Annotated in this window: 116 protein-coding genes and 5 tRNA genes (1 of these 121 running past the window's edge); 86 read left to right on the top strand and 35 right to left on the bottom strand. The window is 64.2% G+C overall.

The genetic code is table 11. The annotated features are described in order from the left end of the window. From FFS18_RS04165 to FFS18_RS04140, 6 genes are all read left to right on the top strand, one after another. On the top strand, window positions 1–523 hold the end of the coding sequence (locus tag FFS18_RS04165) for an NAD(P) transhydrogenase subunit alpha (protein ID WP_137869878.1). The gene continues 599 nt to the left of window position 1, outside the view; the window shows 523 of its 1,122 coding nt (coding positions 600–1,122); its start codon lies off the left edge, out of view; its stop codon occupies window positions 521–523. A gap of 106 nt (window positions 524–629) precedes the next feature. Beyond that, window positions 630–1,298: a fasciclin domain-containing protein gene (locus tag FFS18_RS04160; protein WP_120216062.1), complete on the top strand. Its 669-nt coding sequence runs from the start codon at window positions 630–632 to the stop codon at window positions 1,296–1,298. A gap of 23 nt (window positions 1,299–1,321) precedes the next feature. Beyond that, window positions 1,322–1,942 carry a fasciclin domain-containing protein gene (locus FFS18_RS04155; protein WP_120216063.1) on the top strand — a complete coding sequence of 207 codons (621 nt, stop codon included), beginning with the start codon at window positions 1,322–1,324 and terminating at the stop codon, window positions 1,940–1,942. Window positions 1,943–2,282: 340 nt separating this feature from the next. Beyond that, window positions 2,283–2,564: a proton-translocating transhydrogenase family protein gene (locus tag FFS18_RS04150; protein WP_088441687.1), complete on the top strand. Its 282-nt coding sequence runs from the start codon at window positions 2,283–2,285 to the stop codon at window positions 2,562–2,564. Window position 2,565: 1 nt separating this feature from the next. Next, the gene (locus tag FFS18_RS04145; protein ID WP_137869877.1) at window positions 2,566–4,065 is read left to right on the top strand and encodes an NAD(P)(+) transhydrogenase (Re/Si-specific) subunit beta; all 1,500 of its coding nucleotides are present in this window, start codon (window positions 2,566–2,568) and stop codon (window positions 4,063–4,065) included. 109 nt (window positions 4,066–4,174) lie between these two features. Next, window positions 4,175–4,873, top strand: coding sequence for an aspartate/glutamate racemase family protein (locus FFS18_RS04140; RefSeq protein ID WP_120216065.1), 699 nt, complete (start codon window positions 4,175–4,177; stop codon window positions 4,871–4,873). Window positions 4,874–5,022: 149 nt separating this feature from the next. On the opposite strand, the gene FFS18_RS04135 is transcribed toward FFS18_RS04140, so the two are convergent. Next, window positions 5,023–5,436, bottom strand: coding sequence for a DUF2147 domain-containing protein (locus FFS18_RS04135; protein ID WP_137869876.1), 414 nt, complete (start codon window positions 5,434–5,436; stop codon window positions 5,023–5,025). Window positions 5,437–5,536: 100 nt separating this feature from the next. On the opposite strand from FFS18_RS04135, the gene FFS18_RS04130 reads away from it, so the two are divergent. The 8 genes from FFS18_RS04130 to FFS18_RS04095 all read left to right on the top strand — a co-directional run bounded on the left by FFS18_RS04130 (window position 5,537) and on the right by FFS18_RS04095 (window position 13,459). Next, window positions 5,537–6,748 carry a parallel beta-helix domain-containing protein gene (locus FFS18_RS04130; RefSeq protein ID WP_137869875.1) on the top strand — a complete coding sequence of 404 codons (1,212 nt, stop codon included), beginning with the start codon at window positions 5,537–5,539 and terminating at the stop codon, window positions 6,746–6,748. Continuing rightward, complete coding sequence (locus FFS18_RS04125; protein ID WP_137869874.1) at window positions 6,745–7,782, top strand: SO2930 family diheme c-type cytochrome; 1,038 nt, start codon at window positions 6,745–6,747, stop codon at window positions 7,780–7,782. The genes FFS18_RS04130 and FFS18_RS04125 overlap by 4 nt, the downstream gene beginning before the upstream one ends. Window positions 7,783–7,922: 140 nt before the next feature. Further along, entirely contained in the window at window positions 7,923–8,555 is a 633-nt protein-coding gene (gene maiA / locus FFS18_RS04120) for a maleylacetoacetate isomerase (protein WP_120216069.1), read from the top strand. Further along, on the top strand, window positions 8,552–10,618 hold the full coding sequence (locus tag FFS18_RS04115; protein WP_137869873.1) for a TonB-dependent receptor: 2,067 nt from the start codon (window positions 8,552–8,554) through the stop codon (window positions 10,616–10,618). The genes maiA and FFS18_RS04115 overlap by 4 nt, the downstream gene beginning before the upstream one ends. A 247-nt stretch (window positions 10,619–10,865) precedes the next feature. Continuing rightward, a complete protein-coding gene (locus FFS18_RS04110) occupies window positions 10,866–11,312 on the top strand; it encodes a MarR family winged helix-turn-helix transcriptional regulator (RefSeq protein ID WP_137869872.1) in 447 nt (148 codons plus the stop codon). Further along, window positions 11,305–11,586 carry an HPr-rel-A system PqqD family peptide chaperone gene (locus FFS18_RS04105; RefSeq protein WP_137869871.1) on the top strand — a complete coding sequence of 94 codons (282 nt, stop codon included), beginning with the start codon at window positions 11,305–11,307 and terminating at the stop codon, window positions 11,584–11,586. Before FFS18_RS04110 ends, FFS18_RS04105 begins: the two co-directional genes overlap by 8 nt. Continuing rightward, window positions 11,583–12,449 (top strand): HprK-related kinase A, encoded by an 867-nt coding sequence (locus tag FFS18_RS04100; RefSeq protein ID WP_137869870.1) that lies wholly within the window; start codon window positions 11,583–11,585, stop codon window positions 12,447–12,449. Before FFS18_RS04105 ends, FFS18_RS04100 begins: the two co-directional genes overlap by 4 nt. Next, entirely contained in the window at window positions 12,446–13,459 is a 1,014-nt protein-coding gene (locus FFS18_RS04095) for a nucleotidyltransferase domain-containing protein (protein WP_137869869.1), read from the top strand. Before FFS18_RS04100 ends, FFS18_RS04095 begins: the two co-directional genes overlap by 4 nt. On the opposite strand, the gene FFS18_RS04090 is transcribed toward FFS18_RS04095, so the two are convergent. Beyond that, window positions 13,456–14,124: an HAD-IA family hydrolase gene (locus FFS18_RS04090; protein ID WP_137869868.1), complete on the bottom strand. Its 669-nt coding sequence runs from the start codon at window positions 14,122–14,124 to the stop codon at window positions 13,456–13,458. The genes FFS18_RS04095 and FFS18_RS04090 overlap by 4 nt on opposite strands. Before the next feature lie 59 nt (window positions 14,125–14,183). Here FFS18_RS04090 and glmU point away from each other — a divergent pair, with 59 nt between their 5' ends. From glmU to FFS18_RS04055, 7 genes are read left to right on the top strand one after another with little or no spacing between them, the layout of a single operon-like run. Further along, entirely contained in the window at window positions 14,184–15,536 is a 1,353-nt protein-coding gene (gene glmU, locus FFS18_RS04085) for a bifunctional UDP-N-acetylglucosamine diphosphorylase/glucosamine-1-phosphate N-acetyltransferase GlmU (protein WP_249340289.1), read from the top strand. A 4-nt stretch (window positions 15,537–15,540) separates the two neighbouring features. Further along, window positions 15,541–16,083, top strand: a complete 543-nt coding sequence (locus FFS18_RS04080) for a GNAT family N-acetyltransferase (RefSeq protein ID WP_137869866.1) — start codon at window positions 15,541–15,543, stop codon at window positions 16,081–16,083. Further along, on the top strand, window positions 16,080–16,394 hold the full coding sequence (locus tag FFS18_RS04075; RefSeq protein ID WP_137869865.1) for a hypothetical protein: 315 nt from the start codon (window positions 16,080–16,082) through the stop codon (window positions 16,392–16,394). Before FFS18_RS04080 ends, FFS18_RS04075 begins: the two co-directional genes overlap by 4 nt. Before the next feature lie 31 nt (window positions 16,395–16,425). Further along, window positions 16,426–16,803: a ribbon-helix-helix protein, CopG family gene (locus FFS18_RS04070; protein WP_137869864.1), complete on the top strand. Its 378-nt coding sequence runs from the start codon at window positions 16,426–16,428 to the stop codon at window positions 16,801–16,803. After that, a complete protein-coding gene (locus FFS18_RS04065; protein WP_137869863.1) occupies window positions 16,800–17,180 on the top strand; it encodes a PIN domain-containing protein in 381 nt (126 codons plus the stop codon). The genes FFS18_RS04070 and FFS18_RS04065 overlap by 4 nt, the downstream gene beginning before the upstream one ends. Before the next feature lie 18 nt (window positions 17,181–17,198). Beyond that, window positions 17,199–19,022, top strand: coding sequence for a glutamine--fructose-6-phosphate transaminase (isomerizing) (glmS, locus tag FFS18_RS04060; protein WP_137869862.1), 1,824 nt, complete (start codon window positions 17,199–17,201; stop codon window positions 19,020–19,022). Further along, the gene (locus tag FFS18_RS04055) at window positions 19,019–19,432 is read left to right on the top strand and encodes a GFA family protein (protein ID WP_212743018.1); all 414 of its coding nucleotides are present in this window, start codon (window positions 19,019–19,021) and stop codon (window positions 19,430–19,432) included. The genes glmS and FFS18_RS04055 overlap by 4 nt, the downstream gene beginning before the upstream one ends. An 8-nt stretch (window positions 19,433–19,440) precedes the next feature. Here the strand turns inward: FFS18_RS04055 and FFS18_RS04050 are convergent, their stop codons facing one another. Continuing rightward, window positions 19,441–19,629: a hypothetical protein gene (locus tag FFS18_RS04050; protein ID WP_120216080.1), complete on the bottom strand. Its 189-nt coding sequence runs from the start codon at window positions 19,627–19,629 to the stop codon at window positions 19,441–19,443. A gap of 59 nt (window positions 19,630–19,688) precedes the next feature. Here FFS18_RS04050 and FFS18_RS04045 point away from each other — a divergent pair, with 59 nt between their 5' ends. Further along, on the top strand, window positions 19,689–20,354 hold the full coding sequence (locus tag FFS18_RS04045) for an HAD family hydrolase (RefSeq protein ID WP_137869861.1): 666 nt from the start codon (window positions 19,689–19,691) through the stop codon (window positions 20,352–20,354). A 145-nt stretch (window positions 20,355–20,499) separates the two neighbouring features. Continuing rightward, window positions 20,500–21,372 (top strand): dienelactone hydrolase family protein, encoded by an 873-nt coding sequence (locus FFS18_RS04040; protein ID WP_137869860.1) that lies wholly within the window; start codon window positions 20,500–20,502, stop codon window positions 21,370–21,372. Window positions 21,373–21,414: 42 nt separating this feature from the next. Here FFS18_RS04040 and FFS18_RS04035 read toward each other — a convergent pair whose 3' ends face one another. The 3 genes from FFS18_RS04035 to FFS18_RS04025 form a co-directional block, all read right to left on the bottom strand. Beyond that, entirely contained in the window at window positions 21,415–21,882 is a 468-nt protein-coding gene (locus FFS18_RS04035; RefSeq protein ID WP_137869859.1) for a DUF411 domain-containing protein, read from the bottom strand. 60 nt (window positions 21,883–21,942) lie between these two features. Beyond that, on the bottom strand, window positions 21,943–22,959 hold the full coding sequence (locus tag FFS18_RS04030) for an aldo/keto reductase (protein WP_137869858.1): 1,017 nt from the start codon (window positions 22,957–22,959) through the stop codon (window positions 21,943–21,945). A 67-nt stretch (window positions 22,960–23,026) separates the two neighbouring features. After that, entirely contained in the window at window positions 23,027–23,617 is a 591-nt protein-coding gene (locus tag FFS18_RS04025; RefSeq protein WP_137869857.1) for a LysE family translocator, read from the bottom strand. A 73-nt stretch (window positions 23,618–23,690) separates the two neighbouring features. On the opposite strand from FFS18_RS04025, the gene FFS18_RS04020 reads away from it, so the two are divergent. Both FFS18_RS04020 and FFS18_RS04015 read left to right on the top strand, forming a co-directional pair. After that, the gene (locus tag FFS18_RS04020) at window positions 23,691–24,143 is read left to right on the top strand and encodes an Lrp/AsnC family transcriptional regulator (protein ID WP_137869856.1); all 453 of its coding nucleotides are present in this window, start codon (window positions 23,691–23,693) and stop codon (window positions 24,141–24,143) included. Between the two features lie 162 nt (window positions 24,144–24,305). Next, complete coding sequence (locus FFS18_RS04015) at window positions 24,306–25,292, top strand: LLM class flavin-dependent oxidoreductase (RefSeq protein WP_171005224.1); 987 nt, start codon at window positions 24,306–24,308, stop codon at window positions 25,290–25,292. On the opposite strand, the gene FFS18_RS04010 is transcribed toward FFS18_RS04015, so the two are convergent. Together FFS18_RS04010 and FFS18_RS04005 are read right to left on the bottom strand one after the other, a co-directional pair. Next, window positions 25,289–26,212, bottom strand: a complete 924-nt coding sequence (locus FFS18_RS04010) for a cation diffusion facilitator family transporter (RefSeq protein ID WP_137869854.1) — start codon at window positions 26,210–26,212, stop codon at window positions 25,289–25,291. The two genes, FFS18_RS04015 and FFS18_RS04010, sit on opposite strands and share 4 nt — an antisense overlap. After that, the gene (locus FFS18_RS04005; protein ID WP_137869853.1) at window positions 26,209–26,646 is read right to left on the bottom strand and encodes a hypothetical protein; all 438 of its coding nucleotides are present in this window, start codon (window positions 26,644–26,646) and stop codon (window positions 26,209–26,211) included. The genes FFS18_RS04010 and FFS18_RS04005 overlap by 4 nt, the downstream gene beginning before the upstream one ends. Window positions 26,647–26,792: 146 nt before the next feature. Between FFS18_RS04005 and FFS18_RS04000 the strand changes: the two genes are divergently transcribed. From FFS18_RS04000 to queE, 6 genes are all read left to right on the top strand, one after another. Then, entirely contained in the window at window positions 26,793–27,980 is a 1,188-nt protein-coding gene (locus tag FFS18_RS04000; protein WP_120216089.1) for an aspartate aminotransferase family protein, read from the top strand. After that, a complete protein-coding gene (gene argF / locus FFS18_RS03995; protein ID WP_137869852.1) occupies window positions 27,980–28,903 on the top strand; it encodes an ornithine carbamoyltransferase in 924 nt (307 codons plus the stop codon). The genes FFS18_RS04000 and argF overlap by 1 nt, the downstream gene beginning before the upstream one ends. A gap of 10 nt (window positions 28,904–28,913) precedes the next feature. Continuing rightward, on the top strand, window positions 28,914–29,828 hold the full coding sequence (gene hslO / locus FFS18_RS03990) for an Hsp33 family molecular chaperone HslO (RefSeq protein ID WP_249340288.1): 915 nt from the start codon (window positions 28,914–28,916) through the stop codon (window positions 29,826–29,828). Window positions 29,829–29,944: 116 nt separating this feature from the next. Beyond that, on the top strand, window positions 29,945–30,349 hold the full coding sequence (locus tag FFS18_RS03985; protein WP_137869850.1) for a DUF3617 domain-containing protein: 405 nt from the start codon (window positions 29,945–29,947) through the stop codon (window positions 30,347–30,349). 196 nt (window positions 30,350–30,545) lie between these two features. Beyond that, window positions 30,546–31,229: a 7-cyano-7-deazaguanine synthase QueC gene (gene queC / locus FFS18_RS03980; RefSeq protein ID WP_137869849.1), complete on the top strand. Its 684-nt coding sequence runs from the start codon at window positions 30,546–30,548 to the stop codon at window positions 31,227–31,229. Between the two features lie 4 nt (window positions 31,230–31,233). Continuing rightward, window positions 31,234–31,866, top strand: a complete 633-nt coding sequence (gene queE / locus FFS18_RS03975) for a 7-carboxy-7-deazaguanine synthase (RefSeq protein WP_137869848.1) — start codon at window positions 31,234–31,236, stop codon at window positions 31,864–31,866. 3 nt (window positions 31,867–31,869) lie between these two features. Here queE and FFS18_RS03970 read toward each other — a convergent pair whose 3' ends face one another. Together FFS18_RS03970 and lipB are read right to left on the bottom strand one after the other, a co-directional pair. Continuing rightward, the gene (locus FFS18_RS03970) at window positions 31,870–32,211 is read right to left on the bottom strand and encodes a hypothetical protein (protein WP_137869847.1); all 342 of its coding nucleotides are present in this window, start codon (window positions 32,209–32,211) and stop codon (window positions 31,870–31,872) included. Between the two features lie 9 nt (window positions 32,212–32,220). Further along, a complete protein-coding gene (gene lipB, locus FFS18_RS03965; RefSeq protein WP_120216096.1) occupies window positions 32,221–32,874 on the bottom strand; it encodes a lipoyl(octanoyl) transferase LipB in 654 nt (217 codons plus the stop codon). A 132-nt stretch (window positions 32,875–33,006) separates the two neighbouring features. Here lipB and FFS18_RS03960 point away from each other — a divergent pair, with 132 nt between their 5' ends. Together FFS18_RS03960 and FFS18_RS03955 are read left to right on the top strand one after the other, a co-directional pair. Further along, window positions 33,007–33,753 (top strand): glycerophosphoryl diester phosphodiesterase membrane domain-containing protein, encoded by a 747-nt coding sequence (locus FFS18_RS03960; RefSeq protein WP_120216097.1) that lies wholly within the window; start codon window positions 33,007–33,009, stop codon window positions 33,751–33,753. A 71-nt stretch (window positions 33,754–33,824) separates the two neighbouring features. After that, window positions 33,825–34,697, top strand: coding sequence for a hypothetical protein (locus FFS18_RS03955; protein ID WP_120216098.1), 873 nt, complete (start codon window positions 33,825–33,827; stop codon window positions 34,695–34,697). Between the two features lie 58 nt (window positions 34,698–34,755). Here FFS18_RS03955 and hemF read toward each other — a convergent pair whose 3' ends face one another. Together hemF and FFS18_RS03945 are read right to left on the bottom strand one after the other, a co-directional pair. Continuing rightward, window positions 34,756–35,616, bottom strand: a complete 861-nt coding sequence (gene hemF, locus FFS18_RS03950; protein ID WP_137869846.1) for an oxygen-dependent coproporphyrinogen oxidase — start codon at window positions 35,614–35,616, stop codon at window positions 34,756–34,758. Beyond that, window positions 35,613–36,071 carry a tRNA (cytidine(34)-2'-O)-methyltransferase gene (locus tag FFS18_RS03945; protein ID WP_137869845.1) on the bottom strand — a complete coding sequence of 153 codons (459 nt, stop codon included), beginning with the start codon at window positions 36,069–36,071 and terminating at the stop codon, window positions 35,613–35,615. Before FFS18_RS03945 ends, hemF begins: the two co-directional genes overlap by 4 nt. Window positions 36,072–36,293: 222 nt before the next feature. Here FFS18_RS03945 and petA point away from each other — a divergent pair, with 222 nt between their 5' ends. From petA to FFS18_RS03925, 4 genes are read left to right on the top strand one after another with little or no spacing between them, the layout of a single operon-like run. Then, on the top strand, window positions 36,294–36,851 hold the full coding sequence (gene petA, locus FFS18_RS03940) for a ubiquinol-cytochrome c reductase iron-sulfur subunit (protein WP_120216101.1): 558 nt from the start codon (window positions 36,294–36,296) through the stop codon (window positions 36,849–36,851). 13 nt (window positions 36,852–36,864) lie between these two features. Continuing rightward, window positions 36,865–38,151, top strand: coding sequence for a cytochrome b (locus FFS18_RS03935; protein WP_120216102.1), 1,287 nt, complete (start codon window positions 36,865–36,867; stop codon window positions 38,149–38,151). Window positions 38,152–38,182: 31 nt separating this feature from the next. After that, window positions 38,183–38,992: a cytochrome c1 gene (locus FFS18_RS03930; protein ID WP_137869844.1), complete on the top strand. Its 810-nt coding sequence runs from the start codon at window positions 38,183–38,185 to the stop codon at window positions 38,990–38,992. A gap of 29 nt (window positions 38,993–39,021) precedes the next feature. Beyond that, window positions 39,022–39,576, top strand: coding sequence for an adenine phosphoribosyltransferase (locus FFS18_RS03925; RefSeq protein ID WP_137869843.1), 555 nt, complete (start codon window positions 39,022–39,024; stop codon window positions 39,574–39,576). 516 nt (window positions 39,577–40,092) lie between these two features. On the opposite strand, the gene FFS18_RS03920 is transcribed toward FFS18_RS03925, so the two are convergent. Next, entirely contained in the window at window positions 40,093–40,866 is a 774-nt protein-coding gene (locus FFS18_RS03920) for a DUF1134 domain-containing protein (RefSeq protein ID WP_137869842.1), read from the bottom strand. 244 nt (window positions 40,867–41,110) lie between these two features. Between FFS18_RS03920 and FFS18_RS03915 the strand changes: the two genes are divergently transcribed. The 5 genes from FFS18_RS03915 to FFS18_RS03895 all read left to right on the top strand — a co-directional run bounded on the left by FFS18_RS03915 (window position 41,111) and on the right by FFS18_RS03895 (window position 44,362). Continuing rightward, window positions 41,111–41,203: transfer RNA gene (locus FFS18_RS03915), tRNA-Ser, on the top strand. 162 nt (window positions 41,204–41,365) lie between these two features. Continuing rightward, the gene (locus FFS18_RS03910; RefSeq protein ID WP_137869841.1) at window positions 41,366–42,010 is read left to right on the top strand and encodes a PepSY-associated TM helix domain-containing protein; all 645 of its coding nucleotides are present in this window, start codon (window positions 41,366–41,368) and stop codon (window positions 42,008–42,010) included. Between the two features lie 11 nt (window positions 42,011–42,021). Continuing rightward, window positions 42,022–42,552 (top strand): DUF2271 domain-containing protein, encoded by a 531-nt coding sequence (locus tag FFS18_RS03905; protein ID WP_137869840.1) that lies wholly within the window; start codon window positions 42,022–42,024, stop codon window positions 42,550–42,552. A gap of 14 nt (window positions 42,553–42,566) precedes the next feature. Continuing rightward, window positions 42,567–43,406 (top strand): DUF4198 domain-containing protein, encoded by an 840-nt coding sequence (locus FFS18_RS03900; RefSeq protein WP_171005223.1) that lies wholly within the window; start codon window positions 42,567–42,569, stop codon window positions 43,404–43,406. Window positions 43,407–43,498: 92 nt separating this feature from the next. After that, the gene (locus FFS18_RS03895) at window positions 43,499–44,362 is read left to right on the top strand and encodes an FAD:protein FMN transferase (protein WP_212743017.1); all 864 of its coding nucleotides are present in this window, start codon (window positions 43,499–43,501) and stop codon (window positions 44,360–44,362) included. On the opposite strand, the gene FFS18_RS03890 is transcribed toward FFS18_RS03895, so the two are convergent. The 4 genes from FFS18_RS03890 to FFS18_RS03875 form a co-directional block, all read right to left on the bottom strand. After that, window positions 44,359–45,042, bottom strand: a complete 684-nt coding sequence (locus tag FFS18_RS03890; protein WP_137869838.1) for a Fe2+-dependent dioxygenase — start codon at window positions 45,040–45,042, stop codon at window positions 44,359–44,361. The two genes, FFS18_RS03895 and FFS18_RS03890, sit on opposite strands and share 4 nt — an antisense overlap. A 97-nt stretch (window positions 45,043–45,139) precedes the next feature. Continuing rightward, window positions 45,140–47,377: a TonB-dependent receptor gene (locus FFS18_RS03885; protein WP_249340287.1), complete on the bottom strand. Its 2,238-nt coding sequence runs from the start codon at window positions 47,375–47,377 to the stop codon at window positions 45,140–45,142. Between the two features lie 200 nt (window positions 47,378–47,577). Continuing rightward, complete coding sequence (locus tag FFS18_RS03880; RefSeq protein ID WP_249340286.1) at window positions 47,578–48,324, bottom strand: energy transducer TonB; 747 nt, start codon at window positions 48,322–48,324, stop codon at window positions 47,578–47,580. A gap of 20 nt (window positions 48,325–48,344) precedes the next feature. After that, window positions 48,345–49,214 carry an alpha/beta fold hydrolase gene (locus FFS18_RS03875; protein ID WP_137869837.1) on the bottom strand — a complete coding sequence of 290 codons (870 nt, stop codon included), beginning with the start codon at window positions 49,212–49,214 and terminating at the stop codon, window positions 48,345–48,347. Window positions 49,215–49,309: 95 nt separating this feature from the next. On the opposite strand from FFS18_RS03875, the gene FFS18_RS03870 reads away from it, so the two are divergent. After that, window positions 49,310–50,095: an SDR family oxidoreductase gene (locus FFS18_RS03870; protein ID WP_137869836.1), complete on the top strand. Its 786-nt coding sequence runs from the start codon at window positions 49,310–49,312 to the stop codon at window positions 50,093–50,095. Window positions 50,096–50,244: 149 nt separating this feature from the next. Here the strand turns inward: FFS18_RS03870 and FFS18_RS03865 are convergent. Both FFS18_RS03865 and cpdR read right to left on the bottom strand, forming a co-directional pair. Continuing rightward, window positions 50,245–50,319: transfer RNA gene (locus FFS18_RS03865), tRNA-Val, on the bottom strand. 70 nt (window positions 50,320–50,389) lie between these two features. Further along, window positions 50,390–50,767: a cell cycle two-component system response regulator CpdR gene (cpdR, locus tag FFS18_RS03860; RefSeq protein WP_137869835.1), complete on the bottom strand. Its 378-nt coding sequence runs from the start codon at window positions 50,765–50,767 to the stop codon at window positions 50,390–50,392. A 143-nt stretch (window positions 50,768–50,910) separates the two neighbouring features. Between cpdR and FFS18_RS03855 the strand changes: the two genes are divergently transcribed. Then, on the top strand, window positions 50,911–51,786 hold the full coding sequence (locus FFS18_RS03855; RefSeq protein ID WP_249340285.1) for an N-formylglutamate amidohydrolase: 876 nt from the start codon (window positions 50,911–50,913) through the stop codon (window positions 51,784–51,786). Between the two features lie 182 nt (window positions 51,787–51,968). Here FFS18_RS03855 and FFS18_RS03850 read toward each other — a convergent pair. Both FFS18_RS03850 and FFS18_RS03845 read right to left on the bottom strand, forming a co-directional pair. Further along, a tRNA-Pro gene (locus tag FFS18_RS03850) sits at window positions 51,969–52,045 on the bottom strand. A 107-nt stretch (window positions 52,046–52,152) separates the two neighbouring features. Further along, on the bottom strand, window positions 52,153–52,581 hold the full coding sequence (locus FFS18_RS03845) for a JAB domain-containing protein (RefSeq protein ID WP_171005222.1): 429 nt from the start codon (window positions 52,579–52,581) through the stop codon (window positions 52,153–52,155). A 141-nt stretch (window positions 52,582–52,722) separates the two neighbouring features. Here FFS18_RS03845 and thyA point away from each other — a divergent pair, with 141 nt between their 5' ends. The 4 genes from thyA (at window position 52,723) to FFS18_RS03825 (ending at window position 57,388) form a co-directional block, all read left to right on the top strand. After that, window positions 52,723–53,658 carry a thymidylate synthase gene (gene thyA / locus FFS18_RS03840; protein ID WP_283214395.1) on the top strand — a complete coding sequence of 312 codons (936 nt, stop codon included), beginning with the start codon at window positions 52,723–52,725 and terminating at the stop codon, window positions 53,656–53,658. Between the two features lie 93 nt (window positions 53,659–53,751). Beyond that, on the top strand, window positions 53,752–55,047 hold the full coding sequence (locus FFS18_RS03835; RefSeq protein WP_137869833.1) for a thiamine pyrophosphate-dependent enzyme: 1,296 nt from the start codon (window positions 53,752–53,754) through the stop codon (window positions 55,045–55,047). 32 nt (window positions 55,048–55,079) lie between these two features. Then, a complete protein-coding gene (locus FFS18_RS03830) occupies window positions 55,080–56,084 on the top strand; it encodes an alpha-ketoacid dehydrogenase subunit beta (protein ID WP_137870054.1) in 1,005 nt (334 codons plus the stop codon). A gap of 5 nt (window positions 56,085–56,089) precedes the next feature. Further along, window positions 56,090–57,388: a dihydrolipoamide acetyltransferase family protein gene (locus tag FFS18_RS03825; protein ID WP_120216112.1), complete on the top strand. Its 1,299-nt coding sequence runs from the start codon at window positions 56,090–56,092 to the stop codon at window positions 57,386–57,388. Between the two features lie 108 nt (window positions 57,389–57,496). Here the strand turns inward: FFS18_RS03825 and FFS18_RS03820 are convergent, their stop codons facing one another. From FFS18_RS03820 to FFS18_RS03805, 4 genes are all read right to left on the bottom strand, one after another. Continuing rightward, window positions 57,497–62,650 carry a DUF11 domain-containing protein gene (locus FFS18_RS03820; RefSeq protein WP_137869832.1) on the bottom strand — a complete coding sequence of 1,718 codons (5,154 nt, stop codon included), beginning with the start codon at window positions 62,648–62,650 and terminating at the stop codon, window positions 57,497–57,499. A 67-nt stretch (window positions 62,651–62,717) separates the two neighbouring features. Further along, window positions 62,718–63,794, bottom strand: coding sequence for a DUF11 domain-containing protein (locus FFS18_RS03815; RefSeq protein WP_137869831.1), 1,077 nt, complete (start codon window positions 63,792–63,794; stop codon window positions 62,718–62,720). Between the two features lie 73 nt (window positions 63,795–63,867). Further along, window positions 63,868–64,332, bottom strand: a complete 465-nt coding sequence (locus FFS18_RS03810; protein ID WP_249340284.1) for a hypothetical protein — start codon at window positions 64,330–64,332, stop codon at window positions 63,868–63,870. Between the two features lie 11 nt (window positions 64,333–64,343). Next, complete coding sequence (locus tag FFS18_RS03805) at window positions 64,344–65,345, bottom strand: DUF11 domain-containing protein (protein WP_137869829.1); 1,002 nt, start codon at window positions 65,343–65,345, stop codon at window positions 64,344–64,346. A 198-nt stretch (window positions 65,346–65,543) separates the two neighbouring features. On the opposite strand from FFS18_RS03805, the gene FFS18_RS03800 reads away from it, so the two are divergent. Both FFS18_RS03800 and FFS18_RS03795 read left to right on the top strand, forming a co-directional pair. Then, window positions 65,544–66,740, top strand: coding sequence for an AI-2E family transporter (locus FFS18_RS03800; RefSeq protein ID WP_120216117.1), 1,197 nt, complete (start codon window positions 65,544–65,546; stop codon window positions 66,738–66,740). Between the two features lie 43 nt (window positions 66,741–66,783). Further along, window positions 66,784–66,860 (top strand) — tRNA-Asp (locus FFS18_RS03795). 78 nt (window positions 66,861–66,938) lie between these two features. Here the strand turns inward: FFS18_RS03795 and FFS18_RS03790 are convergent. The 4 genes from FFS18_RS03790 to FFS18_RS03775 form a co-directional block, all read right to left on the bottom strand. Further along, window positions 66,939–67,169, bottom strand: a complete 231-nt coding sequence (locus FFS18_RS03790; RefSeq protein WP_120216118.1) for a DUF2842 domain-containing protein — start codon at window positions 67,167–67,169, stop codon at window positions 66,939–66,941. Further along, window positions 67,166–67,759, bottom strand: coding sequence for a 5-formyltetrahydrofolate cyclo-ligase (locus tag FFS18_RS03785; protein WP_137869828.1), 594 nt, complete (start codon window positions 67,757–67,759; stop codon window positions 67,166–67,168). The genes FFS18_RS03790 and FFS18_RS03785 overlap by 4 nt, the downstream gene beginning before the upstream one ends. 219 nt (window positions 67,760–67,978) lie before the next feature. Then, window positions 67,979–68,419 (bottom strand): cell division protein ZapA, encoded by a 441-nt coding sequence (locus tag FFS18_RS03780; protein ID WP_120216120.1) that lies wholly within the window; start codon window positions 68,417–68,419, stop codon window positions 67,979–67,981. Next, window positions 68,412–68,618, bottom strand: a complete 207-nt coding sequence (locus tag FFS18_RS03775; protein WP_120216121.1) for a hypothetical protein — start codon at window positions 68,616–68,618, stop codon at window positions 68,412–68,414. Before FFS18_RS03775 ends, FFS18_RS03780 begins: the two co-directional genes overlap by 8 nt. 168 nt (window positions 68,619–68,786) lie before the next feature. Here FFS18_RS03775 and tkt point away from each other — a divergent pair, with 168 nt between their 5' ends. From tkt to FFS18_RS03750, 5 genes are all read left to right on the top strand, one after another. Beyond that, window positions 68,787–70,754 carry a transketolase gene (gene tkt / locus FFS18_RS03770; RefSeq protein ID WP_137869827.1) on the top strand — a complete coding sequence of 656 codons (1,968 nt, stop codon included), beginning with the start codon at window positions 68,787–68,789 and terminating at the stop codon, window positions 70,752–70,754. A 37-nt stretch (window positions 70,755–70,791) separates the two neighbouring features. After that, on the top strand, window positions 70,792–71,799 hold the full coding sequence (gap, locus tag FFS18_RS03765) for a type I glyceraldehyde-3-phosphate dehydrogenase (protein WP_137869826.1): 1,008 nt from the start codon (window positions 70,792–70,794) through the stop codon (window positions 71,797–71,799). A 17-nt stretch (window positions 71,800–71,816) separates the two neighbouring features. Beyond that, entirely contained in the window at window positions 71,817–73,013 is a 1,197-nt protein-coding gene (locus FFS18_RS03760; protein WP_137869825.1) for a phosphoglycerate kinase, read from the top strand. A 78-nt stretch (window positions 73,014–73,091) separates the two neighbouring features. Beyond that, the gene (locus FFS18_RS03755) at window positions 73,092–73,982 is read left to right on the top strand and encodes a fructose bisphosphate aldolase (RefSeq protein ID WP_137869824.1); all 891 of its coding nucleotides are present in this window, start codon (window positions 73,092–73,094) and stop codon (window positions 73,980–73,982) included. A 4-nt stretch (window positions 73,983–73,986) separates the two neighbouring features. Beyond that, complete coding sequence (locus FFS18_RS03750; RefSeq protein WP_137869823.1) at window positions 73,987–74,643, top strand: O-methyltransferase; 657 nt, start codon at window positions 73,987–73,989, stop codon at window positions 74,641–74,643. On the opposite strand, the gene FFS18_RS03745 is transcribed toward FFS18_RS03750, so the two are convergent. Continuing rightward, complete coding sequence (locus FFS18_RS03745) at window positions 74,640–75,041, bottom strand: hypothetical protein (RefSeq protein ID WP_249340283.1); 402 nt, start codon at window positions 75,039–75,041, stop codon at window positions 74,640–74,642. The genes FFS18_RS03750 and FFS18_RS03745 overlap by 4 nt on opposite strands. 35 nt (window positions 75,042–75,076) lie before the next feature. Between FFS18_RS03745 and thiE the strand changes: the two genes are divergently transcribed. The 4 genes from thiE to FFS18_RS03725 all read left to right on the top strand — a co-directional run bounded on the left by thiE (window position 75,077) and on the right by FFS18_RS03725 (window position 79,569). After that, a complete protein-coding gene (thiE, locus tag FFS18_RS03740) occupies window positions 75,077–75,724 on the top strand; it encodes a thiamine phosphate synthase (protein WP_137869822.1) in 648 nt (215 codons plus the stop codon). Window positions 75,725–76,022: 298 nt separating this feature from the next. Continuing rightward, window positions 76,023–77,981, top strand: coding sequence for an OPT family oligopeptide transporter (locus FFS18_RS03735; protein WP_137869821.1), 1,959 nt, complete (start codon window positions 76,023–76,025; stop codon window positions 77,979–77,981). A 107-nt stretch (window positions 77,982–78,088) separates the two neighbouring features. Further along, window positions 78,089–78,652, top strand: a complete 564-nt coding sequence (efp, locus tag FFS18_RS03730) for an elongation factor P (RefSeq protein WP_120216129.1) — start codon at window positions 78,089–78,091, stop codon at window positions 78,650–78,652. 98 nt (window positions 78,653–78,750) lie between these two features. Continuing rightward, window positions 78,751–79,569 (top strand): inositol monophosphatase family protein, encoded by an 819-nt coding sequence (locus FFS18_RS03725; protein WP_137869820.1) that lies wholly within the window; start codon window positions 78,751–78,753, stop codon window positions 79,567–79,569. Window positions 79,570–79,593: 24 nt separating this feature from the next. On the opposite strand, the gene FFS18_RS03720 is transcribed toward FFS18_RS03725, so the two are convergent. Then, window positions 79,594–79,905 carry a hypothetical protein gene (locus FFS18_RS03720; protein ID WP_137869819.1) on the bottom strand — a complete coding sequence of 104 codons (312 nt, stop codon included), beginning with the start codon at window positions 79,903–79,905 and terminating at the stop codon, window positions 79,594–79,596. Further along, window positions 79,902–80,384 (bottom strand): YbjN domain-containing protein, encoded by a 483-nt coding sequence (locus FFS18_RS03715; RefSeq protein WP_137869818.1) that lies wholly within the window; start codon window positions 80,382–80,384, stop codon window positions 79,902–79,904. Before FFS18_RS03715 ends, FFS18_RS03720 begins: the two co-directional genes overlap by 4 nt. Window positions 80,385–80,612: 228 nt before the next feature. Between FFS18_RS03715 and FFS18_RS03710 the strand changes: the two genes are divergently transcribed. From FFS18_RS03710 to FFS18_RS03615, 21 genes are read left to right on the top strand one after another with little or no spacing between them, the layout of a single operon-like run. After that, window positions 80,613–80,987, top strand: a complete 375-nt coding sequence (locus FFS18_RS03710) for an NADH-quinone oxidoreductase subunit A (protein WP_120216133.1) — start codon at window positions 80,613–80,615, stop codon at window positions 80,985–80,987. Next, on the top strand, window positions 80,984–81,538 hold the full coding sequence (locus FFS18_RS03705) for a NuoB/complex I 20 kDa subunit family protein (RefSeq protein ID WP_120216134.1): 555 nt from the start codon (window positions 80,984–80,986) through the stop codon (window positions 81,536–81,538). The genes FFS18_RS03710 and FFS18_RS03705 overlap by 4 nt, the downstream gene beginning before the upstream one ends. After that, window positions 81,538–82,452 carry an NADH-quinone oxidoreductase subunit C gene (locus FFS18_RS03700; protein ID WP_137869817.1) on the top strand — a complete coding sequence of 305 codons (915 nt, stop codon included), beginning with the start codon at window positions 81,538–81,540 and terminating at the stop codon, window positions 82,450–82,452. Before FFS18_RS03705 ends, FFS18_RS03700 begins: the two co-directional genes overlap by 1 nt. A 35-nt stretch (window positions 82,453–82,487) precedes the next feature. Further along, window positions 82,488–83,705 carry an NADH-quinone oxidoreductase subunit D gene (locus tag FFS18_RS03695; protein ID WP_171005235.1) on the top strand — a complete coding sequence of 406 codons (1,218 nt, stop codon included), beginning with the start codon at window positions 82,488–82,490 and terminating at the stop codon, window positions 83,703–83,705. Further along, a complete protein-coding gene (locus tag FFS18_RS03690) occupies window positions 83,705–83,884 on the top strand; it encodes a hypothetical protein (protein ID WP_120216137.1) in 180 nt (59 codons plus the stop codon). The genes FFS18_RS03695 and FFS18_RS03690 overlap by 1 nt, the downstream gene beginning before the upstream one ends. After that, window positions 83,877–84,545, top strand: coding sequence for a complex I 24 kDa subunit family protein (locus FFS18_RS03685; protein WP_137869815.1), 669 nt, complete (start codon window positions 83,877–83,879; stop codon window positions 84,543–84,545). Before FFS18_RS03690 ends, FFS18_RS03685 begins: the two co-directional genes overlap by 8 nt. 3 nt (window positions 84,546–84,548) lie before the next feature. Beyond that, window positions 84,549–85,838, top strand: a complete 1,290-nt coding sequence (gene nuoF / locus FFS18_RS03680; RefSeq protein ID WP_137869814.1) for an NADH-quinone oxidoreductase subunit NuoF — start codon at window positions 84,549–84,551, stop codon at window positions 85,836–85,838. Continuing rightward, complete coding sequence (locus FFS18_RS03675; RefSeq protein ID WP_137869813.1) at window positions 85,748–86,566, top strand: hypothetical protein; 819 nt, start codon at window positions 85,748–85,750, stop codon at window positions 86,564–86,566. The genes nuoF and FFS18_RS03675 overlap by 91 nt, the downstream gene beginning before the upstream one ends. After that, a complete protein-coding gene (gene nuoG / locus FFS18_RS03670; protein WP_137869812.1) occupies window positions 86,559–88,571 on the top strand; it encodes an NADH-quinone oxidoreductase subunit NuoG in 2,013 nt (670 codons plus the stop codon). The genes FFS18_RS03675 and nuoG overlap by 8 nt, the downstream gene beginning before the upstream one ends. Then, entirely contained in the window at window positions 88,568–88,708 is a 141-nt protein-coding gene (locus FFS18_RS17385; protein ID WP_171005221.1) for a hypothetical protein, read from the top strand. The genes nuoG and FFS18_RS17385 overlap by 4 nt, the downstream gene beginning before the upstream one ends. Beyond that, window positions 88,705–89,748: an NADH-quinone oxidoreductase subunit NuoH gene (nuoH, locus tag FFS18_RS03665; RefSeq protein WP_137869811.1), complete on the top strand. Its 1,044-nt coding sequence runs from the start codon at window positions 88,705–88,707 to the stop codon at window positions 89,746–89,748. The genes FFS18_RS17385 and nuoH overlap by 4 nt, the downstream gene beginning before the upstream one ends. Beyond that, window positions 89,745–90,233 carry an NADH-quinone oxidoreductase subunit NuoI gene (gene nuoI, locus FFS18_RS03660; RefSeq protein WP_137869810.1) on the top strand — a complete coding sequence of 163 codons (489 nt, stop codon included), beginning with the start codon at window positions 89,745–89,747 and terminating at the stop codon, window positions 90,231–90,233. The genes nuoH and nuoI overlap by 4 nt, the downstream gene beginning before the upstream one ends. A 12-nt stretch (window positions 90,234–90,245) precedes the next feature. After that, complete coding sequence (locus FFS18_RS03655) at window positions 90,246–90,857, top strand: NADH-quinone oxidoreductase subunit J (protein WP_137869809.1); 612 nt, start codon at window positions 90,246–90,248, stop codon at window positions 90,855–90,857. Beyond that, window positions 90,854–91,159, top strand: coding sequence for an NADH-quinone oxidoreductase subunit NuoK (gene nuoK, locus FFS18_RS03650; RefSeq protein WP_058456728.1), 306 nt, complete (start codon window positions 90,854–90,856; stop codon window positions 91,157–91,159). The genes FFS18_RS03655 and nuoK overlap by 4 nt, the downstream gene beginning before the upstream one ends. A gap of 4 nt (window positions 91,160–91,163) precedes the next feature. Beyond that, window positions 91,164–93,227 carry an NADH-quinone oxidoreductase subunit L gene (nuoL, locus tag FFS18_RS03645; protein ID WP_120216144.1) on the top strand — a complete coding sequence of 688 codons (2,064 nt, stop codon included), beginning with the start codon at window positions 91,164–91,166 and terminating at the stop codon, window positions 93,225–93,227. Continuing rightward, a complete protein-coding gene (locus FFS18_RS03640) occupies window positions 93,224–94,777 on the top strand; it encodes an NADH-quinone oxidoreductase subunit M (RefSeq protein ID WP_137869808.1) in 1,554 nt (517 codons plus the stop codon). The genes nuoL and FFS18_RS03640 overlap by 4 nt, the downstream gene beginning before the upstream one ends. Further along, a complete protein-coding gene (gene nuoN, locus FFS18_RS03635; RefSeq protein ID WP_137869807.1) occupies window positions 94,774–96,207 on the top strand; it encodes an NADH-quinone oxidoreductase subunit NuoN in 1,434 nt (477 codons plus the stop codon). The genes FFS18_RS03640 and nuoN overlap by 4 nt, the downstream gene beginning before the upstream one ends. Next, a complete protein-coding gene (locus FFS18_RS03630) occupies window positions 96,129–96,932 on the top strand; it encodes a biotin--[acetyl-CoA-carboxylase] ligase (protein ID WP_137869806.1) in 804 nt (267 codons plus the stop codon). Before nuoN ends, FFS18_RS03630 begins: the two co-directional genes overlap by 79 nt. After that, the gene (locus FFS18_RS03625) at window positions 96,933–97,718 is read left to right on the top strand and encodes a type III pantothenate kinase (protein WP_137869805.1); all 786 of its coding nucleotides are present in this window, start codon (window positions 96,933–96,935) and stop codon (window positions 97,716–97,718) included. Further along, window positions 97,715–99,349, top strand: a complete 1,635-nt coding sequence (locus FFS18_RS03620) for a ribonuclease J (protein WP_137869804.1) — start codon at window positions 97,715–97,717, stop codon at window positions 99,347–99,349. The genes FFS18_RS03625 and FFS18_RS03620 overlap by 4 nt, the downstream gene beginning before the upstream one ends. 14 nt (window positions 99,350–99,363) lie before the next feature. Then, window positions 99,364–99,624: a DUF1467 family protein gene (locus tag FFS18_RS03615; RefSeq protein ID WP_120216150.1), complete on the top strand. Its 261-nt coding sequence runs from the start codon at window positions 99,364–99,366 to the stop codon at window positions 99,622–99,624. Window positions 99,625–100,020: 396 nt separating this feature from the next. Here the strand turns inward: FFS18_RS03615 and FFS18_RS03610 are convergent, their stop codons facing one another. Next, window positions 100,021–102,393, bottom strand: coding sequence for a hypothetical protein (locus FFS18_RS03610; protein WP_137869803.1), 2,373 nt, complete (start codon window positions 102,391–102,393; stop codon window positions 100,021–100,023). 68 nt (window positions 102,394–102,461) lie between these two features. On the opposite strand from FFS18_RS03610, the gene FFS18_RS03605 reads away from it, so the two are divergent. Both FFS18_RS03605 and FFS18_RS03600 read left to right on the top strand, forming a co-directional pair. Beyond that, entirely contained in the window at window positions 102,462–102,758 is a 297-nt protein-coding gene (locus FFS18_RS03605) for an Hpt domain-containing protein (protein ID WP_120216153.1), read from the top strand. Window positions 102,759–102,943: 185 nt separating this feature from the next. Next, complete coding sequence (locus FFS18_RS03600) at window positions 102,944–104,242, top strand: tetratricopeptide repeat protein (protein ID WP_120216154.1); 1,299 nt, start codon at window positions 102,944–102,946, stop codon at window positions 104,240–104,242. Window positions 104,243–104,326: 84 nt separating this feature from the next. Here the strand turns inward: FFS18_RS03600 and FFS18_RS03595 are convergent, their stop codons facing one another. Next, window positions 104,327–104,800: an Lrp/AsnC family transcriptional regulator gene (locus FFS18_RS03595; protein ID WP_120216155.1), complete on the bottom strand. Its 474-nt coding sequence runs from the start codon at window positions 104,798–104,800 to the stop codon at window positions 104,327–104,329. A 184-nt stretch (window positions 104,801–104,984) separates the two neighbouring features. Here FFS18_RS03595 and FFS18_RS03590 point away from each other — a divergent pair, with 184 nt between their 5' ends. The 3 genes from FFS18_RS03590 (at window position 104,985) to FFS18_RS03580 (ending at window position 107,827) form a co-directional block, all read left to right on the top strand. Then, window positions 104,985–106,628 (top strand): histidine kinase dimerization/phospho-acceptor domain-containing protein, encoded by a 1,644-nt coding sequence (locus FFS18_RS03590; protein WP_137869802.1) that lies wholly within the window; start codon window positions 104,985–104,987, stop codon window positions 106,626–106,628. Between the two features lie 79 nt (window positions 106,629–106,707). Continuing rightward, on the top strand, window positions 106,708–107,682 hold the full coding sequence (locus tag FFS18_RS03585) for a polysaccharide deacetylase family protein (RefSeq protein ID WP_249340282.1): 975 nt from the start codon (window positions 106,708–106,710) through the stop codon (window positions 107,680–107,682). A 69-nt stretch (window positions 107,683–107,751) separates the two neighbouring features. Then, window positions 107,752–107,827, top strand: a tRNA-Ile gene (locus FFS18_RS03580). A 17-nt stretch (window positions 107,828–107,844) separates the two neighbouring features. Here FFS18_RS03580 and FFS18_RS03575 read toward each other — a convergent pair. Next, a complete protein-coding gene (locus FFS18_RS03575; RefSeq protein ID WP_137869801.1) occupies window positions 107,845–108,213 on the bottom strand; it encodes a hypothetical protein in 369 nt (122 codons plus the stop codon). A gap of 135 nt (window positions 108,214–108,348) precedes the next feature. On the opposite strand from FFS18_RS03575, the gene FFS18_RS03570 reads away from it, so the two are divergent. Continuing rightward, entirely contained in the window at window positions 108,349–109,824 is a 1,476-nt protein-coding gene (locus FFS18_RS03570) for a M20 family peptidase (RefSeq protein ID WP_137869800.1), read from the top strand. The last annotated feature ends 41 nt before the right edge of the window (window positions 109,825–109,865 follow it).

Raw genomic sequence — 109,865 nt, 5'->3', positions numbered from 1 at the left:
GACCAAGGAACAGATCCTCAGCCTCGGCGCCAAGCCGATCTTCGTCGAAAGCGTCGCGGGGATCGAGGGCGAGGGCGCGGGCGGCTATGCCACCGAAATGTCCGACGAATATAAGGCGGCACAGGCGGAACTGGTGTCGTCGCATATCGCCAAGCAGGATATCGTCATCACCACCGCGCTGATCCCGGGGCGCCCCGCGCCGCGGCTGATTTCGGACGCGCAGCTCGCGACGATGCGCACCGGCAGCGTAATCGTCGACATGGCGGCCGAAAGCGGCGGCAATGTCGAAGGGTCGGTGCCCGGCGAAGCCAAGCGCATCCACGGCGTAACCGTGATCGGCGCGAGCAATATCGCCGCACTGATGCCCGCCGACACCAGCGCGCTATTCAGCCGCAACCTGTTCAACTTCCTGTCGGCCTTTTGGGACAAGGAAGCGGGCAAGCCCGTGCTCGACGAAGAGATCGGCAATGCGATCCGCCTGACGCAGGGTGGCAAGGTCGTGAACGAGCGGCTTTTGGCGTAGCACTAGCGCAAAAAAAGCCCGATTTCGGCCTTTTCCTGCAACTTTCGCCGGTTAGGATGCGTTCAGGGTGTGAAACCCTGTCCTTTCAACAACCGGAGATTGATCGATGTTGCGTGCGAAGTTTTTTGCCGTTCCCCTGTTTGCGCTGACTGCGGCGATGCTGGTCGCCCCGGCGCACGCCCGCGCCGCCGACGAGGCGGCAGAGGCGACGACCGCCGAGGCCGAAGCCGCGGCGGGCGCGATGGTCGATAGCTGGAACATCGTCCAGAACGCAACGAAGTCGCCCGAACATACGACGCTGGTCAAGGCGCTCACCGCCGCTGGATTGACCGACACGCTGTCGGGTACCGGCCCGTTCACCGTGTTTGCGCCGACCGATCAGGCCTTTGCCGCGGTGCCGCAGTCGATGACGGCTTATCTGATGGATCCGGGCAACAAGGCGGCGCTGGCCCAAGTGCTGACCTATCATGTCGTGCCGGGCGCGATCAGCTCGACCGATCTTTATGCCAAGATCAAGGCGGGCGGTGGCAAGGCGACGCTGACCACCGTCGAAGGGCAGCCGCTGACCTTCACCGAGGTTTCGGGCAACATCAAGGTCGACGGCACCCAGGGCAGCAGCGGCTATGTGACGCAGGCCGACGTGGCGCAGTCGAACGGGATGATCCACATCCTGAACGGCGTGCTGATCCCTGAAATCAAGCCCGCCGCCGCAGCCGAACCCGCTGCCGTGCCAGCCGATACGGCCCCTGCCGCGGAAGCCACGCCGGCAAGCTGATTGCTGAACCCAGAGGAGAGTTTATGAAACGCGCGACATTGTTGGCGGCGGTTGCCGCCGTCGGACTTGGCCTTGCCGGTTGCGGTGGCAAGAGCGAAACACCGACCGAAACGACCACCGTCGATGCCGGTGAAACGACCCCGGTCGAGACCGCAGGCGCCAACCCGACCGTCGGCGGCGCGGAGATGCTGCCGACCAAAAACATCGTTGAAAACGCATCGGCATCGCCGATTCACAAGACGCTGGTCGCCGCGGTAACGCAGGCTGGTTTGGTCGAGACGCTGTCAGGCGCAGGCCCGTTCACCGTCTTTGCGCCGACCGATGCCGCCTTCTCGCAAGTCGCCCCGGTGACGCGGGACGGCTGGATGCGTCCGGCGCAGAAGGAAGTGCTGGCGGGCGTGCTGAAATATCATGTCGTACCGGGCAAGCTGACTGCGGCCGATCTGGCGGCGCAAATTACCGCCGGTGGCGGAAAGGCGGTCCTCAAGACCGCTGACGGCCAGGATCTGACGGCGACCAAGTCGGGCGACGCCATCATCCTGACCAGCGCCAGCGGGAACAAGGCGGCGGTTACGCAGGCCGACGTCGGCCAGTCGAACGGCGTGATCCATGTTGTCGACGCGGTGCTCGTGCCGAAGATGTAATCAAAGCTGATCCTCCCCCTTCATGGGGGAGGCAGCGAGACTTGGCGGCTTGCCGCCTAGTCGCAGGGGAGGGGGTGCGCTCTCGACCTGAAACGATGGTGCAAGGACGCATCCTCACCCCCATCCAACTCCGCCTAATCGCTTCGCGATAAGGCGCCGTATCCTTCCCCCATCAAGGGGGAAGGTATTTTTTGCGCCCGCGACATTTAATTTCGCAATTGGCCCGCATTTCTCATCATTGAGAGATGCGGGCCTTTTTTTTTTGGCCGCTTTGGAGTCGACACGCTCCGCGGGGCGCGGCAAGAGGTGCGCGAAACGGAATCAGCAGGGGAGCGAGCCCGTGGATTTTATCGCGATTTTTTCGATTTTCATCCTGGCGTGCTTCGTCGGCTATTTCGTCGTGTGGTCGGTGACCCCGGCGCTGCACACGCCGCTGATGAGCGTGACCAACGCGATTTCGTCGGTGATCATCGTCGGGGCGCTGATCGCCAGCGCTGCCGCGGGTTCGGCCTCGTCGAAATGGCTCGGGCTGGCGGCGGTCGTCATGGCGAGCATCAACATTTTCGGCGGCTTTGCCGTCACCGCGCGTATGTTGGCGATGTACAAGAAGAAGGAGCGCTGAGATGGAAATCCAGTCGATCCTTGCGGCCGCGGCGGACGGCCATGGCGCGGTAAACCCCTGGGCCGCCATCGCCTATCTCGTTGCGGGCGTGCTTTTTATCCTCTCGCTGCGCGGGCTGTCGAGCCCGGCGACGGCGCAAAGCGGCAACCGCTTTGGCATGATCGGCATGACCATCGCGGTGGTCACGACGCTGCTGACGCATATGCCGATGAAATTTGGCGACGCGACCAACAGCTATACCGGGGTCGACCCGGTCGGGCTGATCGAGATTCTGGCGGCGATCGGCATCGGCGCCGTCATTGGTATCGTCATGGCACGCCGGATCGCGATGACCGCGATGCCGCAGCTGGTTGCGGCCTTCCACAGTCTCGTCGGCCTCGCCGCGGTCGCGGTGGCAGCGGCGGCCTATCTCAATCCGCAAGCTTTCGGGATCGCCGACGCGGCGGGTCAGATTTTCACCGTCAGCCGCATCGAAATGGGGCTGGGTATCGCGATCGGCGCGATCACCTTTTCGGGATCGGTCATCGCCTTCCTCAAGCTTAACGGCAATATGTCGGGTTCGCCGATCATGCTGCCGGGGCGGCACATCATCAACCTCGGCACGCTGGCCGCGATTATCGGGCTCGTTGCCTATTTCACCTTTGACCAGTCGCCTTGGGTATTCTGGACCGTCACCGGGCTCAGCTTTGCGATCGGCTTCCTCTTGATCATCCCGATTGGCGGCGCCGACATGCCCGTCGTCGTGTCGATGCTCAACAGCTACTCGGGCTGGGCCGCGGCGGCGATGGGCTTCACCCTCGGCAACACCGCGATGATCATCACCGGCGCGCTGGTCGGATCGTCGGGTGCCATCCTGTCGTACATCATGTGCCGCGCGATGAACCGCAGCTTCATCAGCGTGATCGCTGGCGGTTTCGGTGCCGAGGCCTCGGCGAGCGGCGGCGGATCGAAGGAACAGCGGCCTTGGAAACCGGGCAGCGCCGACGACGCGGCTTTCCTGATGAGCCAGGCCGACACCGTCATCATCGTCCCCGGTTACGGCATGGCGGTCGCGCAGGCGCAGCACGCGCTGCGCGAAATGGGCGACCTGCTGAAGAAAGAGGGCGTGACGGTCAAATATGCGATCCATCCGGTCGCGGGGCGCATGCCCGGCCATATGAACGTGCTGCTCGCCGAAGCGAACGTCCCCTATGACGAGGTGTTCGAGCTGGAGGACATCAACGGCGAATTCGCGCAGGCCGATGTCGCCTTCGTCATCGGCGCCAACGACGTCACCAACCCGTCGGCAAAGACCGACAAGACGTCGCCGATCTACGGGATGCCGGTGCTCGACGTCGAAAAGGCCAAGACCGTGCTGTTCGTGAAGCGATCGATGGGCGGGGTCGGTTATGCCGGGGTCGACAATGATGTCTTCTATATGGACCAGACCATGATGCTGCTCGGCGATGCCAAGAAGATGACGGATGACATCGTCAAGGCGCTGAACGGCGGCGGGCATTGAGTTATACGTCGCCCCCGCGAAGGCGGGGGCCGCTATCGGCCTTGCATAAGGTTGCCAGCGGCCCCTGCTTTCGCGGGGGCGACGATTTTAAAGAGGACTGAATATCCAAATGCGTAAAATCGGCCTGATCGGCGGCATGAGTTGGGCATCGACCGAGCTCTATTACCGCCATCTCAACAAGGGAGTGCAAAAGCGCCTCGGTACCGCCTGTTCCGCCCCGATTCTGCTCGAAAGCCTGAATTATTGCGACCTGTCGCGGCTGACGACGCCCGAGCAATGGGCGCATGCGAAAGAGGTGCTCATCGCGTCGGCGCAGCGGCTGGAAACCGCGGGCGCGACCGCGCTGATGATCGCGGCCAATTCGATGCACAAGGTGGCCGATGAGGTTGCCGCGGCAATTTCGATCCCGCTCATCCATATCGTCGACGAAACCGGCGAGAAGATGAAGGCCGACGGGATCAAGGCTGCGGCAGTGATCGGCACGCGCAATGTGATGACCGAAGCCTGGTTCCGCCAGCGCCTTGTCCGCCACGGCCTGACGCTGGCGCCCTATGACGCGAGCCGCGCCGACGAGATCGACCGGATCATTTACGAAGAGCTGATGCAGGGCAAGGCGAACGAAGCTTCGCGGCGCACGATGAAAACCTTCATCACCGACATCGCCAAGCAGGACATCCAGGCGATCGTGCTGGCGTGCACCGAGTTGGTGATGCTGGTCGACCCCGACGCCAATGTGCTGCCGATCTACGACACGACGCGCATTCACGTCGCGGCGGGGGTCGACTGGATACTGGGGGATGAAGGCTAGTTAAGTCCTCCCTGTGGCGAAGCCATGGGGAGGGGGACCGTCCCCGCGAAAGCGGGGAAGGTGGAGGGGCGGCGACGTTGCGCTAAAGCCCCTCCGTCAGCGCTTCGCGCTGCCACCTCCCCATCGCTGCGCGACAGGGAGGATTTGGGTCAGCTCATCTTCGTCCACGTCACCGTGCGGCAAAACAGGCTGACGCAGCCTTTCATCGTCAGCTTGCTGCCCTTCACGCGCAGATGCGCCTTGTAATATCGCCCGTCCTCGGGGCTGTAGCCTTCGCCTTTCCAGCCATCGCCGTGCGGGACCAGATCCCAATAGATTTGCAGCCCGGTGATCTGACGACCGCGCTTGGCCTTGTCGGGATTACGTTCGTCAAGCTGGCCGCCCGCGGGCTGTTTGACGAGGATGCGTTCGATGCGTCCGCACATCTTGTTGCCGCACGCCGCCAGCACGACGACGCCTTTGCCATCGTCGGTTTTCCAGCGTCCCGCGATCGGCGCGGGCGCGGCGGCTATCGAGGGCACGGCAATGAGCGCGACCAGCGCCAATGAAATTCTCTTAAGCAAAGCGACCTCTCCCCGGTTTTTTAGCTACACGCATGTCAGCAACCCGCTTGGCATCCGTCAAGTCTTGCCGCATGTTCTCCCAAAATCAGGGGAGAGAGCGATGCGATTCAACGGCTTTCACGCGGCGGCGCTGGGCGTATTGGCGGTGCTTGGCGCCAGTCCGGCGACCGCCAAGACGATCAGCGTCAGCGCGACAACGCCCGACGCCAATGAAAAGCTGCAAGAGGCGCTGATTCTGGCCGAGCCCGGCGACGTCGTCCAGCTGGGCGCGGGGGTGTGGACGCTGACCGATGGCCTGTCGCTCGACGTCGCGGGGGTCACCGTGCGCGGCGCCGGGGCAGGCGAGGGCGGATCGATCCTCGACTTTACCGGCCAACAGGGCGCGGGCGAGGGGCTGCTCGTCACCAGCGACGATGTGCTGCTGACCAATTTTGCGGTGCTCAACACCAAGGGCGACGGAATCAAATCGAAGGGCGCCGACCGTATCGTCTATCACCAGCTGCGCGTCGAATGGACCGCGGGGCCGAAGGAAACCAACGGCGCCTATGGCATTTACCCCGTCGAAAGCACCGACGTGCTGGTCGACAGCGTCTATGTGCGCGGGGCATCGGACGCGGGCATCTATGTCGGCCAATCGAAAAATATCATCGTCCGTGATTCGATCGCCACCGAGAATGTCGCGGGGATCGAGATCGAGAACAGCTATAACGCCGACGTCCACGACAATATCGCGACCAAGAACACCGGCGGTATCCTGGTGTTCGACCTGCCCAGCCTGCCGATGCAGGGCGGCCATAATGTCCGCGTGTTCGAAAATATCGTCAACGACAACAGCACGCCGAACTTCGCCCCGAAGGGCAATATCGTCGCCAGCGTGCCGACCGGCACCGGGGTGCTGGTGATGGCCAATCGCAATGTCGAAATTTTCGACAATGTGTTCGCCGACAACGGCACCGCCAATGTGATGATCGTCGGCTATCGCTACGAGCATAAGGATCCGAACTACCAGCCGCTGCCGCGCGACATCGTCGTGCGCGGCAATCAGCATGGCAAGGCGGGTTATGCGCCGAAGTTTCCTGGTGGTGACATGATCGCGGCGGCGATGGGCGGCGCGATCCCGCCCGTGCTGTGGGACGGGGCGGGCGATGCGGTCGTGCTAGACAAGGTCGGCGTGCTGTCGCTGAACTTGCCCGACGTGAAGACGCCGCAGAGCGAAGCCAAACCTGCGCCCGCCGACCTGTCGAAGGGGACGCCCCCCGCCGCGCTGCCAGCAATCACCCTGCCGGAAAGCATGGAGGCCAAGGTCAAGTGAAGCGCATATTGGCCGCGCTTGCTGCGACGCTGCTATGTGCAAGCGGCGGCGCGGCCTTTGCGCCACCCGGGGTCGACCAAGCGGTGGTCGAGAGCGATGCGATGCCGCCAAAGCTGTCGGCCTTCGGTTTGTTCCGCGGCAATGATCCAGGGCGGCCGTCGACGGGCATCGCCTACACACTCCGCGCGTCGCTGTTCAGCGATTATACCGAGAAGCACCGCTTCATCGCGATCCCGGCAGGCAAGAAGGCCAAGGTCGGGAGCGATGGAGTCATCGACTTTCCGGTCGGCACGGTGCTCGTCAAAAGCTTCGGCTGGAACGACGTGGGCGGCGGACGCCTAATAGAGACGCGCCTGTTGATCCACCGCGCATCGGGCTGGGTCGCGCTGCCCTATATCTGGGATGCCGACGGCAAGGATGCGACGCTCGCGCTGGGGGGGCGGCGGGTGCCGGTGACGTTCAAATCGCCCGATGGCGAGACGCACAGCATCCGCTATGCGGTGCCGAACAAGAACCAGTGCAAGGAATGCCACAGCCTGAATGGCGAGATCGTGCCGATTGGGCCAAAGGCGCGCAATTTTATCCTCGATCCCGCCGCCGCCGATGCCGTGCGCAGTCGCTATTTCGAAAACCCGGCGGCGCTCAAGCCGACCATGCCGATATGGGACGACCCCGCGACAGGCAGCGTCGCGGACCGTGCGCGCGCCTATCTCGACGTCAATTGCGCGCATTGCCACAACCCGGCGGGCAGCGCATCGAACAGCGGGCTGTTCCTGCGCTGGACCGACGATCCGACCGGCGTGAACTACGGCATCGGCAAGCGCCCGACCGCGGCGGGCCGCGGCAGCGGCGGGATGGACTTCGCGATCGCGCCGGGCGACCCCGCGCATAGTTTCATGATCTATCGCCTCGAAAGCACCGACCCCGGCATCGCGATGCCCGAGGTCGGGCGATCGACCGTGCATAAGGAGGGCGCCGCATTGCTGCGGCAGTGGATTGCGGAAATGCCGAAAGGTGGGCAGAAGGCGCTCTAAAGGTCGCGTCCCATTTCCGTTTGCCCCGAGCTTGTCGAAGGGCCGTTCTTTCTTTGCGGCGTCAAAAGGCAGAACGGTGCTTCGACAAGCTCAGCACGAACGGCGTTGGATCGGCTCAAAATCCAGATGGTGAATTTCGAATGCGCTCCCTCGTCCTCCACGACTATTTTCGCTCCTCGGCCAGCTTTCGCGTTCGCATTGCGCTGAACCTGAAAGGGCTCGACTATGAGCGGGTCGAGGTCAGCCTGATCGCGGGCGAGCAACGCAGCGACGCCTATCTTGAACAGAACGCGCAGGGCTTTGTCCCGATGCTCGTCGTCGATGGCGAGCCGATCATCCAGAGCATGGCGATCATCGACTGGCTCGACCGTGCTTATCCCGAACCACGGCTGATCCCCGACGAAGCGATGCCGCGCGCGGTCGCACTGGCACAGGCACAGGTAATCGCCAGCGACATCCACCCGCTGAACAATCTGCGCGTGCTCAAATATCTGACCAAGGATCTGGGTCTGAACGAGCAGACCAAGGACCGCTGGATCGCACGGTGGATCGCCGACGGGTTCGAGGCGCTCGAGGCGATGGCGGGCGACGCGCGCTATCTCGGCGGCGACACGCCGGGGATCGCCGACTGCTGCCTGGTGCCGCAGATGTACAATGCGCGGCGCTTCGAGGTGCCGCTCGACGCCTATCCGCGGCTCGTCGCGATCGACGCGGCGTGCATGGAATTGGACGCCTTCCAGAAGGCGCATCCCGACGCGGTCAAGCCCGCGTGATCCGGGCGCTGACGGGAGCCGCGCTGCTGGTCATGCCGGCGGCGGCGCTGGCGCAGCAAGTGCCGGCCGATCCGCCCACGGCCGAAGACGACGGCGGTTGTTGCAGCTTGACCTTCCCGCGCCTTTCGACCGAGGAGATCGTCGTGCGCGGCAGCGGCGTGCTCCGCCCCGCGGACAGCGACACGGTCCAGACCTCCAGCCTGATCGCCTATCCCGAACAGGGGCTCGGCGCGCGGATCGAGAACCGCCTCCGCGACGAAGCCGGCATCGTCCAGTTCCGCCGCTCCGACGGGCGCAGCGCGCATCCGACGAGCCAAGGCGTGACGCTCCGCGGACTCGGCGGCAATGCATCGAGCCGTGCGCTGGTGACGCTCGACGGCGTGCCGCAGGCCGATCCCTTCGGCGGGTGGGTCGCGTGGAGCGCCTATGACGCGATCAACCTCGGCGGCATTCTCGTCACGCGCGGCGGCGGCAGCGGGACCGACGGGCCCGGCGCGCTCGCAGGGACGATCGGGCTGCATTCGAGCATGACGCAGGGCGTCGAAGCGAGCGCTGCCCTTGGCAGCCGCGACGGCTGGGACGCGTCGCTTTCGGCAGGAACGAAGCTCGGCAATGGCCAGGTCGCGCTCGACGGCCGCTACAGCCGCGGCGACGGTTTTATTCCGGTGGCGGAGGGCCAGCGCGGTCTCGTCGACCGCGCCGCGCCTTATGAGCAAGGCGGCCTCGGCGTCCGGCTGCGCTTCGACGCGGGCGCCGACAGCCGCATCGAGGCGAGCCTGCGCGGCTTCGCCGACCGCCGCGACCGCGGCACCGATTTCACGACGAGCAAGACCGACGGCGTCGATGCCAGCCTGCGCTTCGTCCACGATCCCTTGGGCGCGACCCAATGGCTTGTGCTCGCCTATGTCCAGGTCCGCGATTTCGAGAGCGGCTTCGCCAGCGTCGCGGCGGGGCGGAACAGCGTCGCCCCCGCGCTCTTCCAGCGCGTCCCCGCCACCGGCCTCGGCGCGCGCTTCGAGCTGCGCCCCGCGATCGGCGATGCGAACCCGCTGCGTGTCGGCGCCGACTGGCGCCGCACGACCGGGCGCACCGAGGAGGATTTTTTCTTCAGCGGGACGACCCCCGGCCGCCACCGCATCGCGGGCGGCAGCAGCGACACCGTCGGCGCTTTCGCCGAATGGACATCGGGCGATGCCGAAGACGGCCTGCTCTGGACGCTGAGCGGGCGGATCGACCATTGGTGGCTGGGCGAAGGATACCGCCTCGAACGCAATATCGGCGGAACGACGATCGCCAACCTGAACTTCAACGCGCGCCAGGGCTGGGAAGGTAGCGGCCGCGCCGGCCTGCGCTGGACCTCGGACGCCTTGTCGCTGCGCGGCGCGGTCTATCGCGGCTGGCGCCTGCCGACGCTGAACGAACTCTATCGCCCATTCCGCGTCGGGGCCGAGGTCACGACCGCGAACGAGATGCTGAAGCCTGAACGGCTGTGGGGCGGCGAGGTTGGCGTCGACTGGAAGCGGGACGACACCCAGCTGTCGGCGACCCTGTTCGTCAATCATCTGACCAATGCCATCGCCAATGTGACCCTGGCGCCCAATCTGAACCAGCGGCAGAATCTCGATGCGATCGACACCAAGGGGATCGAAATTAGCGCCGAACAGCGGATCGACTTTCTGACGCTGCGCGCAAGCTATGCGTTGACCGATGCGACGGTCGATGCAGCGCGCGCCGCCTCAGCGCTCGACGGGCGCCGTCCGGCACAGATCGCCAAACATGGCGGCAGCGTCTCGCTGCGCAGCAACGCCACCGGCCCGCTCGGCGGTTTTGCGACGCTGCGCTATATTGGCAAGCAGAATGAGGATGATCTGGGGCTGCTGGTCCTTGGCGACGCATGGACGTTCGACGCGGGACTGTCGTGGCGGCTGGCGGATGCGATCAGCATCGAGGCGCGCGGCGAGAATCTGTTCGACGAACTCGTGCCCGCCGCGATCTCGTCGGCGGGGATCATCGAGCGCGCGACGCCACGAACCTTGTGGATCGGCGCGCGCGTGAACTTCTAGCGTGCCGCGCAAAAGCCTTCCCCCTTGATGGGGGAAGGATACGCAGCCTTATCGCGCGGCGATTAGGCGGAGTTGGATGGGGGTGAGGGTGCGTCCTTTCGCAACCATATCAGGCCGAGAGCGCACCCCCACCGCTGCGACTAGGCCAGCAAGCTGGCAAGTCTCGCCGCCTCCCCCATAAAGGGGGAGGGGCAATGCGGCGTCATTCTGCGCTTGATGGACGGCTGTGGGTCGATAAGAACGGGGCATGGCCGCCAAGAAACTGAACCTCGACAATTTCCTGCCCTATCGCCTGTCGATCGCGTCGAATGCGCTCTCCGAACGGATCGCCGCCGAATATCAGAACCGCTTCGGGCTGAAGATTCCCGAATGGCGGCTGATGGCGGTGCTCGGCGAGGGAAAGCCCAAGACGCAGCGCGAACTGGTCGAAGCGACGCGGATGGACAAGGTCACGGTCAACCGCGCCGCAAAAGCGCTCGCCGACCGGCAGCTGATCGCGCGGCAGGCGCATGAGGTTGACGGGCGGTCGCATCATCTGGAACTCACCGCGACCGGGTGGTCGCTGTACGACGCGATCGTCCCCGCGGCGCTGGCGAGCGAGGCGCAGCTCGAAGCGCGGATCAGCGCCGCCGAGCGCGAAACAATGATGGCGATCCTCGCCAAGCTGACCGCCGCCGCCGAAGATTATGCCTGATCCCGCCTATCGCGCGCCGCCGCCCGGCGCGCTGCGCGTCGAACCGCTGGGCGAGGTCACCGCAATCTTTGACCGGCGGTCGGTGCAGACGCATCTGGTCGTGTCGCCGATGCCCGAAATATTGGAAGCGATGGGTGCGGGCGATTGCGATGCGGCGACACTTGCGGCGCGCCTCGCCGCACGCTTTGACTTTGATGGCGCTGCGGACGTGGGGGCGATCCTGACCGAACGGCTGGACGAGCTTGCCGCCTTGGGGCTGGTGGAGCGCGCGTGAGGCACAGCACGCGCATTGCGGTCGGCCCCGTGCAGTTCCGGATCGGCAGCGACTGGGCGGCGCCCATTGCCGCGCTCGACCGGCTCTACGCGGGCTATCCGAAAGACGAAGCACGGCCTGCCGACGCCACCGTTCGGCTGTTCGCGGCGCGGCCGTGGCGGCGCTGGCTGCGGCCGTCGGTGCATATCGGCGGCGACTTTGTCGTCCCCGACGCGCTGCCTTTACCGCTGTCGATGGGGCTCCTCGCCGCCGAAATGGGGATGAATTTGCAGATCGCGCTCGGGTGGCGGCGGCACATGCTGCTTCACGCCAGCGCGGTGGCGCACGGTGGCCGCGCGCTGATCATGTCGGGCGAATCGGGATCGGGAAAATCGACGCTCGCGGCGCTGCTGGGTGAGGGCGACTGGCGGTTGATGGGCGACGAATTCACGCTGATCGACCCGGCAGGCGGCGATGCGCTGGCGTTCCCGCGCGCGGTCAGCCTCAAGAATGAAGCGATTGCGGAGGTTGCGGCGCGGGTTGATGCCGCGCGGCTCGGCCCGCTGCTGGCGGGGACGCCGAAGGGCGACATCCGCCACCTGATCCCGCGCGCGGACGCGATCGCGGCGATGCATGAGCCCGCGCGCCCGGCGTTGCTGCTGTTCCCGCGCTTTGGCGGCGAAGCGGCGATCGAGCCGATGGCTGAGGGCGAGGCGTTCGTGCGGCTGACCGAGGCGTCGACCAACTATGTCGCGCTGGGCGAAGCGGGCTTTGCCGCGCTGACGCGGTTGGTGCGCGAGACGCCAGCGTTCGGCATCTCCTATCCCGACAGCGCCGCGGGGATCGCGCTGGTCGAACAATTATGGGCGGATGCGGCCCGATGAGCGCGGTGCGGACCTTTGTCGACCTGCTCGCCGGTCGCCGCGATGCCGCCATGCTGGCGCCGCGCGACTGGGACGGGGTGATCGGCGTCGCGCGCAGCGAGGCGATGCTTGCGACCCTCGCGCACCGGCTGAAAGATTCCGCGCTGCCGCCGACCGTTGCGGCCCTGTTTGCTGATCAACGCGCCGCGGCGGCCGTCGCGCAGCAACAGGCGCTGTGGGAGGCGGAGATGGCGCGCCGGGCGCTGGTCCCGCTGGGGATCGAGTTCGTGCTGCTGAAGGGCGCCGCCTATGCCGCCGCCGATATGGCCTGCGCCGCCGGACGGCAGATCGGCGACCTCGACATTTTGGTGTCGGAGCCCGACATTCGCCGCGCCGAAAATGCGCTGCTCAAGGCTGGGTGGGAGTGGGTCAAGGCCGACCCCTATGACGATTTCTACTACCGCGAGCATATGCACGAGCTGCCGCCGCTGATCCACAAGGCGCGTGATCGGATGATCGATGTCCACCACACGATCCTGCCGCGCACGCACCGGATTACACCCGATGCGCTGGCGCTGATGAGCGACGCGGTGAAGCGCGCCGGTGGCTTTGCGGTGCTGAACCCCGCCGACATGGCGTGCCACTGCGCCGCGCATCTGCTCGCTGACGGCGATTTGCAGGGCGGGCTGCGCAATTTGTGGGATTTCCATCTCATGACGCGTGATTTCGCCGCCGCGGACGCGGGCTTCTGGAACAAGCTTGACGCGCGCGCGGAACTGCACGGGCTGCGCGCCGCGGTGCGGCGGGCGGCGCGGCTGGCGCGCGATTTGTACGGCAGTGTGTTGCCATCGGGCTGGGACGGGCAGGATGGGAGCGACGTCTGGTATCGCCGACGCCTGCTCGCGCGCGACGATTGGGGCCGGGTGACCCGACCGCTGCTGGAGCAAACTTTCTACATCCGCTCGCACTGGCTGCGCATGCCGCCCGCGATGCTCGCGAAGCATCTGTGGACGAAGTGGCGAAAGCGCTAGAGTCTTTCGAGCAGCGGGACCAGTTCGTCAAAATGGTCGATGACATGATCGGCGCCAAGCTCCTGTGCGGGGCGATCGAGAAAGCCGAAACTGACCGCCACACTGGTCACACCGGCGCCGTTGGCTGCCATAACGTCATAAATGCTGTCACCGACAAAGGCCGCGCGCCCGCCGCCGCAATTCTCGATCATCGCAAGGATCGGGGCGGGCGAGGGTTTGGCCTTGTCCGGCCCCAGCGTATCGCCGCCAATGATCGTCGCCATCCGCTCCGCCAGCCCAAGTGCGCCGAGCAGTTTGCGCGCCATATCCTCGCGCTTGTTCGTGACCACGGCGGTGCGGACCCCCAGCACATCGAGCCCGTCGAGCGCCGCAATCACTCCCGGGTAGGGGCGGCTGTGTACCGCGATATGTGCTTCGTAAAAGCGCAGCAGTTCGCGGTAGAGCCGCTCGAAATCGCCGCCCGGAACACCGCCGGTCGCGGCAAAGCCCTGTTCCAGCATATGCCGCGCGCCCAACCCGATCATCGGTCGCACCGCGGCCTCGGCCAAAGGCGCACGCGCGGCGAGGCTCAAGGCATGGTTGACCGCGGCGGTCAGGTCGCCCGCGGTATCGACCAGCGTTCCGTCGAGGTCGAAGCCCACGATCGCGAAAGGAAATCCGTTCATCGGCTGCGCATGGCGTGATGCTCTGGAAACCGCAATGATTTGCTGGCATGGCAGCGCGCATGAGCAATCCGATCGCCGCTATCGTCCTTGCCGCGGGCAAGGGAACCCGCATGAAATCCGACCTGCACAAGGTGCTGCACCCGATCGGGGGGCGGCCCATGCTGCTGCATCTGATGGCGAGCGTCGATGCGCTGAGCCCCGCGAAAAAAGTGGTGGTCGTCGGCGACAAGGCCGATCAGCTCGAAGCTGCGCTCGGCGGCACTGCTGATCTGGCGGTACAGGATCCGCAGCTCGGCACCGGCCATGCGGTGCAGCAGGCCGAAACCGCGCTCGCAGGCTTCGACGGCGATGTCCTGATTCTATATGGCGACGTGCCGTTCGTTCCCGCCGCGACGATGCAGGCGATGATCGACCGGCTCGGTGCCGCCGATGCGCCCGCGGTCGTCGTGCTTGCCTTCGAACCTGCCGATCCGCTCCAATATGGCCGGGTCATTACCGACGGCGATCGCGTCGTCAAAATGGTCGAGCACAAGGATGCGACCGACGCAGAACGCGCCGTCAGGCTCTGCAATTCGGGGTTGATGGCGGCGAAAGCGCGCGACCTGTTCGCGCTGCTCGCGCGCGTGACCGACGACAATGCGGCAAAGGAATTTTATCTTGTCGATATCGTCAATATCGCGAACGCCGACGGGCGCTCGTGCGCGGTGGTCAAAGCCGACGCCGACGATGTCGCGGGGATCAACAGCCGCGCCGAACTCGCCGCGGCAGAGGCGCAGTGGCAGGCGTTCAAGCGCGACGAGGCGATGGCGGGCGGTGCGTCGCTGCGGGCGCCCGACACGGTCTGGTTCTCGTGGGATACCGAGCTTGGCCGCGACGTGACGATCGAGCCCAACGTCTTTTTCGGCCCCGGCGTAAAGGTCGCCGACAATGTCACGATCCGCGCCAACAGCCATGTCGAGGGCGCGACGATCGGCGCCGGCTGCGAGGTTGGCCCCTTCGCGCGGCTGCGTCCAGGAACGGTGCTCGGCGAAAAGGCCAAGATCGGCAATTTCGTCGAAACCAAGAAGGCCGTGCTGGGCAAGGGCGCCAAGGCGAACCACCTGACCTATCTGGGCGATGTGACCGTCGGCGCGGGCGCCAATATCGGCGCCGGGACGATCACCTGCAATTATGACGGCTATTTCAAATATCAGACCGTCATCGGCGAAAATGCGTTTATCGGGTCGAACAGCGCGCTGATCGCCCCCGTCACCATCGGCCGCGACGCGATCGTCGCCGCGGGCAGCGCGGTATCGCGCGACGTCGCCCCTGGTGACCTGCGCATGGTCCGCGCCGAACAGCTGATCAAGCCAGGCTGGGCCGACCGCTTCCACGATACGATGCGCAAGAAAAAGGCGGCGGAGAAGAAATAGACCAATGCCCGCGCCGACGCTGACAACCGCGCGCCTGGTGCTGCGCCAACTGCGCGCGGACGATGCCGCCGCGCTGTTCCCGGTGTTGTCCGATCCCGAGGTGATGACCTGGTGGTCCAGCGGACCGCACCAGTCGCTCGCCGAGACCGCCGATTATGTCAAAGGCAATGCGGCCGAGGATGAGGGCTACCTCTGCTGGGCGATCACCGACGCGGGCGACGACACTGCGCTCGGCTGGGTAATCCTCATCGACGGCAAGCCCGACGTCAAGGAGATCGGCTATATCCTGCGCCGCGACCAATGGGGCAGCGGCCTAGCGCGCGAAGCCGTCGCGCGGGTGATCGATTACGGGTTCGGCGACCTCAGATTGCGGCGCATCTTTGCCGATACCGATCCGGAAAACGGCGGATCGATCGCGCTGCTCGAACGGCTGGGTTTTCAGTATGAAGGGCGGCTGCGCGGCGAATGGGAAACGCATATCGGGGTGCGCGATTCGCTGATCTATGGTCTGCTGCGCGACGAATGGACAATGGAGACGATGCCGTGAGCGACCGTTACACCGACAAGCCCTTCCTGCGCTTTGTCGACGCGTGGGTGCTAAAGGCGATCGGCCATCTCGACGCGGCCACCGAAACCTATTGCAAGGCGATGGTGCCGCAGCTCGAGCAAAGCTTCGGCATCACCGGCAGCTGGGAGCAGATTGTCGAGCAGCAGATGAAGTTCGGTCCCGAATTGCCCGGGCAGATCCGGAAGATCTGGACCGACGGTCAGGCGCGGTTCCAAGCAGGCAACGGATTGGCGCCCGATCCGGCGCAGTTCGCCATGATTTTTGTCGATCGCAACTTCAACCGCGCTTGACATGATATCATGATATGATATCAGTATATCAATGACTCGAATCCTCGCCGACCTGCCCGATGAAGACATTCAGTGGCTCGACCAGCTTGCTGCCGAGCAGGGAAAGTCGCGCGCGTCGGTGCTTCGCGATGCCGTTACGGATTATCGGGCGCAGTCACAGGCGTCGCAGCGCAAGGAGTGGCTCGATATCGGCTTTGGCGCGTGGAAGGACCGGGTTGATATCGGCGATTCGGTCGAGTGGCAGCGGCGCGAACGCGCCGCCTCGACGCGCCCGTGGGATGATGACTACGAAGACGTCAAAGCCGAGTTTCCGGACCTGTTCGATGCGGAGGACGATCGCCAGCGGCAGATCCATCTCGACATGCTGGCAGGAAAATACCCCAAGCCCAAAAAGCCCGCTTCTCGGTGAGCGGCTTCAGCTTCGATTCAAATATCATCATCGATGCGCTCGCCGGCTTTGGTCCGGCGCGCGCAGAGATCGATCGCGCCACCGACTTCGGTTCGCGCGCGTGGATTAGCCGCGTGGTGTGGATCGAAGTGATGTCGAAGGGTGAGGGCGACGGCCTGCGTCGCGCCGAAACGCTTCTGTCCGGGTTCAGCGTGGATGAAGTCGATGCCGAAATTGGTCGGCGCGCTGCTGCTTTGCGGCGCGAACGCGTTCGGCTGAAAGCGACGGATGCCATCATCCTCGCAACCGCGCTTACCCGCGGGCGTGTTCTCATCACCCGCAATACAAAGGATTTCCCGGCCAACATGCCGGGCATCCGTGTCCCCTATACGTTCTAAGACGAAAGCCAGACCCACATGTGCGGAATTATCGGAATCATCGGCAAGGATCAGGTCGCCGATCGGCTCGTCGACGGGCTTAAGCGGATGGAGTATCGCGGTTATGACTCGGCGGGCGTCTGCACCGTCGAGGGCGGCCAGCTGATCCGCCGCCGCGCCGAGGGCAAGCTTGGCAATCTGGTGAAGGAGTTGGCGGGCAATCCCGCACCCGGCACCGTCGGCATCGCGCACACGCGCTGGGCGACGCACGGCGCGCCGACCACCAGCAACGCGCACCCCCACGCGACGGGCGAGGTCGCGCTGGTCCACAACGGCATCATCGAGAATTTCAAGCCGCTGCGCGAGGCTTTGCAGGCGCGCGGGCGAAGCTTCGAGAGTGAAACCGACACCGAAGTCGTCGCCCACCTCGTCAGTGAACAGGTTGAAGCGGGCAAGTCGCCGCAGCAAGCCGTGCAGGCGGTGCTGCCGCAGCTGCGCGGCGCCTTCGCACTCGCCATCGCCTTTCGCCAGCATCCCGACCTGCTCATCGGCGCGCGGCTCGGCTCGCCACTCGTCGTCGGCTATGGCGAGGGCGAGACTTTCCTCGGCTCCGACGCGCTCGCGCTCGCCCCGCTGACGCAGAGGATCGCTTATCTCGACGAAGGCGACTGGGTCGTCATCACCCGCGATGGCGCGCAGATCTACGACGCCGAAAACAACCCGGTGACGCGCGAAATCACCACCAGCGGCGTCACCGCGGCCGCGGTCGAAAAGGGCAATTACCGCCACTTCATGCAGAAGGAGATTTTCGAGCAGCCGACGGTGGTCGCGCAGACGCTTTCCTCCTACATCCGCCCGCTCGAACAGACCGTCGCGCTGCCGCAGATGGATTTCGACCTCTCCGCGATCGACCGCATCACCATCGTTGCCTGCGGCACCAGCTTTTACGCTGGGATGGTCGCCAAATATTGGTTTGAAACCTTCGCGCGCGTCCCCGTCGACATCGACGTCGCGAGCGAGTTTCGCTACCGCGACCCGGTTCTGCAACCCGGCGGGCTGGCGCTGTTCATTTCGCAGTCGGGCGAGACCGCCGACACGCTCGCGGCGCTGCGCCATTGCAAGGCGAACGGCCAGACAATCGCGGTCGTCGTCAACGTCCCGACCAGCAGCATGGCGCGCGAGGCCGACTTGCTGCTCCCGACCCACGCGGGTCCCGAAATTGGCGTCGCCTCGACCAAGGCCTTCACCTGCCAGCTCGCGGTCCTCGCCGCGCTCGCCGCGCATCTCGCGCTCAAAAAGGGCAAGCTCAGCGCCGATGAAGAGCATGAGATCGTCAAACATCTGATCGAGGCGCCCGCCGCGCTCAATGCCGCACTCGCGCACGACGAAGAAATCTCGAAAATGGCGCATCTCGTCGCCCCCGCGCGCGACGTGCTCTACCTCGGCCGCGGCCCCGACTATCCGCTCGCGCTCGAAGGCGCGCTGAAGCTCAAGGAAATCTCCTACATCCACGCCGAAGGCTATGCGTCGGGCGAAATGAAGCACGGCCCGATCGCGCTGATCGACGAAGCGGTGCCGGTCATCGTCCTAGCGCCCAGCGGGCCGCTGTTCGAAAAGACCGTCAGCAACATGCAGGAAGTCATGGCGCGCGGCGGCAAGGTCGTGCTGATCAGCGACGCCGAAGGTCTCGCCGAAGCTGGCGACGGCTGCATGGCGACGATCGAAATGCCCAAGGTGCATCCGTTGATTGCGCCTTTGGTCTATGCGGTGCCGGTGCAGCTACTGGCGTACCATGTCGCGGTCGCCAAGGGCACCGACGTCGACCAGCCGCGCAATCTGGCGAAGTCGGTGACGGTGGAGTGAGCTGGAATACCACCTGCCACTGCGGCGCCGTCTCGGTGCGCCTCGCCAAGGCGCCCGAGGAAATCGCCGAGTGCAATTGCTCGCTGTGCTTTTCGCACGGCATCCTGTGGGCCTATTATTCGCCGCGCGATGTGGTGATTGAGGGCGCGACACGGACCTATAATCGCGCTGATCGCGCTAACCCCAATTCGGACCTGCATTTTTGCGCGACCTGCGGCTGCGTGACGCATTGGTCGGCGACCGCGGGGCTGATCGAACGCATGGGCGGCACGGTCGATATGATGGGCGTCAACATGCGGCTGTTCGATCCGGCGCAGCTCAGCGGGTTGAAGCTCAGCTTCCCCGACGGGCGCGGCTGGTCGGGCGAAGGGGCATGGGGCTTTGTTCGCGACGCGGGCGTCATGCCCTGATCGAGGGATCAGGTGGTCGCATTGGCCTGCGCGAGAATCGAGGCTGCGATTTCGTCGATGGTCCCCGCGACCAGCAGCGGCGCGCCGCCGACCATGCCGATCTGGGTCTGGCCATTTTCATAGTCGCGGAGCCAAGCGACATTTTCGGCGACGAGCAGATAATTGCCGCCGCGCGAGTTTAGGGTAATGAACTTCATCTCTGTGTCTCCTGACCCGACGGCGTCTAAGCCTCAAATGTGAAGATTGTCGCTTCCCCATGAATGTTGCCGCCATCATTTTCGATTTCGACGGTGTGATCGCCGACAGCGAGGTGCGCGCGAATATGTCGCTGTCCGAAAGCCTGACCGCGATCGGGATGCCCGCGACCTATGATGAGTGCCTCCGCGACTATTATGGCCATAACTGGCAGGAGACGCAGCGGCGGATCGAGGCGCGCTTTGGCCGTCCGCTTCCCGCCGATTTCCGCGAGACGCACCGGACCCGCGCCCGCGCGCGCTTCATGGAAGGTTTCGAAGCGGTTCCGGGCGCCGCCGAGTTTCTTGGCCGACTGGGGCCGCTGCCCCGCGCGATCGCCTCGTCGAGCCGCGCCGAATATATCGGCTGGGCGCTCGGTCTGTTCGGGCTCGATCATCATTTCGGCGGGCATGTCTACAGCGCCGACGGCTGGGATCGCGGCAAACCGCATCCCGACATCTATCTTGCCGCTGCCACAGGGCTGGGCGTCGATCCGGCGCGGTGTCTGGCGGTCGAGGATTCGCCGACCGGCGCACAGGCGGCGCTTGCGGCGGGAATGACCGTCGTCGGTTTCTGCGGCGCGGGGCATATCGTCGACCGCGCCGCGCATGGCGATATGCTGCGCGAGGTTGGCGTGCATCATGTGGCGCTGAGCTTCGACGAGATCGATTTCCTCCCTGTCGCATAGCGCCAGCAAAAAGCGCTGTCCTACAATTGCGCGCTGGATTAGCTTTGCCTTTGGCTCGATCCCGAAAGCGGGACGAAATATGCAATCGCGAGTAAAGTTGCGCAGTTTTCCGCGACTTCTCCGCAAGCCCCCAAGGAGAGACAGCATGTGTACCGACAAGACCGAAGCCGATCTCGATCGTGCCGGAATGCCCGTCGGGCGCCGCAGCTTTGCCGCGCTGGCGGGCGTCGGCGCGCTGATCGCGGCGCTGCCCGCGCGCGCGATCGCGGGGAAGCCGGTGAAAGGGCGCGATGTCACGATCAAGACCGCCGACGGCGTGTGCGACGCCTATTTCGTCGCGCCCGCGCAGGGCAGGCACCCGGCGGTGCTGGTGTGGCCCGACATCCGCGGGCTGCGTCCCGCCTTTCGCCAGATGGCCGACCGGCTGGCGGGCGAGGGCTATGCGGTGCTGACGATCAATCCCTTTTACCGCTGGCAGAAATCGCCGGTCGTCGATGCGGCGAATGATTGGGGCAACCCTGAAGTGCGCGAAAAGCTGATGGGCTATCGCAAACAGTTGACCCGCGCGACCGGCGAGACCGACGCGGCGGCGCTGCTGGCCTTCCTCGATGCCCAGAAGGAGGTCGATACCAGGCGGCGGATCGGCACCACCGGCTATTGCATGGGCGGGGAGATGACGATCTACACCGCCGCGCTGCGTCCCGATCGCGTCGGTGCCGCGGCGAGCTTCCACGGCGGCGGGGTCGGCACCGACAAGCCCGACAGCCCGCATCTGCTGATTCTCGGGACCAGTGCCGGCTACCTGTTCGCGATCGCCGACAATGACGACAAGGAAACCCCGAACGAGAAAGTGCTGCTGAAGGCGGTGCTCGAACCGCGCAAGCAATGGCACGAGGTCGAGGTGTATGAAGGCGCGATGCACGGCTGGTGCCCGCCCGATGGCCGCGCCTACAACGAGGCCGCAGCCGAAAAAGCGTGGGCGCGTATGCTGGAATTGTTCAAAGCAGAGCTGGCTTAGCGCGTTTGGTCCCCCGGCCTGCGCCGGGATGACGAAACCCTGTCAGTGCGCGTGGGCGCCGCCGCTCGCCGCATAGCTTGCATAGACGCGCTGTCCGGCGGGGCCGAAGGTCATCACCTTATAGGCTTCGCGCACATTGCCATGTTCCATGCCCGGCGAACCGGTCGGCATTCCGGCGACGGCAAGGCCTTTGACGCCCCTGGGCTTTTCGCGGAGCAGGCGGGCGATGTCCTTCGCGGGGACATGGCCTTCGATCACATAGCCGCCGACCAAGACGGTGTGGCAGCTGCGCAGCGCCTGCGGCACGCCCTGCTTGTCCTTGATCGCGTCCATGTCCTTCGAGTTGACGACCACCGCCTTCTGTCCGAACGACGCCTTCACCTGTTCGAGCCATTTGAGGCAGCAGCCGCACCCGGCGTCGCGGAACATCACCGGGTTGGCGGCATGCGCGGTGCCAACCGCAGCGGCAAATGCGGCGAGGGCGAAGAGCGGGCGGCGGGCGGGGAGCATCGGCGGATCCTTTTTCAACGGTTGGCGAGATTAGCAGTCGCGGCGCGGCGCACAAGCCGCTCAGCCCATCGGATAGAGGATGTCCTTGCTCACCTGATGCAGCGCGGTCATCACATCGTCGCCGAGCACAAGGTCGATCGCGTCGAGGATCGGCTGGACCTGCTCATAGGTGCTGACCCCGACGATCGTCGAGGCGACGAAATCATGCTGTTTCGACCATGCGGTCGCCATCGTCACCGGATGCAGCCCCGCTTCGGCCGCGATCGCCAGATAACGCTCGGTCGCCGCGAGGCTCTTTTCGTTGACGAAGCGCTTGCCCATCGCCGCCTGCCGCCCCTCCATCGCGAGGTAGCGCGAGAAGCGCGCACCCTCGGGCGTCGCTCCGCCCTGATATTTGCCCGAAAGTACCCCGCCGGCGAGCGGCGAATAGGGGATCAGGCTGACGCCTTCCTGCCGGCAAACCTGTTTCAGCTCGTCTTCGAAGCGCCGGTTGTTGAGGCTGAAATTATTCTGGATCGTCTGATAGCGCGCGGCGCCGAGCCGTTCCGATGCGGCAAGCGATTTCATCAGCCCCCAGCTCGTCTCGTTCGAGCAGCCGAGGATGCGGACCTTGCCGACGCGGACGAGTTCGTCGAGCGCGTCCATGATTTCGTCATAGGGCGCGTTATGGTCGGGCCAGTGCGTCTGGTAAAGGTCGACATAGTCGGTCTGGAGCCGCGTCAGGCTGTCGTCGATAGCCTGCATAATGTTCTTGCGGTCGAGCGCGGTCATGCCGCTGCGGCACGGCGACTTGAACCAGACATGGCTGGGCCCCGACACCTTGGTCGCCATGATGATCGCATCGCGCGGCTTGGTCTTCATCCAGCGCCCGACGATCTCCTCGGTGCGGCCGACCCATTTGACATCAGGCGGCACCGGATAGCCTTCAGCGGTGTCGAAGAAGTTGATCCCCGCATCGAAGCAGCGATCGAGCACCCGGAAAGCCGTCGCCTCGTCGGTCTGGCTACCGAAGGTCATCGTCCCCATGCAGATGTCGGAGACGTGGATGGCGCTTTTTCCAAGGCGGCGGCTTTGCATGGCTCTTTCTCCGGTCAGGGGAGGGGAGTGCGATGCATAGGTTGCGGATCGCAACCTGGCAATTGCATCAAATGAGCAGCGCGAGCGATCCGACGAGCAACGCCGCCATCGTCCAGTTGAAGGCCTTCAATCGCGCTGGGCTCGACAGCCAGCCGCGCAGCGATACGCCCATCACCGCCCACAGGCTGGTCGACGGCAGGTTGATGAGGCCAAAGATCACGGCGACGAGCAGGACCGCGACGAAATTGCGATCGGGCGCGTAGAGCGCGATCGCGGTGAGCGCCATCGACCATGCCTTGGGGTTCACCCACTGGAACAGCATCGCCTGCACGAACGTCATGGGTTTGCCGCGTGCAGTCCCGCCGGTGTCGGGCGCGGCGGCGTTGGCGATCTTCCACGCGAGCCACAAGAGATAGGCAACGCTCACCACTTTGAGCACGATATTGAGCACCGGGAACAGGTCGAACAGCCCCATCAAGCCGACGCCGACGAGGATGATCATTACCGTGAAGCCGATTCCGACCCCCAGCGCGTGCGGTATCGTGCGGCGCAGGCCGAAATTGGCGCCCGACGCCATCAGCATCATATTGTTCGGCCCCGGCGTGATCGACGAGACGAGAGCGAAGGCGGAGAGCGCCGCGAGGGTGGTCTGGTTCATCCGCGCAATATATTCTGCAATTCGGCGCTTCGGGTTGCAAACTTTGGCGGCTTTGCGATAGAAATCACAATCTATGACCAAGATTGATGATATTGGCCGCAAGATATTGCACGAACTGTCGCGCGACGGGCGAATCTCGAACCTCGACCTCGCGGATCGCGTCGGACTGTCACCCTCGGCCTGCCTGCGACGAGTGCAGGAACTGGAACGCAGCGGGTTGATCACCGGCTATCGCGCCACGATCGACCCGGCGAAGCTGGGGCTGAACTTCCTCGCCTATGTCACCGTCGGGCTTTCGACCCACACCAAAAAGGCGCAGTCCGACTTTGAATCGGCGATGTCGCTCGCGCCCGAGGTGCGCGAGTGCCACAATGTCACCGGCGCGATCGAATATCTGTTGCGGATCGAGACCGCCGATCTGGCGTCGTACAAGCATTTTCATACCGAAGTGCTGGGGGTGCTGCCGCAGGTGCATTCGATCAGCACCTATGTCGTGATGGACTCCACCAAGGACGAGCGGGCGTAGCATACCGTCGCCCCCGCGAAGGGTGCCGGGAGTCACGTGCCTTCCGACACGGCCGCAGGCGGTTTACTCGGACACGTCAGGAAAGACCGCCAGCGGCCCCCGCCTGCGCAGGGGCGACGATGATGCCTTGAACCCGGCCCCCCAGCACCGCATATCGGTTTCATGACGAAACTTTCCTTCCTCGATCTCGTGCCCGTCACCGACACCGGCACGATCGCTCAATCGCTCGCCAACGCCGCCGATCTCGCCCGCCACGCCGAAGCGCTCGGCTATGAACGCTATTGGGTCGCCGAACATCATGGCATGGCGGGCATTGCGAGCGCCGCGACCTCGGTCGTGCTGGCGCATATCGGGCAGGCGACGTCGACGATCCGCATCGGGGCGGGCGGGATCATGCTGCCCAACCACGCGCCGATGGTGATCGCCGAGCAGTTCGGCACGCTCGAGGCGCTGTTCCCCGGCCGCGTGGACCTGGGGCTTGGCCGCGCGCCGGGTTCGGACGGCATTGTCGCGCGCGCGCTGCGCCGCAACCTGGCGAGCGACGAGCGGCAATTTCCGCAGGATGTCGTCGAGTTGCAGGCGTTCCTCGCGGGCGACGACCGGCTCGGCATCCGTGCGGTGCCGGGCGAGGGGACGAATGTGCCGCTCTGGATCCTGGGGTCGAGCCTGTTCGGCGCGCAGCTCGCCGCGATGCTCGGCCTGCCCTACGCTTTTGCCAGCCATTTCGCGCCCGACGCGCTCGACGAGGCACTTGACATCTATCGCCGCCAGTTCAAGCCGTCGGCGCAGCTTGCCGAACCTTACGCCGCCGCGGCCTTCAACGCCTTTGCCGCCGACACGCGCGAGGAGGCCGAACTGCTCGCCTCGTCGCAGCAGCAGGCGTTCGTTGCGCTGCGCACCGGCAACCCGGGCAAGATGAAGCCCCCGCTGGCGGGCTATAAGGACAGCCTGCCGCCCAATGCCCGCGCGATCCTCGATCATGTGCTGCAATGTTCGGCGGTCGGGACCGTCGATGACGTCGCCGCCGGACTGAAGGCGTTCAAGACGCGCACCGGCGTTGACGAGATTATCGTCGCCTCGTCGATGTACGACCATGACGCGCGCAAGCATTCGGTCGCGCTCGCGATGGAGGCGGCGAAGGTGCTCTAGGGGCCGGTATCGCCCGGCTCGGGCCGGAAGCTCAGGCTGGCAAGGCGCCAGGCGAGATCGTCGCCCATCAGCTCGGCCGCGGTCGGAATGGCGTCCGGCGGCAGGCAATCGACCTCGACAGCTATATAACGCCCTGTTTCGCGCAGTCTGACGTCGATCTTGCCAAAGCGCGCTTTCAGAGCGGCGACCAGTTGCTTGGCATCGTTGGACAGTTCGTTGGAGTCGAGCGCGCGCGGCGTGCCGTCGAGCAGTTCGGCAACCGCCTGTTTAAGCGCGCCGACCGCATCCTTGATGATCGATAGCGAAATGAACAGCGCGGCCGTCGCGTCGGCCCACCACCAGCCGAGTCCGATCCCGACGATCCCCGCGATTCCCGCAAGCCCCGTCTGCCAGTCGGCCTTTTGCATCAGGGCATCGGTATGCAGCACCTTGTCCTTGATGCGCTCGGCGATGGGCTGCTTCATCCGCCCGAGGATGATCGGCGGGATGACCGAATAGGCAAGCGCGGCAAGCATCAGCCAGCCAAGCCAGATCGTGTGACCGAACAGCGTGATCCCGCCGACGGTCGGATGTTCCTGCCGGATCAGCGTCGACACGCTCTCATAGGCAAGAAAGCCGCCGACCGAAAGCAACGCGGTCGCGGCGACGAGAAAGGCGAGGCTGTTTGCGCGGCGGTAGCCGAAAGGGAAGCGGGCGGTCGGACGGCGCCGTTCCCAGCGAACCGAGAGCAGAAAGACGACCGCCGGGACGAGGCTCAGCACATCCTCGATCACCGCCGCCTTCATCGCCTGGCTCGCCCCCATCACGAGCCACATGACAAGGACAACACTCGCCATCCAGCCGAGCGTCCAATATTCGAGCCGCTCGCCGCGGCGGACGTCGGCGGCGATCGCGCGCGGGATGCCGCTATGCAGGCTCATTCGGCCATCGCCGCAACGGCGCGATCGGTCGCGAGGATCAGGGCGTTCTCGCCATTCCGCCGCGCGATGCGCAGGACAGGTCGCTTGCTGTCTTCCGGCTCGGGGCGTCCGACCGCCTTCGACAGCGAAATATCGGCCATCCACGGCGAGGCTTTGGCGAAATGGCCGACGAGGGCATCGACCTTGCCGTCCTCCAGCCAGTGCGGCGCATGTTCGCCATGGACCCGCACGATCGTCAGTCGCGCGCCATACTGCCGGGCATAATCGCGAAGCAGCGACAGCGCGGCGGCGGCATCAGGCGTACCGGGGGCGATGGCCACGCGCATCCTGCCGTCGCGGACGATCCTCTCGCTGGTTCCCGACGCGTCGCGCGGCAGCGCGTCGCATCCGGCAAGCATGAGCAGGAGCAGCAGCGGGGCGAGAGCGCGGACCATCACGCAAGCGAACGCGGCAGCTTGGTCATAGTTGCAACATAGCGCCCCGTGTTGACGCGCCTCGGGCGGCGGCAGTATAGGGGCGGCCCGACCAAGGGCGGCCCGAACGGGGTCGCCTTTTTACTTTTGACTGAAAGGTGCCTGCCATGACGATCACGCCGCTGATGCCCGTATACCCCCGGTGCGGTGTGCGTCCGGTTCGCGGCGAGGGCGCGTATCTGATCGGCGAGCGCGGCGAGCGCTATCTCGATTTCGCGAGCGGCATTGCGGTGAACCTGCTCGGTCATGGCCATCCCCATCTGACCAAGGCGATCCAGGATCAGGCCGCGACGCTGATGCATGTGTCGAACCTGTACGGCAGCCCGCAGGGCGAGGCCTATGCCGCGCGCCTTGTCGAAAACACCTTCGCCGACACGGTGTTCCTGACCAATTCGGGCGCCGAAGCGGTCGAATGTTCGATCAAGACCGCGCGCGCCTATCATTCGAGCGCGGGCAATGCGGAAAAGCACACGCTGATCACCTTCAACAACGCCTTCCACGGCCGCACGCTCGGCACGATCTCGGCGACCAATCAGGAAAAGCTGCGCAAGGGTTTCGACCCGCTGCTGCCGGGCTTCGCCTATGCGCCGTTCGACGACATCAACGCCGCGCTCGATCTGGTCGACGACAACACCGCGGGCTTCCTTGTCGAGCCGATCCAGGGCGAGGGCGGTATCCGCCCCGCATCGCAACCGTTCCTGCAGGCGCTGCGCGACATCTGCGACAAGCGCGACCTGATGCTGGTGTTCGACGAAGTGCAGTGCGGCGTCGCGCGCACCGGTCATCTCTATGCCTATGAGCACTTCGGCGTGGTCCCCGACATCATGGCGAGCGCCAAGGGCATTGGCGGCGGCTTCCCGATGGGCGCGTGCCTCGCGACCGAAAAGGCTGCGCGCGGCATGGTCATTGGCACGCATGGTTCGACCTATGGCGGCAACCCGCTCGCCTGCGCGGCGGGGCAGGCGGTGCTCGACGTGGTGCTCGAAGAGGGCTTCCTCGAGCAGGTCAAGGCTACCGGCGAGCGGCTGCGCGGTGCGCTCGAACAGCTCATTCCCAACCATGACCAGCTTTTTGAAAGCGTGCGCGGCGTCGGGTTGATGCTCGGGCTCAAGCTCCGGTCGGACAGCCGTGCGTTCGTCGCGCACCTGCGCGACAATCACGGATTGCTGACCGTCGCGGCGGGCGAAAATGTCGTTCGCGTGCTGCCGCCGCTCAACATCGACGACAATCACATCGCCGAATTCATCGAGAAGCTTTCGGCAGGCGCGGCGAGCTATACGCCGCCCGAAGCCTAATGCGGAACTTTCTCAACCTGTCCGACGCGGGCGGGGATGCGGTCGCGGCGATGCTGTCCGACGCGATCGACCGCAAGGCGGCGCGTGCGGGCTGGCCGAAGGCAAAGCCCGATAGCGACAAGCCGCTCGCCGACCATGTGCTGGCGATGGTGTTCGAGAAGAACTCGACGCGCACGCGCTGTTCGTTCGACATCGCGATCCGCCAGCTCGGTGGCGTGCCGATGATCCTTGATGCCGGGACCAGCCAGCTCGGCCGCGGCGAGACGATCGCCGACACGGCGCGGGTGCTGTCGCGCTACGCCGATGCGATCATGATCCGCACCGACGATCATGCCAAGATCGAGGAGCTCGCCGAATATGCGAGCGTCCCCGTGATCAACGGCCTGACCGACCTATCGCATCCGTGCCAGATCGTCGCCGACCTGCTGACGATCGTCGAGCAGGGCAAGGCACTGCCGGGGCTGGAGCTCGCGTGGCTCGGCGACGGCAATAATGTGCTGTCCTCGCTGATCGAGGCGGCGGGCCTGTTCGGCTTCCACGTTCGCGCGGGGGTTCCGCAGGGCTATGAACCCGATCCAGCTTTTGTCGAAGCCGCGCGCGCCAGCGGCTCGCGGATCGACATCGTGCGCGATGCGCGCGAGGCCGTGGCGGGTGCCGATCTGGTCGTGACCGACACATGGGTGTCGATGGGGCAGGATCATGCGCACAACAAGGTCGCCGCGATGGCGCCGTTCCAGGTCGACGAACGGCTGATGGCGGGCGCCAAGGGCGACGCGATCTTCCTGCACTGCCTGCCCGCCCACCGCGGCGACGAGGTTGTCGATGCGGTGATCGATGGTCCGCAATCGCGCGTCTGGGACGAGGCCGGAAATCGTGTCCACGCGCAAAAGTCGATCCTGCTGTGGGCGCTGGGCAAGCTGTGAGTTTGGAATTGTGAGCGAGACCATCGAAACCTGGTTTGACCAGCCGCTGCTGTTCACCATCGCTGCGCGCCATGTGCGCGGGCGTCTCGTTCGGCTTGGGCCGACGCTGCGGACGATCATCGCGGCGCATAATTACCCGCCGGTTGCAGAAAAATTGCTCGCCGAAGCGCTCGTACTGACCGTGCTGCTCGGTTCGACGCTGAAGGACGAGAATGGCCAGATGACGTTGCAGGCGCAGACCGGCGGCGGACCGGTCGAGCTGCTCGTGTGCGACTATCGCGCCGGCGAGCTGCGCGGTTATCTGAAGTTTGACGCCGAGCGGCTCGCCGAGGTCGGCCCCGAACCGACGCTGTTCGCGCTGTTCGGTGAGGGCTTCCTCGCGATCACCTTCGATCAGGCGACGACCGCCGAGCGTTATCAGGGCATTGTCCCGCTCGAAGGCGCCTCGATCGGCGAGGCGGCGGAGCATTATTTCGAGCAGTCGGAGCAGATTTCGAGCCTGATCCGCCTCGCCGCGCGCCACGACGCCGAGGCGGGATGTCTCGCCGGCGGCCTGCTGCTCCAGCATCTGCCCGAGGGAGAGGTCGGTCGCGACCGGCTCCATGTCCGCCACGACAATCCCGAATGGGAGCATGCGCGCACCATCGCCGCGACGCTCAAGGACGATGAACTGACCGATCCGGCGACGTCGCTCGAAACGCTGGCGTGGCGCTTGTTCCATGAGGATGAGGTGCGGGTCGAGCCCGGCGTCGCCGTATCTCGCGGCTGCCGGTGCAGCACTGGCTATTTCGCGGGCGTCCTGGCGCAGTTTCCTGAAGCCGAGCGCCGGGACATGGCCGACGAGAGCGACAACATCGTCGTCGATTGCGCCTTTTGTTCGCGCATTTTCCCGATCCCGCTAGCGGACATCGCTGCCCCAAACTGACGACGAAACGTCCTAATCCATCGGCAAACGGTTGAAAATCCGGGTCGGCATTGTTATCTCGGTCGAAACGGGGTCGCATTTCTGCCCGGATCCGGGCGTCCGATGGATAGGTGACAATGGCGATCTTCTCTCCCATTTTGCGATATTCCTTTGCCGTCGCCGCGCTGGCGGGAGCAACCGCGGTTCCCGCCCAGGCGCCGTCGCTCGCGATGCTCGACGGGCTTGAAAAAGGCAGCTGGCAGCTGCGCGAGCGCGGCAGCGATGCGGTGCTGCAAACAATTTGCGTCGGCGACGCGCGGCGGATGATCCAGATCCAGCACCCGCGGGCAAATTGTTCGCGCTACATCATCGAGGATACGCCCAAGTCGGTGACGGTGCACTACACCTGCCCCGGGGCAGGCCATGGCCGCACCAGCATCCGCAACGAAACGAACCGGCTGGTCCAGATCGACACGCAGGGCATCGCCGACGGCAAGCCCTTTTCACATGCGATCGAAGCGCGTCGGGCGGGGCCGTGCTGAACCGGCGGGCGGTGCTAACCGGTTGTTAACCATCCGGCGTTAATCGGGACATGCGGCACACCGATGTGTGTCCTTCTCCCTAACGGCTTTCATGCCGCACTGGGCCGTGTGACGATCGTCGCGCGGCCCGTTTCTTTGGAAGCGCCGCGGCAAGCGGCCCCTTGCGCCGTTATCGGTGCAGGCGTATCGGGCGCCGATGCACGATGTCGCTGGAAAAACCCTGATCGTCCTGTTGTCGGGCGGGCTCGACTCGATGGTGTGCGCCGGGCTCGCGCGCGAAGCCGGTGCGCGCATCGTCGCGCTGACGATCGACTATAACCAGCGGCACCGCGTTGAACTCGCGTCGGCCGCACGCATTGCGGACGAAGTGGGCGCGGCCGAACATATTGTGTTGCCGCTCGATCTCCGCCGCTTCGGCGGATCGGCGCTGACCGCCGACATCGATGTGCCCAAGGACGGGGTCGGGGGCGACGTCCCGATCACCTATGTCCCGGCGCGCAACCTGATCTTCCTGTCCCTCACGCTGGGGCTCGCCGAAGCGCGGCAGGCGCAGGACATTGTCATCGGGGTCAACGCGCTCGACTATTCGGGCTATCCCGACTGCCGCCCCGAATTTATTCAGGGCTTCGAGAAGCTCGCAGCGCTTGCGACGCGCGACGGCGACAAGGGCGTCGAATTCCGTATTCACGCGCCGCTTCAGCATATGACCAAGGCGGACATTGCGGCCGAGGCCGCGCGGCTCGGCATGGACGCGGCGATGAGCTGGTCGTGCTACGATCCGACGCCGGAAGGCCTGCATTGCGGATCGTGCGACAGCTGCCGCCTCCGGTCCAAGGGCTTCGCCGACGCCGGTCTCGCCGACCCGACGGTTTACGCCTGATCCGATGACTTACGCCGTCAAAGAGGTTTTCCTGACCCTGCAGGGCGAAGGGGCGCAGGCGGGGCGGCGCGCGGTCTTCTGCCGCTTTGCCGGATGCAACTTATGGACGGGACGCGAGCAGGATCGCGTCAAGGCGGTCTGCCAGTTCTGCGACACCGATTTTGTCGGCACCGACGGGACATTGGGCGGCAAATATGCCGACGCCGGTGCACTCGCTGCGGTGATCGCCGAAAGCTGGGGGGCGGGGGACGAGGGCCGCTATGTCGTGCTGACCGGCGGCGAACCGATGTTGCAGGTCGATGCGGCATTGATCGATGCGCTCCATGCGCACGGCTTCACGATCGCGATTGAAACCAACGGCACATTTGCGGTCCCGCGCAGCATCGACTGGATCTGCGTCAGCCCCAAGGCAGGCAGCGAATTGGTGCAGACGAGCGGCGATGAGTTGAAGCTGGTTTGGCCGCAACCCGGCAGCGATGTCGCGCGGCTCGCGACGCTCGATTTCACCCATCGGCTCCTGCAGCCGCTCGACGATCCGGACGCGGCCAAAAATGTGCAGCGGTGCATCGAACTGGTGATGGCCGATCCGCGCTGGCGGCTTTCGCTCCAGACGCACAAGAGCCTGGGGCTGCGCTAGGTCTTATTCGGCCTTCTTCGCCGCGCTGTCCGCGGTGATTGCTTTTTTCGCCGCAGGAGCCGGAACCGCGTCGGGATTCTCGCTCGTTTCGGGGTCGGCGGTTGTTTCGTCGGCGTTGTCGGTGTCCGATTTTGTCGCTTCCTTGGCGGTGCCGTCATCGGGGACGCTGTTGTCGACCGCGGTACCGTCGGTGCTGGCATCGTCGAGGATGATCATCGAATCGCTGACCGATCCCGGCTGCACCTCCACCGCGTCGAGTTTGGTCGTCGATTTGCCTGCGGGGTCGCTGCTGCCACAGGCGGCGAGGGGCAGGAGCAGGAGCGAGGCGATAAGGGTACGGGTCATGCGCCGTTCCTAATCGCTCGGCCGAAGCTTGTCGAGAAAGGCGGGCAGGGCGCTGGCCAGCGCAGCATCGACGTCGGCGAAGGATGCCGCTTTGCCAAGATCGGCAAGGCTGGTGACGGGAAATTCGGCGATGCCGCACGGCACGATGCCGCCGAAATGGGTCATGTCGGGCGACACATTGAGCGAAAAGCCGTGGAGCGTGACCCAGCGTTTCACGCGGACGCCGATCGCGCCGATCTTGGCCTCGCGGCCATCGGGCGCGTCGGTCCAGATGCCGATGCGGCCGTCGGCGCGGCGGGCCTCGACGCCAAGCAACGCCAGCGCGTCGATCACCCAGCCTTCGAGCGCCGATACATAGGCGCGCACGTCGCGGCCGCGCCGCGTCAGGTCGAGCTGGACATAACCGACGCGCTGGCCGGGGCCGTGATAGGTGTAACGTCCGCCGCGGCCCGCGTCATAAACGGGAAAGCGGGGGTCGAGCAATTCGGCGGGATCGGCGCTGGTTCCCGCGGTGTAAAGCGGCGGATGTTCGAGCAGCCAGATCCGTTCGCCCGCTTCACCTGCGTGAATAGCGGCGGCGCGCGCTTCCATGTCGGCAAGCGCCGCGGCATAGTCGGTCAGCCCAGTTGACAGGGTCCATTCGGGGGATGGCAGACGGGTCATTGCGGCGCTTCCTGCCCCGCCGCGCCCCGCCGCGCAAGGCTCTGCGCGCAGATCGCCGACAGGGCTGGACAGACGCGGCGAACGGCGTCACCTTCGCAGGCAATCGGGGATCCAGAAAATGACGGGGTATCAATGGTAAAATTCGACATGGGTGCGGCGTGGGAAGACAGCATCCAATTGCTGAAATCGCATCCTGCCTTGATTGGTGCAATCGCAGGGGTGTTCTTCTTCCTGCCCGCGCTGGCGATCGCCTGGTTCGGCCCGGTACCCATCGAGCCGCCCGCGGGGGCGAGCGTCGAGCAGTCGATGGCGGCGCTGCAGGAGACGTTTCGGCAGCTGATCCCCGGCCAGATCATCGTCGCGCTCACTACGATCATCGGATCGGCGGCGATTCTCCGGCTGTGGCTCGCGCGCGGTGGGATCAGCGTCGGCGAGGCGCTGACTTTCGGGCTGATGTTCTTTCCGACCTTGCTCGCGGTGCAAATATTGTCGGGCCTCGCGATCGGTTTCGGGCTGATCCTGCTGATCATTCCGGGCCTGTATCTGGTCGGGCGCTTGACGCTGGCGGCGCCCAGCGTCGCCGACCGCAGCCTGTACAACCCGTTCGAAGCGCTGAAGACCAGTTGGGAACTCACGCGGAACAACGGCTGGGCGATCTTCTTTTTCCTGTTTCTGGTCACCATCGTGATTTTCATCGCCGCGATGATCGTCGGGCTGGTTGTCGGCGCCATTGCCGGGACGGGCGATGGAATCGGCCGCATGTTGGGCGGAGTGATCGAAGCGGGTTTCGGAGCGCTCGGTAGCCTCGTGTCGGTGGCGATTTCGGCGGCGGCGTATCGCCAGCTTGCCGTGCGATCGTCGAGCGACGTGTTCCAGTAAAGGGCTTCGGCACAGCAACGCTTCAGGATGAACGCTTTGGGGAATGGGGTTTAACAACGGGGGGAAGTGATATGATAAAGATGAGCATAGGGGCGGCCTTTTCGGAAACCTTTGCGTTTCTGAAGGCCAATTGGATGCAGATGCTGATGTGGGTTGGCGGCGCGCTGGTCGTCGTCGGATTGCTCGGTTTCCTGTTCCTGGGTTCGACCTTTACCGCGATGGCGATGTCGCCTGCCGATCCGTCGGTGGCCTTCGGGGCGATCGGCAAGATTTTCCTCTTTGCCCTCATCGCTTCGGTCATTCTTTACGGCGTCTGCATGTTGATCTGGCGCGGCGGGATGCATCCCGGTGAAGCACCCAATTTTGCGTGGGCGTTTCAGGCTGGCCCGGCGTTTGCCTTTGGCATGTTCGTCGTGATGATCGCTGCCTATATCGTGATCTTCGTGGTCATGCTGATCTTCGCGTTGGTTTTTGGCGCGGCGCTGGGCGGCATGGGTGCGATGTCACCCGACGCCCTGGCATCGGGCGCGGTCGGCGGCGGCGCAATTTTCGTCATGTTGCTGCTCTACGTCGGCGTTCTGGTGTTCATGTTGTGGATCCAGTCGCGGGTTTCGGTGGCCGGACCGGTCATGGCCGATCGGCTGACGCGCAATCCCGTCACCGGCTTTGCCGAATCGTGGCGGATCACCGGCGCGTCACAGTGGAAGATCGTCGGTTTTTACCTGCTATTTGCGCTTGGCATGCTCGCCTATCTGTTCGTCGCAAGCCTGATTTTCGGCGGCATTCTGGGGGCAATCCTGGGGGGCTCGGCATTCGGTGCGATGCTGACGATGATCGTGATGGCGGCGCTGGTCTATCTGCCGATCATGATGTTTTCATTTTCGATGCCGGTGGGGATTTACCGCGCGATCACGCCGCGCGCGGCGGGTGACGTTTTCGCCTGACCGGGAAAATTGAAGCAAGCGAGGGGCGCTCCGGCGACGGGGCGCCCTTGTTGCTATTTCAGCTCCATTTGGCGAGCGGGGGTAGGCTCATCAGGATCGCGTCGATATTGCCGCCGGTCTTTAGCCCGAACAGGGTGCCGCGATCATAGACCAGGTTGAATTCGGCGTAGCGCCCGCGCCAGATCAGCTGCGCGTCGCGCTCGGCCTCAGAAAAGGGCAGGCCCATACGGCGCCGCACGATTTGCGGGAAAATATCGAGAAACGCCTCGCCGACCGCTTGGGTCAGCTGAAAGTTGCGATCGAATTCGGCGTCGTCGCCGCATTCGAGATGATCGTAGAAAATGCCGCCAACGCCGCGGTGGACGCCGCGGTGCGGGATATAGAAATAATCCTCGGCCCATTTGGCATAGCGTTCATAGACGTCGGGGCCGAAGGGCGTGCACGCCGCGCGCAGCCGCGCATGAAAGGCGTCGGTGTCCTCTTGATACGGAATCGGCGGGTTGAGGTCGGCGCCACCGCCGAACCAGCGCTTCGTCGTGACCAGGAAACGCGTGTTCATATGGACGGCGGGAGCGTGCGGGTTCGCCATATGCGCGACCAGGCTGATCCCGGTGGCGAAAAAGCTTGGGTCTTCGCCCGCGCCGTGGATCGACGCGGCGAAATCGGGGGCGAACTGGCCGCCGACGGTCGAGACGTTGACGCCGACCTTTTCGAACACCTTGCCCGTCATCACCCCGCGCACGCCGCCACCGCCTTCGCCGGGGGCGATCCCCACGGCTTCACGATCCCATGGGGTGTAGGCAAAGCGCGCATCGCTGCCTGCCTCGGCCTCGATGCGCTCGAATTCGGCGCAGATTCGGTCGCGCAGCGATTCGAACCAGTCGCGTGCCGTCTGCTGCTGCGGGTCGAGCGTGATCATGCCGGAAAGCCTTTCGTTTGCCTGAGCGCTTCGGCGAGCGCGATGCCAGCCGCGACCGCGACATTCAAGGAGCGAAAGCCCGCCTGCATCGGAATCGCGACGCGCGCCGCCGCGGCATCATGGACATGGGGCGGGACACCCGAAGATTCGGCACCGAGCAGCAGCACGTCTGCGGACGAAAAATCGAAGTCGGGCAGGGGCGTCGCGCCCGCGGTGGTCAGCAGGACCAGCCGGTGTCCGGCGGCCGCCGCCCAGCTTTGAAAATCGCTCCAGTCGGCGTGGCGGCGGACGTTGGCGCGTACCGCATAATCCATCCCGGCGCGTTTCAAGGCACTGTCAGAGAAGGGAAATCCGCAAGGTTCGATGATATGCGCGGGAACGCCAAAGCAGGCAGCGGTGCGCAGTGTGGTGCCGACATTGCCCGCAATATCGGGCTGAAACAGGGCGATTTCCATGGCTAGCCCTTAGCCGTGCGCCGGTGCAGAATCGAGGGCTTTCGCGGCGGCGTCATACATCGGTCAAAGAAGGGGAAATTGCCTGTTGGCAAGCCCGGACTGTGCGGCTATCAGGCCCGCAATTCCCGGAGGGGCCGCCGGGGCGTGCCATTTTGTGCGCGCGTCGCGGGGCGGCCCGACTTTCCGAGAACTTTGTCAGTTCACCCATGCAAGGGCAGTCGAATGGCCAGTGAATCCGAACTCAATGCCGGCATCGAAGATGGCGTGCGTCGCCGGGACTTCATCAATATTGCGGCAGTGAGTTTCGCCGGGGTTGGCGCGGTGGCGGTGGTGCTGCCGCTGGTCAACCAGATGAATCCGTCGGCCGACGTTCTTGCGCTGTCGACCACCGAGATCGATGTTTCCGCCATCCAGCCCGGTCAGGCGATCAAGACCAGCTGGCGCAAGCAGCCGGTCTTTGTCCGCAACCTGGTCGAAAAGGAAATCGCCGAAGCCAAGGCGGTACCGCTCAGCGATCTGCGCGATCCGCAGACGATCGACGAGCGTACCAAGCCGGGCAAGGAAAACTGGCTGATCACCCTTGGCGTTTGTACCCACCTCGGCTGTGTGCCGCTTGGTGCGGCGGAAGGCGAGAACAAGGGCGATTTCGGCGGCTATTTTTGCCCGTGCCACGGTTCGCACTACGACACCGCGGCGCGCATCCGCAAAGGTCCGGCGCCGACCAATCTGGTGGTGCCGCCTTATGAATTTACCAGCGACACTGTCGTGACGATCGGCTGAGGAGCGAGATAAGATGAGCTTTCCCTGGGCCAAACCCTATGAACCGAAGCATCCGCTGATGAAGTGGATGGACGAGAAGCTGCCGATTCCGCGTCTGGTCTATAACGCCACCGGTCCCGGCTATCCCGTCCCGCGCAACCTCAACTATTTCTGGAACTTCGGCGTCCTCGCGGGCGCCGCGCTGATGATCCAGATCATCACCGGCATCGTGCTGGCGATGCATTATGCTGCCAATGTCGGGGTCGCGTTCAATTCGGTCGAGCATATCATGCGCGACGTCAACGCCGGCTGGTTCATCCGCTATGCGCATATGAACGGCGCGAGCATGTTCTTCATCGTCGTCTATCTGCACATCTTCCGCGGCCTCTATTACGGTTCGTACAAGGCGCCGCGCGAAATGGTGTGGCTGCTCGGCGTCGTGATCTTCCTTCTCATGATGGCGACCGCCTTCATGGGCTATGTGCTGCCGTGGGGCCAGATGAGCTTCTGGGGCGCGCAGGTGATCACCGGCTTCTTCTCGGCCATTCCGCTGGTCGGCGAGCCGGTGCGCCAGTGGCTGCTCGGCGGCTTCGTCCCCGACAATGCGACGCTCAACCGCTTCTTCTCGCTCCACTATCTGCTGCCGTTCGTGATCCTGGGTGTCATCATCCTGCACATCTGGGCGCTGCACATCCCCGGGTCGAACAACCCGACGGGCATCGAGGTGAAGGATGAACAGGACACGGTCCCGTTCCACCCCTATTACACCGCGAAGGACGGTTTCGGGCTCGGCGTATTCCTGCTGGTGTTCGTCGCGCTGACCTTCTTCAGCCCGAACATGCTGGGTCATGCCGACAATTATATCCCGGCCAACTCGCTCTCGACCCCGGCGCATATCGTTCCCGAATGGTATTTCCTGCCTTTCTATGCGATCCTGAAGGCCTTCACCTTCAACTTCCTGTGGATCGATGCAAAGCTGTGGGGCGTCATCGCGATGTTCGCATCGATCGCCCTCCTGTTCTTCCTGCCCTGGCTGGACAGCTCGCCGGTGAAGTCGTCGACCTATCGCCCGCTGTACCGCATCTTCTTCTGGGTGCTCGTCGCCGACGTGCTGCTGCTCGGCTGGTGCGGCATGCAGCCCGCCGAACAGCCGTGGGTGATCCTCAGCCAGCTGGGCGCCATCTATTACTTCGCACACTTCCTGGTCATTCTGCCGATCGTCTCGCGGATCGAACGTCCGCTGCCGATGCCGAATTCGATCACCGAAGCGGTTCTTGCCAAACACGCCCCCGACGCCGCGTCGGGTCCGGCAGCGGCCTGAGCGCCAGACTTTAACAGGAGCTGATACAGCCATGGTTCGCCCGCTCGGATTTCTCGTCGGCCTCGGTTTCATTACCGCGCTGGTGCTCGCGATCTTCACGACGCCGCTCAAGAATGAGCCCAATGTGGCTTATTCGTTCGTCAAGCATCCTCGCCATGTGAAACTGGCGAGCGACGGCCTGGTACCCCATTGGGACAAGGCGCAGTTGCAGCGCGGGATGCAGGTGTACAAGGAGGTCTGCTCGGCCTGCCACAGCCTGAACCTCGTTGCTTTCCGCAACATTCAGGATCTGGGCTATACCGAAGGCCAGGTGAAGACCTTTGCCAAGGGCTTCCAGGTTCCGTCGGTCAATCCCGATACCGGCGAAGTCGCGACGCGCGACGGCCTGCCGTCGGATCATTTCCCGGCACCCTATGCCAATGATGTGGCGGCACGCGCGGCTAACAACAATGCGATCCCGCCCGATCTGTCGCTGATCACCAAGGCGCGCGAAGGCGGCAAGGATTATATCTATTCGCTGCTGACCGGCTATCAGAACCCGCCGGCGAACCTGCCTGCCGAACTGAAGCCCGGCACCGGGCTCCATTACAACCCCTATTTCCCGAACCTGAACCTCGCGATGGCCAAGCCGCTCGCCGAGAATCAGGTGACCTACGCCGATGGCACCAAGGCCAGCGTCGACCAGATGGCCAAGGACGTGACCGCGTTCCTCGTCTGGACCGCCGAGCCGAAGCTGGTGAAGCGCGTGCAGGTGGGTTGGGCCGTGTTCTTCTTCCTGCTGATCTTCACGGTTCTCGCCTATCTGTCGTACCGCAACATCTGGGCCGACAAGAAGCATTGAGCGATTAAGGGCAGGGCGATTGTGACCGCATGATCGCCCTCCCACCCCAGCCCGACCTCGACCTGGCGTCGCTGGTCCGCACTATCCCGGATTTCCCGAAGCCGGGCATCCAGTTTCGCGACATCACGACGCTGATCGGCGACGCGGGAGGCTTTGCCGAAAGCGTGCGCCGCCTGTCTGCGCGCGCTGCGGTGTATCGTCCCGACCTGATCGTGGCCGTCGAGGCGCGCGGCTTTCTGTTCGGCGCCGCGATGGCAACCGCGATGGGGCTCGGCCTTGTTCCTGTCCGCAAGGCGGGCAAGCTGCCCGGTGTGACGATCGGGGTCGATTACGCGCTGGAATATGGCACCGACCGACTCGAACTACACGAAGGCGCGGTGATGCCTGGGCATCGCGTGGTGCTTGTCGATGATTTGCTCGCCACCGGCGGCACGATCCTGGCGGCGGCGGATTTGATGCGCAGCGTCGGGGCCGAGGTGATCGCCGCGCTGTTCGTCATCGACCTTCCCGATCTAGGCGGTTCGGAGCGGTTGGCGGGGGCGGGGCTACGGTGTGAGACGTTGATCGCGTTTGACGGCGATTAGGCTGCGATGCGTGGGGCGCTGACCTTCGTCACCCGGCCCAAAGTTCAGGAAAGTTCAGCCTTGTGCGCGCCGCGATGCGGACCTGCTGCTCTGCTGGGGGCGACCCGATGTAAACCGTCCCTGCCGACTGCGAGCGAGGACTTGATCCGCCGGAAGCGTAAAACGAATGAAGGCTTACATAGCCGAACAATGTAGGAAAGGCCTTTTTTGGAGGTAGCGTCTGTTTTGAGGTGGTTAGCTGCCACAAGCTCCTCTCCCCTTGAGGGAGAGGATAGCGCAGCTTGCTCCGTGAGGAGCTAGCGAAGCTTGGTGAGGGTACGCGCCGTCAGCCCCTCTCAACTGCGGCTAGGCAGCAAGCTGCCAAGCCTTCGTATCTCTCCCTCAAGGGGAGAGAGTAAAAAATCCTACGTCCCCAATTGGTCGTTGGCCGTCATTTCGCCGCTAACCTCTGTCCCCTAAAGAAAAGCCCGCGCCGTCCGGCGCGGGCTGTCTTTTCGTTGGCACGCGGGCCGATACTTAGAACGGGACCCAATTCTGTTTCTTGCGGAACTTCATATAGCCGACGTTCGCGCCCAGTCGTGCGCCGACGCCGACGCGGATCGGGATCAGGACGACGTCGCCGCGGCGCAGGTAGCTCGCGTTGAAGCCGCCGAGCAGATAGGCGGCGCCTTCGCCCGCAGGGAAGCGCTTGTAGAGATCGTTGCTGTCGAACAAATTATAGACGAGGACAAAGGTATTGCCCGCATTGGCGCCCGCATCGAAGCCGACCGAGGGGCCGGTCCAGTAAGCGGGGAGCTCGCCTTCGATCTTGTGGTGCAACGTGCCCGAACCATAGCGCACGCCGAGCACCAGCGCACCGCCGGCTTCGCGGCCGACGATATAGGCGTTGGGTTCGCCCTGTTTCTTGAGGATGTCCTCGATCAGGCCGGCCAGCCCCTGCGCGCCCTTGCCAAACACGCCCTCGGCGGCGCCGATCAGATCGTCCTGCTTATAGGTCGCCGTATCTTCGGTGATCACGGTGGTGATCGTCATATCGCCGGGGGTGGCGGTGCCGCTGGTCGGCGGTTCGCTGGTCTGCTGGTCCCCGGTCGCAAGGTCGCTGTCGTAATTGATGACCTCGTCGGTGGCATCGCTCGATACGGGTGGGGGCGGTGTGGGGTTGTCGAGATCGGAATCGATCGCGGTGTTCGGATCGATTTCGCGCATCTGGGCCGCAGCGGGAACCGGCGATAGCGCCAAGCCGAAAGCGGCGGCCGCCGCCAAAGCAAAGCTGGTGAATGTGTGTCGCATGTCTGACCCCCAAAATTCGAACGGTACGAGCGCACCGAAAGCGGCGTTAATCATGACTCGGTTTGCGCGGCGGGCAATGAACCGGCGATGACCCGAGTCGATTTTGCGCCAGACCGAATCGATAGTGCGCCGAAATGCTCGGGCTCGGGGTGAAATTGGGCAATCTTTGGCGTTGCGGGGCGCGAAGTGCATGGCTATAGCGACCCGCCTAGGCCAAACCTGTCGTTAGCGCGGCGGACCATGCGGAGACGTGGGTGAGTGGCTGAAACCAACGGTTTGCTAAACCGTCGTACTGGTAAATCCGGTACCGAGGGTTCGAATCCCTCCGTCTCCGCCACCCTTTCCTTCATCGTCGGATCGATCGGTCGGTAAGGCGTCAGCCAGCGCCTTCGCTCGCTGTGCGTGGTGGATCAAATTTCGTTCTGACAGCGAAATGTTTATTGTAATTGCGAAGCGTTCGCGATAATTGCCGCACATCATTCCCATCCAGAATTCTTTCATGCACGCACCCAACCCCTCGCGCCCGGCGATCAAAAAGAGCCGGAAAACCTTTTGGCTGAAGCAGTTGCACATGTGGCACTGGATGAGCTCGGCTGTCTGCCTGATCGGATTGCTGCTGTTTGCGATCACCGGCTTTACGCTGAACCATGCCGCTGACATCGAAGGATCGCCGGTCGTCACCGAAAAATCCGCCGACCTTCCCGCGCCGCTGCTTGCCCAATTGACCGCGGCGGTCCCGGCGGATGCCAAGGCGCCGCTGCCCGCGCCGGTCGCTGCATGGGTCGAGCAGACGTTCCCGGTCAAGGCGTCGAACGAGGCCGAATGGTCGGCGGATGAAGTCTATCTGCCCGCGCCGCGTCCGGGCGGCGACGCGTGGGTCGCGATCGACCTGACGACGGGCGCGGCGACCAGCGAAGTCACCAGCCGCGGCTGGATCTCCTATCTCAACGATCTTCACAAGGGCCGCAATTCGGGCGGCGAGTGGAGCCTGTTCATCGACGTTTTTTCGTTCGCCTGTCTGGTGTTTGCGATCACCGGGCTGTTCCTGCTCCAGCTTCATTCGGCGAAGCGCAAGAGCACCTGGCCGCTTGTCGGGTTGGGGCTGGCGATCCCCGCCGTGATCGCGGTCGTCTTCATTCATTAGGGAGTTTCGTGATGCAGCTTTCCACCCGCGCGCTCGTGCTCGGTTCGACCGTCGGCCTGGGGGCTGCTTTCCAGGCGCCTGCGCTGGCCGCCGACCCGGGCACGATGGACGTGACGATCAATATCCCGCGGCTGAAGGTCGCCGAATATCACAAGCCCTACGTCGCGATCTGGGTCGAAAAGGCGAGCGCCAAGGCGAAGACGGTCGCGGTCTGGTACGATCATGACATGAAAGCGAATGAGGGGACCAAGTGGCTCCGCGACGTACGCCAATGGTGGCGCGTGTCGGGGCGCTCGCTGGCCTTTCCCGCCAACGGCATCACCGGCGCTACCCGTGCACCGGGCGCGCATAAGGTGTCGTTCTCGCGCGCACAGTTGGGCGCAGCGGCGCCGGGGCAATATACATTGGTGATCGAGGCGGCGCGCGAGGTCGGCGGCCGCGAATTGCTGCGCATTCCGTTCAGCTGGCCGGCGAAGGCCGGGGCTGGCGGGCGCGCTGCGGGTACGGCCGAGCTGGGGGCCGTCGCGGTCTCCTTCCGTTAAGACGAGAGGGCAGGATGATGAACAAGCGGATTTGGGGTTTGGCGGCGGTCGCCGCGCTTGCGGCTTTGGCAGCGGTGCCGGCCAGCGCGCATCGCCAGTGGATGATGCCGTCGTCGACGGTGGTATCGGGTGACGATGTGTGGGTGACCGTCGATGCCGCGGTATCGAACGACCTTTTCTATTTCGAGCATCAGCCGATGCGGCTCGACGCGATGAAGGCGTGGGCGCCCGACGGCACCGAGGCGGCGATCGAGAATAAATCCACCGGGCGGTATCGCAGCACCTTCGACGTGCGTCTGACGCAGCGGGGAACCTGGCGGATCGGTTCGGCGACCGACATGCTGTTGGGCAGCTATGAGCTCAATGGAAAGACCGAGCGCCTGCCGCGCGGGACGACCGCGGCCAATCTGGCCGAGCGTCTGCCCGCGGGCGCGACCAATGTGAAGACCGCCGAAGCGAACAATCGCAACGAAATTTTCGTGACGGTCGGCGAGCCGACGACAGGCCTGTTCAAATCGACCGGCAAGGGCATCGAGCTGGCGCCGGTGACGCACCCCAATGACCTGTTTTCCGGCGAGGCGGCGACGTTCCAGTTCCTGCTTGACGGCAAACCGGCGGCGGGCCTGCCCGTCACGGTCATTCCGGGCGGTATCCGCTATCGCGATCAACTGGGCCAGATGGACCTGACCACCGACGCCGAGGGCAAGGTTGCCGTGACATGGCCCGAACCCGGCATGTATTGGCTGAACGTCACGACGCCGCAAGTCGAGCGCGAGGAAGGCGAGGGTGGTGCGCCGCCGCCGCCCGCGCGCCGCGCCAGCTATGTCACCACGCTCGAGGTGCTGGCGCCCTGAACGATCGTATCCTGATCCCCCGGGCGCTGACGCCCGCTGCCTTTGCGTCGCGCGATTCCGGGGCAGCGATCGCAAGCTTCAGAGGCGAAACGATGGGGACGACGTGGTCGCTGCACGCGATCGGGTCGTCCCCTTCGCTCGCCGCGGGGGTGCAGGCGGCGCTGGACCTTGTGGTCGCTCAGATGAGCCAGTGGGAAAGCGAATCCCACCTGTCGCGGTTCAATCGCTCGGCGGTCGGCGAATGGTTCAGCCTGCCCGCCGAATTTGCCGATGTCGTCGATGCCGCGCTGACGATCCAGCGCGCGAGCGACGGCGCGTTCGACCCGGCCCTGGGCGCGCTGACCGATCGTTGGGGCTTTGGCGCGAGCGGACCGGTCGAGCGCGTGCCTGCCGCCGCTGACGATGTCGAGCGCCGGATCGACTTCGATGCGGACGCGCGCCGCGTTCGGCGCAGCGAGGGTGCCGTGCTGGACCTCTCGGGCATCGCCAAGGGCTATGGCGTCGACTTGGCAGCCGAATGGCTGCTGGCGAACGGCGTGCGCCACTTCCTGCTCGAGGTCGGCGGCGAGTTGCGCGGGGAGGGGATTCGCCCCGACGGCCAGCCGTGGTGGGTCGATGTCGAAATGCCGCCGAGCACTTCGGTGGCGCCCTACCGGATTGCGCTGCACGATCTGTCGGCGGCGACGTCGGGCAATTACCGCCGCGGCTTGACGATCGACGGGCGGCATTATTCGCACAGTTTCGACCCGCAAACCGGGCGGCCGATCGTCAACTCGGTGTCGTCGGTGACGGTGCTGCATCGGAGCTGCATGATGGCCGACGGCTGGGCCACGGCGCTGACCGTGCTCGGGCCAGCGGCGGCGATCGCGCTCGCCGATGCGCAGGGGCTAGCGGCCTGTGTGATTGCGGGTGAGCGCGAATTTCTGTCGCGCGAATGGTGCGCAATGTTGGGCTAGCTGTCCGCCCATCGGCGCAGCAGATTGTGATAGACGCCGGTGAGCTCGATCACCGATCGATCCTTGCCGCCAAGGTCGCCGGTCAGCCGCTGGACCGCGCGGTCGAGGTCGAACAGCAGTCGCCGCGCCTCGGTATCGCGCACCATTGACTGGATCCAGAAGAAGGAAGCAACGCGCCGCCCACGCGTGACCGGGGTGACGCGGTGCAGGCTGGACGAGGGATAGACCACCGCATGTCCGGCAGGCAGCTTGACGCGCTGGACCCCATAATGATCCTCGACCAGTAACTCGCCGCCGTCATAATTGTCAGGGGCTTCGAGGAAGACAGTGATCGACAGGTCGCTGCGCATGCGAAACTCACTGCCGCGCTTCAGGCGCACGGCATTGTCGACATGGGTGTCGAATTCCTGCCCCTCGCCATAGCGGTTGAACAGCGGCGGAAAGATTTTGAGCGGCAGTGCGGAGGCAAAGAACAAAGGCGACCGACCGAGCGCGTCGAGGATCAGCCGCCCGGCGCGCCGCGCGGCATCGCTGTCTTCGGGCAATTGCTCATTGTTCTTGGCGAGTGCGGCCTGATGGCCGGACGTGACATTGCCGTCGACCCAATCGGCACCGTCGATGATCCGGCGGATTTCTGCCAGCTCGTCGGCGGTCAACAGATCGGGAACGGCAATCAGCATGGCAGGGTCTCTTCGGCGATACCGCGACGGGCTGCCATAGGTTCGGGCGCGAAGCAATGGCGGGGCGGCAGCGACGCCGCCGTCCCCGCCATGCAGGTCAATGCGTGTATGTCAGCGAGAAGATCGCCGCGCGCGCATCGCCCGGGGTGGCCCAGCCATTGTTGCGGACGCGGGTGAAGTAGAGCTCGTCGGTGAAATTCTTCACATTGAGCTGGGCCTTTAGCTTGTCGGTGACATTGTAGGCGACGTAGGCGCTGTGGACGAGATAATCGTCCGAGCGGAAAATTGTCGGGCTTGCCGCGGTGGGCAGGTTCAATGCGAAGCTGCCCTGATAGGTCATGCTGTATCCAAGCGTCAGGCCAAATGGCAGCTCGTACGTCGTGAACAGGCTGCCCGAATGCTTCGGCGTGTTCTGAAGCTCTGCGCCCGCTGCCGGGTCGGGCAGGCCATCAGCGACCGACTGGATCAGCGTGCTGTCCAGATAGGTGTAGTTCGCCGTCACCGACCATTGCGGGGTGATCTTGCCGACGACGCTGAGCGCGACGCCATCGACACGCGATTTGCCGTCGAGCACCTGGTCGGGGATCGTCGGATCGTTCGACGGCACCTTGTACTGGTTGCGTTCGTTGCGGAATGCCGACGCGGCAAGGAGCAGTTTGCCACCTGCGACTTCGGCCTTGGCGCCGATTTCGTAGTTACGCGCGCTTTCGGGATCGACGTTGCAGGTCAACGCCGTGCAGGCGCCGTTGACCGCGCTGATCGAAGGCGTTCTCGAATTGCCATATGCCGCATAGAGCGTCACGGCTTCGACCGGCTTGTAAACCAGCCCGAAGCGATAGGAAAACAGGTCGGCATCGTTGCGGAATATCGTCCCGGGCGTCACCACGCCTGCCGTCGTTACCGTGTCGGTACGGTAATTTCCGCTGTTCTTTTCCCAGCGGACGCCGCCGTTGATCTCGAACTTCCCGATCTTCATCGCGTCGAACAGATAGACCGCATAATTGTCGATCTCGCCGCGCTGGCGACCGCTTTCAAAATAACTCACCGGACCGGTATAGACGTTGCTGCCATAGACAAAGCCAGGCGGTCCCTGAACGATTTCGTTCGGGTTGGCGATGTTGATGAGCGGGAAAGTGGCAAAGGCCGGGGTGCCATTGGCGTTGCGGTACACATTGCCCGTCGACAGCAGATATTTTTCCCAGCTTGCCGACGCGCCAGCGACCAGCGTGTGTTCAACCGAACCGGTGTTGAACACGGCGCGCAGATCAAGCTGATTATACATGATTTCATTGTTCGAATCGCGGGTGTTACCGCGCGGGCCGCCGATCAGGTAATAGCCTGCGGGGACCGTCGCCGGGCACGCCGCCCCCGTGGGAAGTTGGCTGTTGGCCAGGCAATAGGTGCCCTGCGGCGGGCCGACGATCGTCAGCTGCGATACCTGTTGCCAACGTGACAGATTGCGGAGCGATACCTGGTCGCTCAGCTGATGTTCAAAGGTCAGCGTGGCCTGATCGACCTTAATGTCTTGCGTATCGACGTTGCGGTACCCGAAATAGTCGCTGCGATCGACACCGGGTAGGACGCCCCCGGCGACCGCGTAATAGGGCACGCCATATTGCGGGATATTCTCGTCCTCCTGATGCAGATATTGCAGCGTCAGGCTGGTCGCGCCGCCGACCCCAAGGGTGATCGAGGGTGCCACACCCCAGCGCTCATAATATTCGACGTCGCGGCCTGGAACGTCGTTTTGATGGATCATCGCGTTCAGGCGGAAGGCGATCAGGTCATTAGCGCGGATGTTGGCGTCGATCGAACCGCGATAATAATCGTCGGTGCCGATACCCGCCGTCGCGATGACCCGGGTTTCCGCGAGCGGACGCTTGGTGACGAGGTTGATCGAGCCGCCAACCGACCCCGATCCGCCATAGACCGAATTGGCGCCGTTGACGATTTCCAGCTGTTCGAGGTTGAAATTGTCCGACCGGTTGTACGCACCGCTGTCGCGCACCCCGTCCTGCGTGATGTCCGACCCCGCCGAATAGCCGCGCAGCGTTATCGAATCCGCCGGGGGCGAGCCGCCTTCGGCTGCGCCGAAGGTAATGCCGGGAACCGTCGACAGCATGTCGCGCAGCGTCAGGAGGTTCTGCTGTTCGATCGTTTCGCCGGTGATCACCGTCACGGTTTGCGGCGTGTCGCGGACCGATCGCGTCGATTTCGGCGATTCCTGCTGGGTCTGATATTGCTGACCGGTAACGATGATCTGCTCGCGTTCTTCGCGGCGGTCGCGCTCCGCTTGCTGTTCCGCAGCGGCATCGGCTCCAGCTTCGGCGGCCATGGCTGGGGCGCTGATCAGACTTCCCACGCACGACATGGCGAGGAAGGTGGCGGACGTCGATTTCTTCACAATATTACCCCTGCTGGTGTTCGGAGGGGCCGCTATTGCGAATCGATCGCAGAGTCAATTTATATTGCGAATTATTCGCATCTTTCTCGCAAATTGTCGCGAGGATGAGGGTGGTGCTGCGATCAGGTCGCCTAACGACGCGGTTCTAGCCACCAGCTTTGCCGCCAGCCATAGGTGCTCGCGACGGCGTCGCCCGCCGCGTTGGTGGCGGGTTTGAAGCGAAAACGGTCTTCGATCAGACGGCAGGTGGTCTGGTCGAGCGCGGCGTCGCCGCTCGATCGCGTCACGAGGCAGCCGGTGACGCGGCCCGACGGCTGGATCGTGAAGCGAACCTCGACGTCGCCGCCGACGCGCGCGCGGCTCGCGCTACGCGGATAGTCGCGGTCGCGGATCGTGCCGCTCTGCCATACCGCCTTGGTGCCGCCACCGGTGCCGTTGCCCGACCCGCCTGCGCCCGTTCCATCACCGCGCCCACCCGCGCCCGATCCGGTGCCGGGGTTCGGTGTCGCGCCCGCAGATGCATCGCTTCCCGTGCCGGGGTGCGGCGCGGCGGCAACCGGAGGCGTGATCGGCGGCAGTTTGGGTTTAGACGCGATAACGGGGGCCGCTTTGGCGTGTCGATTGGCTGCCGATGCCTTGCCGCTGGCGATGTCGCTGGGCGAATTTTGGGGGGCGACCGGCTCGGTCGGCGGCGGCGCCGCGATGGCAAGCGCGGCGATTGCCTTGCTGGCCTTGCGAACGACGTCGAGGTCGAGCCCGCTGGCGAGGCCGAATCCGACCGCAACTGCCGCCAGCAAGGCGCCGCCGCCCGCCACCATCCGCTGCCGTCTCGAAACCTGCCCGCTATAGGCCATCTTCTGCCCCAAAATGCGCGCCATCGCGCGCCAATGGGCCGGGTTTACAGGAAATCGTCTAGCGTGGACATGAACCGGTCGAACTGGTCGTGGTGCAGCCAGTGGCCGGCGTTCTCGAACTCGATCACCTTCGCGCTGTTGAACGCGGCTAGGCGCCCATCGCGCTCGGGGTTCGATGCCCAGCTGTTGGCGCCATAGAGCAGCAGGGTGGGACAGGTGATCGCACCCCATAGCGCGGCAATGTCGTCCTGCGGCATATCGAAGGCGGGCCAGACATTCAGGTAATTGTCGAACTTCCAGCTCCAGCTGCCGTCCTCGTTGCGGCTGATGCCGTGGATGGTCAGGTGGCGCGCCTGCGCTTCGGTCAGATAGGCGTTCTCGCTCATCATCCGCGCCAGCGCGTCGTCGAGCGTTGCATAGCGGCGCGGGGTGCGCCCGGCGGCCTGCCGCTTGTCGTCGATCCATTTGCGAAAGCGCTCGGCATAGGGTTTTGCGGCGCGCTCGGCGATGATCTTGGGGGAGGGGCCAAGCCCCTCGATCGCCACCAGCTTGCTCACATTTTCGGGATAAAGGCCGGTGTAGCGGAGCGCGATATTGCCTCCCATCGAATGCGCGACGATGCTGACCGGTCCCAGATCGAGCTGGTGGATCAGCTGCGCCAGATCATAGACAAAGCCGTCCATCGCGTAATTGCCGTCGGGCGACCAGGCGCTGTCGCCATGCCCGCGCAGGTCCGGCGCGATGATGTGATAACGGTCACGCAGCTTGTCGGCGACCCAGTCCCAGTTGCGGCAATGGTCGCGGCCGCCGTGGACGAGCAGCAACGGCGGCGCACCGCGATTGCCCCAATCGACATAGTGGAGCTTCAGTCGCTGCGAAATGAAGCTGTTCGAGGTGGGGCCGGCACTTGCCATCGGTTCGTCCTTGCTGTCTGATCCAGTTTCAAAAGGCGACTGGTTCCGATCCGTCAACCCCGGATCGTTACCGCGACGGATCAAGGGAGAGCAGCATGACGACATTCCGCGAAAATTTGCTGGCGGGCAAAACGGCGTTCGTTGCCGGTGGGACGAGCGGTATCAATCTGGGGATTGCCAAGCGTTTCGCTGAGCTGGGCGCCAAGGTTGCGGTCGCGGGGCGCGACCCGGACAAGGCGGCGCGCGCAGCGGCGGAGATTGGCGCGATCGGACTGTCGGCCGATGTTCGCGATTATGCGGCGATTCGCGGCGCGATGGAGCAGGTGGCCGACCAGTTGGGACCAATGGACATCGTGATTTCGGGGGCGGCGGGCAATTTCCTCGCCCCGGCGCTCGGTATGTCGGCGAATGCGTTTCGTACCGTCGTCGATATCGACCTCAACGGCACCTTCAACGTCTTTCGCGGCTGTCACGATTTGCTCAATCGCCCCGGCGCGTCGCTGATCGCGATCACCGCGGGGCAGGCGGTCAACGCCTCGGCGCTGCAAGCCCACGCCTGCGCGGCCAAGGCCGGCATTAACCAGCTGATTCGCGTCCTCGCGCTTGAATGGGGGCCGGAGGTGCGGGTGAATGGCATTTCGCCGGGGCCGATTGCCGATACCGAAGGTATGAAGCGGCTCGCGCCCGATGCCGCGACGCGCCAGTCGCATTTCGACCGCATCGCGATGAAGCGCTGGGGCAAGATCGAGGAGGTCGCCGAATCGGCTGTGTTCCTCTGTTCGCCTGCCGCGGGCTATATCACCGGCACGATCCTCGACTGCGACGGCGGCAGTCAGGTCGGTGACGCGTCGCGCGGCGATCTGGCGAAGGGGATGGCGTAAGGCTAGGCGGGCCAGCACCGTAGCCCTGAGCCTGTCGACGGGCGCTTCCCGGATAAGCGCCTTTCGACAAGCTCAGGGCTACGGTTATTGATACCGCTGACGCCGAAAGCAAAAACGCCGCCAACCCGGCTGGGTGGCGGCGTTTTTAATGGTGGGCGTGGCAAGGATTGAACTTGCGACCCCTGCGATGTCAACACAGTGCTCTACCACTGAGCTACACGCCCATCCCTTGGGGTGACGGCCCCCTAATATCCCCGGCCACGCTTGGCAACCCCTTCGCGGCGGATGATGTCGTTATTGTTGGCTCGACCGGCCAGCGCGGCCGAACAGATTGTCGACCTCGCGCACGAGATCCTTGAGGTGAAACGGCTTTGACAAGAGTTTGGCCTGCGGCACATTTTCTTCGGCGCGCAGCGACACGGCGGCAAAGCCGGTGATGAACATCACCTGCGTTTGCGGCGCGACCTTGGCGGTATGCTGCGCAAGCTCGATTCCATCCATTTCGGGCATGACGATGTCGGACAGCAGCAGGTCGAAGGTTCCCGAATCGATGTAGGGAACCGCGGCGGTGCCGCGATCGACGGCGGTGACGTGATAGCCGGCGCTGGTCAGCGCCCGCGCAAGATATTCGCGCATCACGTCATCATCCTCGGCCAGAAGAATACGAATCATATGAAAATCTGTCCCCTGGTCGCTCGATACGGCCGGTTCCGGTCGACCCTATCCTTAATTCCACGTCTGCCATAGCGGCAGAGATTTAACAAATTGACTTGGCGGTGCTGGATTCGTCGCGCTTTTTTTGCCACCCATGGTCCATGCTCTCCCGCGTTCCCCCGTCGACCGCCATTGCCGTCGACCGCCCTCCGGCCATCGGTCCGGTGGTGGTGTCGGTGCCGCACGCGGGACGGATCTATCCCCTCGAGATCCTGGCAGCGGCGCGGGTCGGGAAGGGCGATCTGGAGCGACTGGAAGATAGTTGGTGCGATTTGATCGCCCGCGGCGCCGTCGATGCCGGTGCGACTATCGTCCAGGGTCTGTGGGCGCGCGCCGTCGCCGACTGCAATCGCGGCGAGGGACAGATGGCGCCGGGCGAAGTCGCGATGCCGCTGCGCGCGCAATTTTCGGCCCCGGGGCGCAAGGAGCGCGCCGGCCTTGGCGTCGTCCCGACCCGGCTGGCCGATTGCGGGCCGCTCTGGAAACTGCCGATCGATCAGGCGGCGCTGAAATGGCGGCTCGATTCCTTTCACCGACCCTATCATGCAGCACTCGCGGCGGCTTTGGCGGCGGCGCGTGAGCGGTTTGGCTACGCCATCCTGCTCGATCTGCACTCGATGCCGTCAATTCCGATTGGCCAACCGGGTCATGGCGCGCGGATCGTCGTCGGTGATCATTTCGGGGTGACGTCGGCGGGGTGGCTGGTTGACCTGGTGCTGGAGGCAGCCGAACGCCTGGACGAGCCGGTGTCGCGCAACCAGCCCTATGCGGGCGGGCATATCATCCGCACGCATGGCAATCCGGGACAAGCGATTCACGCGGTGCAGATCGAGATCGACCGGCGCCTTTATCTGACGCCCGACCGCGGGCCCGATACCCCGCGAATTGCGACAATGGCGCAATGGTTTGCTGACTTGGTGCGCGCGGCAGCGCGCGCACGTACGATGCCCGACGCCAATATTCAGGCCGCCGAATAAAAAACCACCCCGTACCGAAGTACGAGGTGGCCAGGGTCCAGGGAGGACGCGCCACGCCAAAGCTGGCGGGACGCTGGCCGCGGTGGAAAGGGGGAAAACCACGGCGGCGTAGAACAAATCTAGGGTGTTGTGCGCCGACTTACAAGAAGCGACGGTGCAGAATCTGCAATATGCGAAGAAATTGGTCGGGGAGAGAGGATTCGAACCTCCGGCCCCTGCCTCCCGAAGACAGTGCTCTACCAGGCTGAGCTACTCCCCGACCGATCTGCGCGCCGACCGGGGTCGCCGCGAAGGCAGGGCGGTCCTCTAGACGCGCAATCGGCGAACTTCAAGCGCCAATCGGCACATTGATCTGGATTGCCGCAACTAGAGCATTTCGGCATTTCGAAAACTGAAATGCCCGTCTGCGACGAATATCAGATGATCGACCAGCTCGATGTCCATCGTGCGCAGAAAATGCGCCGTTTCCTGTGTCGTCCGCGTGTCGGCGGCGCTCGGGCGGGGATCGCCCGAAGGGTGGTTGTGCGCCATGATGACCGCGACGACCCCGCTGCCGGTCAGGCCGCGCCAGCAGCGCGGGGGGATGATGCAGCGGCTGGCGTCGTCGCCACCGGTGCGTTCGACGCGGACGAGCCGGTCAAACGCGTCAAACCCCGCCAACAGCAGCGTTTCGCGATCAGCAACGAAATGCGGACGCAAAAGATGCCGCGCGATGTCGTCTTCGGCATCGCAATCGACATAGCCCCCCATTTCCGGGGGACCGGCGGGCGGGTCGATGGGGGCGAGCAGGGTCATGGAATATGCCATGCGCGTCGCGTGCGGGCTCGCCAATCGACGACTGCGCCGCATTGGACCCTTTCTGCGCGCGTCCCCGTTGTGCCCTTGTCCGCATGGCGCGCGCGGCCTAGCAAAGAGCGACCAAAACGGGAGCGAGTCTTGTCTGAGTCCGTCCACTATGAACTGCAATATCTCGATCTGATGCGCCGGATCTGGGTCGAGGGCGACGAGCGGGTCGATCGCACCGGGGTCGGCACGCGGTCGCTGTTCGGCGAAACGATGCGATTCTCGCTGAAGGACGACGCAATTCCCTTGCTGACGACCAAGCGTGTTTATTGGAAAACGGCGCTGCGCGAGCTGTTGTGGTTCCTGACCGGCGATACCAATATCCGCTCGCTCGTGTCACAAGGGGTGAAGATCTGGACCGACTGGCCGCTCGAAAAATATCGCCAAGCGAAGGACGAGGCGATCAGTGCCGAGGATTTCGAGGCGCGGATTATCGCCGATGACGCGTTTGCGGCGCAATGGGGCGACCTTGGACCCGTCTACGGCCACCAATGGGTCAACTGGCCGCGCTATGAACCCGCGGGCGACGGGCTGTTTCGGCGGGCCGATCAGGGACACAACCAGATTGCGGCGCTGATCGAGGGTTTGAAGACCAATCCGGGATCGCGGCGCCACATCTTTACGGGCTGGAACGTCGCCGATCTCGGCCGCATGGCGCTGCCGCCGTGCCATATGACCTATCAGTTCCACGTGCGCAGCGACGGCGGGCTGTCGTGCCTGTTGTTCCAGCGTTCGTGCGATCTGGGGCTGGGTTTTGCGTTCAATATATTCGAGGCCGCGCTGCTGACGCGCATGGTCGCTGACCAGTGCGGCCTGCACGCGCATGAGCTGGTGTGGACGGGGGGTGATGTCCATCTCTATCTCAACCACGCCGAACTGGTGGAACAGCAAATGGGGCGCATACCGGCGGGCGCGCCAAAACTTCTTATCTTGCGCCGTGCTGACAGCATTTTTGACTATAATTTCGATGACTTCGCGGTCGAAGCTTATACACCGCAGGCGCATATTTCGGCACCGGTCGCGGTTTGATCGCTAGCGTTGCATTCGCATGGCGATCGAAATAATATGTCGCCACGCTGAAATATAACTAGGCGCTGATTCGCGCCGCAATGGGAAGACGATATGCCCGAAACGGATCGACGCCCGGCGAGTAACCTGCCGCCGCTGTCGCTTCATATCCCCGAACCGCGCTATCGCCCGGGCGACACGCCTGACTTTGGCGATATTGTCGTGCCCGCGGTCGATGCGACGCCGCGGCCGTCCGAGGCGACCAAACCCGATGCGATGCGCGAGCTCTGCTACGGCTTGGTTCGCGTGCTCGATTTCGACGGACAGGCCAAAGGCCAGTGGGATCCGAAGCTGAGCCCCGAGCGGCTGCGCACGATGCTGCGCTACATGATGCTCGTGCGCGCCTTCGACGACCGCATGTTCCGCGCCCAGCGGCAGGGCAAGACCAGCTTCTACATGAAATGCACCGGCGAAGAGGCGACATCGGTCGCCTCGACCATGGCGCTCGATCGCGGCGACATGTGCTTCCCGAGCTATCGCCAGCAAGGCATTTTGATCGCGCGTGACTATCCGCTGATCCAGATGATGAACCAGATTTATTCGAATCGCGGCGATCATCTGCTCGGGCGCCAGCTGCCGATCATGTATTCGGCCCCCAAGCATGGGTTCTTCAGCGTATCGGGTAACCTCGCGACGCAATATCCGCAGGCGGCGGGCTGGGCGATGGCGTCGGCTTCCAAGGGCGACAGCCGCATCGCGACGGTGTGGTGCGGCGAGGGGTCGTCGGCCGAGGGCGACTTCCACTCGGCATTGACCTTTGCGACGGTCTATAACGCGCCGGTCATTTTTAATGTCGTCAACAACCAGTGGGCGATCTCCAGCTTTTCGGGCTTTGCCGGCGGCGAGCGCACGACCTTTGCAGCGCGCGCCGTGGGTTACGGGATTGCCGGGCTGCGGGTCGATGGCAATGACCCGCTTGCGGTCTATGCCGCGACGCAATGGGCCGCGGATCGCGCCCGGACGAATAGCGGGCCGACACTGATCGAGCATTTCACCTATCGCAGCGAAGGGCATAGCACGTCGGACGACCCGAGCGCCTATCGCCCCGCCGACGAAGCCTCGGCCTGGCCGTTTGGCGATCCGATCGCGCGGTTGCGCCAGCATCTCGAAACGCTCGGCGAATGGGATGGCGAACGGCACGAAGCGCAGCGCGCCGAGCTGGAAAATTTGGTAAAGACGACGCAGAAGCAATCAGAAAAGCTCGGTATTTTGGGGCACGGCATGCACCAGCCGTTCGAGACGATGTTCCAGGACGTGTTCGAAGACATGCCCTGGCACCTCAAGGAACAATGCGCGCAGATGCTCGCCGAACAGGAAGCGAAGTTCGGCCCCGACTGGAAGCCCGAATGATGAGCGCCGACACGATGACTGCGACCAAGACCATGAACATGATCGAGGCGATCAACAGCGCGATGGACGTGATGCTCGAACGCGACAGCAATGTCGTGGTGATGGGCGAGGACGTCGGCTTTTTCGGCGGCGTGTTCCGCGCGACTGCTGGATTGCAGAAAAAACACGGGAAAACGCGCGTTTTCGATACGCCGATCAACGAATGCGGGATTATCGGGGTCGCGGTCGGCATGGGCGCCTATGGCCTGCGTCCGGTCCCCGAAATCCAGTTCGCCGACTACATATACCCCGGGCTCGACCAGCTGGTCAGCGAAGCGGCGCGGCTGCGCTATCGCTCCGCGGCTGATTTCATCTGTCCGATGACGGTTCGGACGCCGTTCGGCGGCGGCATTTTCGGCGGCCAGACGCACAGCCAGTCGCCCGAATCGATCATGACGCATATTTGCGGCGTGAAAACTGTGATCCCCTCCAATCCTTACGACGCAAAAGGCCTGTTGATCGCGGCGATCGAGGACAATGATCCGGTCGTCTTCCTCGAACCCAAGCGCATCTATAACGGTCCGTTCAGCGGCTATTATGACCGCCCGGTCGAGCCATGGTCCAAACACGCGGCGAGCGCGGTGCCCGAGGGGCATTATCGGATCGAGCTTGGGAAGGCCGCGACGGTGCGCGAGGGCGAGGCGCTGACCGTGCTCGCCTATGGTACCATGGTCCACGTCGTGAAAACTATTGTGGAAGAATTGAAGGTCGATGCAGAAATCATTGATCTTAGGACGCTTCTTCCGCTCGATATCGACGCGATCGAGGCATCGGTGAAGAAGACCGGGCGCTGTCTGGTGATCCACGAAGCGACGCGCACCTCGGGTTTTGGCGCCGAACTGGCCGCGCTGGTACAGGAACGCTGCTTTTACCACCTCGAAGCGCCGGTCGAGCGCGTCACCGGCTTTGACACCCCCTATCCGCACAGCCTGGAATGGGCGTATTTCCCCGGTCCGGTCCGCATCGCGACCGCGCTGACCAAGATTTTGAAGGACTGACGCCAATGGCCCGCTATTCATTCCGTCTGCCCGACATTGGCGAAGGTATCGCCGAGGCCGAAATCGTCGCCTGGCACGTGCGTGTAGGCGAACGCGTTGAGGAAGACGCGCAGCTGGCCGACATGATGACCGACAAGGCGACCGTCGAGATGGAATCGCCGGTCTCGGGGATCGTCGTCGAGCTGGCCGGCGAGGTCGGCGACCTGATTGCGATCGGATCGACGCTGGCGGTGATCGAAACTGATGGCGAAGGTGAGATTGATGCGCCGCCGGTGGACACCGCGGTCGAAGTGCAGATCGAAGCCGAAACTCCGGGGTCGGATTCCGAGCCTGAACCCAAGGTAACAGAGTTAACATCGGCCGCTGAGGCGCCGAAACCAGCCGAAAAGCCTTCCGAAACGTCAGCCGCTCCGGCGGCCCCGGCTGTCGCTGTCCACCACGACGCCAAAGTCCTTGCATCCCCCGCCGTTCGCGCTCGCGCGAAGGATTTGGGGATCGATCTGGGGCAGGTGCAGTGCGACGGCGACCGCATCCGCCATGCCGATCTCGACGCATTTCTGCGCTATAGCGGCGGGCAAGGCTATCACAGTCCCGGTGCCAGCCGCGCGCGCGCCGACGAGCCGATCAAGGTGATCGGCATGCGCCGCAAGATTGCCGAGAACATGGCAGCGTCGAAACGCGCGATCCCGCATTTCACCTATGTCGAGGAAATGGACGTCACCGCGCTGGAAGAAATGCGCGCCGATTTGAACGCCAATCGCGGTCAGCGGCCAAAGTTGACGATGTTACCTTTCCTAATTGTAGCGATTTGCCGCACGATTCCGCAGTTTCCGATGATCAACGCGCGCTATGACGATGAAGCGGGCGTCGTGACGCGCTACGGCGCGGTGCATCTGGGCATGGCGACGCAGACCGATGCGGGACTGATGGTCCCCGTGATCCGCGACGCGCAGGACAAGAATGTCTGGCAACTGGCGAGCGAAATCAGCCGATTGGCTGAGGCTGCGCGGACCGGAAAGGCGAAGGTTGACGAACTGTCGGGATCGACGCTGACGATCACTTCGCTCGGCCCGCTCGGCGGTATTGCGACGACGCCAGTGATCAACCGGCCCGAGGTCGCGATTATCGGCCCGAACAAGATTGTCGAACGCCCGGTTTTCGACGGCGACGACATTCGCCGCGCCAAGCTGATGAACCTGTCGATCAGCTGCGACCACCGGGTCGTCGATGGCTGGGATGCCGCGAGCTATGTCCAGGCGCTGAAAAAGCTGGTTGAGACGCCGGTTCTGCTGTTCGCGGACTGATAAGCCTAACCAACATCCGTTTGTGTCCAGCGTAGTCGAGACACGTCGAGGTCGTATATGCCTTCACGTGTCTCGACTTCGCTCGACACGAACGGGGTGGGTGTAGGTTTAGAGCCCCAGCCCGGCAAAGCTTGTCTGGTCAAACTTCAGCTTGAACGTCACATAGGCGCCCGAGCGCGAATAGCGCGCGTCTTCGAAATCGCGGTCGTGGAAACCCGCGAAATTATAGCCGAAGGTGATGTTCGCATTCTTCATCGGCGCCAGCGTCACGGTCGGCCCGCCCGCCCAGTTAACAGTGTCAGCATCGGTGCCGACGCGCACGGTTCCCGACGCGCCGACGTCGACATGCTCGCCGAGGTTGAAGCGGAAATCGGCGCCGATCAGGTTCGACCAACCCTTGACGTCATCAGCGCCGAACTTGTCGAAATTATAGCGCGTCCCCCAGAAGAAACCGAATTCGCCGCGTTCATACCACATACGACCCGCGTCACCGCGGCTTTCGCGGTCGCCTAGCGGCGTCCAGTTGACCGACAGGCTGTTGAGCAGGCGGCGGCTGGTCGCATCGCCGTCGATCGTCAGCGCGCCGCCGCCGATCGGGCCGGGCTGGCCTGCGATGGCGTCGCGAACCTTGTCCGAACGGAACTCGCTCTTGTTGAGCCACGAAATGGCGGAATTCGCCGGGCGGTGCGCCCAGCTCATCTCGAAATTGATGACCTCGGTCGTCGGGATCGTGCCGCTGCCGCTGGCTTTGGCGTAGGTGAACAGCGCGCCGAGCGCGCGGCCTTCGCCGAGCTGGCGGAGACCGCCCACCGTCAGCCCGTAGCGATTGGCGATTTCACCGTCGCGATATTCGGCGCGCCCGGTCAAGGTCCAGCGATCGGCGCGATAGGTCGCGCCGGTGCTGATCGCGAGGAAATCCTCGGTCAGCGTCCCGTTGTCACCAAGGAATCCGCCCGAAGCCACCGGCTGGTTAACATTGATAACATCGCTCGCTCGGATCCCGCCAAGGGTGCGATTGCCGTCGACCGACACATCGACCGACCAGCGCTCGCCGAGCTTCAGCGACTGCGACAGGCCATAGGCGGCAAAGCTGCGCGGACCATATTCGCCGATCTCTTGCTGGTTCGCGGTGGCGAGCAAGCGCGCGCCCGACCAGGGGGCCAGGTCGAACCCGAGCCGCGCGGTGCGCGCCTTGATGGTATCGCCGTCGGCGATTTCATAGCTGCCGACCAGATTAGCGTCGCGATGGATCGCAAAGCGCGCACCGAGACGGTGGCGGGTCGGGAAATCGATGCTCGCATCCTTGCCGCCCAGCGCAAATTCGGTCTGCGCGTCGAGTTCGAGGCGTTTTTCGAACAGCCGCTGCGTCGCGCCGAACTGGACGATGTTCGAACGGTTGCGCGTACCGTCCGACAGCCGGTCGTCGGCGTGGGTCAATCCGGCACGCGCCACCGTCGTGCCATTGTCATATTCGGCCAGCGCCCGCGCGGCGCGGCGACGGGCGCCGGTATCCAGATAGTCTTCCTGCCAAGCGCTGGCGGTCAGCGACAGGGTGCGAGCGGCGCGCAGCCGGGCATCGACCCCGAATTTGCGCGTGCCATTCTCGCCGCGGTTGAGCTGGCCCGCGCCAAAGCCGCTCTCGCGCTCGCGGACGTAGGCGAGGAAGTCTGCGTTGCTGCTGTGATGTTCGGCTTCGATCAGCCATGCCTTGGCGGTGCCGACCGCGGCATTGCCGCCATTAGCCGACTTGGCATCGCTGACCGCCAGTTCGGCGCGAACTTCGGTGTCGATATTCGGCCGATAGCGCGCGTCCACGCCGCCGAGGTTGGTCTTGGCGTTGCCGTCTTCGTCATGGATGAAGGTCGCGCCGACCCGCAGTTTTTCGTCATTCGACTGGTAGCTGACGCGCCCTCCGGCGTTGAGCACGCGCTGTCCGACGCCATCGACCTCATATTCGGCGACGATGAACTGCGGATCGAGATCCGACGAGCGGCTGAGCACCGGGCTGCGGAAGCGGATCGTGCCGGACAGATAGTCGATGTCATAATCGACGTGGCGCGTCATGCTGACACTGTCAACAATGCGCTCGCTGCGCAGGCGATCGCGCGTTTCAATGACGATGCGTTCGCTGTTGGGCAGGATATCGCGCGCGCCGAGCTGATACGGCCCGGTCAGGCCGTTGCCCTGGATTTCGTCGCGGCGGAACCGATAGGGGGTATCGGCGACGAACGCGGTCGCGGCGAAATTGCGGCCCCGATATTCGGCTTTGCCGCCGTTGAGCGCGCGCTGGTACCGTGCGAGCTCGGGCTCCGAAATGCCGGTCTCGATATCGCCGAACATCGCATAGAATTGCGGGCGCTCCAGGCGGAGGTAGAGCTTGCGCACCGACGCCGCATCGTAACGCGTCTCGTTGCGATCGGCATAGATGGTGTAATAGGCGCGCGGATCGATCACGCCGCCGAAGCGGGCGTCATCCTGCTCCTTGTCGCTGTCGTAGGCCAGCGTCATCAGCCATTTGCCGCGCACGCGGCCCTTGGCATAGAGCGCGAGGCGCGCATCGGCGTTCAGATCGTCGAGCGTTTCCGCAACCGGTTCCATGCGATCGTCGAGCGTGTTGTAGCCGAGCGTCCCGGCGGCAAAGCCGACGACGGTCCACGGGCGATCGCCCGGATCGAGCCAGGTTTCGATCGTCTGCTTGCGCACCACCTTGTCGTCGCGGAAGATGAAATCCATCGCCAGCGTGCCCGACGCGGTCGTTGGTTCGAGTTCGATGTAGGCGATGCCGTCATCGCCATCGATCTTCCAAAGCGGCTGGGCGCGCTCGAGCCCGGCGAGCTGGCGCGCCTGCTGCGCATCGGCCTCGACCGCCGGATAATAGGGGGCAGGGACGCTGAAATCGCCCGTCAGCCCGGCGCGCACGGGCTTGCCGTCGCGATCGGTCAGCCGCACCGCGATCACAGGGCGCGTAACGCCGTCGGCGACCAGCACCGAGCGTTCGCGTACCAGACTGGCCCGCATCGGCGTGATCGAATAGTGAACATCGCGCTCCAGTGTCTCGATGATAACGCCGTTCACATCCTTGACCTCGGCGATCAGGCGGTTTTCGCCCTCGCGAATTTCGAGCCCGCGCCACAGGCTGACCGCGACGCTGCCGTCGGCGGACTTGCTGGTGCCTTCAAAGGCCAAAGGATCGGCGGCCTTGCCATTGACGCGCAGCGTGACCGTCTGACCCGGCGCGTGCTTGATCGCGGCGCGGATCGCCTTTGAGCGCGGATTGTGATCGGTGGCGGGAAACAGCCACGCAATGCCGGGGGTTTGTCCAGCGAGCCAGTCGCGACCGGCCCCGGCGGCCTCGGGGTCGCTGAGGACCACCGGCGCGGCAACGGCCGCGGTTTTAGCCGCTGCCCGCGGCGCGCTGGCGACGGCGCGGAAATCGGCGCGCTTGAGCGCTCCGCCGCGGCCTTCGACAAAGCGCGAGATGGCACTGCCCGCGCTTTGCGTCGATCGGGCGCAATCGATTGCGCTGCGATCGAGCGGCAGCGTCGACGGATCGATCTGGACGACGTGGAGGCCGGGGCGTACGCCTTCGAAGTGATAGCGGCCATCTTCGTCGGTGACGGTGTAGCTGCCGTCCTGGAGCATCACGCGGACGCCTGCGATGCCGTCGGCCTTGCGCGGATCGACCGTGCAACCGCCGTCGGTGATGCGCCCGATGATCGTCATCCGGTCGCCAAGCTGGTCGCGTTTGATCGAGATCGTCGCCTCGGCAATGTTGCTCGCTGCACCGCGGTTATCGATGGCCGAGGCGCGGTTGAGCGCGTTGCCAGGCTGCGCCGAAACGATGACTTCGGCCAGATAGGTCAGCAAAACGGTCCGCGATGCGCCGATGCTGGGCACCACCACGCTGAATTCGCGGCCGTTGGCGGCGACATTGGCGGTCGCCCGCACGCCGTCGATACGCACGGTATCGGCGCGCAGGCGCATGCCGGGTGGCAGGACGTCGCTCACCGTCACGGCGCCGGTGTTCCGCCGCGCGTCGCGGTTCGCGACTTCGATGCGGTACTGGATCACGTCGCCGGGCACCGCGACCTGCGTCGAGGTCGTCTTGCGCAGCACCATCGGCAGGCCGGGCTGATCGACCGGAATATCGACGCGCACCGGGGCAGGGCTGTTCAGCGTGAAGGGATTGCCATAGCTGGCGCCGCTGATTTCGAATGGCAGGCCGTCGTCGGGACGGCGAAATCCCGCCAGATCGGCAGGATTCGAGGTCGACGGCGCGGTGAACGGCGACGGCGGCTGGACGATCAGGCGATAGCTTCCCGGCGCTACGAACGGGAAACGATAGTCGCCCGGCGGGAAATTATAGGTCGTGCCGCCCGAATCGGTGACACTCTGGCCGGTGACGACGCTGGAGGGATAGCTCGAGACCCCGTCGTCGCCGAAAACCTGCGCGGGCTGACCCGTCGCGGCGTCGACGATGGTGACGCGGCTGCCCGGAACGGGCGCGCCGTCACCGCTATCGAACACGATGCCGAAGGGATCGACGAGGAAGTTGATCGTCGCCAGCGCGACCAGACTGGCGTTCGCCTGGTCGGTGACGCGCAGCGACAGCGCTGCGCCCGGATTGACCGACAGGCGGCAGTCGCCCGGCGCGACGGCGGGTGGGACGCCGATAGTGTTAATAAACCCAACGAATTCACCGCTGTTGTTGGCCGTTTCCGTCAGCGTAATCTGCTCACGGTCGCCATTTTCAAGCTCGAGCACGACGTCGAGCGTGTCACGCGCCTGCGGATCGGCATTGGCCGATGCGAGCGTGACCCCGACGACGAGCATTTCGCCGGCGCGGAAATTGTCGGTACTTTGCAGCGACGCAGGGGCGGTCGCAATGCCCTCATAAACCCCGCTGAGCGGGATCGTGCTACTCGTGCTGCCCAGACTGGTGCTGCCGTTCGCGATGCCGCTGCCCAAGGCGTTGGCGATGGGGCCGCCTGCACGGCTGCACTGGGTCGGCGCGAGCGGCACCGATTTGTTGCCGCCGCCATTGGTCAGGCGGTACGTGGTAATCGTCGGCCGTTCGGGGGGCCGCGGCGCCACGGTGACATCGACGCGGTTCGACAGCGCCTGACCGGGATTCCCGTCATGCGTCCACTGCGCCGAAGCGGTGTTCGTGATCACCTGCGCTTCTGCCCGGGGAACCGCAGGCAGCAGGGCTGCCGCGACCAGGGAGGTCACAAGGCCGAAATATTTGGTTCCGAGCGCCATGATAGCCCCGAATGGAGCAGCGGGAGACGGTTTTTGGGCCGCACCCGCTGCTCTATCGGTTCTCCGATCAGTTGACCGTCGCGCGGAAGACGAGCGTGCTCGTGGCGCCCGCTGCGATCGATGCAATCGTGCCCGACACGTTGGGCGCGGTGTAACTGCCGCCCGCCGTTCCGTTGAAATCGCACGTGCCGCTGGGTACGGTACCGGTGTAGGTGCCGCCGAGCAGGATCGAACTCGGAATGTAGGTCAGCTGGCCCGGCACGGCATCGTTGATCACCACCGAGCTCGCAGCCGCGGCGCCTGTATTGGCGACGGCGATGCAATATTCGACAACTGCACCCGGGATCAGCTTCGGATTTGTCGTGCCGTTGAACGGATCCGAAATCACACGGCTGCTCTTGGCGACGGCTAGCGTCGCCGTTTGCACCGTATAGTCGTCATTGTCGCTGTGCGAACCATCGCGCGCGGCGTCGCCGGTCACGCCCGCGATGTCGGCGAAGACCGTGTCCTTGCCCGCCGTGTTGGCTCCGGTCGTTTCGGTAATCGCAGCGCCCTGGGTGCTCGCGGTACCGCCTTCGCGAGCGGTGGCGCGCAAGGTAACGCCGGCGACGGCGTTATTGGCGAGCCCCGCCGGAATGTCGGCGACGACGAACAGGCGGATCGCGGTATCGACGACCAGTTCATCGACGAAACCGGTGAGCAGGGTATCGCCCACGTCCCAGCTGCCAACCGTACCGGTTACCGTATTATCGCGGTAAATCCGTACGTTGGTGGCGTTGAAGGTGTCGGTCCCACCGTGCGCCGCCGTGCCGCCGACGATCTGCGACGCGACGAGCGCGAAATCGAGCGTTTCGTTCGAGCTGTTGGTCAGCTGGAACGTCGTGACGGCGTTCGTCTGCCCCGGCACGACGTTGGTCGTGACCGTGCCGACTTCTTCGACGAGCAGGTTGATCTTGCGGTCGACGGTGAAATTGTTCGACGCCGACTGCTGGCCCTGCGCAACGCCACCGACCTGATAGTCGACGGTGGCGGTATTCGTGATCGTGGTACCCGCGGTCGTCCCGGCAGCAAGTGCCGGGGTGGCGGCGAGACTTGAAATCGCCGCCAGACCGATGATGCCCACGGTGTTCAGCTTGCTGGTCATAGCTGAGCTCCTTGGCTTTGGTCGATTGCCGTTTCCCCACCGCTGGCAATCATTAAGCGGTTATTTTAATTCACTATTTTACGACTCCTCGAAACATCAGCTTGCCGCTGGCACCCGCCGGGATCGGCTTTTGAAAGGCCCAGCGGATGTGCGTGACATCGTCCGGCTGCGCGGCGCGGCGGGTGCCGTCGGCCATCGTCACCGTGAGTTGATCGAGCTGTCCCCAGTCACGACCGCCATCGATCGAGACGAGCGGCCTGGTATCGCCCGCATCGGCAAAGCGAACGGCCGCGGGCAGGGGGTTGGTGATGACAAATTTGTCGGCGGGCTGAGCGCCCGCGTTGCGATAATTCAGCACGAAGACCAGCCGATCGCCGGGAACGACGACCTTTGGTTCTTCGAGCAAGATCCGTTGCTTGCCCTGCGCGTCGGTACTGACGCGCTCGACAAACACGTCGTTGGCGAGCGCCACCTGGTTGGCGGCGAGCGCCTGACCCGGCAAAAGCGCCGCAAAAAGCAGGAAAAGGGCGGTGCGCATGCGCATCTCCATCAATCGATCGTTGTACGGAAGGTGACGGTGCGGGTCTGGCCCCCGGCAACCGTGCCGAGCGCGACGTTGATCCGCGTGCCATTATAGTCGCCCGCGTCGGCATCGACCGCGTCGGACTGCGCGACGCCGCCAAGCGTGATCGAGCCCGCGACATAGCTGGTGTCAGCGGGGATATTGTCGGTGATCGCCAGCCCGCTGACCGAGCCGCTGCCCGCGACGGTCGCAACGATCGTGTAGGTGATGGTGGCGCCGGGAATCGGGTCGGCGGTGCCGAGCGTGTTGGTCACGACGGCCGATTTCACCAGCGTAACGGTCGCCGCAGACACAATGAATGCGCCCGCGTCTGTGCCATCGGCGCCGGTCGAGCCGACGACGGCGTCGCCGCCGCCTTCGCCCATGCCGGCAAAGCTGTCGCCCGGATCGCCGGTGCCGGTTACCGCGGTCGCAACCAGGCTGACGATCCCGCGGTTGCCGTCGACGACGGTTCCCGGCGTCGTCGCGACGACAAACACCGTCACGCTTTCGTCAGGATCGAGCTCAGGATCGTTGGCACCCGGCGTGTAAAGCGTGTCGGTGCCTGCGTCGAACACGCCGTCGCCATTGTCGATGTAGATTTGAGTGACGACCGGGTCGTAATTGTCCCCGCCAGCGTTGGCGATCGTGCTCAGCACGAAGTTTTCGACGCCATTGCCGTTATTGGTGACCGAAAAGGTCAGGACCTGTCCGGTCGCGCCCGGGGTGGTCGGTACATCCGCCGGGTTGCTCGAATCGACGGTGACGTCGAGCAATTCGTCGACGAGCAGGTCGACCTGGTTCGAATTGATCGTCGTCGAACCGCCGCCTGTGTCAAAGCTGGCCGAGGCGGTGTTGCTGATCGTCGAGCCGGCACGCGTTCCGGCGGCTTGCGCCTGCATCGGCAGCGCGAGCGCGGCCAGCAGGGCGATGGCTGAACAAGAGGGTAGAAGCTGATGCTTCGCGCCCCCCACAGGCGCTTTCATCATCACTTTGACTCCGAAGTGGTTGGTCCTTGGAGCCCTCAGTCGACGAAAAAGGGTAATTTACGGTTAAAAAGCAGCGAGAAAGACGCGTTCTGCCCCAGAAGGAGACAGGTGCCCGACGCGATTCGTCGCAAAACGGGGCGGCTGGCGCAAAATGCAAAGCACGCGTAAGAAGAGGCGGTTAACGCAAGGAGGCATGGGGTGGCGGACGATCGGGGGAGCAGAGACGCGCGCCCGCGTTCGAACCCTCTCCATCAAATCGAGGTCGATGATTTTCGCCGCGATAGACTGCTCGCGGCGCTTACGCTGATCTTTGGCGCGAGCTTCTGTCTGGGGTTGCCCTTTGCCCTGCAGCACGGCGCAGAGTTTTTTCTGCCACTGACCGCTGCGATCGTGATCGCGATCGCGCTGGTGCCGCTGCTCGAATGGCTCGAGCGGCGTGGCGTTCCGTCGGCGCTGGCGGCGTTTCTTTCGCTCACCGGATTTCTGATGCTGATCAATGCCGCGCTCGCGATCATCGTCGTCCCCGCGACGGGCTGGTTTGCGCGGCTGCCCGATTCGATCCCGCGGATCCAGAGCAACCTGGCGCCGCTGATCGATTTTTATTCGACGCTGCAAAGGTTTGTCGACCGCACATTGTTGTCGATGGCGAGCGGGAGCGAGGCGACGGCGCAGGCAGTGGCGGCGACGGCGCCAACGTCGGTCGTCGACTATTTCATCTCGGCGGCGCCGTCGGCGGCGATCCAGCTGTTCTTTGCCGTGCTGGTCATCTTTTTCTTTCTGTCGGGATGGACGCGCCTGCGCAAAGGCACGATCCGGCGCCGTGGCAGCTTCGATGGCGCGATGCAGACGGCGCGGGTGATCCAGAATGTCGTCGACGCGACCGCCGATTATCTCGCCACGATCACCTTGATCAACGCAATCCTGGGACTGTCGGTCGCGCTGCTGTTGTGGGCGCTTGGCATGCCTTCGCCCTTTATGTGGGGCGGCATCGTCTCGCTATGCAATTTCGTGCCCTATGTCGGCCCGATTGTGGCGGCGATCCTGCTGGGCCTTGGCGGGTTGATGACCTTTGATGCAGTCGGACTGGCGTTGCTGCCCGCGCTGTTGTTCATCGGTGTCCACACCGTGGAGGCGAATCTGATCACGCCATTGGTGCTCGGCAAGCGGCTGACAATCAATCCCTTGCTGATTCTGGTATCGCTCAGCTTCTGGGGCTGGGTATGGGGCGCGCCGGGAGCGCTGCTCGCGGTGCCGCTGCTGCTGATTTTGCAAACGGTGTTGCAATCGACCGGGACGCCCGATCTAGCGGGATTCCTGTTCGAACGCGGCACGTTGACGACGGTCGACGAGATGCGCGATCGATTAAATCGAAGCCAATCCGAAAGGGACGGTTGACAGGTCGGGGCGAGCGCCATATTGGCGCGGCTCCCAAGCGCACGCGGGTGTAGCTCAGTTGGTTAGAGTGCCGGCCTGTCACGCCGGAGGTCGCGGGTTCGAGCCCCGTCACTCGCGCCATTCCTTGTCTTTCGGGACGGAATGGCCACCGCAGCTTGGAACTATTCCATCACCGGAAATCTGGAAATGGCGCGGCTGTCAGTCGCGCCATCTCCCCAATTCCATCCATCGCAGCAGCGGCTTGAGCGGCAGGATCCACACGATCCCCGCGACCAGATAGAAAATCGCCTGAACCAGCACCGGCCAGGCGCCGATCCATGGCGACAGGCTGACGACGATCGCGGTCCACCCGCCGATCAGCGCGAGGATCAGGAACATGCCCGCGGGCTTGCGCCAGCTTGGTTGGGGGTTGGCCGGATCCTCACTCACAAACGATCTCCGCAAAGGATGAATTCCTGTTCGGTCAATATCGCGTCGAGCGCGACGTCGGTCGATTCGCGCGGCGTAGCGTCGATTTCCTGCACCGACCAGCCGATACCGATCCGCAGCACGTCGGGATGCGCGGCGAAATAGCGATCATAATGACCGCCGCCCTGGCCGATGCGGCCGCCTTGGCGGTCGAAACCGACCAGCGGGCAAAAAATGAGGTCGGGCGCCACCCGCGGCGCATCATCGGCGGGCTGCCGAGTTCCCCACGGGCCCTTTTCCAGCGCTTCATCGGGCTGCCAGCGCCGAAAATCCATCGTGTCGACGCGCGCGGCGTGGTGCGGCAGCGCGAGCGCGCCTGCCGTCGCGAGCTCGCCGAACATCGGCAGGATGTCGGGTTCGTCGCCCCACGCGGCATAGGCGCCAACAATGGCATGGCGGGCGAGCAGGTCCGAAAGCGATGCGGGTAGCGCGCGAAACGCCGCAAACTGCGCCATCCCGTCGAGATTCGCGGCGAAATGCTTGCGGCGAAACCGCAGCTTTTCTCGCAATTTCTGCTTTTGAAGGACCAGATCGGCGGACAAGTCGGTCATCGCCTCCTGTGAAACCTGGTCGATCGGTTGGCGGGACCGCCGAGGTCGTTTGCTGGAAGATCCTCTGACGCCAGTAACGTCAGGTGGGGACCATGTACGTCGGACCAGGGTCCGGGCAGGGACAGCCCCCTAGGATGATGTATCGCCTCAGGGATTTTCGCAAAAGCTCGTGCCGGGCAGTACCCGCCGTCCCTTATGTAGGGGTGCGGGCGCCTGCGCTCAAGAGATTTGCTCGACTTTCGTCGCCAAGGCCTCGATCCGATCGGCGATCTGCAGCAGGGCGCGATCATGGGCCGGCTTCGCGGACGCCGCCGCCGGGGCCGAGCGCAACGCTTCGAGTTCTTTCAGCGCCGCCTGTTCGCGCGTCACCGCAGCGCGCAGTTCATCGCGCGCCGCAGCTTCGCGGCTTTCGGCCAGCGCGACCGCCGCGCGCAGCGAATCGGACTGCGGCTCGGCCTTGTCGGCCTTGCCCCTGGCTTCCTGGGCATCGTCGGCGAGCATCAGCGCGGCGAACAGCAGCTGACGAACTTCGGTACCGCCCTGAATTCCGCGAGCCTTTTCGTCGACGACCGCGGCGAGCTGGAGCAGCTGCGCTTCCTCTCCGTCGGCACAATGAACGTCGTAGGGACGTCCGGCGATCATCAGCTTGACATCAGCCACGGTCGGCCTCCGCTATCAATCGGTCGAGTTCGCCGATCACCGCGGCGACTTCGGCCCGGAGCGCCGACTGGTCGGCTGCCGGGGCCGCTGAAGCGGATGGCGGCTGCTTTGGCGGATTGGCCAACGCCTTTTCAATGCGACTGAGCGCGCGTTCGATGCGGCCGATGGCCAGGCTGGATTCGTCGAGGTCGAGTTCCATGCGCGATGGGTAGCAGCGCGGGCAGGGGGGTGCAATTGCCCTGTCGGTCCAAAATGCGCCGATTTTCCGTTCGCAGCGGTTGACTCCTGACCCCGCCGCCGCAAAGGGCTGTGCGCATCCAGTCGGGCCGTAGCGTCCGGCGCCTGCCCAGCCATTTCCGAGGGACAAATGACACTGCCCGAACGTCAGCTCGCCAATGCCATCCGCGCGCTTGCGATGGACGCCGTTCAGGCCGCAAACAGCGGCCATCCGGGGATGCCGATGGGCATGGCCGACGTCGCGACGGTGCTCTTTTCGGACTATCTGAAATTCGATCCAAGCGACCCCAAATGGGCCGATCGCGACCGATTCGTGCTGTCGGCGGGGCATGGTTCGATGCTCGCCTATGCGACGCTGCATCTCGCGGGCTATGCGCGGCCGACGATCGACGACATCCGCAATTTCCGCCAGCTGCACAGCCCGTGCGCGGGACATCCGGAGAATTTCGAGCTCGAAGGCGTCGAAACGACGACCGGGCCGCTCGGACAGGGGCTCGCCACCGCGGTTGGCATGGCGATCGCCGAGCGCCACCTCAACAGCCTCTATGGTGACGATTTGGTCGACCACCGTACCTGGGTGATCGCGGGTGACGGCTGCCTGATGGAAGGCATCAATCACGAAGCCATTGGTTTGGCAGGTCATTTGCAACTCGGTCGGATGACCGTGCTGTGGGATGACAACAAGATCACGATCGACGGGGCGACCGATCTGTCGACGAGCGAGGATATTGCGGCGCGCTATACGGCGACCGGCTGGCATGTCGAAAGCTGCGACGGGCATGATCCCGCCGACATTCGCCGCGCGATCGATGCGGCGCTCGCCGATCCGCGGCCGTCGCTGATCGCGTGCCGGACGATCATCGGCTTCGGTGCGCCGAACAAGCAAGGCACGTCGGCAACGCACGGTGCGCCGCTGGGTGCCGACGAGATTGCCGCGGCGCGCAGCGAACTCGGCTGGACCGCCGAACCTTTCGACGTTCCGGCCGACATAGCGGCGGCGTGGGCGGCCTTTGGCGAGAAGGGCAAGATTCTTCATTCCGGATGGAATGATCGCCTTGCAAATAGCGATAAAAATACGGAATTTTCTGAGCGCTTGAGTGGAAAGATCGTGCCGGGCGATGCGTTCAAAGCCTATCTCGATGGTCTTGTCGCTGATCCGCCGAAGGTTGCGACGCGCAAGGCATCGGAGAACACGTTGGGCGCGCTGACCGCCGACATTGCGGCGCTCGTCGGTGGCAGTGCCGATTTGACGGGTTCCAACAACACCAAAACATCGTCAACCAAGCCGTTGACCAAGGACGATTATTCGGGCCGCTATATCTATTATGGTATCCGCGAGTTCGGCATGGCCGCGGCGATGAACGGCATGGCTTTGCACGGCGGCATTGTTCCTTACGGCGGCACCTTCCTTGTGTTTGCCGATTATTGCCGCGCCGCGATCCGGCTGTCGGCGCTCCAGCAGCAGCGCGTGGTCTATGTGATGACCCACGACAGCATCGGGCTCGGCGAAGACGGTCCGACGCACCAGCCGATCGAGCATTTGCAGTCTTTGCGTGCGATGCCCAACCTGCTCGTGATGCGCCCCGCCGATGCGGTCGAGACCGCCGAGTGCTGGGCGCTGGCGCTGGCGCAGGAAAGCCGCCCGTCGTTGCTCGCGCTGACGCGTCAGAACCTCCCGCCGCTGCGTCATGACGTCACGGAAAATCTTTGTGCGAAAGGTGGTTACCGCCTGCGCGAAGCCAGCGCCGACCGCAAGGTCGTCCTCGTCGCGACCGGCTCCGAAGTCTCGCTTGCGGCCGAGATCGCGGACAAGCTCGAGGCCGCGGGCCATGGCACCGACGTCGTCTCGATGGTCTCGACCGAATTGTTCGACGAACAGGACGGCGCCTATCAGGATGCGATCCTGCCGCGCGACGCGCTGATCGTCTCGATCGAGGCGGGCGCGACCTTTGGCTGGGAACGCTACACCGGCCGCGACGGCCTCCGCTTTGGTATCGACAGCTTCGGTGCCTCGGCACCGATCGACGACCTGTACAAGCATTTCGGCCTGACCGCCGATGCGATCACCCCCCAGATACTGGCAAAGCTCGGCGCCTAACGACCGGGCTTCCATTCGCAGAAAGGACTTCATCGACATGGCAGTGAAAGTTGCAATCAACGGTTTCGGGCGCATCGGCCGCAATGTGGCGCGCGCCATCCTCGAACGGACCGACCACGACCTCGAACTCGTGTCAATCAACGACCTCGCCGACGCCAAGGCGAACGCCCGCCTGTTCCAGCGCGATTCGGTCCATGGGCCGTTCAATGGCACGGTCGAAGTCGACGGCAACGACCTGATCGTCAACGGCAAGCGCATCCAGGTGACCGCCGAGCGCGATCCCGCCAAATTGCCGCATGCCGCCAACGGCATCGACATTGCGCTCGAATGCACGGGCTTCTTTACCGACCGCAAGGGCGGCCAGGCGCATCTCGACGCCGGTGCCAAGCGCGTCCTGATCTCGGCCCCCGCCAAGGAAGTCGACCTCACCGTCGTTTACGGCGTGAACCACGACAAGATCGGCGCCGAGCATGTGATCATCTCGAACGCGTCGTGCACCACCAACTGCCTCGCGCCGATGGCCAAGGTGCTGCATGAAAAGATCGGTATCGAGCGCGGCCTGATGACCACGATCCACGCTTATACCAACGACCAGAAAATCCTCGACCAGATCCACTCCGATCCGCGCCGCGCCCGCGCCGCCGCGATGTCGATGATCCCGACCAGCACCGGTGCGGCGGTCGCCGTCGGCCTCGTCCTGCCCGAACTCAAGGGCAAGCTCGACGGCTCGTCGATCCGCGTTCCGACCCCGAATGTCTCGGTCGTCGACCTGACCTTCACCCCCAGCCGCGACACGACCGCCGAAGAGGTCAACAAGCTGCTGAAGGAAGCTGCCGAAGGCGAGCTCAAGGGCGTGCTCGGCTTCACCGACGAGCCGCTGGTCTCGATCGATTTCAACCACGACGCGCACAGCTCGACGATCGACAGCCTCGAAACCGCGGTGATCGACGGCAAGCTGGTGCGTGTGCTCAGCTGGTATGACAATGAATGGGGCTTCTCGAACCGTATGATCGACACCGCAGGTGTGATCGCCAAGTTCCTCTAAGCCAAAGGAAAGCAGCGATGACCGCGTTCAAGACCCTCGACGACATCGGCGACGTCACCGGCAAGAAGATACTGGTGCGCGTCGACCTCAATGTCCCGATGATCGACGGTGCGGTCGGCGACAAGACGCGGATCGAAGCGGCGATGCCGACGATCCGCGAATTGTCCGACAAGGGCGCGATCGTCCTGCTTCTGGCGCATTTCGGGCGGCCGAAGGGCGCGAAGAACCCGACGCAATCGCTAAGCCTAGTCATGGGCGGGGTCGAGGATGTGCTCGGCCATTCGGTGATGTATATCCCCGAAGCGGTCGGCGAGGGCGCCAAGGCGGGCGTCGCGGTGCTCGCCCCCGGCGACGTTGCGGTGCTCGAAAACACCCGCTTCTATCCCGGCGAGGAAAAGAATGATCCGGCCTTTGCCGATGCGCTGGCCGAAATCGGCGACCTTTACGTCAACGACGCCTTTTCGGCGGCGCACCGCGCCCATGGTTCGACCGAAGGCATTGCGCGCCGGCTACCTGCTTATGCGGGACGCGCGATGGAAGCCGAACTGAAGGCGCTCGACGCCGCGCTCGGCAATCCAGTGCATCCGGTGGCCGCGGTTGTCGGCGGCGCCAAGGTGTCGTCGAAGATCGACGTGCTGCGCAATCTGGTCGGGCAGGTCGATCATCTGATCATCGGCGGCGGCATGGCAAACACCTTCCTCGCCGCGCGCGGGGTCGATGTCGGCAAGTCGCTGTGCGAGCATGACCTGGTCGAGACCGCCAATGCGATCTTCGATGCCGCGGACGCTGCGGGCTGCACCATTCACCTGCCTTACGACGTCGTGGTGGCGAAGGAATTCGCGCCCAATCCCCCGACGCGGACGGTCAATGTGCATGAGGTGGCTGCCGACGAGATGATCCTCGACGTCGGCCCCGCGGCGACCGAGGCGCTGGCCGATGTGCTCAAGAACTGCCGCACTTTGGTGTGGAACGGCCCGCTCGGCGCATTCGAGACGCCGCCGTTCGACGCCGCCACCGTCGCGCTCGCGAAAACCGCAGCAGCGCTGACGCGCGAAGGCTCGCTAATCTCGGTTGCAGGCGGCGGCGATACCGTTGCCGCGCTCAACCACGCCGGGGCGGGCAAGGATTTCACCTTTGTTTCGACCGCTGGCGGCGCCTTCCTCGAGTGGATGGAAGGCAAGCCGCTGCCGGGCGTCGACGCGCTCAAAGCCTGATTTTCCGGCGCATTTGCATCCCGGTGTCGGGATCGCTATGCGCGCCGCACCATACGTATGCAAACCCACGGAGACGTTATGACCACCGCCAATGCCGCCATGCTGGAGCAGATCAAATCGGGACAGGGCTTTATCGCCGCGCTCGACCAGAGCGGCGGCTCGACGCCCAAGGCGCTCAAGGGTTATGGCATCGAAGCAGACGCTTTCTCGAACGACGAAGAAATGTTCGCGCTGATCCACGACATGCGCAGCCGCATCGTTACGGCGCCCTGCTTCAACGGCGACAAGGTGATCGGTGCGATCCTGTTCGAGCGCACGATGGATGGTGACGCGGGCGGCAAGCCGGTTCCGGCGCTGCTGTGGGAACGCGGCGTGGTGCCGTTCCTGAAGGTCGACAAGGGGCTCGAGGACGAAGCCGATGGCGTCCAGCTGATGAAGGCGAACCCCGGGCTTGACGATCTGTGCAAGCGCGCGGTCGCCAAGGGGGTGTTCGGCACCAAGATGCGCAGTGTGATCAACCTCGCCAACGAGGCGGGCGTCAAGGCGATCGTCGAGCAGCAGTTCGCCGAAGCGGCGCGCATCGCCGCGCACGGCCTCGTCCCGATCATCGAACCCGAAGTGAACATCAAGAGCGCCGAGCGCGACGCCTCGGACCGCCTGCTGCTCAACGAAACGCTCGCCGCGCTCGACGCGTGGAACGGCGCGCCGGTGATGCTGAAACTGTCGTTGCCGACCGAAGCGGGGCTGTTCCAGCCGCTCGTCGATCATCCAAAGGTGCTGCGCGTCGTTGCGCTGTCGGGCGGCTTCGCGCGCCCCGAAGCCTGCGTCGAGCTTGCAAAGAACCCGGGGATTATCGCGAGCTTCAGTCGGGCCTTGCTGGAAGACCTTCGCCACCAAATGAGCGACGACGAATTCAACAGCTCGCTCAGCGGCGCGATCAACGAAATTCACGCGGCCTCCGTGGCCTGAAGTGATGGGAGAAGGGTGGCAAGCCGTCGATGATTATATCGCCGGCAAATTGCTCGGCGCCGACGACGCGCTTGCCGCCACTCTCGCCAACAATGCCGCGAACGGGTTGCCGCCGATCGACGTGTCGGCCGCTCAGGGCAAGATGCTGTTCTTGCTGGCGCAGACCGCGGGTGCGAAAAACATCCTCGAGATCGGAACGCTCGGTGGTTATTCGACAATCTGGCTGGCGCGCGCGCTGCCCGAGGACGGCCGCTTGGTGACGCTGGAGCTCGAGGCACATCATGCCAATGTCGCCCGGGCCAATCTGGAACGCGCTGACGTCGGCGGGCTGGTCGACATTCGAGTGGGGCCGGCAAGCGACACCCTCGCCGCGATGACCGGCGAAACGGCGTTCGACTTCGTGTTCATCGATGCCGACAAGCAGAACAATGTGCATTATGTGCGCGAGGCAATCCGGCTCGGGCGCCCCGGAACGACGATCGTCGTCGACAATGTCGTGCGCGAAGGCGGGGTGCTGGACGGTGACAGCGGCGACGAACGGATCGTCGGAACACGCGCGCTGTTCGATATGCTGAACGCCGAACCGCGACTCGACGCGACGGCGGTGCAGACCGTCGGCGCGAAAAAGTGGGACGGGTTTGTGCTGGCGCGGGTGCGTTAAAGTCCGCCCGCGAAACGGAATGAGAAGCGATAATCCTCCGGCTTCAGCTCGACGTTCGTCATCCTGTCGGGCCGCACCGATTCCAGCGTGATGCTCCCGTCGGCAAGCGGCGTCGCTTCGCCCAGCGTTACTTCGAACGGCTGCTGTTCGCCGTTGCTGCGAATCCACAGCATCTGCACCCGCACGCGCCCGGCCCAGATGCAGCGGGCGTTCATCGGGCAGCGGCTGTCCTCCAGCACTGCGACCGGCTGAACGATCGGTCCGTCGGCATAGGCGCGCTCGCCGAGCGCGACGTCGCTGGCATCGGCGAGCGGCGCCGGATCGCGCGTCGTGGCGCATGCCGACAGCGCGAAAGCGGCGGCCAGAAGGAGAGGGGTAAGGCGATGGCGGTTCTGCATTTGCGGGTTCTTGAGCGCATCGCTATGAACCCGCCATGACCCAAGTGACCCGCATTCCTTGCCAGCTCTACCTCATCTCGCCGCTTGATGTCGGCGGCGATTTTCCGGGCCAATTTGTGGCCGCGCTCGATGCCGGGCCGGTTGCCGCGTTCCAGTTTCGGGTGAAGGGGCTCGATCAGCACGAAGCGGCACGCCTGGCCGAGCCCTTGCAGGCGATCTGTGCGGCCCGCGACGTCGCGTTTATCGTCAACGACGATGTCGCCCTGGCCAAGCGATTGGGCGCCGATGGTGTGCATCTGGGGCAGGGCGACGGCGATCCCAAAGCGGCGCGGCGCGAACTGGGGCCGGGCGCCCAGATCGGGATCACCTGTCACGCCAGCCGCCATCTCGCAATGGAAGCGGGCGAGGCCGGGGCGGATTATGTTGCCTTTGGGGCGTTTTTCCCGACCACCACCAAGACCGTCGAACATCACGCGGATGCCGAGATCCTGGAATGGTGGCAAAGCATGTTCGAATTGCCCTGCGTCGCGATCGGCGGGATCACTGCCCAAAATGCGCGCGAGCTGGTCGATGCCGGCGCCGATTTCCTCGCGGTATCGGGCGGGGTATGGGCGCATCCCGATGGCCCGGCGGCAGCAGTGCGGGCGTTTACCGCGCTGCTGAAAGATCAGCCGGCAGGATAATCACGTCCCGGCTTCTCGGGCATTTCGGCGGATGGGCCGGGCGGAACGCCATCCTTGCGCCAGCCAAACAGGCCGGCGCAAGGCGCTGGGCGGTGCGGTGGTACGGCACCGCTGCCGCGTGGTCGGGGCGTGACGTGGGAAAGATCGGTACTCATCATGCCGCCGATATGCCGCGAACCAATGCCTCCATATTGGATCGATACGTCAAATCGGCTTCGGTTCATCGCTTTTCGGCTGGCCCAAATTTGGACTTGCGCAAGGCGGGGCGGGCCGCGAGACAGCGGGCGGGGAGAATGACATGACCGACAGCACCACGACGAGGACACGCGGGCGCGAACTGACGATCCGTGCGATTATTCTTGGCGGCGTGCTGACGCTGATGTTCACGGCCGCGAACGTCTATCTGGGGCTGAAGGTCGGGCTGACCTTTGCAACCTCGATCCCCGCCGCGGTGATTTCGATGGCGCTGCTGCGCTATATGGCGGGGTCGACAATCCTCGAGAACAACATCGTCCAGACGATCGCCAGCGCCGCGGGTACGCTGGCGGCGATCATCTTCGTGCTGCCGGGGCTGGTGATGGTCGGCTACTGGCAGGGCTTCCCCTTGCTCGAAACCACCGCGATCACGATGCTCGGCGGCATTTTGGGCGTGCTGTTCTCGGTTCCGCTGCGCCGCGCGCTCGTCGTCGATTCGGACCTGCCCTATCCCGAGGGCCGCGCTGCCGCCGAAGTGCTGCAGGTCGGCGCCGCCAGCGCCGAAGGCGCGGCGGAGAACAAGGCGGGCTTGTCGGCACTCCTGTGGAATTCGATTGTCGCTGCCGGTTTCACGCTGCTGACCCAGATGAAACTCGCCGGCGCAGAAGTTGCGCGCTGGTTCGCGGTCGGCAGCGGCGCGACCGGGATTGCGGGCGGGCTCGCCTTTGCGCTGTTCGGCGTTGGCCATCTTGTCGGCCTGTCGGTGGGTATGGCGCAGCTCGTTGGCCTGGTCACCGGCTGGTGGGTCTTGCTGCCGATCCTGACGCAGGGCGGCGTCGGCGACGCTGAAACGCTGGCGAACACCGTGTTTCGCGCCGATGTGCGCTTCTTTGGCGCCGGGGTAATCGCGGTTGCCGCGATCTGGACGCTCATCAAGATCGCCAAGCCGGTAGTTGGCGGCATCCGATCGGCAATGGCGGCCAGCCGCGCGCGGCAGGGCGGGCACGCGCTGGCGATCGAGGAACAGGATATGTCGATCGGCTGGGTGTTCGGCGGATCGCTGTTCCTGATGCTCCCGATCAGCATCCTGCTTTGGTCCGAACTGTCGGGGGGACCGCTCGCCGGAGCGTCGTTTGCGCTGATCGCCGGTGCGATCCTGTTCATCATCATCGTCGGGCTGATGATCGCGTCGGTCACCGGCTATATGGCAGGTTTGATCGGCGCATCGAACTCGCCGGTGTCGGGGATCGGCATCCTTGCAATCATCGCTTCGTCGCTGCTGCTGCTCGGCCTCCTTGGCCGCGGCGGGGGCGAAGCGGAAGTCAACGCGATGGTCGCTTATGCGCTGATCGTCACCGGGCTGGTGTTCGGGATCGCGACGATCTCCAACGATAATCTTCAGGACCTGAAGACCGGCCAGCTCGTCGGCGCGACGCCGTGGAAACAGCAGGTCGCGCTGATCATCGGCGTGATCTTTGGTTCGCTCATCGTGCCGCCGGTGCTCAATGTGCTCAACGAAACGGTCGGATTTGTCGGCGCGCCCGGCGCGGGCCCGAATGCACTGGCCGCGCCGCAGGCGGGGCTGATCTCCTCGCTCGCGCAGGGCGTGCTCGGCGGCGACCTCAACTGGACGATGCTGGGTTACGGCGCGCTTGCCGGGGTGGGCTTCATTAACGTCGATGCGCTGCTCGGCCGCGCAGGCAAGCTCCGCCTGCCGCCGCTCGCGATCGGCATCGGCATTTATCTGCCGATGGCGGTGATCCTGCCCGTGGTAATCGGTGCGGTCGGCGGCTGGTTCTACGACCGCTGGGCGGCAAAGCGCCCGAACGCGGGCTTCGCGCACCGCATGGGCGTGCTGACTGCAACTGGGATGATCGTCGGTGAAAGCCTGTTCGGCGTCCTTTACGCCGGTATCGTCGCGGGCAGCGGCAGCGATGCGCCGCTTGCGGTCGTTGGCGACGGCTACGCCCCCTATGCGCCGTGGGTCGGGCTGGTCCTGTTCGTCGGGCTCGTCTGGCTCAGCTATCGGCGGACGCGCGCCATGGTTGTCGCCACGGCCTGACACGCGGCTTGCCCTTCGGCGCTCGCGCGGCTACAGGCGCGCACCTGATAGCTGTGCCCGGCCGGCGCGGCTTTGCTCTTTCCATCCTTGTCTAGTGAGTGTGCGCGATGAAGATCACCGGCGTTGAAATCCGTCCCGGCAATATCCTCGAATATGAAGGTGGCATCTGGAAGGTCACCAAGATCCAGCATACCCAGCCGGGCAAGGGCGGCGCCTATATGCAGGTCGAAGCCAAGAATCTGATCGACGGGCGCAAGCTCAACAACCGTTTCCGCAGCGCCGACACGGTCGAAAAGGTCCGCCTCGACACCAAGGATTTCCAGTTCCTCTATGCCGAGGGCGACGATCTGGTGTTCATGGACAAGGACACGTTCGAACAGATCAACATTTCCAAGGATGTCGTCGGCGAGGCGCACGAGTTCCTGCAGGATGGCATGGATGTCGTGCTGGAACTGTGGGAAGAGCGCCCGATCTCGGTCGAACTGCCCGAAACGATCGAAGCAACGATCGTCGAGGCCGACGCGGTGGTAAAGGGGCAAACGGCTTCGTCGTCGTACAAGCCCGCGATCCTTGACAATGGCGTTCGCGTGATGGTGCCGCCGCACATCACCAGCGGGACCAAGATCGTCGTACATGTGTACGACCGTGAATATGTTCGCCGCGCCGACTAAATAACGTCGCCCCCGCGAAGGCGGGGGCCGCTATCGGCGTAGCGCAGGGTTGCTTGCGGCCCCCGCCTTCGCGGGGGCGACGCGTTGGAGATCGAACAATGGCCGTATCCGGCATCATCACCGTCATGGAGCGCGCTGCGCGCAAGGCTGGCACCAAGCTGCGCCGCGACTTTGGCGAGATCGAGCATCTGCAGGTTTCGCAAAAGGGACCGGCCGATTTTGTGTCGAAGGCCGATCAGGCCGCCGAGCGCACCCTCTATGACGAACTCGGCCGCGATCGTCCGGGCTGGGGCTTTGTGCTCGAAGAGGGCGGGGTGATCGAGGGCGAGCCGGGCAAACCGCGCTTCATCATCGACCCGCTCGACGGCACGTCGAACTTCCTCCACGCGATCCCGCATTTCGCGATTTCGATCGCGGTGCAGGAACCCAAGCCCGGCGGCGGCTGGGGCGACATCACCTCGTGCCTGATCTATCAGCCGGTGACCGACGAAAGCTATTGGGCCGAGCGCGGCCGCGGCGCGTGGCTGCACGACCGCCGCCTGCGCGTGGCGTCGCGCCGCCACCTCAACGAATGCCTGATCGCGACCGGCATACCCTATATGGGTCATGGCGATTTCGCGCAGTGGAGCCGCATTTTTGGCGCCGTCGCCCCTGAAGTCGCGGGCATCCGCCGCTTTGGCGCCGCCAGCCTCGACCTCGCGTGGGTCGCCGCAGGGCGTTACGACGGCTTCTGGGAAAGCGACCTCAAGGTCTGGGACGTCGCAGCAGGCATGCTGCTCGTCCGCGAAGCCGGCGGCTTCGTCAGCGATTTTCGCGGCGGCGACCGCGCGCTCGAGCGCAGCGAATTCATCGCGGGCAGCGCCGCGGTGCATTCGAAGTTGCAGAAACTGGTCGCGGGCGCGCTGCGCAACGCGTGATCACCATCGGCGCATCCGGTCGCGTTAAAGAATCTCGAGAACGCGACCGGATGCGATTTGCCGCGGTCCCGCGCAGAGCCGGAATTCTTGACCGACTGTGAGCGACAAATTTCCATTAAATGTCATCACCGAAAGCCGCACTTTTCCGGATTTGCCAAAAAACATAGGCTGATCGCAGGCTTTGATGCGTCCGGGGTAAAAGACTTTATTCACCAATATGCTGGGTCCCCAGTCGGCCGTGATCGGCTTGCCTCGCGTTTCGGCGCCAGGGTCGACGTCAAACGTCACAAACGCGATCAGGTCATACCCTGTATCCTGATCGGGATGCTCGCTCACTTCTCGAACACATATTCGCGGAAGCTGTCCATGAGCGTCGACCAGGTGTTGAATGTCTCGCCGACGTTTTCGCGCGGGATGCCCGCAAAATCGAGATCGACGTCCATTTCGAGCACGGGATCGCCTTCATCATCCCGGTAGGCACGCGCAAAGCGTTTGTCCTTGTTCCACTTGTTCAGCTTTTCCAGCGACACGTCCTTGGCGTCGCTGAAGCCCATATAATATTGCAGCGTCTTGCATTTCTTGCCCTCGTCGCAGTTCATGAACAGGACGAGGAATTTGAGGCCGTTGCGGTTGCTTTCGATATAGGGGTCATCGCCCGGCTTGGCGACGATCGTCGCGGGCCAGCCCTGCGACTCGACGATCGCCTCGATCGTCGCCGGATCGGTCGCATTGACCAGTTCGGCGTGCGCGGGCGTCGCGGCAAGCAGGGCGGATGCGCCCAAGGCAAGCGCTGCGCGCGTGGCAAATGATCTCATGAAACTCCTCCCTGCATGAACCGCCGTCGAAATCGCCCCGAAAGCGCTCAATTAACCCCAATTCGTGCGGCGTATCACAGCGATAGGCGCTGCCGCCAGCGGCGTTTGTGCTTTTGGTCACTCGGGGCATGAAAATCATGCCCGCAGCGCTTGCGACGGGCGGCAGGCTGGCCTAAAGCGCCCGCATAACGGGTGGCAAACACCTCTAAAACAAGACTGCGAGCTCCCATGGTCGATCTGACGCAATATTTGCCGATCCTGATATTCCTGGTCATTGCGGTCGGGCTGTCGTCGGCGTTCGTGTTCCTGCCGATGGGCGTGGCGCGGCTGACCGGGGCGCACAAGCCCGAGCCGGCGAAGCTGACCGAATATGAATGCGGCTTTCCCGCGTTCGAGGATGCGCGCAGCCAGTTCGACGTCCGCTTCTATCTCGTCGCGATTCTGTTCATCATCTTCGACCTCGAAGCGGCCTTTCTCTTTCCCTGGGCGGTCAGCCTGGAAGAGATCGGCTGGGCCGGTTGGGCCACGATGATGATTTTCCTCGCCGAACTCACGCTCGGCCTTGTGTACGCGTGGAAAAAAGGCGCGTTGGATTGGGAATGAGCACGTCCAGCATCATCATGCCCGGCCAGATGCCGGTGGCTCCCGGCACGAATCCGGACCAGAGCTTTTTCGACGATCTCAACAGCGAGGTCGGCGACAAGGGCTTTCTCGTCACCTCGACCGAGGATCTGTTCAACTGGGCGCGCACCGGCTCGCTGTGGTGGATGACCTTTGGCCTCGCCTGCTGCGCGGTCGAGATGATCCACGTCAACATGCCGCGTTATGATATGGAGCGCTTCGGCGTCGCGCCGCGCGCGTCCCCGCGCCAATCGGACGTGATGATTGTCGCGGGAACGCTGTGCAACAAGATGGCACCCGCGCTTCGCCGCGTGTACGATCAGATGTCGAACCCGAAATATGTGATTTCGATGGGTAGCTGTGCCAATGGCGGCGGCTACTACCACTATAGCTACAGCGTCGTGCGCGGCTGCGACCGCATCGTGCCGGTGGACATATATGTTCCCGGCTGCCCGCCGACCGCCGAAGCCCTGCTCTATGGCGTGATGCAATTGCAGCGGAAAATCCGCCGCACCGGGACGATCGAACGCTGATGGCCCATCCTGCTCCCCTCGTTGCGCCGCAGCCCACGCTTGCGGCAGCGCTCAAGGCGTTGCTCGGCGCCGACTTGCTTGCGCATGATTTCGCTGCCGACGAAGACAGCATCACCGTCGATCGGGCCGCGGTCGCCGGGGTGATGATCGCGCTGCGCGACAATCTCGAATATCAGCAGCTCATGGAGATTGCCGGGGTCGATTACCCCGACCGCGCCGAGCGGTTCGAGGTGGTCTATCACCTGCTCAGCGTGACGAAGAATCATCGCCTTCGCGTGCGCGTATCGACCGACGAGGCGACGCCGGTGCCGACGATCGTACCCGTGTGGCCGAACGCCGGCTGGCTCGAGCGCGAAGTGTTCGACATGTATGGCGTGCTGTTCGCGGGCAACCCGGACCTTCGTCGCATCCTGACCGACTATGGGTTCCAGGGGCATCCGCAGCGCAAGGACTTCCCGCTGACCGGCTATACCGAGCTGCGCTACAGCGAAGAGGACAAGCGCGTCGTTTATGAGCCGGTGAAGCTGGCGCAGGATTTCCGCAACTTCGACTTCCTCAGCCCATGGGAAGGCGCCGACTATGTGCTGCCCGGCGATGAAAAGGCTGGCGGGACCGGCGAAGCGCCCGGTAAGGGCGCGCCCACGCCGATGACGTCGAAAGAGGTCAAGGCCGCGGACGACAAGGCGAAGGCGCCGCCGCCACCGACCCCGAAGACCACCGAAAGCCCGGCGCAAACGGGCGCGGGTGCCAAGGTCAACAAGGCCGCGGCAAAGACGAGCCGTGAGGGCGCGAAGGCGACGACGCGCGCCAAGGCAAAGACTCCGGCAACGAAGAAGGCCGAGGCTACCGCCAAGACCAAGATTCCAGCCAAACCGCGCGCGCCGCGCAAGCCCAAAACGGGAGGTGACGCATGACCGACGTTCCTCAGGTCAAGCACCACGGCAGCGACATGTTCGAAGGCTATCCGGTCGACACCGCGAACACCGCGGGCGATCAGGCGGTTACCAATTACACGATCAACTTCGGCCCGCAGCACCCGGCGGCGCACGGCGTGTTGCGCATGGTGATGGAGCTCGACGGCGAAATCATCGAACGCGTCGATCCGCACGTCGGGCTGCTCCATCGCGGCACCGAGAAGCTGATCGAATATAAGACCTATCTGCAGGCTTTGCCCTATTTCGACCGGCTCGATTATTGCTCGCCGCTCGGCATGGAGCACAGCTATGTGCTGGCCATCGAGAAGCTTCTCGACCTCGAAGTCCCCGACCGCGCGCAATATCTGCGCGTACTGTTCGCCGAGCTGACGCGCATCTGCAACCATATGCTCAACATCGGGTCGCACGTCATGGACGTCGGCGCGATGACGCCGAACCTCTGGGTGTTCGAGTTGCGCGAGGATTGCCTGAACTTCTTCGAGCGCGCCTCGGGCGCGCGCATGCACTCGGCGTACTTCCGTCCGGGCGGCGTTCATCAGGATGTTCCCGAGCGGCTGCTCTACGACATCGGCGAATGGTGCGAAAAGCGGCTGCCCAAGCTGTTCGGCGACGCGATGAGCCTCGTCATCGACAACCGCATTTTCAAGCAGCGCAACGTCGACATCGCGACCGTGAGTAAGGAAGACGCGCTGGCGTGGGGCTTCTCCGGCCCGATGATCCGCGGCAGCGGCATTGCGTGGGATCTGCGCAAGTCGCAGCCCTATGACGCCTATGCCCAGATGGAATTCGACATTCCCGTCGGCACGCGCGGCGACTGCTACGACCGGTTCATGGTCCGCGTGCAGGAAGTCTATCAGTCGGCACGCATCATCCTCCAGTGTCTGCGCGACATGCCCACGGGTCCGATCGCCAGCCTCGACCGCAAGGTCGTCCCGCCGAAGCGCGGCGAGATGAAGCAGTCGATGGAATCGCTGATCCACCACTTCAAGCTCTACACCGAGGGTTTCCACGTCCCTGCGGGCGAAGTCTATGTGGCGACCGAAAGCCCGAAGGGCGAATTCGGCGTCTATCTGGTCAGCGACGGCACCAACAAGCCGTATCGCTGCAAGATCCGCCCGACGGCGTTTTCGCACCTTCAGGCGATGGATTTCATGTGCAAGGGCCACATGCTCGCGGACACCACCGCGATCATCGGCGCGATCGACGTCGTGTTCGGGGAGTGCGACCGGTAATGTTGCGCGAACTCGCCATTCTTGTCCTGGTGCTTGCAGGCTTTGCGTCTGCGGTCGCGGCCTATCTTGCCGCGTTCCATGGCGAGGTAACGATAAAGGAAGTCGTCTCGACCGCATTTGCCGCGACGCTCGGCATGTATGTCGGACGCTATATTGAACGAGGTCTGGCCCGTGGCTGACGCACCCCAAATCCCTGACGAAGCCGAAGTCCGTGCGCGCTGGGGCGCTTTTGCGTGGACGGCGGAAAATGCCGAGAAGGCGAAGGCCGTCATCGCGCGCTATCCCGCGGGGCGTCAGCGCTCGGCGGTGATGCCTTTGCTCGACCTCGCGCAGCGCCAGGTTGGCGCCGAGACGCAGACGCAGGGCTGGCTGCCCGTGCCGGTGATCGAATATGTCGCCGCCGAGCTCGATATGCCCTTCATCCGCGCCTATGAGGTCGCGACCTTCTATACCATGTACAACCTCGTGCCCGTCGGCCGCTATCATGTGCAGGTGTGCGGTACGACGCCGTGCCTGCTGCGCGGCTCGGACGATGTCATGGCCGCGTGCAAGAACCGCGGGATGGTGAAGGGCAAGACGACGCCCGACGGCCTGTTCACGCTGACCGAGGTCGAGTGCATGGGCACCTGCACCAACGCGCCGATGGTCCAGATCAACGACGATAATTACGAAGACCTCGATTTCGACAGCATGTCGCGCATCCTCGACGACCTGGCGGCGGGCAAGCAACCCAAGACCGGTACGCAGAACGCCAATCGCCATACGAGCGAGCCCGAGGGCGGACCGACGACGCTGAAGGAAATGGTGTCTTCAAACCACGACTATCGGAAGGAGTGGTAAGCCATGCTCGCCGATAAGGACCGCATCTTCACCAATCTCTATGGCTTCCAGCCGTGGAACCTCAAATCCGCGCAGGCGCGCGGCGATTGGGACAAGACCAAAGACCTGATGAAGCGCGGCCAGGACGCGATCATCGAGGAGATCAAGGCGTCGGGGCTGCGCGGTCGCGGCGGCGCGGGTTTTCCGACCGGGCTCAAGTGGAGCTTCATGCCGAAGGAGCCGCGCGCCGACCGCCCGAGCTTCCTCGTCATCAATGCCGACGAATCCGAACCGGGTTCGTGCAAGGACCGCGAAATCATCCGCCACGATCCGCACAAGCTGATCGAAGGTGCGCTGATCGCCGGCTTCGCGATGCGTGCGCGTGCCGCCTACATCTATATCCGCGGCGAGTTCATCCGCGAGGCCGAGACGCTTTTTGCCGCGGTGCAGGAGGCGTATGACGCCGGGCTGCTCGGCAAGAATGCGGCGAAGTCGGGCTATGACTTCGACGTTTTCGTCCATCGCGGCGCCGGTGCGTATATCTGCGGCGAAGAAACCGCGATGATCGAAAGCCTGGAAGGCAAAAAGGGCCAGCCGCGCCTGAAGCCGCCCTTCCCGGCGGGCGCGGGCCTTTATGGCTGTCCGACGACAGTCAACAATGTCGAGAGCATCGCGGTCGTCCCGACGATCCTGCGCCGCGGCGCATCATGGTTCTCGTCCTTCGGGCGTGAGAATAACAAGGGTACCAAGCTTTTCCAGATCAGCGGCCATGTGAACACGCCGTGCGTCGTCGAGGAAGAGATGAGCATCCCGTTCCGCGAGCTGATCGACAAGCATTGCGGCGGCATTCGCGGCGGCTGGGACAATCTGCTCGCGGTCATCCCCGGCGGCTCGTCGGTGCCGCTGGTTCCGGCAGCTGAAATCATGGACTGCCCGATGGATTTTGACGGGCTGAAGGCTGTCGGATCGGGCCTCGGCACCGCCGCCGCGATCGTGATGGATAAATCGACCGACGTCGTTCAGGCGATCAGCCGCATCAGCTATTTCTACAAGCATGAAAGCTGCGGCCAGTGCACCCCGTGCCGCGAAGGCACCGGCTGGATGTGGCGCGTCATGGAGCGCCTGCGCACCGGCGACGCCGACATCGGCGAAATCGATACGCTGTATGACGTGACCAAGCAGGTCGAAGGCCACACCATCTGCGCGCTCGGCGACGCGGCGGCTTGGCCGATCCAGGGCCTGATAAAGCATTTCCGCCCCGAAATCGAACGCCGCATCCGCGACAATGGCGGCGTGTTGGAGGCGGCCGAGTGAAGCTGACGTCGTTCCGATCGGCGGGCCTTGCCTGTGCCGCGATGGTTGCGTTGCAGCCGTCGGCGCCTGCCGTCGCCCAGCAGGGATCGCACCTGCACGCGCCGGATGCGCCCAACGTACCGCTGGTCGCCGATAACGCCGCCAAGCAGCGCGAAATCATCATGAAATCCTTTGCCGATTGCGTCATCGACAGCGCGCGCGCGCGCCGTCTGGCGCTGGAATTCATTGCGATAGATCCGCAATCAGAAGACGCCGGAAAATTCGGCGACAAGGTCACCGAGCCCGGTTGCCTGCCGAAAGTTGGTCAGACGCAATTTGCGTCGAAGCTGGCGTTCACGCCGTTTCTCTTTCGCTACGAGCTGCTGGGTGCCCTTTATCGCAAGGCCTATCACGATGCGCCCACCCTGGCGCTCAAGGATTTGCCGGTGCGCGATTATGCGAAAGAATTCGCGTCAGGGACGGTCCCGAATACGATATTGTCTTTGCGGCAATTCGGCGATTGCGTTGCGCGGATCGCCCCCGCCGAAAGCCACAATCTGGTGATGTCCGATATCTATACCGCCGAAGAAAATGCAGCGCTGACAGCGGTTCTGCCGAATTTACAGGCCTGCATGCCTCCGGGGCAGAGCGTAAGCTTCGGACGGGGAATCCTCCGTGGCGCGCTCGCCGAGGGGCTATATCGCCTGCGCGAAGCCAGCAATTCATCTGAAAGCTCTGCCGATGCCTAAGGTCACCGTAGATGGCGTAGAACTCGACGTCCCGCAGGGCGCGACCGTTTTGCAGGCTTGCGAGCTGGCGGGGAAGGAAATTCCGCGCTTCTGCTACCATGAGCGTCTGTCGATCGCCGGCAATTGCCGCATGTGCCTCGTCGAAGTGTCGCCAGGTCCGCCGAAGCCGCAGGCCTCGTGCGCGTTGCCGACTGCTGAGGGGCAGGTCATCAAGACCGATAGCCCGATGGTCAAGAAGGCGCGCGAAGGGGTGATGGAGTTCCTGCTCATCAACCACCCGCTCGACTGCCCGATCTGCGACCAGGGCGGCGAATGCGATCTGCAGGACCAGTCGGTCGCCTACGGCCGCGGCGCGACGCGCTATGACGAGAATAAGCGCGCGGTTACTGAGAAATATATGGGTCCGATCGTCAAGACGGTGATGACCCGCTGCATCCAGTGCACGCGCTGCGTCCGCTTTGCGGAGGAAGTCGCGGGCGTGGAAGACATCGGCGCGATCTATCGCGGCGAGAATATGCAGATCACGTCGTATCTGGAACGCGCGGTCGCGAGCGAGCTGTCGGGCAATGTCGTCGACCTGTGTCCGGTCGGCGCGCTGACCTCGAAGCCCTATGCGTTCGAAGCGCGGCCGTGGGAACTCACCAAGACGCTCGGCATCGACATGATGGACGCGGTCGGCACTAATGTGCGGATCGATGCGCGGGGCCGTCAGGTGCTGCGCGTGCTGCCGCGCGTCAACGACGATGTGAACGAGGAATGGGCGAGCGACAAGACGCGCCACCATGTCGACGGCCTGACGCGCCGCCGCCTCGACCGTCCATATGTGCGCAAGGACGGCCAGCTGGTCGAAGCGAGCTGGGCCGAAGCCTTTGACGCGATCAAGGCGGTGAAGGCTGGCAAGTCGGTCGCGGCGATCGCGGGCGACCTCGTCGATTGCGAGACGATGTTTGCCGCAAAGGCGCTGGTGAACGCGCTCGGTTCCGACCTGCTCGAAGGCCGTCAGACCGGTCTCGACTATGATGTCACCAGCTTGTCGGCGGTCAATTTCAACACCGGAATCGCCAAGGCCGAGAATGCCGACGTGATCCTGCTCGTTGGCACCAACCTCCGCTGGGAAGCGCCGCTGATCAACACGCGTGTCCGCAAGGCGGTGTGGAAGAAGGGCGCGAAGGTCTTTGCGATCGGGCCCGAGAAGGACCAGACGTACAAGGTCAGCTGGCTGGGCGACGATGCCTCGCTGGTCGGCAAGCTGCCCGCGACGGCGCTCGATGCGCTGAAGGGTGCCGAGCGCCCGCTCATCATCCTTGGCGGCGGCGGCCTTACGGTGCCCGGCGTGCATGGCGCGGCTCTCGCACTCGCCAAGTCGGTAAACGCGGTCAAAGACGGCTGGAACGGCTTCAGCGTCGTCCATATGGCGGCGAGCCGCATGGGCGGGCTGATGCTCGGCTATGCGCAGCCCGGCGGGATCAAGGATATCGTTGCCGCCAAGCCGAAGCTTGCCTTCTTCCTCGGCGCCGATGAGGTCGATTTCACCGGCTTTGCCAAGACGCTGAAGGTCTATGTCGGCCATCATGGCGACAAGGGTGCGCACGCGGCCGACGTCATCCTGCCTGCGGCGGCGTGGAGCGAAAAGGATTTCACCACGGTCAACACCGAGGGCCGCGTCCAGCGCAGCGACAAGGCGGTGTTCGCGCCGGGCGACGCGCGCGAGGATTGGAGCATTTTCCGCGCGCTCGCCGACGCGCTTGGCGTGACCGTCGGTTTCGACAGTTTTGACCAGTGCCGCGCCGCGATGATCGCAGCGGTTCCGGCGCTCGGTGTCGAAGGGTTGGTCGATTACGGGTGGAGCGTTCCGAAGCTCGACGGCAAGCCCGAAGCACGCGCGATCCCGTCGCCGATCAAGGATTTCTACCTCACCAACGCCATCTGCCGCGCGTCGCCGACGATGCAGCGCTGCTCGGAAGAGCTGGTGCATGGCGTTGATTTTGCGGAGGCCGCGGAATGACCCCGGTGCATGCCATCGCGTCGATGCTGTTCGTCAGTATGGGCTATGCCGTCTGGCGCGGCTTTAATCCCAAGGGCAAGTCGGACAAGCCCGGCCCGCATAACGGCTGGCGCAACCAGGACGGGGCCGGAAAATGACCGAGACCTTCATCTCCTGGGGCATGGACCCGAACTGGGCGTGGGGCGTCGCGACGATTTGCGGCATCCTGCTCATCGCGCTGCCGCTGATGCTCGCGGTTGCGATGATCATCTATGCCGACCGCAAGATCTGGGCGGCCATCGCGCTGCGCCGCGGCCCGAACGTCGTCGGCCCCTTCGGATTGCTGCAATCGTTCGCCGACGGGTTGAAAGTGTTCCTGCAGGAAACGATCATACCCACGTCCGCCAACCGCGGCCTGTTCCTGATCGCGCCGATCATCACCTTCACCGTGGCGCTGCTCGCGTGGGCGGTGATCCCGTTCAATTCGGGCGCGGTGCTCGCCGACATCAACGTCGGATTGCTCTACATCCTCGCGATCTCGTCGCTCGGCGTTTATGGCGTGATCCTGTCGGGCTGGGCGTCGAACTCGAAATATCCGTTCTTCTCGGCGATGCGCGCCTCGGCGCAGATGATCAGCTACGAAGTCTCGATCGGCTTCATCCTGATCGGCGTTGTGCTGTTCGCCGACAGCTTCAACATGAACGAGATCGTCAAGGCGCAGCAGGGCCATGGGCTCGGCATCGTCAACGCCTTCGGCTTCAACCTGCTGCTCTTCCCGCTCGCGGTGATGTTCCTGATTTCGGCGCTGGCCGAAACCGCGCGCGCGCCGTTCGACCTGACCGAAGCGGAAAGCGAGCTCGTCGCAGGTTACCAGACCGAATATTCGTCGATGAGCTTCGCGCTCTTCTGGCTCGGCGAATATGCCAACGTCCTCCTGATGTGCACGCTCAACGCCGTGCTGTTCTGGGGCGGCTGGCTGCCCCCGATCGACTGGGCGCCGCTCTATGCCGTCCCCGGCATCATCTGGCTGTTCGCGAAGATCCTGTTCTTCTTCTTCGTCTTCAGTTGGGTCAAGGCGACCGTGCCGCGCTACCGCTATGACCAGCTGATGCGGCTGGGCTGGAAAGTCTTCCTGCCGATTTCGCTTCTGTGGATCTTCCTGATCTCCGGCTATCTGATGCTGACGAGGTATTCATGAGCACCATCGCCCACCTCATCAAAAGCTTCACCTTGTGGGAGTTTGTGAAGGCGCACGCCCTCACGCTCAAATATTTCTTCAAGCCGAAGGCGACGATCAACTATCCGTTCGAGAAGAACCCGCTGTCGCCGCGCTTCCGCGGCGAACATGCGCTGCGCCGTTATCCGAACGGCGAGGAACGCTGCATCGCGTGCAAGTTGTGCGAAGCGGTGTGCCCGGCGCAGGCGATCACGATCGAGGCCGAACCGCGCGACGACGGCTCGCGCCGCACGACGCGCTACGACATCGACATGACCAAGTGCATCTATTGCGGCTTCTGTCAGGAAGCGTGTCCGGTCGATGCGATCGTCGAGGGGCCGAACTTCGAATTCGCGACCGAAACGCGCGAGGAACTGCTTTATGACAAGGCCAAGCTGCTCGCCAACGGCGACAAATGGGAACGCGCGATTGCGGCGAATCTTGCCGCTGACGCGCCCTATCGATAAGGGCGCGCGCACATGATCCAGCTTATCGCCTTTTACCTGTTCGCGACCATCGTCATCGCCTCTGCGGCGATGGTGATTTTCGCGCGCAACCCCGTCCACAGCGTCATGTGGCTGATCCTCGCTTTCTTCAACGCGGCGGGGCTGATGTTGCTCGCGGGTGCTGAATTCATCGCGATGCTGCTTGTCATCGTTTATGTCGGCGCGGTCGCGGTGCTGTTCCTGTTCGTCGTGATGATGCTCGACATCGATTTCGCCGAATTGCGTGCCGGTTTCGTGCGCTATCTGCCGCTCGGCGCGCTGGTGGCGATCATCCTGGCCGCCGGGCTCGTTTTTGCGGTCGGCGCATGGAGCGCGGGCGGGGTTGACCTCGCGGCGCGCGCTGCGCCGGTCGTAAGCGACAAGAGCAATATCCAGCAGATCGGCGAACTGCTCTACACGAAATATATCTTCCTGTTCGAAGCGGCGGGCATCGTCCTGCTGGTCGCGATGATCGGCGCGATCGTGCTGACGCATCGCCAGCGTGGCGGGGTGCGTACCCAGAATATTTCGGCGCAGAACCGGCGCCGCCCCGAGGACGCAACGCGCCTCGTCGATCCGGGCGTCGGGCAGGGGATGAAATTGTGATTTCGGTCGGCCATTATCTCGCCGTTTCGGCGGTGCTCTTCACGCTCGGCGTGCTCGGCATCTTCATCAACCGCAAGAATATCATCGTCATCCTGATGGCGATCGAGCTCATCCTGCTCGCGGTGAACATCAATCTCGTCGCGTTCAGCGCGGCGCTGAACGATCTTGTCGGGCAGGTTTTCTCGATGTTCGTGCTGACCGTCGCCGCGGGTGAGGCCGCGATCGGTCTTGCCATTCTCGTTATCTATTTCCGCGGCCGCGGCACCATTGCCGTCGACGATGCCAACCGGATGAAGGGGTGAACCGGTGATCCAGGCGATCGTATTCCTGCCGCTCTTGGCGGCGCTTATCGCAGGCCTCGGCCAGCGCGTCATCGGCACCACCGCGTCGAAAATCCTGACGACGGGCGCGCTGTTCACCAGCTGTGCGCTCAGCTGGCCGATCTTCCTGTCGTTCGTGATGGGCAGCGGCGAGGCCGAAGTTGTCACCGTGCTGCACTGGGTCAGCTCGGGCGCGCTTCAGTTCAACTGGGAGCTGCGCGTCGATACGCTGACCGCAGTGATGCTCGTCGTGATCACGACGGTATCGGCGCTCGTCCACCTCTATAGCTGGGGCTATATGGAGGAAGACCCGGACCAGCCGCGCTTCTTCGCCTATCTGTCGCTGTTCACCTTTGCGATGCTGATGCTCGTGACCGCGAACAACCTCGTCCAGATGTTCTTCGGCTGGGAAGGCGTGGGTCTCGCGTCGTATCTGCTCATCGGTTTCTGGTACAAGAAGCCGAGTGCCAATGCCGCGGCGATCAAGGCGTTCGTCGTCAACCGCGTCGGCGACCTTGGCTTTATGCTCGGCATCTTTGGCACCTTCCTCGTCTTCGGTACCGTCTCGATCCCCGAGATCCTTGCCGCGGCGCCGGGCATGGCGGGCTCGACGATCACCTTCATGGGGATGCGCCTCGACACGATGACGATCCTCTGCCTGCTCTTGTTCATCGGCGCGATGGGCAAGTCGGCGCAGCTTGGCCTCCACACCTGGCTGCCCGACGCGATGGAAGGCCCGACCCCGGTGTCGGCGCTGATCCACGCCGCGACGATGGTCACCGCGGGCGTGTTCATGGTGTGCCGCCTGTCGCCGATGTTCGAAACGAGCGAAGTCGCGCTTGGTGTCGTGACCTTTGTCGGCGCTGCGACCTGCCTGTTCGCCGCGACCGTCGGCACGACGCAGTGGGACATCAAGCGCGTCATCGCCTATTCGACCTGTTCGCAGCTCGGCTATATGTTCTTCGCCGCGGGCGTCGGCGCCTATGGCGCGGCGATGTTCCACCTGTTCACCCACGCCTTTTTCAAGGCGCTGCTGTTCCTCGGTGCGGGCTCGGTCATCCATGCGATGCACCACGAACAGGACATGCGCTATTATGGCGGGCTGCGGAAACACATCCCGATTACCTTCTGGGCGATGATGATGGGGACGCTGGCGATCACCGGCGTCGGCATCGCGGGTGTCGCGGGCTTCGCGGGCTTCCACTCGAAGGACGGCATTCTCGAAGCAGCCTTTGCCGCAGGCGGCGGCGGCGTAATCGCCTTCTGGGTCGGCATCTTCGCCGCGCTGCTGACGAGCTTCTATTCGTGGCGCCTTGTCTTCCTGACCTTCTATGGCAAGCCGCGCTGGGAACAGAGCGAGCATATCCAGCACGCGGTGCACGACGACCATGGTCACGGCCATGACGATCATGCGCACGCCGCGCAGGGCGATCATCACCACCATGATGCGCATCATGGCGCTTCGGGCGACGGCACCGCGGGTTACCACCCGCATGAAAGCCCGGTCTCGATGCTGATCCCGCTGGTGCTGCTGTCGATCGGCGCGGTGTTTGCGGGCTATGCGTTCAAATATCAGTTCATCTACCCCGAACAGGGTTTGGCCTTCTGGAACGGCAGCATGCTCGCCTATGATGCCGAGCTGATGCACCATTCGCATCAGGTGGACACTTGGGTGAAGTGGACGCCGTTCACGGTGATGGCGATCGGTCTGTTCCTCGCGTGGAACAGCTATATCCGCAACACCACGCTGCCCGCGCGCTTCGTGGCGCAGTTCAAGCTGCTCCACCAGTTCCTGTACAATAAATGGTATTTCGACGAGCTCTACAACGTCCTCTTCGTGAAGCCCGCCTTCTGGATCGGCCGCTTCTTCTGGAAGAAGGGTGACGAAGGCACCATCGACCGCTTCGGTCCCGATGGCGCCGCCGCGCTCGTCGCTGGGGGGACCCGTCTCGCGGTCCGGCTGCAATCGGGTTATGTTTATGGATATGCGTTTGTGATGCTGCTCGGTCTTGTCGGCCTCGCCAGCTGGGCCATGGTGAATTTCCTGTGAGCGGCTTCCCCATCCTTTCGCTGATGCTGGCGGTTCCGCTGGTCGGCGCCATCGCCTGCCTGTTCGTGGGCGACAAGATGTCGCGCTTCGTTGCACTCGGCGCGACGCTCGCGACCTTCGTCCTCGGCTGCATCCTCTGGGCGAACTTCGACATTGGCGGCGCGCAGTGGCAGTTCACCGAACGCGCCGACCTGTTCGGGCGTTTCCAGTGGGCGCTCGGCATCGACGGCATGGCGCTGATGCTGATCATGCTCAGTGTTTTCCTGATGCCGCTCTGCATCCTCGCCAGTTGGGACGCGATCAAGAGCCGTGTCGGGCTCTACATGGCGATGTTCCTGATCATGGAAGTCGTCATGATCGGCGTCTTCATGGCGCAGGATCTGCTGCTTTTTTACATCTTCTTCGAAGCCGGCCTCATCCCGATGTATTTCATCATCGGCATCTGGGGCGGCGCGAACCGCAAATATGCGGCGTTCAAATTCTTCCTCTACACGCTGCTCGGGTCGGTGCTGATGCTGATCGCGATGATCGTCATGATCGCCGAAGCGGGCACGACCGACATTCCGACGCTGCTGAATTACGACTTCCCGGCGGGGATGCAGACGTGGCTGTGGCTTGCCTTCTTCGCCAGCCTTGCGGTCAAAATGCCGATGTGGCCCGTCCACACCTGGCTTCCCGACGCGCATGTGCAGGCGCCGACCGCGGGTTCGATGATCCTCGCGGGCGTGCTGCTGAAACTCGGCGCCTACGGCTTCCTGCGCTTCATGATGCCGATGTTCCCCGACGCCTCGGCGCAGCTGATGTGGCTCGTCTTTGGCCTGTCGATGGTGGCGGTGGTGTACACCAGCCTCGTCGCGCTGGTGCAAAGCGACATGAAGAAGCTGATCGCCTATTCGTCGGTCGCGCATATGGCGATCGTCACTGCGGGCCTGTTCGCGTTCAACCAGCAGGGTATCGAGGGCGCGCTGATCATCATGCTCAGCCACGGTGTCGTCTCGGCCGCGCTCTTCTTCTGCGTCGGCGTAATCTACGACCGGCTCCACACGCGCGAGATCGATCGTTACGGCGGGCTCGCGGTAAACATGCCCGCCTATGCGCTGTTCTTCATGCTGTTCACCATGGCGTCGATCGGCCTGCCGGGGACCAGTGGATTCGTCGGCGAATTCCTGAGCCTGCTCGGCATCTACGAAGCGTCGAGCGTCGTGGCGTTCGTATGCACCACCGGCATCATCCTCGGCGCCGCTTACATGCTTTATCTCTACCGCCGCGTCGTGTTCGGCGAACTGACCAAGGACGATGTGAAGGCGATGCCCGATCTCAACGCACGCGAATGGACGATCATGGTGCCGCTGGCCGCCGTGGCGCTGTGGATGGGCGTCTATCCCGAAAGCTTCCTCGCACCAATGCGCGGCGACGTGACGACCGTCGTTGCGCGCCTAGCGCCGGCGAAGCCCGCGGGCGATGCACATCTTGCCGCCGGGAAGCCCAAGCCCGCCGCGGCGCAGGGTGAAACCGCCCACGGCTCCGCGCATGCGGGAGGCGCAAAATGACCGCCGATCTCGCGCTCATCTGGCCCGAACTGATCCTGACGATCGGCGGGCTTATCACGCTGATGCTCGGGACCTTCCTCGGCGATCGCCAGGTTGGCATCTACCAGCTCAGCGCGCTGCTCACGCTCGCCGCCGCTGCGGCCGCCGTGGTCGCATTGTTCGGCGTCGAAACGACCGTCTTTTCAGGCACGCTTTCGGTCGATGGCTTCGGCGGTTTCGCCAAGCTGCTGATCTATACTGCGAGCTTTGTCTGCATCCTGATCGCGCCGCGCTTTTTCAGCGGCGGCATGCGCGCTGAATATCCGACGCTGATCGTCTTTGCGGCGCTCGGCATGGGCATCATGGCGTCGGCGCGCGACCTGATGACGCTCTATGTCGGGCTCGAACTCAACAGCCTCGCGGCCTATGTGCTCGCCAGCTTCATGCGCACCGACGAACGGTCGACCGAAGCCGGGCTCAAATATTTCGTCCTCGGCGCGCTCGCGTCGGGCATGCTGCTCTATGGTATTTCGCTGCTCTACGGCTTCACCGGCACCACCGATTTTGCGGGCATCGCAAAATCGATGGGCGGCGAACTCAACATCGGGCTGATCTTCGGCATCGTGTTCGTGCTCGCGGGCCTTGGTTTCAAGGTCAGCGCGGTGCCGTTCCACATGTGGACCCCCGACGTCTATGAAGGCGCACCGACCCCGGTGACGACCTTCTTCGCGAGCGCTCCGAAAGTCGCGGCGGTGGCGCTGATGACGCGCGTCGTGATCGACGCGATGGGGCCTGCGGTCGGCGCTTGGCAACAGATCATCATCTTCCTCGCACTCGCCTCGATCATCCTCGGCGCGGTCGGTGCGATCGGACAGAAGAACATCAAGCGACTGCTCGCTTACTCGTCGATCAACAATGTCGGCTTCATGCTCATCGGCCTCGCCGCGGGAACGCAGCAGGGGGTCGAGGGCGTGCTCACCTATCTGCTCGTCTATGTCGTGACGACGCTCGGCGCCTTCCTCGTCGTGCTCCAGCTGCGCGACGCCGAGGGTAACCAGATCGAGAGCATCCCCGCGCTCGCCGGGCTGTCGCAGCGCCGCCCCGGCCTCGCCGCGGCGATGGCGGTGTTCATGTTCAGCCTCGCCGGCATCCCGCCGCTGTTCGGTTTCTGGCCGAAATATCTGGTGTTCGAGGCCGCGGTGAACGCGAACCTCGTCCCGCTCGCGGTCGCAGGCATCGTCGCTTCGGTGATCGGCGCCTTCTACTATATCGCGATCATCAAGATGATGTATTTCGACGACAAGTCGGACACCGAGATTCCGGCAGGCGGCGGCGCGATCGTCGAGGATGCGGTGATCACCGCGAGTGCGCTGTGGCTCTCGGTCATCGGCTATCTCTTCATCCCCGTGCTGGCGGTCCTTTCGGCCAGCGCTGCTGCGGTGCTGTTCTGATACCGCCCATCGAGCGGATAGCGCAGACAGGTTCGACCAACGCCGACCTGCTGGCGCGGCTGGCGAGCGGCGAGCATGTCGGCGAGGGGCATTGGCTCGTCGCCGACCGCCAGACCGCGGGGCGCGGGCGCCTCGGGCGCGGCTGGAACGACGGGCAGGGCAATTTCATGGGCTCGACCGTCGTCCATCTGACGATCGGTGATCCGTCGGCGGCGACGCTGGCGCTCGTCGCCGGGGTGGCGCTTGCAAAGACCGTCGCCGCACTGGCGCCGGACATCGGTGCGCAGCTCAAATGGCCGAACGACCTGCTCGTCGATGGCGCCAAATGCGCGGGCATATTGATGGAACGCACCTGCAATTCGGTCGTCATCGGGATCGGCGTCAACCTCGTCGCCGCGCCCGATCTGGCCGATCGGGCGACCGCGACGCTGGCGGGGAAGGGCGTGTCGCTCGATCGCGACCATTTTGCCGGGGCGCTGGGCATCGCGATGATCGACGCGCTGTGGACCTGGCGGCAGGAGGGTGTGGCAAGCATCGTTCGGGCGTGGCTGCCGCTCGCGCATCCGCTCGGCACGCCGCTCCATGTGTCCGAACAGCGCATCGACGGGACCTTCGACGGGCTTGCCGAAGATGGCGCGCTGCGCTTGCGCGTGACGGGCGGCGAGACCATGCTGGTGCACGCTGGCGACGTCGAACTGCGTCGCCCGGTCGAGGAAGAAAGATAGATGCTGCTCGCGATCGATGTCGGCAACACCAATGCCAAATTCGCGCTGTTCGATGGCGCCGCGTTGCTCGCGCGTTGGCGCATCGCGACCGACGACCGCCGCACCGCCGACGAGTATATGGTGTGGCTCGATCAGCTGTTGCGCATCGAGGGGCATGATCGCTGCCAGGTCGATGCGGTCATCATTTCGACCGTCGTGCCGCGCGCGCTCCACAATTTACAGCTGCTCGCGGTCAAATATTTCGGCGTCGATGCCTTCGTCGCGGGCCGCGAGCCGGTTACCTGGGGTATCGCATTGAAGGTCGACGAGCCGCGCTCGGTCGGCGCCGACCGCGCGGTCAACGCGATCGCGGCGCAGGCGGTCGAACCGGGCAAGGACAAGCTCGTCATCAGCTTTGGCACCGCAACGACGCTCGACCATATCGGTCCCGACGGCGCCTATCTGGGCGGCATCATCGCGCCCGGGGTCAACCTGTCGCTGGAAGCGCTGGTCGCCGCCGCCGCGAAACTGCCGCGCATCGCGATCGAGGCGCCCGCGACGACGAGCGTCATCGGCCGCACGACTGAAAGCCAGATGCTGATCGGCGTCTATTGGGGCTATGTGTCCATGATGGAAGGCCTGATCGCACGGATGAAGGCCGAGATCGGCAAGCCACTAACGGTCATCGCCACCGGCGGCCTCGCGACATTGTTTCAGGAACAGGGGCATCTGTTCGACCGCATCGAACCCGATCTGACGCTGAACGGGTTGATGCACCTCTATCATCAACGAAAGCCAACGACATGACGACTCCGGGTAAGGAGCTGCTTTTCCTCGCATTGGGCGGGTCGGGCGAGATTGGCATGAACGCCAATCTTTATGGTTGCGACGGCAAATGGATCATGCTCGACCTCGGCGTGACCTTTGGCACCCATGATTATCCCGGCATCGACATCATCATGCCCGATCTGGAATTCATCGAGGATCGCAAGAAGGATCTGCTCGGGATCGTCCTGACCCACGGGCACGAGGATCATATTGGCGCCTTGCCGTACCTTGCCGCCGACCTTGGCGTGCCGCTGTACGCCAACCGCTTCACCGCCGGGCTGATCGCCAACAAGCTGGCGGAAGAGGGGCTGGAGAAGGACGTCAAGATCAAGACCGTCGACATCGACGCGCATTTCCAGCTGGGTCCGTTCGGCATCCGCCTGATGCCGCTGGCGCACTCGATCTTGGAGATGAGCGCGGCGGTGATCGACACGCCTTATGGCCGGGTGTTCCACACCGGCGACTGGAAACTCGATGCCGATCCGGTGCTCGGGACCCCGTCGAGCGCCGCGGCGTTGACCGCGATCGGCGACGAGGGCGTGGATTTCCTGGTCGGCGATTCGACCAACGCGTTCAATCCCGAAGCTTCGGGCAGCGAGGGCGACCTGTACGACGGGTTGCTCACTGCGGTGGGCAATGCCAAGGGCCGGGTTATCGTTACGACCTTTGCCTCAAACGCGGCGCGCCTCAAAACGCTGGGGCGCGTCGCGAGCGCTACGGGGCGCACCCTGTGCGTCGCCGGGCGCTCACTCGACCGCATATTGGGTGTCGCACGCTCGGTCGGTTATCTGAAAGACTTCCCGCCGACGGTCGATTTCGACGAGGCGATGCGCCTGCCGCGCGAAAAGGTGATGGTGATTGCGACGGGCGGGCAGGGCGAACCGCGCGCCGCGCTCGCGCGCATGGCGGCGGACAGCCACCAGATCAAGCTCGCACCCGGTGACACGGTCGTCTTTTCGTCGAAGCAGATCCCGGGCAACGAGGTCGCGATCGGACGGATCATGAACCAGCTCGCGGCCAAGGACATCCTGACCGTTACCGAAAAGCAGGCACATATCCACGTCAGCGGCCACCCGGGACAGCCCGAACTGGCGGCGCTTTATGGCTGGCTGCGCCCGAAGCTGGTGGTGCCGGTGCATGGCGAGATCCGCCACATGCACGAACAGGCGCGCTTTGCTTTGGAAACGGGCGTTCCCGATGCGCTGATCCAGGAAAATGGCGATCTGGTGCGGCTGGCGCCCGGCCCGGCCAAAATCCTCGAGCGCGTTCGCGCCGGACGTTTGATCCTCGACGGCGACGTTATATTGCCCGCCGATGGCGAGACGATCAACGAGCGCCGCAAGCTGGCGCTGCACGGGCATGTCACCGTCGCGGTGATCTTTACCGGCAAGCGCTTCGCCGATGTTGCGGTGAGCTATCGCGGCGTCCCGGTCGAGGATGAACGCGAGGCGTTCATCGACGAAATGCGCGAAGCGGCCGAACAGGCGGCACTGGCCCCCGCCAAGGAACAGGAAAAAATGCGCGAAGCGATCCGGCTGAGCGTGCGCCGTGTCGCGACCGACTGGACGGGCAAAAAGCCGGTCGTCGATGTCATGCTCGTGCAGCTCTGAATGGACGTAAAGCGATGAAATGGACCTCGGCGCTCGCTATCTATCTGCTCTTCCTCGCGCTCAGCGCCTTTTTTGTGTTGCCCTTCCACGGCCGCAAGGCGAGCGACGACGAAGCGCCGCTAGTCAAGGGACAGGACCGCGGCGCGCCCGCGGTGTTTCGGCCTGCGCGTATCTTGCTCCAGATGACGATCGTCGCGACGGTCGGCTTCGTCATCTACTACGTCGCTTATGTGAACGGCTGGGTCGATCCCGACGTGGTGAGCGGACGGGCCTGACCCACGGGGGATTAACAATCCCAAAGTTCAGGAAAGTTCAGTCCATTGCATTCGCCTATTTGGGCGTCTCGGCGTGTCGGACGCGTCATACACGCATCGCCGTAGCCGCACCCGCAAACCGAGCCGTGACCGCTATTTGCCTACCAGATGAAAGAGCCGAATGAAGGCTGGCACAGCCCGAAAATGTAGGAAAGACTTATTTTGAAGGCTTCGTCTGCTTGGGGGTGGTGAGCTGCTCTCAGGTCGTCGTCACCCCGGACTTGATCCGGGGTCCATGCGGCCTCGCACCGCGCTATGCTGAGAGGGCGGATGGATCCCGGATCAAGTCCGGGATGACGAGAATGTAGGCCAGCTTCCGGTCGAAACGCCGCGCCGACCTGTTAACGCCCCTGCCGCCTAGTTCCGCAAGCGGTCGATCGCCTGCGCCAGCGCCACGTACAGCTTGCCAATATCCGACGACAGCAAGGTCACGCTGATCGCCGATCCGTCGCGCGCACCGATCAGCAGGCGGAGCATCGCTTCGAAATCATGGATGAACTGGTTTACCGACGCGTGGAAGCCGTCGTCATTCTGGTAAAGCCGCAGGATTTCCTTGGCCTCGCTGTTTTCGATCAGCTTGACCGCGCGCCGCGCGAACACGCCGCGGTCGCCCTTCAGATACGCGTCCCAGGCGGTGTCGCTGACTTCGGTCGACAGGATCTTGGTGACGTCGATCGCGGTCGATTTCAGCGCTTCGGTGAGTAGCCCGACCTGTTTGGCAAGCGAATCGCGGCCCGATGTGGCGATTGCCTGTTCGGCCTCGGCGACACGCTGTTCGACGCTGGCGCTGGTGTCCATGATCGTGATGAGCTGGCGCATCAGGCGGTCGGCGGCGCCGTTCGCCGCCGCCACCGCGCGTGCGGAGGCTTCTTCGATTGCGGTCAGCTGGGCCATGATTTCGTTCTTGAACGCCGCGTCGATCGCCTCGGTCGCGGTGGCCTGCATCGCTTCGCGTGCGCCCGACACCAGCTTTTCGAGCGTCTCACGCGCCTCCTCGGCCGCTGAATCGGCGGTGGCGCGCACCTCGCCCAGCGTTGCGATCATCCGCGCGCCGCCCTGTTCGGCAAATTCATCGGCGCCGTCGCGCAGTTTCGCCAGCGCGGCCTCGGCGTCGGCGAGCGATCCGTTGATCCGGTCGACGAGCGCCTGCTGGCTGGTCGCATGCCCGGCCATCTGTTCCTCGTTCGACTTGAGCGTCGCCTGCACCGCATTGACGTGCGACATCGTCGATTGCGCGACAAGTTCGGACGCCTCGAGCATCGGGCGCAATTGCGCCAGCGCGGTTTGCGTTGCCTTGCCGTGCGATGCCATGCGGTCGAGCGCATGCGGCAGCGTTTCGTCGAGTTCGCGGGTCACCGCGTCGAGCGCCAGCAGCAGTGATTCGGCGTGCGTGATCAGCTGATGCGCCGACGCATTGCCGCTTTGCACTTCCTGCATGAAGGCGCTGAGCTGGGTCTTGGTGTCGTCGATCGAGCGACCGATGACCCCGGTGCTGGCCGTCACGCTGACATCGAGCACGTCGAGCTGCTGCGCGACTTCGGCGACATGCGCGGTGATCCGCATCGCAAGCGCGTCGCTGGCATCGGCGTGGGCGGACAATTGCGCGCCCATCGCATCGCCCGCATCGCGCGCGGCAACGAGCTTGGCATCCATTTGCGCGGCGGCTGCATCGACACCATCGCGGAACCGGCGCCAGCTTTCGTCGATCTGCGCGGTGATCGTGGCGACGGTCGATGCCATGTCGTCGCGCGCGGTAGCGCCGGCGCTGGTGATCCGCGCGAGCGCGGCGTCGTGCGCGCTGCTGACCTGGGTGGAGGCAGCGAGCAGGCCGGTTTCGGTCTCCTTGCTCTGTTCTTGGAGCGCGACGATCGCTTCCAGGACGCTGGCGGTCGCGCTTTCGCCGGTTTGGGCGGTTCTTGCGGCTGCTTCGCCAAGTTCGGCGAGCTTGGCCTCGAGGCTCGCGCCCTGTTGATGCGCGACGAGGCCCGCTTCGCGGAAATTGACCGCGAGCCGCTGCGCCACATCGTCGATCCGCGGCAGGCCAGCGAGCAGCCCGTCCATCCGCTGCAAGGCGACATCACCCGAACGCGCGAGCTGATCATGTGCATTGGCAATCACCGACGCGTTGCTGGCCAGCTTGTCGCTGCTTTCGCCCAGCCGCATCACGGTGTCGAGGCCGATTTGCTGGACGATCTTCGCCTGTTCGCCGAGCTGTTTCTGGGCATCAGCCAGATGCAGGCCGAGCGAGTGCATCGATTGATTGAGCGCCAGATTTTCCTCGCGCAGTGCGGCAGCGACGCGCGCGAAACGCGCCTGTTCCGAACGACCCGACCGCAGCAGCACCATCCACAGCACCGCGAGCAGGGTCAGCGGCATGGCGATCGTCGCGATCAGCGTCGGTAAGGAGGCAAACACCGGTGTGCGCGCAAAATTGTCGGTCGCGACGGCCAGCGTGAATCCCGTCCAGCCAATCGCCAGCAGAACAAGCAGGGCAGGGGCAACTCGGTCGCGCCACGCCGAAGCCTGCTGCGCCGTATCGTCAGCGGAGTCGCCAAGATCGCCGTCTGCATCAAGCACCGACATGTCGAGCCATTCGCGTTCGATCGGGGCAGCCGCTTCGGGCGCGGGCACCGTTTCCGGCGGCGCGGCATCGGCCTGCGCGGCGCTGTCGGCTTCCTGGATTTTGGCGGAATCCCGCCACAATCCGACGATTTTCTTGTCCCCCGTCATCCCGCCATCTTAGCATCAAATGACCGTCTTGAAACGGAAACTTAACTACAAGCTGCCTACCCTGTGGAATGTCGTTCGATAGTGGCCCCCTTGACCGTTACCTGAGCGCCGCGATCGGTGACGATCCGGCGATCGCGATGGACCTGCGCACGGCCTTTGCCAGCAGCGCGCGCGACCTCGCCGACCTGATGCGCCGTGCCCGCTGCGACGCCAATTGGGAGGTTGCGGCGCTCCGCCTGAAAGGGCTGGCGGCGACCTTTGGCATCATCTCGCTGATCGAACTTGCCGAGCAGGCGATGGCCGGCGCGCCCGGCGACCCGCTGGTGCTGCGCCAGATCAACGCGGCGATCGACGAGCTCGGCTGAGCGACGGGTCGCGGACTGGGCGGGGTTCAATCGCCGTTCAGCCGCTTTCTTCCAAATAATATCGGTACGGGCCGTCTTGCCTTGGCAACGCGACGGGTTTAGCCGCGTTATGAACGCGCGCCGGAACCCTGTTTGCGTTGCCTGTTTTCGTTGGGCGAGCCGGCCGATTCTGAGGAGAGATTTCGATGTTCACCCGTTTCCGCTCGATGCCCGCGACGGCCATGGCTGCCGTGCTGGGCTGCGCGCTGATGGCGACCGCTACCCCGGCTGCCGCTCAGAAGAAGGAAAAGCCGAAAAAGGAAGAAGCTGCGAAGGGCAAGCAGCTGACCGCAAGCAAGGGTTTTGCGCCTGCGCTCAAGAAGATGACCGACGCCAACTCGGCCAAGGATGCCGCAGCGCTGCAGGCGGCGCTGACCGAGGCGCAGGCCAGCGCATCGACCCCCGATGACAAATACCTCGTCGGCTTTTACCAGCTCCAGCTTGGCATCCTGGGCAAGGACCAGGCGTTGCAGGGGCAGGGGCTGGACGTGATGCTCGAGTCGGGGCTGACCCCGGCGGAGAACATCGGCGTCTATAATTTCTATTCGGGCAACTTCGCCTATGGCGCGAAAAACTACACCAAGGCGATTCAGCGGCTGGAAGCGGCAAAGGCCGCGGGCTCGACCGAAGCCGCGCTGGCACCGATGCTGATGGACAGCTATCTGAATGCCGGTCAGATCGACAAGGGCTGGGAAATTGCACAGGCCGGGATCGCCAGCGCGCGGGCAGCCGGCACAAAGCCGTCTGAAGAGCTGTTCGTGCGCCCCGCGCAGGCTTTTCAGAAAGCCAACCGGACCAACGAGATGCTCGACGTGCTGACGATGCGCGTTCAGGATTATCCGACCCCGGCGACGTGGCGCAACACGCTGTACATCCTGTTGCAGCAGTCGGGCGGTGACAAGGAGCTCAACCTCGACATCCTGCGCTTGATGCGCGCGACCAATTCGATGACCCAGCGCCCCGAATATCTGGAATATGCGGGCTTGGCGACCGAAGCGGGTTATCCGGGCGAGGTTGTCGCGCTGATCAAGCATGGCCAGAACAGCGGCGCCATTCCCAAGACTGACGCGCATTTCGGCGGCATCCTCGAATCGCAGACCCCGCGCGCCACGGCTGACGCCGCGGCGGTTGCGGCGGATGCGACCAAGCCCGCCACGCTGAGCAACCCGAAGGCGGCGCGTGCGACCGCCGACGCGCTGGTCGGTAATGGCGACGCCGCAAAGGCGATTCCGCTGTATCAGGCCGCGCTGGCGGCCAGCCCGACCGATGCGGTCATCCAGTATCGCCTGGGCGTGGCGCAGGCGCTCGCCGGGCAGAGCGATGCGGCGGTGGCGAGTTTCGCGAAGGTGCAGGGCAATCGCCAGCGGTTGGCGCAGCTGTGGACCGTGCGTGCCAAGGCTGGCGCAGCGCCTGCTGCGGCTCCGGCGGCCACGCCTGCGAGCTGAGGCGCGGCTTCACGACATAAAAAAAGGGCGCCGTTCCGATGGGAGCGGCGCCCTTTTTGATGCGCGGTCAGGCGTCGATAACGGTCACGAGTCGACCGGAATGCCCGCCAACTGCTTCGCGGTGCGGATGGTCAGCGACGTCTTGACGCTGGTGACATTGGGGGCCGAGGTCAGATGCGCGGTCAGGAACGACTGGAAACTCTGCAAATCGCGCGCGACGACTTTCAGCAGAAAATCGATTTCACCGTTGAGCATGTAGCATTCGCGCACTTCGGCAAGGCCGCCGATGTAATCCTCGAAGGCTTTCAAATCGGCTTCGGCCTGGCTGCGCAGGCTGACCATCGCGAACACGGTGATGCCATAACCCAGCTTCGCCGCGTCTAGATCGGCATGATAGGACCGGATGACCCCCGATTCCTCCAGGGCACGAACCCGGCGCAGGCACGGCGGCGCGGTGAGCCCAACCATTTGCGCCAGTTCGACGTTCGTCATCCGGCCATTTTTTTGCAGCTCACCCAATATCTGAAGGTCGATTTGATCGAATTTCTGACTCGCCATCGTTGAAACATCCGCTTTCCAAAACTGCGGTGACCATAATATTATTTCAGGCGATTGCAATTGTCCCACAATGTGACGAGCCCGGTTAAGGCACTTTCATGACCAAGGGATTCACGCTAGCCGGTAAGCGTAGGGTAACCAACGATAGAAGCTGTGGGGTTCGGTTCGCGTGATGGCTGACTCGATGATCGCGACCATCCTGCGCCAAGCGCCTTCGGACACGCGCGCGAGCATCGCGGCGTGGCGGCAACTGTCCGATATTCTGGCGCAGCGCGGCAATCAACTGGGTGATGACGATATTCGTCGCAGCCTGCATGCGCTCGCGGTTTTGCGGCCGCGTGTCCCGGAGGCGGTACGCCGCGATTGCGCGCGGGCGATCGCGAAACGGGGCCGATTTGCGCCGCTGGTTGCGCTCTATGCCAATGATGTCGCGGCGGTTGCCGCGATCATGCTCAGCAGCGCTCAGCTGCCCGAGGCGGATTGGCTGGCGATGCTGCCCGCGACCAGCGCGATGGCGCGATCGGTGCTGGCGGGGCGGAGCGATTTGCCGCGCGGCGTTTATCGCGCCCTGGCCAGCCTCGGCAGCGCCGCGGTAGCCTTGCCGCAACCGGCGGTATCGGTCGAAGCCGCCCCCGCGCCGGTGGTGGCGCTGCACGCCGCGCCCGATGCGGCGATTGGCAGCGGAACCAGCCAGATCAGCGAACTTGTGCGGCGAATCGACAAATATCAGTCGACCCGCGGCCAGCCCGCGACCGCCGCGGCTCCGCAACAGCAGCGTTCGGCCTTCCTGTTCGAAACCGGCCCCGATGGGGTGATCCATTGGGTCGACGGCGTCACCCGCGGCGCGGTGATCGGCCTGTCGATCGCCGAGGCGGCGTTTGGCGGCGAACCGGGAACGGATGGAGTGGCTGCGGGGGCATTTCGCCAGCGCGCCGAAATCCTCAATGCGCGGATGATGCTCGAAGGTACGCCTGCCGACGGCGGCGAGTGGCGCTTTTCGGCGCTGCCGTGGTTCGATCCGGCGACCGGGCAGTTTCGCGGCTATCGCGGCAGCGCGCGCCGTCCCAACCGCAACGAAACGCCCTATGGTCGGCCCGTTGGCGAAGATTCGGGCGATTCGATTCGCCAGCTGATCCACGAGCTGCGCAGCCCGCTCAACGCGATTTCGGGTTTTGCCCAGATCGTCGCAGGACAGATGTTCGGGCCGGTCAGCCAAGGTTATCGTACCATGGCCGACACGATCGTCGCCGACGCGCTGTCGGTGCAAACGATCATCGATGATCTGGAAACCGCGGCGCGCAGCAATGTTGCGACCGCGATCGACCCGTCCCCGGACGAAGTCGTCGATATGGGCACCGTTGTGACGCAGGTGGAAAGCGACCTTGCCCCGCTGCTAGCCGAACAGCATGTGGACCTCAGCATCTCGCGGGTTGGTGGCCCCTTCATGGGGCTCGCCAATGATGCCAACGCACGGCGAATGGTCGGCCGCCTGCTGACCGCGCTGATAGATGTATCCGAAACGGGTACAATTCTTGTCGGCCAGCTCGTCACCGAGACGCCGCACGACGATATGCTCCAGCTACGGATCGTTCGTCCGGCATCGATTCGCTTCGCGACCGCATCTGACCTGCTCGATCCGGGCTTCAGCCCCGAAGGCGAAGCCCCGGGGGCGGCGGTGCTCAGCCTCGGCTTTTCGCTCCGCCTCGTCGATAGCCTGGCCCGCGCTGCGGGCGGACGGCTCGACATCGGGCATAACGCCTTGACCTTGCACCTGCGCTCCGCCAACTCGAAGACCGAAGCCGGACTGGAGGCCCAGCAGGGCGAATAGCCCGAACGGTCTGGAAGCAAGGGGGAGCGTGGTGCAGCCTGCGGGCAATTTCTTTGCTGAGCCTGCGCCATCCGACCTGGTGGAACTCGCAGCGGACGAACGGCCGCGTTTCTGGGTCACGATCGATACCGAAGAGGATTTCGATTGGGAGGCGCCTTTTGCCCGCACCGGCTATGGCCTTTCGTCGATCCCCGCGCTCGCCGATTGCCAGCGCTACTTCGCCAGTGCGAAGGTAAAACCCATCTATCTGGTGGATTGGCCGGTCGTCGCCGATGATCGCGCCGTCGATATTCTGGGCGCGGCGCGAGCCGACGGCGCGTGCGAAATCGGCGCGCAGCTGCATCCCTGGGTGACCCCGCCCCACGACGAGGAAGTCAGCGCGCGCAACAGCTATACCGGCAATCTGCCGCGCGATTTGCAACGGGCAAAGATGATCGCGCTGCGCGATGCGATCCGCGATCGTTTCGCGATGATGCCGACGGTTTATCGCGCGGGGCGCTATGGGCTTGGCGAGGAAACCGCCGCGATGCTGGCCGAACTTGGCTTTCGTTGCGACACGTCGGTGCGGTCGGGCTTCGATTATCGTTTCGGCCATGGTCCCGATTACCGCAATGCCCCGCTGCATCCCTGGTGGATGCGCACCGCAGCCGGAGCGGTGCTTGAGGTGCCCGTGACCACGGTGTTTGGCGGGCTGCTGGGGAGGGCGGGTGAGCCGGTCTATCACCGCGTCGCGCGTAACGGAACCCACGCCGGGGCGGCGCTCGCGCGCCTGGGGATCGTCGAACGCATTGCGCTGACGCCGGAAGGCATTCCCGCCGACCGGGCCTGCAAGGCGATCGATATCGCGGTGGACCTGCGCGTGCCCGTTCTCAACTTCTCCTTCCATTCGCCGTCGCTGCAACCGGGGAATACCCCCTATGTCCGCAGCCAGGCCGATCTCGACCTGTTCTACCAGTGGTGGGATGTCGTGCTGGATCATCTGGCGCGGCGCGGCGTCGAGGCGACGACCGCGGCGGACATCATGGCCATGGCGGCGCGCAGGGCGCCCGGCTGAGCCTTGGTGCTTGCCAATATGGCGCGCGCTCCGCTATCGCCCGCGCATCCCCTACCGGGTTTCGACGGGGGGCCTGTAGCTCAATGGTTAGAGCTGGCCGCTCATAACGGCTAGGTTGCGGGTTCGAGTCCTGCCGGGCCCACCACTCCCCGATTTGACGCGCTAGGGCGCCTTGGGCCGGAGCCGCTGCGCGGCGGTCAGGTCGCGCAATACCTGCGCCCGCATCTCCAGTTCGCGCCGTTCGGAATCGGACAGGCCGTCGCGCCCGTAACGATCGGCAAGCGTCGATATTTGCCCGGCCTCACGGCGCAGCGCGCGGGCTTCGCGCTTCGACAATTGCCCGGCATCGCGCCCATCGCGGATCCGCGCGCGGGTTTCGCGAAGATCATGATCGACGGTCGATCGCTGGGCTGCCGTCCCCATATCGGATATTCCCGGCATCCGGTCGCTCGGCGGCGGCGTTCGCGGGACAAACTGCGCCTGTGCCGCGGTCGGCACCAGCAGGACGGCAAGGACGACAGACAATCGCATGGGCGGCCTCGATCGCAGGGGTGAAGCAGAAATCGCGCTGCGGTGATGAATGTGCACTGAACCCGCGGGAGGCATGCATAATGCTTGCAAATCGAAACCGATAACGGTCCATTGGCGCGGGAGCAGGAGGGCGATATGGGGAAGCGGCGTGTAATATTGATCGGTGGTCTGGCGATCATTGCGGTGGTAGCGGGAACGGTGGCGCTACGCACTGCCAGCTTTGCGCCGAAAGACATCGCCGATGGCAGTGATGTCCGGTTAGCGGCGGTGCCGCCTTATGAGCTGGAAGCCGCGGTTGCGAACCTGAGCGCAGCGGCACAGATCCGCACGATCTCGCACCAGGATCCCGCCGACGACGAGACGGCCGAATGGGACCGGTTGCACGCCTGGCTTGCCGCGACCTATCCCGCCGCGCACCGCGCGATGGCGCGCACGATCCTGCCTAACCGCACGCTGATCTACCATTGGCCGGGCAGCGATCCGGCGCTGGCACCGATCATCCTGATGGCGCATCAGGACGTGGTGCCGGTCACCGAAGGGACTGAGGGCGACTGGAAATATCCCCCCTTCGCCGGGACGATCGCCGAACAGGCGGTGTGGGGGCGCGGCACGGTCGACGACAAGGGCTCGCTGGTCGCGCTGTTCGAGGCACTCGAAGCGCTGAGCGGGCAGGGATTTCGGCCCAAGCGGGGCATTTATCTGGTGTCGGGGCATGACGAGGAGGTCGGTGGATCCGGCGCGGCCGCGGCCGCGGCGCAGCTGAAGGCCGACGGGGTGAGGGCGATCTTCACGCTCGATGAAGGCAGCGTCGTGCTGACCGACACGCCCGTGATCAACGGCCCGGCGATCATGATCGGGATCGCCGAGAAAGGCTATGCGACGCTGAAAGTCACCGCCGACGCACCGGGCGGCCACAGTTCGATGCCGCCCGCCGAAACTGGCGTCGGGACGCTGGCGCGGGCGATCACCGCGATCACGGACAAGCCATTTCCTTTGAGCATCCAGGGACCGGGCGCCGCGATGCTCGAAACGCTCGCCGCGAAAAAGGGCGGGACCACCAAAATGGCGGTGGCGAACCAGTGGCTGTTCGGCCCGATCCTGAAAGGCGAAGTCGCCGCGACGCCATCGACCGCGGCGGCATTTCACACGACGATTGCGCCGACGATGCTGGAGGGAAGTCCAAAGGAAAACGTCCTGCCGCAGACGGCGAACGCGCTGATCAACTATCGCATCGCGCCGTGGAACCGATCAGGCGATATCATCGCCCGCGCGAAGGGCGCTGTCGGCGATTTGCCGGTCAAACTGGCGTGGGTAAAACCGCCGCGCGAACCGTCGCGGGTGTCGTCGACCAGCTCGCAAGGCTGGAAATGGATCGCGGCGACGGCGCGGGCCGATGCGCCCAATGCAGTATTGTCACCGATCCTGGTCGTCGGCGGCACCGACAGCCGCAGCATGGAGCCGGTTTCGGACGATGTGTACCGATTTATGCCGATGCATTTTTCGCTGAAAGAAACGGCGATGATCCATGGCACCAACGAACATATGAAGATCGACAGCTTCAAGCGCATGATCGATTTTTACGCGCGGCTGATCGCAACGTCGGCGGGGTAGCCGGGGCGGGCTCATTTTTGGGGCGCAGTGGTCGGGGAGAC

Source organism: Sphingopyxis sp. 2PD (assembly GCF_005503695.1).
GTDB lineage: Bacteria > Pseudomonadota > Alphaproteobacteria > Sphingomonadales > Sphingomonadaceae > Sphingopyxis.
This window is presented reverse-complemented; position numbering and strand designations above follow the sequence as displayed.

What these genes read in the sequence shown, in the direction of transcription:
- FFS18_RS03620 (WP_137869804.1), top strand. Translation starts at nt 97,715, where the DNA reads ATGACGACTCCGGGTAAGGAGCTGCTTTTCCTCGCATTGGGCGGGTCG.
- FFS18_RS03785 (WP_137869828.1), bottom strand. Translation starts at nt 67,759, where the DNA reads ATGACCGACTTGTCCGCCGATCTGGTCCTTCAAAAGCAGAAATTGCGA.
- FFS18_RS03805 (WP_137869829.1), bottom strand. Translation starts at nt 65,345, where the DNA reads ATGATGAAAGCGCCTGTGGGGGGCGCGAAGCATCAGCTTCTACCCTCT.
- FFS18_RS03735 (WP_137869821.1), top strand. Translation starts at nt 76,023, where the DNA reads ATGACCGACAGCACCACGACGAGGACACGCGGGCGCGAACTGACGATC.
- FFS18_RS03910 (WP_137869841.1), top strand. Translation starts at nt 41,366, where the DNA reads ATGCACGCACCCAACCCCTCGCGCCCGGCGATCAAAAAGAGCCGGAAA.
- tkt (WP_137869827.1), top strand. Translation starts at nt 68,787, where the DNA reads ATGACACTGCCCGAACGTCAGCTCGCCAATGCCATCCGCGCGCTTGCG.
- FFS18_RS03945 (WP_137869845.1), bottom strand. Translation starts at nt 36,071, where the DNA reads ATGGAAATCGCCCTGTTTCAGCCCGATATTGCGGGCAATGTCGGCACC.
- lipB (WP_120216096.1), bottom strand. Translation starts at nt 32,874, where the DNA reads ATGACCCGTCTGCCATCCCCCGAATGGACCCTGTCAACTGGGCTGACC.
- FFS18_RS03855 (WP_249340285.1), top strand. Translation starts at nt 50,911, where the DNA reads ATGCTCTCCCGCGTTCCCCCGTCGACCGCCATTGCCGTCGACCGCCCT.
- FFS18_RS03885 (WP_249340287.1), bottom strand. Translation starts at nt 47,377, where the DNA reads ATGGCCGCCGAAGCTGGAGCCGATGCCGCTGCGGAACAGCAAGCGGAG.
- FFS18_RS04015 (WP_171005224.1), top strand. Translation starts at nt 24,306, where the DNA reads ATGACGAAACTTTCCTTCCTCGATCTCGTGCCCGTCACCGACACCGGC.
- FFS18_RS03875 (WP_137869837.1), bottom strand. Translation starts at nt 49,214, where the DNA reads ATGGCAAGTGCCGGCCCCACCTCGAACAGCTTCATTTCGCAGCGACTG.
- FFS18_RS03985 (WP_137869850.1), top strand. Translation starts at nt 29,945, where the DNA reads ATGGCGATCTTCTCTCCCATTTTGCGATATTCCTTTGCCGTCGCCGCG.
- FFS18_RS04160 (WP_120216062.1), top strand. Translation starts at nt 630, where the DNA reads ATGTTGCGTGCGAAGTTTTTTGCCGTTCCCCTGTTTGCGCTGACTGCG.
- FFS18_RS03590 (WP_137869802.1), top strand. Translation starts at nt 104,985, where the DNA reads ATGATCGCGACCATCCTGCGCCAAGCGCCTTCGGACACGCGCGCGAGC.
- FFS18_RS03935 (WP_120216102.1), top strand. Translation starts at nt 36,865, where the DNA reads ATGAGCTTTCCCTGGGCCAAACCCTATGAACCGAAGCATCCGCTGATG.
- FFS18_RS04010 (WP_137869854.1), bottom strand. Translation starts at nt 26,212, where the DNA reads ATGAGCCTGCATAGCGGCATCCCGCGCGCGATCGCCGCCGACGTCCGC.
- FFS18_RS03705 (WP_120216134.1), top strand. Translation starts at nt 80,984, where the DNA reads ATGAGCACGTCCAGCATCATCATGCCCGGCCAGATGCCGGTGGCTCCC.
- FFS18_RS03695 (WP_171005235.1), top strand. Translation starts at nt 82,488, where the DNA reads ATGTTCGAAGGCTATCCGGTCGACACCGCGAACACCGCGGGCGATCAG.
- nuoF (WP_137869814.1), top strand. Translation starts at nt 84,549, where the DNA reads ATGCTCGCCGATAAGGACCGCATCTTCACCAATCTCTATGGCTTCCAG.
- FFS18_RS04000 (WP_120216089.1), top strand. Translation starts at nt 26,793, where the DNA reads ATGACGATCACGCCGCTGATGCCCGTATACCCCCGGTGCGGTGTGCGT.
- FFS18_RS03690 (WP_120216137.1), top strand. Translation starts at nt 83,705, where the DNA reads ATGTTGCGCGAACTCGCCATTCTTGTCCTGGTGCTTGCAGGCTTTGCG.
- FFS18_RS04025 (WP_137869857.1), bottom strand. Translation starts at nt 23,617, where the DNA reads ATGAACCAGACCACCCTCGCGGCGCTCTCCGCCTTCGCTCTCGTCTCG.
- hemF (WP_137869846.1), bottom strand. Translation starts at nt 35,616, where the DNA reads ATGATCACGCTCGACCCGCAGCAGCAGACGGCACGCGACTGGTTCGAA.
- FFS18_RS03810 (WP_249340284.1), bottom strand. Translation starts at nt 64,332, where the DNA reads ATGCGCACCGCCCTTTTCCTGCTTTTTGCGGCGCTTTTGCCGGGTCAG.
- FFS18_RS03925 (WP_137869843.1), top strand. Translation starts at nt 39,022, where the DNA reads ATGATCGCCCTCCCACCCCAGCCCGACCTCGACCTGGCGTCGCTGGTC.
- FFS18_RS04105 (WP_137869871.1), top strand. Translation starts at nt 11,305, where the DNA reads ATGCCTGATCCCGCCTATCGCGCGCCGCCGCCCGGCGCGCTGCGCGTC.
- FFS18_RS03760 (WP_137869825.1), top strand. Translation starts at nt 71,817, where the DNA reads ATGACCGCGTTCAAGACCCTCGACGACATCGGCGACGTCACCGGCAAG.
- FFS18_RS03930 (WP_137869844.1), top strand. Translation starts at nt 38,183, where the DNA reads ATGGTTCGCCCGCTCGGATTTCTCGTCGGCCTCGGTTTCATTACCGCG.
- FFS18_RS03575 (WP_137869801.1), bottom strand. Translation starts at nt 108,213, where the DNA reads ATGCGATTGTCTGTCGTCCTTGCCGTCCTGCTGGTGCCGACCGCGGCA.
- FFS18_RS03920 (WP_137869842.1), bottom strand. Translation starts at nt 40,866, where the DNA reads ATGCGACACACATTCACCAGCTTTGCTTTGGCGGCGGCCGCCGCTTTC.
- FFS18_RS03745 (WP_249340283.1), bottom strand. Translation starts at nt 75,041, where the DNA reads ATGCAGAACCGCCATCGCCTTACCCCTCTCCTTCTGGCCGCCGCTTTC.
- FFS18_RS03595 (WP_120216155.1), bottom strand. Translation starts at nt 104,800, where the DNA reads ATGGCGAGTCAGAAATTCGATCAAATCGACCTTCAGATATTGGGTGAG.
- FFS18_RS03700 (WP_137869817.1), top strand. Translation starts at nt 81,538, where the DNA reads ATGGCCCATCCTGCTCCCCTCGTTGCGCCGCAGCCCACGCTTGCGGCA.
- FFS18_RS04005 (WP_137869853.1), bottom strand. Translation starts at nt 26,646, where the DNA reads ATGGTCCGCGCTCTCGCCCCGCTGCTGCTCCTGCTCATGCTTGCCGGA.
- glmU (WP_249340289.1), top strand. Translation starts at nt 14,184, where the DNA reads ATGAGCAATCCGATCGCCGCTATCGTCCTTGCCGCGGGCAAGGGAACC.
- FFS18_RS04035 (WP_137869859.1), bottom strand. Translation starts at nt 21,882, where the DNA reads ATGCTCCCCGCCCGCCGCCCGCTCTTCGCCCTCGCCGCATTTGCCGCT.
- FFS18_RS03570 (WP_137869800.1), top strand. Translation starts at nt 108,349, where the DNA reads ATGGGGAAGCGGCGTGTAATATTGATCGGTGGTCTGGCGATCATTGCG.
- FFS18_RS03710 (WP_120216133.1), top strand. Translation starts at nt 80,613, where the DNA reads ATGGTCGATCTGACGCAATATTTGCCGATCCTGATATTCCTGGTCATT.
- FFS18_RS04090 (WP_137869868.1), bottom strand. Translation starts at nt 14,124, where the DNA reads ATGAACGGATTTCCTTTCGCGATCGTGGGCTTCGACCTCGACGGAACG.
- FFS18_RS17385 (WP_171005221.1), top strand. Translation starts at nt 88,568, where the DNA reads ATGACCCCGGTGCATGCCATCGCGTCGATGCTGTTCGTCAGTATGGGC.
- FFS18_RS04020 (WP_137869856.1), top strand. Translation starts at nt 23,691, where the DNA reads ATGACCAAGATTGATGATATTGGCCGCAAGATATTGCACGAACTGTCG.
- nuoH (WP_137869811.1), top strand. Translation starts at nt 88,705, where the DNA reads ATGACCGAGACCTTCATCTCCTGGGGCATGGACCCGAACTGGGCGTGG.
- FFS18_RS04070 (WP_137869864.1), top strand. Translation starts at nt 16,426, where the DNA reads ATGACTCGAATCCTCGCCGACCTGCCCGATGAAGACATTCAGTGGCTC.
- FFS18_RS03600 (WP_120216154.1), top strand. Translation starts at nt 102,944, where the DNA reads ATGTTCACCCGTTTCCGCTCGATGCCCGCGACGGCCATGGCTGCCGTG.
- nuoI (WP_137869810.1), top strand. Translation starts at nt 89,745, where the DNA reads ATGAGCACCATCGCCCACCTCATCAAAAGCTTCACCTTGTGGGAGTTT.
- FFS18_RS03625 (WP_137869805.1), top strand. Translation starts at nt 96,933, where the DNA reads ATGCTGCTCGCGATCGATGTCGGCAACACCAATGCCAAATTCGCGCTG.
- FFS18_RS03830 (WP_137870054.1), top strand. Translation starts at nt 55,080, where the DNA reads ATGAACATGATCGAGGCGATCAACAGCGCGATGGACGTGATGCTCGAA.
- FFS18_RS03960 (WP_120216097.1), top strand. Translation starts at nt 33,007, where the DNA reads ATGGTAAAATTCGACATGGGTGCGGCGTGGGAAGACAGCATCCAATTG.
- FFS18_RS03820 (WP_137869832.1), bottom strand. Translation starts at nt 62,650, where the DNA reads ATGGCGCTCGGAACCAAATATTTCGGCCTTGTGACCTCCCTGGTCGCG.
- FFS18_RS04030 (WP_137869858.1), bottom strand. Translation starts at nt 22,959, where the DNA reads ATGCAAAGCCGCCGCCTTGGAAAAAGCGCCATCCACGTCTCCGACATC.
- FFS18_RS03715 (WP_137869818.1), bottom strand. Translation starts at nt 80,384, where the DNA reads ATGAGATCATTTGCCACGCGCGCAGCGCTTGCCTTGGGCGCATCCGCC.
- thiE (WP_137869822.1), top strand. Translation starts at nt 75,077, where the DNA reads ATGACCCAAGTGACCCGCATTCCTTGCCAGCTCTACCTCATCTCGCCG.
- FFS18_RS03890 (WP_137869838.1), bottom strand. Translation starts at nt 45,042, where the DNA reads ATGCTGATTGCCGTTCCCGATCTGTTGACCGCCGACGAGCTGGCAGAA.
- FFS18_RS03655 (WP_137869809.1), top strand. Translation starts at nt 90,246, where the DNA reads ATGATCCAGCTTATCGCCTTTTACCTGTTCGCGACCATCGTCATCGCC.
- petA (WP_120216101.1), top strand. Translation starts at nt 36,294, where the DNA reads ATGGCCAGTGAATCCGAACTCAATGCCGGCATCGAAGATGGCGTGCGT.
- nuoN (WP_137869807.1), top strand. Translation starts at nt 94,774, where the DNA reads ATGACCGCCGATCTCGCGCTCATCTGGCCCGAACTGATCCTGACGATC.
- FFS18_RS03905 (WP_137869840.1), top strand. Translation starts at nt 42,022, where the DNA reads ATGCAGCTTTCCACCCGCGCGCTCGTGCTCGGTTCGACCGTCGGCCTG.
- FFS18_RS04045 (WP_137869861.1), top strand. Translation starts at nt 19,689, where the DNA reads ATGAATGTTGCCGCCATCATTTTCGATTTCGACGGTGTGATCGCCGAC.
- glmS (WP_137869862.1), top strand. Translation starts at nt 17,199, where the DNA reads ATGTGCGGAATTATCGGAATCATCGGCAAGGATCAGGTCGCCGATCGG.
- argF (WP_137869852.1), top strand. Translation starts at nt 27,980, where the DNA reads ATGCGGAACTTTCTCAACCTGTCCGACGCGGGCGGGGATGCGGTCGCG.
- efp (WP_120216129.1), top strand. Translation starts at nt 78,089, where the DNA reads ATGAAGATCACCGGCGTTGAAATCCGTCCCGGCAATATCCTCGAATAT.
- queC (WP_137869849.1), top strand. Translation starts at nt 30,546, where the DNA reads ATGCACGATGTCGCTGGAAAAACCCTGATCGTCCTGTTGTCGGGCGGG.
- FFS18_RS03835 (WP_137869833.1), top strand. Translation starts at nt 53,752, where the DNA reads ATGCCCGAAACGGATCGACGCCCGGCGAGTAACCTGCCGCCGCTGTCG.
- FFS18_RS03825 (WP_120216112.1), top strand. Translation starts at nt 56,090, where the DNA reads ATGGCCCGCTATTCATTCCGTCTGCCCGACATTGGCGAAGGTATCGCC.
- FFS18_RS03880 (WP_249340286.1), bottom strand. Translation starts at nt 48,324, where the DNA reads ATGGCGCGCATTTTGGGGCAGAAGATGGCCTATAGCGGGCAGGTTTCG.
- FFS18_RS04130 (WP_137869875.1), top strand. Translation starts at nt 5,537, where the DNA reads ATGCGATTCAACGGCTTTCACGCGGCGGCGCTGGGCGTATTGGCGGTG.
- FFS18_RS03605 (WP_120216153.1), top strand. Translation starts at nt 102,462, where the DNA reads ATGTCGTTCGATAGTGGCCCCCTTGACCGTTACCTGAGCGCCGCGATC.
- FFS18_RS04155 (WP_120216063.1), top strand. Translation starts at nt 1,322, where the DNA reads ATGAAACGCGCGACATTGTTGGCGGCGGTTGCCGCCGTCGGACTTGGC.
- maiA (WP_120216069.1), top strand. Translation starts at nt 7,923, where the DNA reads ATGCGCTCCCTCGTCCTCCACGACTATTTTCGCTCCTCGGCCAGCTTT.
- FFS18_RS03815 (WP_137869831.1), bottom strand. Translation starts at nt 63,794, where the DNA reads ATGACCAGCAAGCTGAACACCGTGGGCATCATCGGTCTGGCGGCGATT.
- FFS18_RS03845 (WP_171005222.1), bottom strand. Translation starts at nt 52,581, where the DNA reads ATGACCCTGCTCGCCCCCATCGACCCGCCCGCCGGTCCCCCGGAAATG.
- FFS18_RS04095 (WP_137869869.1), top strand. Translation starts at nt 12,446, where the DNA reads ATGAGCGCGGTGCGGACCTTTGTCGACCTGCTCGCCGGTCGCCGCGAT.
- FFS18_RS04050 (WP_120216080.1), bottom strand. Translation starts at nt 19,629, where the DNA reads ATGAAGTTCATTACCCTAAACTCGCGCGGCGGCAATTATCTGCTCGTC.
- FFS18_RS04080 (WP_137869866.1), top strand. Translation starts at nt 15,541, where the DNA reads ATGCCCGCGCCGACGCTGACAACCGCGCGCCTGGTGCTGCGCCAACTG.
- FFS18_RS03615 (WP_120216150.1), top strand. Translation starts at nt 99,364, where the DNA reads ATGAAATGGACCTCGGCGCTCGCTATCTATCTGCTCTTCCTCGCGCTC.
- queE (WP_137869848.1), top strand. Translation starts at nt 31,234, where the DNA reads ATGACTTACGCCGTCAAAGAGGTTTTCCTGACCCTGCAGGGCGAAGGG.
- FFS18_RS03955 (WP_120216098.1), top strand. Translation starts at nt 33,825, where the DNA reads ATGATAAAGATGAGCATAGGGGCGGCCTTTTCGGAAACCTTTGCGTTT.
- FFS18_RS04040 (WP_137869860.1), top strand. Translation starts at nt 20,500, where the DNA reads ATGTGTACCGACAAGACCGAAGCCGATCTCGATCGTGCCGGAATGCCC.
- FFS18_RS04110 (WP_137869872.1), top strand. Translation starts at nt 10,866, where the DNA reads ATGGCCGCCAAGAAACTGAACCTCGACAATTTCCTGCCCTATCGCCTG.
- FFS18_RS03755 (WP_137869824.1), top strand. Translation starts at nt 73,092, where the DNA reads ATGACCACCGCCAATGCCGCCATGCTGGAGCAGATCAAATCGGGACAG.
- FFS18_RS03725 (WP_137869820.1), top strand. Translation starts at nt 78,751, where the DNA reads ATGGCCGTATCCGGCATCATCACCGTCATGGAGCGCGCTGCGCGCAAG.
- FFS18_RS03900 (WP_171005223.1), top strand. Translation starts at nt 42,567, where the DNA reads ATGATGAACAAGCGGATTTGGGGTTTGGCGGCGGTCGCCGCGCTTGCG.
- FFS18_RS03775 (WP_120216121.1), bottom strand. Translation starts at nt 68,618, where the DNA reads ATGGAACTCGACCTCGACGAATCCAGCCTGGCCATCGGCCGCATCGAA.
- FFS18_RS03895 (WP_212743017.1), top strand. Translation starts at nt 43,499, where the DNA reads ATGGGGACGACGTGGTCGCTGCACGCGATCGGGTCGTCCCCTTCGCTC.
- FFS18_RS03750 (WP_137869823.1), top strand. Translation starts at nt 73,987, where the DNA reads ATGGGAGAAGGGTGGCAAGCCGTCGATGATTATATCGCCGGCAAATTG.
- FFS18_RS03970 (WP_137869847.1), bottom strand. Translation starts at nt 32,211, where the DNA reads ATGACCCGTACCCTTATCGCCTCGCTCCTGCTCCTGCCCCTCGCCGCC.
- FFS18_RS04145 (WP_137869877.1), top strand. Translation starts at nt 2,566, where the DNA reads ATGGAAATCCAGTCGATCCTTGCGGCCGCGGCGGACGGCCATGGCGCG.
- FFS18_RS04140 (WP_120216065.1), top strand. Translation starts at nt 4,175, where the DNA reads ATGCGTAAAATCGGCCTGATCGGCGGCATGAGTTGGGCATCGACCGAG.
- gap (WP_137869826.1), top strand. Translation starts at nt 70,792, where the DNA reads ATGGCAGTGAAAGTTGCAATCAACGGTTTCGGGCGCATCGGCCGCAAT.
- cpdR (WP_137869835.1), bottom strand. Translation starts at nt 50,767, where the DNA reads ATGATTCGTATTCTTCTGGCCGAGGATGATGACGTGATGCGCGAATAT.
- FFS18_RS03610 (WP_137869803.1), bottom strand. Translation starts at nt 102,393, where the DNA reads ATGACGGGGGACAAGAAAATCGTCGGATTGTGGCGGGATTCCGCCAAA.
- nuoG (WP_137869812.1), top strand. Translation starts at nt 86,559, where the DNA reads ATGCCTAAGGTCACCGTAGATGGCGTAGAACTCGACGTCCCGCAGGGC.
- FFS18_RS03870 (WP_137869836.1), top strand. Translation starts at nt 49,310, where the DNA reads ATGACGACATTCCGCGAAAATTTGCTGGCGGGCAAAACGGCGTTCGTT.